The following is a 115343-nucleotide window of genomic DNA, read 5'->3' as shown; positions in this document are numbered from 1 at the left end:
GTTTTAATGCCAGAGGAATATAGGCATGTGCCTCTTTGGCAGAAGTACTTTGGTAGTAAAAATCATCGTCCGTAAAAATGAGTTTTTGATACGTTTGGTCAAAGGTGACCAAGTCTGCAAAAGGCAAGCTATCCACAAATTGCGAATGTTGTTGAAATTGTTCTTTGATTTTGTGTTTGAGATACCAATCAATGGTATGGAAAGGATAGGCTTCAATTTTGGGGATATACTTCCCCTCTGCTACATCATAAGCATAGTGTAAGTATTTTTTCAAGAGTTTCGGGCCGGAGTGTTTGGTATTTTCCACGTTTAACATTGCTGGCAAAATACTGCTGACAATGATAATTTTTTTGCGGGCCCGGGTGATGGCTACATTGAGGCGGTTTTCTCCTTTTTCTTGATTTAAAGAACCAAATTGTACATTGACTTTTCCCGCTTTGTTGGGGCCGTAACCTATGGAGAAAAGAATTACATCCCGTTCATCTCCTTGTACGTTTTCTATGTTTTTAATAAACAGTTCTTCCGGGTAGTTAAGCTCTCGCTCTTCCAGGATATCGCGGATAAGTTCTTGTTGTTTGAAGTTGAAAGTGATAATACCGATGTTGTAAATTTCATCTTGAAGTAATTGTTCCACAAGGTCTACGACTTTGTGCGCTTCCGGGAGGTTTTGGTTTTGTAGCCACTCCCCTTCTATTTTGATATAGTCAATCGCAGGTTTATTCTCTATAAAATCCTTGTAATGTGGAATAAGTTTAAGTTGCCCGCTGTAAAAATGCCGGTTTGAAAAGTCAATCAAATCCAACGACTGGCTTCGATAATGCCCGTTCAGTTGAATCTGAGAAAGGTATCTTGCGCCTAAATCTAATAAAGAGTCAATTTCCAGTACAGGGTCGTCTTCCAATGCTTCCTCCCAACGGGGTTGGTAAAGATCAAAAGGAGCTAATTGTTGGCTGTCACCGGCAATCACCACTTGTTTCCCCCGGTACATGGCCGGAATACCCTTCTCTGCAAAACACTGGGAAGCCTCATCAAAAATGACGACATCAAACATCTCTTGCATGGGAAAGACTGCGGAAACCGTTTCAGGGGAAGCCAGCCAACATGGGATCAGTTCCAACAACTCATGTGAAAACTGTTGGATTACTTTCCGGATGGGCCAGATATTCCGTTTTTTATTGGTTTGATGATGCAAGTCCCGGTAGGTGACCCGGTTATTTAAGCGGTTGTACTCTATATCGTGATAGGTGCGCTCCCGGGCTTTCATGAGCACGATTTGCTTACAAAGTGCTTGTTTTTTCCGGATTGACTGTTGCAACTGCTCTTCTATAAGTTGCAATTTATCCGATGATACTGAACGCAGAATGGGGTTTTTAGCCTCCAGATGATGGATCCAATTGACTCGAATACTGTTATCAAAAAGCTTTACAAATTGTTCCGAATCCCATTGGCCTATTTCTTCGTGTAATTTGAAAATGACCTCTTTTTCCAAACTTAATAAAGAAGAGTTTAACCGGTCAAATTCACACAATACGTCAAAGTCTTTGTCCAGGGTTTTTAACAGCCGTTCCGTATATTGTTCTTCTTTTGTGAGTTGATTGATTTGCTTGGTAGTGAGGTATTGTACCCATTGTCTTTTTAAAGCACTGATCTTTTTTACCTCATGAAGTAATGTATTGATTTTGTACTGGAAATCTTCAAGACTTAAGCGTTCTATATCCAAGTATTTAATGCCATTGCGTAGTTTTTTATATATTTCTTTGGCTGTCAATGCCCTCAGATAGGTTTTTAACCATGTGACAAAACTATCCTTTTCATAATCCTCCGGTATGTCCGTCAACCAATCTTGTTCTGAGAGTTGACTGATATTATGTTCCAGATTCATCCGGTTATCAAGGCGTTGGACCAATATATCCAAAGCCTGAGGGTGTTGATGCAGTTGGTTTTTATGGAGCAGGTGTTGCAGCAGTTTATTGTTTTTGGAAATTAACTTCCAGGTAAACCATTTATACCAACTTTTTTTGGCGTCTTGGGCTTCCAATAATACACCTTGTACATGAGACAGATCATGTTTGTCAAAAGACGTTTCCACCCCTTCGGAGCCAAAGGAATTGATCAGCGTTCTTTTAAAATTGGACAGCCAATGATAATCTGCTTTGGGCGAACGGATACAGCGTTTGAAATACTCAAACGTTTGCGCATCATGCAGAATTTCTGTCATTTTCCTGAAATCCTCTTCCATATTGGCCATCCATTCACATTCGTCCAATGTGATTTCCATTTGAATCAACTCCTTTAACCTTTCTTGTACTTGGTGAAAAGAGGGATACACCAAATGAATGAATTTTTTAAGAAGGGCTTGGTCTTCCACACCGAAGTTTTCAAAGGAGTGGCGTTCGTACCATGGGTGGCTGGGGTAGGCTACTTTTTGCGCATAATTCAGGTAGGACTTGACCCGGTTGAGAAAGTGACTGTGATTGCTGAAATGAAAATGATTGTATTCTCTCCGTAAGTTGATATAAGGCTCGTGAATATTGCTGGTCAGGTATAATTCTTTGGCTGAAAGGCCACAGTCACGGGTGTCATACAAAGCTGCTTTAAATTCCTCCAGTTCCTCTGTGGCTTGGTCTATTTCCCTACTTAATTTAATAAAGTTGCGTTCCAAATAGATGGCGTCCAGGCTATTGTTTTCAGACTGGTAGTATTCCAAATTTTCTATTTGGGCTTTTATTTTTTGGTAAAGGGGTTTACGGTCTTCTTTAAAATCATGAAGCAAAGCAGAGGAAGTCTCTAAGCCAACTACCTTCAGTCTTTGATAGACTACATCTAACGCAGCCCGTTTCTGGCAAACAACCAATACATTTTTTCCATGAGCAATGTTGTCACAAATAAGGTTGCAAATGAGTTGGGATTTTCCGCTGCCGGGAGGACCTTGCACTACAATGGAGTTTCCTCCTTTGACCGCTTTAATAGCCCTTTCCTGAGACGCGTCCAAGGAAAAGGGGGTGAATAGTTCTTCTTCCTTGGATGCTTTGGAAGTGACGGTTTTGTGTAATGGCCTGTCTTGATGTAAGGTGTCTGAAGGGACGAAAAATTCTTCCAGGTCTTTTACTTTTTCATTGAGAATTAACTCGTCAAAGTCAGGGACCAAATAAGAGGAAGATTGAGGAAATATGCCCAGTACGGCTTCCGGGTACACTTTTAACTCGCCTGTATAGTGTTGTTGTTCAAATTCCGGCTTGGTGTAAGTACGGAAAGGGCTGAGTTTATCTTCAAAGGTTTCTTGGTTAAAGTGAATTTCAAAAGGACTTTGTTGGAGAAGTTGATAAAGTTGGGTTCTGAACTCCCGGCTTTCTTTGGAATATTCATTAAAGTCCGTGTCCAAAAAATCGTCCTTAAACAGGATTCCGTTGTAGTGGGAATAGGCCAGCAACAGCGTTTTGTTAAAGGTAATATTTACATCTTCCCTTCTTTTCAAAAGCCAATTACCTTGATAGCTTTCTAAGGATACGGGAAAAAATAACAAAGGGCAACGCACCAACGTATCGTCCATCATTTTGCCTCTGACAAAAGGATAGCCTATATATAAATCTTTGGAGCCGCTTTCTTCAAAGATAAACTTGTCGGTGCGGAAGATTTTCTGGAGTCTGGCGCTGATGGTATTGGACTTATTATCTCTACTGTCCAATACGGGCAATAAGGGAATACTGGCTTTGCCGGCTATCAACTGTTCGATCAATGAAAAGGCAGGCTGATGGTTGAGGTAATCAAAATCCAATAAGTCGACAAACTGGCTCTTGATAAGGCGCAAAAGCAACAGGGATTTGTTTTTGGTACTGAGGTTGGTGAGCCGTTTTTGGAATATTTTTAATGTCTGATGCAAAGTATTCAAAGTTGATTCTACCAAGTAATAATACTTAACAATCCGCTCTTCTTCAATGGCTTGTAGGAAAATCTTTAAAGAAAGCGGAAAGTAGATAAAGAGGGGAGGGCAAAAAAAGATAAACCCTCCAAAAATTATCGATTCGGCTACTTTCAACGAATCATAACCTTTGGAGGGTAGGAAATGTATTGAGATTATTATTGATCGACTTTTACTTTTTCCGTTTCCGGATGCGTCAATTGTGTTTTGATTGTTTTCTTTCGCATCCGCAAGTTTAATAATTCTACCAATAGGGCAAACGCCATAGAGAAATAGATATACCCTTTCGGTACATGCACATCAAAGGCTTCTACCACTAATAAGAATCCGATAAGTACTAAAAAGGAAAGGGCCAGCATCTTGATGGTAGGATGGTTTTCCACAAAATCGGCAATACCCTTTGAGAAAACCAACATGACGATCAAGGCAATAACCACAGCGATGATCATGATCAAAATTTCTTGTACCAGGCCTACCGCAGTCAAAATGGAATCGAAAGAGAATACAATATCAATCAATACAATTTGAACGATTGCTTTCCATAGGGTAAGTCCCACCGTTTTGGCGGCTCCACCTTCTTCATGGCCTTCCAGCTTATCGTGGATTTCGGCGGTACTTTTGGCAATTAAGAATAAGCCTCCTCCCAGTAAGATCAGGTCGCGGCCACTGAAGTGTGGGTCCATGTTTAAACCTTCCAGAAAACCTAAAGAAAATAAAGGTTCTTTTAAACCAATGATCCAGGTAATCCCAAAAAGCAAGGCAACACGTACTACCAGAGCGATTAAAATTCCCAGGGTACGGGCTTTGTCTTTTTGATGAGCGGGTAGTTTATTGCTGACAATAGAGATGAAAATCACATTGTCAATCCCTAATACGATTTCAAGGGCAGTAAGGGTAAGCAGACTGATGAGTCCTGCTGAGGTAAAAAGCACTTCCATTTTGTTGTTTTAAGTGTTATTTTCAGGAACAGAAGGTGTGTGAAAGAACAAAGGCACCAAACAAGCTTTTCATTGTATTTCAGATGCCTACCACCTGATATGAAAGCGAAAATAATTAAATTTTCAAAATCGCTTCAAAGAATGTAAGATTATGTTCTTTGTTTTTAAATACTAGGGTTGGGACTCCAAAGTTGTAATGGAATAATTTTTCGGAAGTGCTTTCCAAAAATGCAGCTGCCATACCCGTGCGGCCTTTTGAGCTCATCATGATTAAATCAGCCCCTTCTACCAAGGCAATATTAAAGATGATTTTTGGGCCTTTGTGTCCGGGATCTAACTGGTAACGGCAGGAAATATCGATGCCTTTGAGGTCTAAGTCTTTAATAAAGCACTTGTATCTCCTTTCTGCATTTTTATGCATAATTTTCGCAAATTCCTCCTGTGTTTTACCACAAGTATGATAACCATGAGGAACGGTATAGATATGCAAACACTCTATTTGCATTCCGGTTTTCCGGGCAAAGGGTAAGGCGCCTTCCAATGCCAACTTGGACTCGGATGAAAAATCCACCGGGATTAATACTTTGGAGAAATTAGCCGTAGCATTTTCCGGAAGACATAATACGGAACACAATGCTTTACGAATCAGTTTTTTAGGCGTGTGCCCCTTACCTTCCGACAAGTTTTTACGTCCTGTGATGATCAAATCCGCTTTGTGTTCGTATGCTACTTCTAAGATTTTGGCTGCCGGTTCCCCGGCTTTTACCTGAATGAGAATTTCCTCAAAGGAGGGTTCCGATCGAAACGGTTCTATTTTCTCTTGTAAAACCTGGAGGAGCTTTTCCTTTTGGTGTACCAGTATGCCATGGGTATTAACCGCTTTTTTCAGGCTGTCTGGCTTGGCCACGTGTACCAAAATAATCTTTCCGGTGTTGATAATCGTTGAAAGTTGGAAAGTGTACTGAAGTAACGTTTCATCCAGTTTACTGAGATCTAAGGCGACAACAAGGTTTTTTAGCGCGTACATAGAGTAGGTGATTGGTGAATGAGAATGAATTCAGTAAAGTCTAAAAAGCTGCTTTACTAAAACGGATAGTTATTTTGTGTTTTGATAAAGCTAAAGGACTTATTAGGCGGGTTGTTAAGAAGTTGTTAAAAATATCCTGATGAATCTTAATAGTACAACACAAGTTTTCATAACAATGTCCCCGAAGGGGGTATGATGAAAGGTTTTCATCACATCCTACGGAAGCCTTAACTACATTCACCATTCTACTATACAAACAATATCAACTGTGAAGAATAGACATAAACCTATCGCATCCTCTGAGGGAGAAAGCAATAAAAATGCTTGTTTTCTGCTATTTAAGCATGTTTTGATAGGGAATATCACTCTACCCGCAGATGCAGTTGCATGACAAACATTCCTTTGTATTGCTCCTGTATGTTTCCCTTTTCCGATGCAAAAAAAATGGGTCTGCTTTGGTAATTCAACGTAAGTTTGACCATATGTTCGTGAAGCAGCCAGTTCATTCCCAGGTCGTATGAGAATACTTTGTCTTCCAAGGCCTCAAAATCACTCCATAAGAAATAGGCGTAAGGTTGTAAGCGGCCTTTCAAAGAACCTGTGAGGTTTTTAGGTAAAATATATCCGACCTGTGAATGCCATACATGTCCGGTGCCCAATACCGGATAGGCATTCCCGGCACCGTTCAAAGAGCTTTTTGAGTCGAGGCTCCCGGTCGCCGAATTGTTGGCTCCGATATTCCGGATATATCCCGGACCATAGTTATGTTGGTAAAAACCGGAGTACAACGTAATTACCGCACCTTCCGGCGAATGGATCGGAGCATCGTAAAAAAGATCCACCGCCCAATGTTTGAGCTCGTAATAACTGGTATCTTGGGAGGTTGTGAGGGCCCACATGGCTTTGGGTTGGTATAAAAAACCCGCTCCCAGGTTAAAAACTTTTTTCTTTCCCAAATAAGTCCCTACATGATAGGTTCCCCTGTTACTTTCCTTTTCTAAAAATTGCCATTTAAAATATCCTGAACTTTGGAGGCGGGGAGCATTATAGGCAAAAGCTACTTGTGTAGTCGGAGGTTTGTTTTTAAAGCCTATCACAGGGTTACTCAGGACCAACCGGTAATCCAATTGTCCGATTTGGCCCTTGGCATAGAGGCTGTATTTTCGAAGAAGGTCATCCAATTGGTTGAGCGTAGTCGTACCGGCAAAAGGAATATCGTATCCTAAAGGTTTACTGGAGCTGGGTGCGGCATAGCGGGAAGGGCCGCTAATGGCGGTTTTTCCCCCGCCAAGAATAAGAAAATCAGAGAGCTTATATTCCAATAAGGCATCTAATAACTGAACTTCCACGCCTCTTCCGGTACTGGCTTTAGCATTGTTTTGTCCGATTTGGGTAAAGAAGTACAATTGATCGGTGATTTGTCCGCTGGCTACCAACCGGTACCTTCTTAAAGAAATGTCAAAATTGTTCGATTGAGGTTCGCCGTTAAGGGTAGAGCCCGGGTTGTTTTCCGTATACCTGACCCATAATTGTCCCACAAAAGCAAAACCTATATAATGGGTATTGTTTGAATTTAGATTGATTCTGAATTTCTGGTTTCCTATACTGTTGTTTTCCTGTGCAAGTATTTGATTATAAATACCTTGTATTAAAATGATTGAAAGGCATGCATACAAGGAGTTTAAGGTGCGGATACGGGGAGTTAGCAATGAAAAATGTTTCATTTTTTTGGTTTGAAAATAAAAAAATGCGTTCTACCTTCACCTGCGAAATAAGCGAATATGGACTTATTTCGCACTTACCAAACCAAGTATAAATTAATGATTTTCGTCATGAAAACATATGTCAAACTTGCTATTTCTTGTATTACTCCCTTATTCATCCTAATGCTTCCGCCGGAAGCCATTCCATTGGACAAAATCACCTTGGTAGAACAGCGGGTGATTGCCATTTTTGTGATGGCTACTTTATTCTGGATATTGGAGCCGATTCCTATTTATGCCACATCTCTTTTGATTATATTACTGGAACTGATCATGGTATCCGACAAAGGCTTTGTGTCATTTGTCAGTCAAGGTGCAGCGCCATTGGGTGAGCTCCTGAGCTATAAAGCCATTATGGCTACCTTTGCGTCTCCAATTATCCTCCTTTTTTTAGGCGGCTTTTTTCTGGCAATGGCCGCTACAAAATACCGCCTGGATCAGAACCTGGCCCGGGTAATGTTGAGGCCCTTTGGTAAAAAGCCGGCTTGGGTGATGATGGGACTGATGGGGATTACTGCAGTGTTTTCTATGTTTATGAGCAATACCGCTACCACTGCTATGATGCTATCATTGTTGGCGCCCGTACTGGCGGTGTTTGACGAGGGTGACCGGGGAAAGATAGCATTCGTGTTGTGTATTCCGGTAGCTGCCAACATAGGGGGGATTGCTACTCCCATCGGTACGCCTCCTAATGCCGTAGCACTCAAGTATTTGACTGGAGAGCATAGTATAAGTTTTGGTAAGTGGATGACTTTTGCTTTTCCCTATGTGCTTATTTTGCTGGGTATTGCCTGGGTGCTTTTATGGAAGCTGTATCCTACACAAACGCCTTCTCTCAATTTGAATATCAAAGGGAAGTTTTTAAAAAGTGCCAAAGCTAAAATTGTTTATGCAACTTTTGCCGGAACCGTACTGCTTTGGTTGACGGATTTTCTACATGGAATGAATTCTTATATAGTGGCTATGATCCCTGTGGGCGTATTTTCCGCAACCGGTATTATCACCAAAGAAGATTTGAAAAATATCAGTTGGGACGTATTGTGGTTGGTATCCGGAGGAATTGCCTTGGGCCTGGCTCTTGACAAAAGTGGCCTGGCGGTTAATATTATACAGAATATCCCCTTCGAAGAGTTTTCTCCTTTTGTCATTATTGTGGGCACCGCCTTGTTGGCCACATTGATGGCCAACTTTATGTCCAATACCGCTACGGCCAACTTATTATTACCCATCGTTGCGGCTTTGGGTACCTCTTTGCAAAGTTTGGTGCCTTTGGGAGGGGTGATGATGCTGATTTTAAGTGTAACCATGTCTTGTTCTTTGGGAATGTCTTTGCCCGTAAGTACTCCTCCGAATGCCTTGGCCCATGGTACGGGACTCTTGGCTTCCAAAGATTTGACCAAAACAGGAATTAGCTTGGGAATTATCGGCCTCTTTTTGATTTTCGGCTTGATGTATTTGCTGAATACCGTGCAGTTTTTTCATTAAGAATATGACCGGGAAAAATTGAAGCTTGTATGAAAAGGCGGTAGTTTAATTTCTTTTTTTATCTAAAGAATATGTTATGCCAAATTCCAATATCGAACAATCTATCAAAGCCAATATAGATATTGAACAAATCCGGAAAAGGTATTTTGATAAACCCTCACAACAAATCCGGTTCAAAAAGGGAGAAACGATTCTACAGCAATCCCAGGAAAATGATAAACTGTTTTTAATCCTGGAGGGGCATGTGGTGGGCTATGTGCAAGGTGAAGAGGAGAAACCCATGGAGTTATTCCGTTTATGGCCCGGAAGGTTTGTGGGAGTGTATAGTTTTTTTACAGGCAAGTTTCAAAGTTTTGCCCATATCCGGGCCGAGGAAAATTGTAGTTTGGCGTATATCACATTACAAGAAGCAGCTCAGCTAAAAGTAGCTCAGCCGGAAGTGTATGAAGACTTTATTAAAATAATTGTCAGTGAATTGGCTTACCGCAATTATTTGGCTCATAAAATAGCAACGGAAAAAGAAAGGGCGCTTAAAAAGCTGCTGCAAACCGATAAGATGGCAACCTTGGGCCAGATGGCAGCCGGGATTGCGCATGAATTGAATAATTCTATGGTCGTGATTCAACGGAAAACAGAGTGGCTGGCCGAAGAAATAGGAAAGTTGGTAAAAGCCGTTCGGCCTGAATGGAATGATTTCTTTGTACAAGGCCTGGAAAAAGGGCAGTTTCTCTCCTCATCCGAAGTAAGGCAGAGGGGAAAATTCCTTCAGGAAAAGTTTCATTTGTTTCCTGCTTTAGCAAAAAGATTAGCCAAGGCGGGGTTGGATGATCAGGTCTTACAATCGTATAAATCAGATCTGCCCAAAGCAGCCGAACAAATGGTAAACTATTGGGAGTTGGGTTTGGCTTTGTATGACATGTCCTTTGCGGCAACTCAGGCGACCCATGTAGTCAAATCTGTAAAACAACTGGGAGCCAATCGCTCTGAAAGGGTACAAGGAGTGGACCTCAATGAAACGATCAACGAATCTAATGCTTTATTGAGAAGTTTGTTAAGAAAAGTCTCCTTGGAATTAAAACTGGCGGCACTGCCCGGGATTTATGCAAATAACGGTGAGCTGGTGCAAATTTGGACAAACTTGATAAAAAATGCCTGTGAGAGCATGTTACAAGCTAATACACCCGATCCTTTATTGCTAATCAAAACATCCGTGAAAAAAGAGAAAGTGGAGGTGCAGATAACCGATAATGGTCCGGGCATTCCCGAAAGTATTTTACCTAAAATATTTCAACCTAACGTAACGACTAAAGTTCAAGGGTTGAATTTTGGATTGGGCTTGGGTTTGTCCATTGTGCAAAGATTGGTGAGTAGTTATGAAGGAAGTATTCACGTGCAAACCAAGCCCGGGAAAACTACTTTTACCGTGATACTACCAGTGGCTTAATTGGCAATGTGTAAGCCGGAAAAAATGTAATTGATTTTATTCTATAATGTATATATCTCTGAAAGTAAAATGAAAAAGCTAACTATCATATGTATTGATGATCAGCGTGAGGTTTTGTCTGCCATTGCCTCTGATTTAAATGTATTTGAACCTTATTGCCTGATAGAAGAATGCGAGTCAGCCGATGAAGCGATGGAATTAATGGAAGAACTGGATGCCGAGGGAAAAGCCATTGCCTTACTGATCAGTGATCATATTATGCCTGGAAAAAACGGAGTGGAGTTTTTGACTGAAATTAATCAGGAACATCGTTTCCGGCATATCAAAAAGATCTTGTTGACAGGGTTGGCTACTCATCAGGATACGATCCGGGCAATTAATAATGCCGGAATTGATCACTATTTGGAAAAACCCTATAAAGCCCAAGAATTACAACAAGCGGTGAAGGAGCTAGTAACTCAATATATCTTGAGAACAGGACTTAACTACGAGGAGTATCCGGGTTTGATGGACCAAGATACTTTATTAAAAGAAATGCGGAATAAAATTCAATGAGGTTTACTGGGAAGGTAGTCTGTCTACCCCTAAGGCTTTTAAAATACCCTGGGCTTTTAATACGCATTCCTGATATTCCTTTTCTGCGAGGGCATCATAGGTGATGGCACTGCCAATCTGAAAGGATAAATAGCGGGAGGCCTGGTTGTAGAGTATGCTACGGATAACCACATTGAAATCAAAATCACCTTCTGGGGTTATGTAGCCAACGGAGCCGGAATACAAGCCTCGTTGGCAATCTTCATACCTTTCTATCAATTCCATGGCCCGTATTTTGGGAGCTCCGGTCATACTACCCATTGGAAAAGCATTGCGGATGGCCTGTGTAAACGGAACTTCTTTGCGCAAAGTCCCGGTGACAGTGGAAATCATTTGATGAACCTGACGGAAGGCATAAATGCCAAACAGTTCGGGTACTTTCACCGAGCCAAATTCACAACTACGGGCCAAATCGTTGCGTACCAGGTCCACAATCATCATATTTTCTGCAATTTCCTTTTCATCCTGCCGGAGTTGTAGTTGCAGGGCTTGGTCTTCTTCCGGGTTTTGTCCTCGTTTAATAGTGCCTTTAATGGGCTGGGAAATCAATTGTTGGTCTGTCTTTTTGATAAACCGTTCCGGTGAAGCACAAAGCAAGTATTTGTCAATCACCTTGTGAAAGGTACTGAAAGGGGTAGGAGAAACGGCATTGAGTCGCTCGTACAAAAACAGAGGGTCGGCATCGGAATTTTCGGCAAAAAACTCAATACAATAATTCAATTCGTAAATATCGCCCTCGATGATATGCTCTTTAATGGCATTGACAGAACGGATGTATTTTTCATAGGAAGTCCGCTGTTGTAGGGTAGGAGGGGGGATTTCTACCGGACAAATATTTGTGTTTTGAATTTGATCCAGAAGTTCATTGGCTTTTTCAGAAGGATAAAGGTGAACAGCGTTTTTGGAAAAGCGGATCAGGTATTCCGGAACGTAGAAGAAAGCATCGGGGAAGTTAACCCGGTTGGGGTTTTGACTGTGAAGTGCCTCTGTTTCATTTTTGAGATCGTAAGTAAAATGTCCGAATATCCAGTCTTTTTGTTGCTGATAAAACTGCTGTAAACGGTAAAAGGTCTGTCCATTGTCAAACAGGCAGATAGCTTTTGTTCCGACTGCCAATAAATTTTCAAAGGCTTGTTGAGGATATGCAATACCGTTTGAATCTAAGTAAGTGCACACTTCAAACCCGGAAGCCCAGTGTAAGGCTTTGCGCCTGAAAGTCTCAACATCATCCGTCCTTATGGTTTTCCAAGCATCAATCATCTGGAGGCAGCAGAAAAAATCATCAGTAATAATTTTCTTAACAAGCAAAGTTACGGAGAGTATATTTAAATTTCATCCTTTGAGTGATAATCCCCATACCCAGATACTTCCACATATACTCCTGCTAAAAATAGGTGTAGGAGACTTTGAGATGATTTATAATTTCAAAGCTTTTTAATATGCCTATAAAAGGTTAGATTAGGGCTTGAAAAAAATGCAGACCGATTGATCTGATACGATAGCCACACTCAACCACCATACTTCAATTAAAAGTAGAGACAGTTTGAAGGTTCAGATTCATGTGATCTGACTGACAAAACACTGTATCTGTATTCTCTATTTTGACCAAACAACACCGTACATTTTCTGATTCTTTATTCCCAATTGGGCATATACTGTTCCAATGGCCGGCCTTGGTGAATGATTGTTGAGGAGTACTTGATATGGATGTTGCCAAATATGCGCCCTCATTGATAGTCAGTATGTATGGAATGCACTTCCCCCATTTATGTCTTTCAGTATTGATAGATATGAGTTTTTACGAATACTATATCTAATTTTTATAAACCTCAATTCACAATCGTCAAATGAAAAAAACAACTATTTTTTGTCTGTTAGGATTGCTCATCAGCACCTTACTGTTACCTACTTCCTGCACCCAAACTACACAACTGGATCAGACTGAGGTAAAGAAAAAAGTCGGTCAACTGTTTCTATTGGCTTTTACCGGTTCTGAAGCGGATGTTGTGTTGCCTTTTGTCCGGGAGAGAGGCATTGGCGGACTGTATCTGAGTAATGATAACCTGAAAGAACCTACACAAACAGCCAAACTTCTTAACACTTTACAAGCAGCAGCTGTGGAAGGGATTTCTCAACAACCCCTGTTGACAGCCGCTGATCAGGAAGGGGCTTGGGGAATTATGGTACCTTATTCTACTACCGGACCAGGCAATATGGCATTAGGGGCAGCTCCTGTGGAAAATACGGAGAAGATGTATTCAATCTTTTCACAAGAACTGGCAGCAGTAGGTGTTTTTTGTAATTTATCCCCAGTGGCCGATGTCAATTCCAACCCTTTGAACCCTATCATTGGCACGCGTTCTTTTGGGGAAGATGTACAAAAGGTAACCGACCGGGTAAAAGCCTCAGTTAGCAGTCTTCAACGTAATGGTATTATTTCCACCGCCAAACACTTTCCCGGTCATGGAAATACACATTCCGATTCACACAGCGGTATCCCTCATGTTGACAGGTCATTGCATGAAATTGAGTCTATCGATTTAGCGCCTTTTAAGGCAGCGGTAGAGGCAGGGGTTGAGATTGTCATGACGGCTCATATTATTTACGACTCACTGGATACCGAAAATCCGGCTACCTTGTCTCCTGAAATTTTGAATGGTTACCTCCGAAAAAAATTAGGTTTTAAAGGAGTAATCATCACCGATTCTTTCAATATGGGAGCCATTCAAAAAAATTATGATCCGGCGGAAGCCGCTGTAGCTGCGATATTGGCCGGAGCGGATATGATCATGTTGGCGGAAGAACGCTATGGCGAAGATGTGGGAGACTATGTTAAATCACAACACAGAATGATTGACCGGGTAGAACAGGCAGTGCTGAATGGTGAAATTTCCATGGAACGTTTGGATGAAGCGTATAACCGTATTGTTACTTTAAAAGAAAAATACCAGTTGGCTCAAAAAATACCGGTGGATGTAGAAGTTGCTGCTTCGATAGTCGGTAGTCCTGAAAATAAAGAAGCGGCCATAAAAGTTGCCGAAGCAGCTTTGCATATAGCTTATGACAATCAGTCTTTATTGCCATTAAAACCTGATTCGGAAATTTCAGTTGTCAGACTCACCAAAGAAGATGTGGAAAGTATTGTGAAAATCTCGGAGGGCATTGGTCCTAATTACTACACGGCTTATACCGACTTTGTGACCGCCCTGAAAGAAGAAGGCTTTCAGGTATCGGAGTACAGCTATGATGAGGCTCTTCCTGAGAAGAATGTAGTCATTTGTGTCAGTGAAAACTATCCCTTTCCCGGAAAGTCGCTTGATCTGGAAGAGCAGCGCAACCGACTGTCATTTGTACAAGAACAAAACGGTGCTCCTGTCATTAATGTGGCTTTGAAAGATCCCTATGATGCATACCTGGTGAGTCCTGATGCGTATGTAAGTGCGATGGGTTCTAATATTTCCAACGTGAAGGCGATGGCCCGTTTACTTGTTGGCAAAACTGAAGCAAACGGAACGTTACCGGTTAGTCCGATTGCCATAGAGAACTGATTCTGTTGACCAAACCACCGGATGGAAAATGAGTCTATGATTTCCATTGAACGAAACATAGCTAAAAACCATCCGGTGCATTATGTTTTATGAACATCCCAACCCTTCTTCCTTCAACCCTTCAATCCTTCAATCCCTCAATCCTTCAACCTTTTTTAGTGCATTCTGCCTTCACGATACCCCAGGTTATTGATAATTTCGGCCTCTTCTTTCAAGATTTCCTGCCAGCGTTGGTCTACAATTTCCCGGTCTTGGTAGTGACGGGCCAATTCAATGAAAGTAGTATAATGACCGGCCTCGGAAACCATCAATTCATAATAAAATTTTTGCAGGTTTTCATCGTCCAGGTTTTGCCACAATAACTTAAACCTTTCACAACTTCTCGCTTCAATCAAGGCACAAATCAACAATTTATCCGTCAATTGATTTTCATGGCCTTGGCCTTTTCTTTGTAATTTCAATAACTTATTGACATATTCGTCTTTCCGCATGCGGCCTAAGCCCAATCCCCGCTTTTTGAGTTCGTCCAGCACGCGTTCAAAATGGCTCCATTCCTCAGCGACAATGGGAGTGAGGGTTTCCACCAGTTTTTCTTTGTCAGGATATAAAACGATCAGGGAAATACAACTGGATGCGGCTTTCTGCTCACAATAAGCATGATCTACCAAAATTTCTTCAATATCTTTCTCAGCGACATTTACCCAGCGAGGGTCAGTAGGAAGTTTCAGATGTAACACGTCTCTTCGAATTTTGAACTATCAATAATAAATATGTTGCAAATATAGGCATGTTCCATCACGATCACACCTTAAACTAAGGATGAAGGGGAGAAGGGTTGAGGGATAGAAGCAGAAGAACAGAAGAAAGGACAGTAAACAGGAAGACCAATTAATATCTCATGGAAAGATACTGTCCCTCTTCATTATCTTATACTTTCATTTCTTTCCATTTGCCTCTTTTGAAAAGTGTAATACTCAACAGAGCCAAAATTGACAAAGAAATGGCAATGGATATAAATACCCCTTTAGGGCCCATATCAAAGGTAACGGCCATCAGATAGGCTAGCGGAATTTGAAACAGCCAACAACAGAAAAAGTTGATCAAGGTAGGAGTGCGTGTGTCTCCGGCTCCATTGAACGATTGGCTGATCACCATTCCGTAAGCAAAGAAGGCATATCCCAAGCAGATGATCCGTAAGCTTTGTATGCCATACTGAATTACCACGGCATCGTGGGTAAACAGTGAGACAAATTCCTGTGCCCAATAGATAAAAACCAATGATATAAAAGCCAAAAAGATCATGTTATAAAATGCCGAGCGCCATACGGACTTTTCGGCACGGTCGGGTTTTCCTGCTCCCAGATTTTGACCTACCAGAGTGGCCGCGGCATTTGCAATACCCCAAGAGGGCAATATTGTAAATACGATAATCCGGAATGATATGGTATAGCCGGCCAATGCTTGGTCTCCAAAAATGGAAATAATCCGGATCAAGAAGATCCAACTGGCCGATTCGATCAGGAATTGCCCCATTCCTCCCAGGCTGATTTTCATCAGGGAGCGAATAGTATTCCAGTGAACGGATATGACTTCTTTACAGAGACGTATGGTGTTCCCTTTTCGAAACAGAATATAAAATTGGAGCAATACACCTACCCCACGGCCGATGGTAGTGGCTACAGCGGCACCACTGACTCCCATAGCCGGAACCGGCCCCCATCCGAAAATAAACAAAGGGTCCAGGATGAGATTGAGTCCATTGGCTACCCAGAGCGCAATCATGGCCAGAAGTGCATCTCCGGCACCCCGGAAAATACCATTGATCAGAAATAACAGCATGATGGTCATGTTTCCGCCCATCAAAATGCGGGTATAATTGACTCCTTCGGCAATCAACTCTTCCGATCCCCCCATCATTCGAAGTATATCTTTGGCATATATCAGTCCTATGACTCCTAGGACTACAGAACTGGCGATAGCGAGAAGTATGGCTTGAAAGGCGACTTTGGAAGCGGCCTCCGGTTTCTTTTCCCCGATCCGTCTGGAGACCATGGCTGTAGCCGCCATGCTGATCCCGATGGCAATGGAATACACCACCATCAAAACAGATTCGGTCAGGCCAACGGTGGCCACAGCCGTTACACTCACTTTGGCGACAAAATAGACATCTACTACGGCAAATAAGGATTCCATCACCATTTCCAGCACCATAGGAATGGATAATAACAGTAGGGCACGATTAATATTTCCCGAAGTAAAATCGTGATCCCCTCCCTCGTTTAAAGCTTTTTTGAGAAAGGACAGGACATATTGGTGAGAAAAGCGTCTGGTAGTTTTCTTCGACATGTTGAGAAAAATTCTGTCTTTGATAAAATATCTATGGAAAAAATTGCAGTGAATCCCTCAAAAGATACCCGTGAAATAAGATCTCTTTTGATTAGGAAATGAAATATTCAAAGTCTTGAAAACGAGACTTCAGCATCATTGAGATACAAAAAACAACTCAATGCTTAATTGTTGAGGATTGAATGAGAGACGGATGTGTTTTAAAACACAAGGGTTGAGGTGCTGATAAACATTGTTCTAAATTTCTGTGAGAGCATGAATATAAAGAATGTTTTTGAAAATTCCTTTTGCTTACCTGATTTTAATTAAATAACCTTGATAAATATATAGAAGAATGTCTATGGATCGTTAATGCTTTCTTTATCTTTGTTACTTTTCAGGTTGCCAAAATCCCAAGCCTCTTTTTATCACCAGAAAATCAAGATTCCATTTTATGAACAAAAAAGCCTTTGCTACAGCCGGATTAATTATTGGAATATTTTTGGGTGCTTTGGAAGGAACAGTAGTGGCTACGGCTATGCCCAAAGTGATTGAGGATTTGGGTGGCAAACATTTATATGCACTCCCATTTGCCGTTTATATGTTGACTTCCACGGTATCCAGTCCATTGTGGGGGCGATTGAGCGATATTTTCGGTAGAAAGCGACTTTACCTAATGGGTGTCGTCTTGTTTGTGGTAAGTTCTATGCTTTGCGGCATTGCTTATAATATGTACTGGTTAATCGCCATGAGGGCTTTACAGGGAATGGGAGCCGGCTGCCTGATGACGTTAACCATGACTCTGGTGGGAGAGATGTATGGCTTGGCCGAAAGAGCCAAAGTCCAAGGCTATATCAGTGGGGTTTGGGGATTTTCGGGTTTGGTAGGACCTATGATAGGGGGCTTGATTGTAGACCATATCTCCTGGCATTGGGTATTTTTTCTGAACCTTCCTTTTGGCATCGTGGCGATGGTTTTAGTATACATGTTTTTGGAAGAAAAAATCGAATCGCACAAGGTGAAAATCGATTGGCCCGGGGCCATCCTGTTTTCATTGGGTACGGGCCTTTTGGTTTGGGGTTTGGATCAGGTTGTCATCTGGTATGTATTGTCAGGTTTAGCCTTGATGGGAATTGCTTTTTATTTTGAATGGAAACACCCTTCTCCTTTGTTGCCGATCACCAGTTTGCGTACCAATATTTCCCGGTTTAGTATTTTTAATAACTTGTTGGCAGGAGCAGCTTTTTTTGGCGCGATTGCCTATATTCCTCTATTTGTGCAAAGTGTAGCCAATAAAGATGCCAGCACTGCCGGAATTGTGCTAACCCCTATGATTGTGGGTTGGACCATTACCAGTGTGATTGGGGCCCGTCTCATCCATACAATCGGAATGAGCAAATTGATTGTACTGGGGTTTAGTATTTTACTCATTGGCTTTTCGGGTTTTGCTTTATTAGTACATCAGGGGCTTTATGTTTTGGCGGGAGTCGGCTTGGTAGTTGGTTGTGGTATGGGTTTCGGAATGTTGGGGACTTTGTTAATCGTGCAGGAAAATGCCACAGCCAAGGAGTTAGGGGCTTCTACCGCTGCCATTTCGTTTGCACGCACTATCGGTGGTGCTATCGGGGTTTCAACAATGTCTTTAATTATGGGGGAAGCCGTACAAACCGGGGGGATTGCTTTGGCCGATGCATTGCAAAAAGCATTTATCTTTGGGGCGGTTCTTACCTTGTTTGCCTTTATTCTAAGTTTGATGATTCAAAAAGCTTATACCCGACAACAAGAAATACCGGTGGCAGAGGAACTAGGTCAGTGATGGGGGCTACCGGCCTCTGATAAGGGAATCATGTTCCGTATGGAGCCTATGATGATGGTTGGGGATTTGTACTTCAAATGTAGTCCCGAAGCCTACCTCTGATTCTACTTGTATGGTGCCGTTCAACTTTTGTAAAGCCTCTTTTAAAATATAAAGGCCAATACCGGTTCCGCTACAGGCATTCGAGGCGCGGTAAAACATATCAAATATTTTGTTGAGGTGCTTTTCTGAAATACCAATACCGTTATCGCTGATTTCGAGTTTGGCATGTTGAGGGCTGGTAAACACTTTCACCTTTACAAAAGGAGCTTCTTCATAGGGGTTAAAATATTTGAAGGCGTTAGAAAGTAAGTTGCTGATAATGATATTCAAACGGTTTTGGTCGGAGAAAAACGGACCATGTTGATGAATTTCGATTTTTTTGTCAATTTGCTTGACCCCTTGCATATGGCTGAGTTGCTCCAGAAGTTGTTGAATGGTTTGCTCAAAGCTGATTTCCTGGATTTTTAATTCTTGCCGTGCATTTCGCGCATACTCCACGATATCACTGATAAAATTATCCATCTTTTGGAGGTTTTTCTTCTGGAGCTCCAGTAGCTCCCTGAGTTCATCCATTTCGGTGGAAAGGTTGGCCAATTCGATCAAACCCAGGGAGGAAGCAATGGGCGCCCGTAAGTCATGTGATACACTGTATACAAACCGGTCCAATTGCTCATTGGCTTGCAACAGTTGTTGGTTGTGCTCTTTTAAGGCTTCCTGTGCCGTATGGATTTCCGTGATATCTTTGGAATACATACAACAACCTAATACATTGCCTTTTTCGTCAATGATGGGATTAAAATTGGTCAAAAAATAGTATACTCTCCCTTGCAAGGTATAGTTTTCTTTAACTTCAAATTTTTTTCCGTCCAAGGCCATTGCATACCTGTCCAACCACAAGTCTTTGATAGAGTCGGAAATGATGTCAATAATGCGGTCACCGGGATGTACCGGACGTTGAAAATATTTTTCAAAGAGTTTGGAGAATGTTTCATTGGCAATGATGACCCGGAATTGGCGGTCAATCGACCAGATGGCATCTTCGGTATTGTTAATAATCGTTTTCAGGTTGGTATGGGCCGCTTTGATTTTTTGCTCATTTTCTATTTTTCCGGTTACGTCTTGAGCATGAACCAAAGCGCCAATGATGATTTTTTGTTGATAAATGGGAGAGACATCAAATTCGGCCCAGTAGTGATGCCCGTCTTGCTTTTTCAGTTTGAATACCGATTGGATTTCGTCTCCTTTCAAGGCGGCATCAAGGAGTTTTTTGTATTCGGCTAATCTCAATCCTGTGGGAATATAGCGAAAGGCACTGGTGCCAATCCTGTATTGCTGTCCGAAAATTCTTTGTGAATACTTTTGATGGCAATCATTCACCAACAAAATCCGGTATTGATTATCAATAGCAAAAATACCCGTTTCACCTGCATTCAGCACGGCATTATAATAGGCAATACGCTCGCTAAGCTTGTCTTCAAAGACATGGAGGTCTTCATTTTTGATTACCGTAAAAAGAAATGCTTCCGGGAAGTTATTTACATTCCAACGGAGGGTTTTTGCGCGTACTGAAATCCACTTCCACCGCATTTTCCGGTTTTTGACTTTAAAAGAGTGTTTACTCTCTCCGTTAGTAAGTAATTGTTTCCAAAAATTTTTAAAAGGGCCCTGACAGGACGGATGAAGTTTTTTTCGAAAGTTTTCACTTTTTCCCCAATATTCTAACCGGTGTCCTAAAAATTTTTCCTGATTGACAAACTCTATTTTACGAGTGGAATAATTTAATACAAACACCAAGGCCGATTGTTGAGAAAGTAACTGTTGCATAGCCTCCTGACTCACCACTTGATTCAGCTTTACCGTAACATCTTTCCATGAAGAATTACCGGGGCCTTTACCCTCTATTAAGGAAAAGTGAGATGCCATAACTTGTATGCTAGAATGAGTTTCCGGTTAATTTAGATTAAGAGTATGTTTAAATTTTATCCTTTGGGTCAAAACCTCCCCTTTCAGAAACCTCAGCTCAGTATTTTGAGAATCCTACACTGAGAATTTTTACCGCCAAAAAAGAATTTTAAACATGATCTAAGCTTTGATTAAAGTAATGGTCAGTTCTTTTGACTACAGGCCAAACCCCTAGAAGAAATTTAGATAATGCCCTATAGCGGCGCGGGTTTATTCCATTACATATCATAAAGTGCGAATTGAGTCTATCATATAGGTGTGAACGACCTGAAATTACCAAATTTATTGAATTTTTTCAAGTGTTTCGAGTATTAAAAAAAATATTGTCAGGGCTCTGACACTTCCTCTTGATGCTTTTGATTAGTATTGTAAAGGAGCTTAAAAAGAAGTGTTTAAGCAGGTGCGAATTCAAGTTTTGGCCTATATGCACTCTTGACAGACCGTTTTTGTGAGGGGGCTGATCCGGGATGGCATCACACAGGATTGTTGTTATGACTATTTATAAAAAGAAAGCCATGAGTATTCAAAAATTGGGTTTATCTGCATTCATTTTGGGGTTTGCCATTTTTAATATTTCTATTTTCTGGACCTCCTATCAACTTACCCCGGAGATGTTGCGACAACAACTTTCCAAAGAGGTGGACTTTGTTAACCTCAAAGAAAACGCCACTGTGTTGTTAACTCAGGAGTATCAAAATAGCTTTTCTTTTGTAGCCGGTTTACATAAGTTATTTGACAAGACGAATAACCGGCTTACGAAGCAATACGGAATCAGTCAAGAAGAAGTCTCACAAGTCATAAAGAGCCAAACCGAGAGTTTTCCGTTGACGTTCAATCTATCACAAGTAGTAGAGTCATTGTCCGGAGAAGGAGAAGCCTTGGTGTTCCGGCAAAAAGTGTTGAGGGATTATGCCGGCTGGATGGATGGAAGAGAATATGCCAATAATGAGGCGTTGGAGCAAGATTTTTCCAATGCATTGAAGGGAGTTCAACTCGAGGTATTAAAGACCAAAGGGTTTGACGAATATCAAATAAAAACCTTGATGTTTGCATTGACCAAAGCAGCGGCAAAGGGGCCTGTCAAATCTCATCCTGTACTTTTTCTTTGGCTCACCTATGGGTTGTGTCTATTGGGGGCGATGATGTATTTGCTTCCCAAATCCAAAGAGCTTCCCGGTATCAAAAACAATCGCATATTTCAGCGGTCCATGACCAACCGGGGTTGGCTGGGAATATTGACCGGGACGTATCTCATCGCATTTTACATCGTATTGTACTTCTATCCGGAGCATATGAGCAACTGGATTGTGATGGTGGATCCCCTGAGTGAAGTGTTGAGTGGCAATCCGGCCAGTCAGTGGTTTTTATATGGTTATATCTATACTTTGGCGATTTTGGTAATGGGTGTGCGGATGCTCATCAAATACCGGCATAGTCGCTATCAGTTACTACGGACTTTTTCAGTGATGTTTTTTCAAACGGCATTTGCCTTTTTGATTCCGGAAATTCTGGTGCGTTTGAACCAACCGTATTACGATTTTAAAAACATCTGGCCGTTGGATTATGACTTCTTTGATGCCTGGCATATCAATCAACTCAGCAGTGCCGGGGGAATAGGAATTTTTATGCTGGCTTGGGGAGTCACTTTGATAGTTTTAGGAGTGCCTGTGTTTGTTTACTTTTTTGGAAAACGTTGGTATTGCTCCTGGGTATGTGGTTGCGGGGGATTGGCCGAAACACTGGGTGACCCGTACCGGCAATTATCAGATAAGTCGCTAAAAGCTTGGAAAGTAGAGCGCTGGATGATTCATGGGGTGTTGGGGTTTGCCATACTGATGACGCTTGGAGTCTTGTACACATATTTTACCGGAAGTTATCAACTCTTTGGCCTGAGTACTGGCACCTTGCGAAGTACGTACGGCTTTATGATCGGATCTGTCTTTTCAGGAGTCGTCGGTACGGGGTTTTATCCATTGATGGGCAACCGGGTTTGGTGCCGGTTCGGATGTCCGTTGGCTGCTTATTTGGGTTTTGTGCAGCGCTTCAAATCCCGTTTTCGTATCACAACAAATGGCGGACAGTGCATTTCTTGTGGGAATTGTTCAACCTATTGTGAAATGGGCATTGACGTTCGTTGGTATGCCCAGCGGGGCCAAAATATCATTCGCTCTTCTTGTGTGGGATGCGGGGTATGTTCTTCGGTTTGCCCCCGGGGGGTGCTGAACCTGGAAGTACGTAGTGAAGAAGGCCGTTTTGGAAAAGCTGTATTGATCGGGAATAATAGTGTAGAGTTGGCTGAAAGCCAGAAATCTGTTATCAACTAACCTTCAAGAGAAAAACTTTTAACGGGTCATCTTTCATTTTTGACACCGGAACTATACGAAATTAATTATCATACTATTGAAACCAACTATCAAAGTAATCATTCCGGCTTTTAACGAACAGAATTCTGTAGGAAAAGTAATTAACGATATTCCAAAAGGCTGGGTGGAGGAAGTGATTGTGGTGAATAATGGCTCTACGGACGAAACGGCCAAGCAAGCAAAAGCGGCCGGTGCAACGGTACTGGACGAACAACAAAAAGGCTATGGAAATGCCTGTCTGAAAGGAATCAACTATCTTCGCAACCAGCATAAACCGATTGACATTGTCGTCTTTTTGGATGCGGATTATTCCGATCATCCCGAGCAATTGCCAGAGGTAATCAGTCCCATTCTTCACGAAGGGTATGATTTAGTGATAGGCTCCAGGGAGCTGGGGCAAAGAGCATCCGGCTCGATGACCTTTCCGCAAATATTTGGCAATTGGTTGGCCACGACCTTGCTAAAATGGTTTTATGGAGTAAAATTTACCGATTTGGGCCCTTTCCGGGCGGTACGATGGGACCAATTGCTGGCTTTAAACATGGTGGACCGCACGTACGGATGGACCGTGGAAATGCAAGTGAAAGCCGCTAAAAAAGCTTTAAAGTGCACTGAAGTGCCGGTAGACTATCGCAAACGGATTGGCTTTTCAAAAGTTTCGGGTACGGTGAAAGGCACGGTGATGGCAGGTTATAAAATTTTATGGACGATTTTCAAATACTTATGATCGTATATTGTATTCTGGTCATTTATATAGTTTCACTATCCTTTATCTTCTTTTTTAGTTTGAGCCAATTACACTTGGTGTTGTATTATCAAAAGGCTTTACGCAAAAAGAAAAAAGAGCAAGTTGTACCCACTCTCAAAGTATGGCCATGGGTCACTGTACAGTTGCCAGTGTACAACGAGTTGTATGTAGTGGAGCGGTTGTTGGAGGCAGTGGCGGATTTTGACTATCCCACTGAGCGCTTGGAGGTACAGGTATTGGACGATTCGGAAGATCAAACAGTAGAAATCATTGCTGAAAAAGTGAAAGCTTTACAAGAGCAGGGGTTCAATATTCAACATATTCGCAGAAAAGAACGGGTAGGTTTTAAAGCCGGTGCCTTGAATTATGGTTTGGACTGCTGTAAAGGGGAGTTTATTGCGATTTTTGATGCGGACTTTCTCCCGGAAAAGGATTTCCTGAGAAAGACCATTCCACACTTTACCCAAGACAATATTGGCGTGGTCCAAACGCGTTGGGGGCACGTAAATAAGGATTATTCTTTGCTGACTTCTTTACAGGCGTTTGGTTTGGATGCGCATTTTACCATCGAACAAGGGGGTAGAAGTGCTGCCAGAAGCTTTATCAACTTTAACGGAACCGCAGGGGTATGGCGAAAGTCCTGTATTACCTCTTCGGGCGGTTGGCAATACGATACACTTACGGAAGACCTGGATTTGAGCTACCGTGCCCAATTATGCGGATGGAAGTTTGTTTACCTGGAAGATGTTGTAGCTCCGGCAGAGCTACCCGTACTGATGCCCGCCATCAAATCCCAGCAATTTCGCTGGAATAAGGGTGCGGCAGAGTCCGCCAGAAAAAACCTAGGACAGGTGCTTAAAGCCCATTTAGGATTATCCAATAAAATCCATGCAACCTTTCATTTGTTGAATAGTTCCGTATTTGTTTTTTTGTTGATTGCTGCACTTCTGAGCATTCCCATACTCTTTGTGAAACAGCACTATCCGGAGGTGCAATGGGTAATTAATTTGGGAGGTGTATTCCTTTTGGGTTTTTTCTCCATTACCTACTTTTATTGGGTGGCTTCCAAGCGTTTGGTGCCGACCAAAACCACATGGTATTTTCTAAAGCATTTCCCATTGTTTTTGATGGTTTCTATGGGCTTGTCTTTACACAATGCCATAGCGGTGTTAGAAGGGTTATTAGGATTTAAATCTCCGTTCATCCGGACGCCGAAGTTCAATATTACCTCTGTCAAAGACCAATGGAAAGGAAATATCTATGTAAAGCCTAAGCTGAGTATTCTCAATGTGTTAGAAGGTTTGTTAGGAATTTATTTTTTGGGAGGGATTGTTACCGGAATATACCTGAAGGACCTGGGCTTCCTGCTTTTTCATGGAATGCTGGCATTGGGTTTTGCCCTGGTTTTTTATTATTCTTTAAAAGCCACTTTGAGGAGGGCTTGATACCGGTATAATTGTTACAACTTTATTTTACTTTGATAAACGAACAACGTGTTCACCTCAACTTCCCATATTGCCCTGATGCTTTTCAGCCGGACTCCCCGGGAAGAGAGTAAGTATAAAGTGCTGGACAAGGCATTATCACTTCAACAACAACTACAATTATATACGGCATTTCTTCGCAAAACCCGGAAAGAAGCTGAGAAAACAGGCTTGAAGGTTTTTATCATAGATGAAAAACGGCAACAGGGAAACAGCTTTGGAGAACGCTTTGCCAATGCCTTTGAACAATTGTTTTTGTTAGGGTATCAAGCAGTGATTGCCATTGGTAACGATTGTTTGTCCTTACGGGAAGAGGATATCCGGCAAGCCTGTGAGCAAGTTACCGCAGACCGTTTGGTTATCGGGCCTGCAAAAGACGGAGGGGTTTATCTTTTGGGAATGACCAAAGAAGTGTTTGACCGGGACCGGTTGACCCGGTTACGGTGGAACTCCAGTCACGTGCAAAGTGATTTAATTGCTTATAGTCAATTAGCGAATACTTCATTAAGTGCGCTGCGTTTACAGAGAGATGCAGATAACCTTCAAGACTTACAAGAAGTGTTGAAGGAGCCGGATGCAGATGTGCAATTTGTCAGACGGCTACTTTTCTATTTGTTGAATGACGATATATATATTCTTCTGCCAATTTTGATTTTTCCTTCCGGCTTCTATTTGAAAAACACCTACTACAGAGGCCCCCCTGTCAAATTTTCTATAAATATAAAATAGGCTGTTCTCAGTCTTTTGGCATACGATCAAGTATCGAGATTCTTGATTCAATTTCCTATGCAACTCAATTTAGCTAAGCTATTAAATTAAGAATACAAGAGTTGAAACTCTGCACTTATCCGGCATTTTGACTATGAATGTATACGCATATTTGATTTGTCAATCCGGATGGAGAGTAGGGTGATTTCATTTCATAAAAAAGTAATTGAAGAAACATGGAAAAAACATATTATAAACCCGAAGATTTAGGCAAATTTGGCGATATCAAAGAGTTTCAACCTGAATTAGCCAAGAAGTTTTTTGACTATTATGGAGATGTTTTCAAAGAGGGGGAATTGTCTCAAAGAGAAAAAGCCTTGATTGCTTTAGCAGTGGCGCATGCAGTACAATGTCCGTATTGTATTGATGCGTATACAACAGGTTCTCTGGAGAAAGGAGCTACGGAGGGACAAATGATGGAAGCCGTACATGTATCAGCGGCTATTAGAGGAGGAGCTTCATTGGTACACGGTGTACAAATGATGAACAAAGCCAAAGAAGTATTGATGTAGTCAACAGAAAGAGATGACCGGGGGCGTCTCATCGGCGTTTCCCGGTCAGTGTTTATCTTATAATTAACCCATTCAATGTTATGCAAAGCCTGAAGAAACAACATCATGAGCTTTCGGATACACTTATTCAGCTCAAAGTATTGAATAAGCCTCACGAAAGCGGAGAACAGTTTCCGAAGTTTGAAGAGAAATTACATAAAATTGGTTTGTATCCCCTTCATCCTACGGGTATTGAAATATTTCAAATGAACCTGGGGAAAATGTGCAACCAAACTTGTAAGCATTGTCATGTAGATGCCGGGCCGGACCGCAAAGAAATCATGACCCGGGAAACCATGGAGCAATGTCTGGAGGCTTTGAGCCATACCAATATCCAAACGGTAGATTTGACAGGCGGAGCCCCGGAAATGAATCCTCACTTTCGTTGGTTTGTAGAAGAAGTGTCCAAATTGGGCAAACACATCATGGTGCGCTGCAACCTGACCATTATTTTGGCCAATCCAAAGTACCACGATCTGCCCGAGTTTTATAAACAACACAAGGTTGAAGTTGTCTCTTCTTTGCCACACTTTTCCGCCATCCGTACAGATGCGCAACGAGGAAAGGGAGTATTCGAAAAGTCGATTGAAGCCTTGCATATGCTCAATCACGTTGGCTATGGAAAACCTGATAGCGACTTGGCTTTAAATCTGGTGTATAATCCTACCGGGGCGTTACTTCCCGGACCTCAACAGGGTTTGGAAAAGGAGTTTAAACAAAAGTTGAAGAGTACCTACAATGTAGATTTTAATCAACTGTATGTCATTACCAATATGCCAATCAGCCGTTTTTTGGATTATTTAATTCAAAGTGGCAACTACGAAGCCTACATGGACAAGTTAGTAAATGCCTTTAACCCATCGGCAGCAAAAGGGGTAATGTGCCGGAATACCGTTTCCATCGGTTGGGACGGTTATTTGTACGATTGCGATTTTAATCAAATGCTGGATTTGAACGTAGAAGGAAGTGTTCCGCAACATATTCGGGATTTTGATTTTGGCTCCTTAAACCAGCGGAAAATCGTATTAAACCAGCATTGTTATGGATGTACAGCCGGAGCGGGTTCCAGTTGCGGAGGAGTAACGGTATAAACTGTTAGCAGAAGGTAGTAACAACCTGTTTCCGTCATGCATTTCCCCTTTCCAACAATCTTCATCTTTACTTAATCTAAAAAAATTGTACTATGTAAGGAATGAGGGTAATTTTGATTTTGTAAAAAGAATAACCTTTAATAGGCATTTCTTAGAAAGCTATTTTTAAAAATGCTAGTTTTGCACGGATTTTTACCAAATTGAACCAATTATCCTGATTCCCTATGCCTTTGCAATATTTTAATAAACTTTCAAAGCTCAAATACAAATTGTTATTTAGCTATTCCTTGATCATTTTATTAGGAGTGCTTTTTTGTGGTATTGCTTTATTAGTCAACAGGCGTATTACCCGGTATTCCCGTATTCAAGAAAAAATAGCTGAATTGAAATTACACCATGAAGCGGCATGGCGAGCTTACCAATCCATGTTGCTGGAAGACCTTATCCGTCCTGAGTTTATGACGAGTCAGCACAGCCCTAACACACTGCTTTTTGAAGAGCATGTAGAAGGAATTGTTCATTCTTTAGTGCGGATTCAGAAAAGTGAGTATGTAAGAGACGATGTAAATCTGTTGCGTACTTTGGCTACTTTTAAGCAAATTGCCGATGAGTATACTGCCCGTTTTTCGCAATTAAAGGAGAAACTGACCGAACGGGGATTCAAAGATCATGGAATGGTTGGCAAGATGAGGGAGTATGTACATGCTCTGGAAGAGATGCAGGAAATGGTTCCTTTAGCGGATATCCTGATGTTGCGCAGGCATGAAAAAGATTATCTGTTGCGAAAAGAAGAGAAGTATAAACTGAAGTTACAAAAACAGGCCGAGGCGATGCAAGTGATGATTGAGGGGATGGCTCTGGACCCCACTACCAAAAACCGGTTGAAAAATAAAATACAAGCATACTATCATCAATTTGAACAGATTACACAAATCGATCAGCGGATTGGTGTTAGCAATCAGGAGGGCCTGAAGGGGAAGTTACGAGAACAAGCTCAACAGATGGAGGCTCTCTGTGTACAGTTGAAAGAGCGTTCTACTCAAAAATATCATCAGGAAGTCAATTGGTTAAAAGGCGTGTTGTTAGGATTGGCTTTGTTGATTATTTTAAGTTGTGTGTTTATTACCTTCCGCGTTACCAAAGTCATTACCCAACCGCTTTCCGCTCTGACCAAGGCCATTGCCAATTCCGATAAAGGACCAAGCTATGTGGACAAATTATTAAAGGGGGTATCCACCAGGGATGAGATCGGAACCTTGATTTTTGCTTTTAAAAATATGTTGGGGGAAATTCAGGAGAGTGTTCGTTCGGAAAAAGAAAAAGCGGCTGAATTGGAATCCCTGGTACAGGAAAATAAAAACCGGCTTTGGATCAACGAACAAAGTCATCTGCTCAACGCTATTTTGCAAGATCCCGATAAAGAATTTAAAGAGATGCTCAATGCCTTTTTAATGCAATTGTTAAATTCCGCGGGCTTTTTGGTGGGAGCCATCTATTTAATCGATAAGGATGAAAAAGAGCAAGTGGTATTGACCATGGAGGCCTGTTATGCCTATCAGCGTAAAAAGTTTATTGAGAAATATATATACCCGGGAGAAGGAACGGTGGGGCAGAGTTATTTGGAAAAAGAAGCCATTTACCTGAGTGATGTTCCCAAGGATTATATTCAAATCCGCTCGGGATTGGGAGAAGATACGGCCCGGTATGTTGCGACCGTGCCGGCAGTATTTAATGAGCAAGTGGTGGCCGTTTTTGAACTGCTTGCTTTTCAAACACCTACGGACACTAACTTGCAATTAATTCAAAAGGCAATCAATGGTTTTGCCATTCAGGTGTATTCCAAAATCAATATACACAGAAATAAAATTTTGTTACAAGAAGCAAGAGAGCAAATTGCCTCCATGAGAGAGAGGGAAATGGATTTGAACCAAACTCTGGAAAGCCTCAGAGCTTCATACGAAACCCTGGAGCGAAAAGTAAACGAGCAAAAAGCCCCCGCTTTTTAAGTGAAAGCGTTAGCCCTCCTGATTTTTCCTTTTTTCCAGTTCAAACATTTCGTCACGCAAACGGGCCGCTTCCATAAAGTCAAGATCTTTTGCGGCTTTTTCCATTCTTTTCCGGGTTTCCTCAATAAGTTTATCGAGCTGTTTACCATCCAAGTAAGCTACCACCGGATCGGCTGCAGTCGTTTGCTCTTCTTCCGTATAGTACTTTTTCTTAGTGGATTTTTTGGAATCGGCCACTTTGGTTTGTCCCATAATGGCATCGGTGGATTTACCGATAGTTTTCGGAGTGATGCCATGTTTTTGGTTATACTCCATTTGTATCTGGCGTCTCCGGTTAGTTTCATCGATGGAAAACCGCATGGAATCCGTGATCTTATCCGCATACATGATTACCCGTCCTTCGGCGTTCCGGGCAGCCCGGCCGATGGTTTGGATCAGGGAACGCACATTTCGCAAAAAGCCTTCTTTGTCTGCATCCATAATGGCCACCAAAGCCACTTCCGGTAGGTCCAGCCCTTCCCGGAGCAAGTTAACTCCTACCAATACGTCAAAAACCCCCAGACGCAGTTCCCTTAAGATTTCTACTCTGTCCAAGGTTTTAACTTCCGAGTGGATGTAGCGAGCTTTGATACGAAGTTGATCCAGGTATTTTGTTAATTCCTCAGCCATTCGTTTGGTCAGGGTTGTGATCAATACCCGGTGGCCGGCTTTGATAACCTCATCGATTTCATCCAAAAGATCATCGATTTGGTTCACACTGGGACGTACCACAATCTCCGGATCCAACAAGCCCGTAGGCCGGATGATTTGTTCTACCACAACACCTCCGGCTTTTTGCAATTCATAGTCCCCGGGGGTGGCACTTACGTAAATGGTTTGACCTTCCATGCTTTCAAATTCGTTAAAAGTCAATGGGCGGTTATCCAATGCGGAAGGTAGGCGGAAACCGTAATCCACCAAGGATACTTTCCGGGAACGGTCACCTCCCCACATGGCCCGTACTTGTGGTACGGTGACATGACTTTCGTCAATCACCATCAGGTAATCGTCCGGAAAATAATCAAGTAGGCAGAAGGGTCGTTGGCCGGCCTGCCTCCGGTCGAAATAACGAGAATAATTCTCTACTCCCGAACAGTAGCCCAACTCCCGCATCATTTCCAGATCAAATTCGGTCCGTTCTTTTACCCGTTTCGCTTCCAGGTAGCGGTGCTCTTGTTCAAAGTAATTGATTTGTTTGACTAAGTCATCCTGTATCTCGTGAATAACGGTTTGCAAGGTGTCTTTTCCTGTCACAAACAGATTAGCCGGGAAGATGGCAATATCACTTTCCGAGGAGATTTTTTTCCCGGTTTGAGGATTAATGGTATGGATTTCTTCGATTTCATCGTCCCAGAAATAAATCCGGTAGGCAAAGTCGGCATAAGCCGGAAAGATGTCTACCGTATCGCCTTTGACCCTGAAATTACCTCGTTTGAATTCCGCTTCCGTGCGGCTGTAGAGAATGTTAACCAAAGCAAATAAAAACTGATTGCGGGGTACCGTATCTCCTTTGGAAATCCGGATGACATTTTTTCCGAATTCCTCCGGGTTTCCAATACCGTATATGCAAGAAACCGATGCGACCACAATGACATCCCTACGCCCGGTCAATAATGAAGAAGTAGCTGCCAAACGGAGTTTTTCAATTTCCTCGTTAATGGCTAAATCTTTTTCAATATAAGTGTCGGTTGTAGAAAGGTAGGCTTCCGGTTGGTAATAGTCATAATAAGAGATAAAGTACTCTACGGCATTGTCAGGAAAGAATCGCTTTAACTCTCCATACAGTTGGGCAGCCAGCGTTTTATTGTGGCTGAGTACCAGTGTAGGGCGTTGCACTTCTTGGATCAGGTTGGCAACGGTAAAGGTTTTTCCCGTACCGGTAGCCCCTAAGAGTACTTGATGGTTTTCGCCTTCATTGACACCCTTTACCAATTGCTCTATGGCTTTGGGTTGATCTCCGGTAGGTTCGTATTCAGACGTGATTTTAAATTCCATTTCGAAAGGCTTTTTAAGTAAGTAAGTTTGACCGTACGTAAATGCTGACGCAGAAATTTAGGAAAGAAGCCTAATAATGATTGCAAGAAAGACCAACTACCAAGCCCCGGACACTTTCTTGCCGCATAGCCTTAAAATTACATAGATTCCTGATAAGATTGAATACTGGGCGGAAATAGAATCAATGCCTGTGCGTCAAAAAGAGATATTACTTTTTGTTTTTCGTGTCAATAAGAATGGTAACCGGTCCGTCATTGACCAAGCTGACTTTCATATCTGCGCCAAATTCACCGGTTGCGATCGGTTTGCCTAACTTTTCTTGTAATGTACGGATCATTGTTTCATACAAGGGAAGAGCTTGTTCCGGTTTGGCTGCTTCAATATAGGAAGGGCGGTTTCCTTTCTTGGTATTGGCATGCAAGGTGAATTGGCTGATTAATAAAATGTCCCCGTTGACATCTTTGAGAGACAGGTTCATTTTATCGTCTTCATCACTAAAAATCCTCAAGTTGACAATTTTGTTACTCAGCCATTCTATGTCTTCTTGATTGTCTTCCTGTCCAATTCCCAATAAAATCATCAGGCCTTGTTGAATGCTTCCATTGCTCTCTCCATCAATTTTTACACTGGATTCGGATACTCTTTGAATTACTGCAATCATAACTGGTAAAGTGGTTTGTAATCGAGGCACTTTGATCGCTGGTGCCAGATCATTGTTTCATGATGAACTGTTTTCCGGATAGCTCCGATAACTAAATATTCTTTTGTAGTTTTGGCTATCGATTTACAAAAATAGTTTTCAAAACCATAAAATTTTTTTAAAGCTCATGGAATACAGAATAGAAAGAGATACAATGGGCGAAGTGCAAGTGCCAGCGGATAAGTATTGGGGAGCGCAAACGCAGCGATCTTTACAAAACTTCCGTATCGGTGAAAACCGGATGCCTTTGGAAATAGTGAGAGGTTTTGCCATCTTAAAAAAAGCGGCGGCCTTAACGAATAAAGATCTTGGCGTATTGGCGGCCGATAAGGCAGAGATTATCGGGAAAGTGTGTGATGAGATTCTAGCCGGTCAGCTTGACGATCAGTTTCCTTTGGTGGTATGGCAAACCGGTTCGGGTACTCAGTCAAATATGAATGTGAATGAAGTGGTAGCCAACCGGGCGCATGTATTGTTGGGAGGAACTTTGACAGATGAGAAAAAGAAAGTCCACCCGAACGATGATGTCAATAAATCTCAGTCATCTAATGATACATTCCCTACCGGAATGCACATTGCCGTGTACCAACAGGTAGTAGAGCTGACTATTCCTAAAGTACAAAAGCTACGGGATACTTTGAAGGAGAAAGCGGAGAAATTCAAAGACGTGGTAAAAATCGGAAGAACCCACTTTATGGATGCGACTCCGCTTACTTTGGGAATGGAGTTGAGTGGATATGTTTCGCAGCTGGATCACGGCTTGAACGCTTTGAACAATACGCTGGATCACCTGTCTGAGTTAGCTTTGGGAGGAACAGCAGTGGGAACAGGATTGAATACTCCGAAAGGTTATGCGGTAAAAGTGGCCGAAAAAATTGCGGAATTATCCGGTTTGCCATTTAAAACGGCTGAAAATAAATTTGAAGCATTGGCGGCACATGATGCTTTGGTGGAAACTTCAGGTGCATTGAAGCAATTAGCTGTAAGCTTGATGAAAATTGGCAACGATATCCGGATGTTGGCTTCAGGTCCTCGCTGTGGTATCGGTGAAATTCTGATTCCGGAAAATGAGCCGGGTTCCTCTATCATGCCCGGTAAAGTGAACCCAACTCAATGTGAGGCCCTGACCATGGTGTGTGCCCAAGTGATAGGCAATGATATGGCTGTAGCCGTAGGAGGGTCAAACGGACATTTTGAGCTTAATGTTTTTAAGCCTATGATGGCCTTCAATGTACTGAATTCGGCCCGTTTGATTGGCGATGCATGTGAGTCGTTTAACGATCACTGTGCGATAGGGATAGAACCGAACCACCAGGCAATCCAAAATAATTTGGAAAACTCACTGATGTTGGTAACGGCCTTGAATACGCACATTGGTTATGAAAATGCTGCTAAAATTGCGAAAAAGGCGCATAAGGAAGGTACTACTTTAAGAGAAGCGGCTTTGAGCTTGGGCTTATTGACCAACGAGCAATTTGACGAATGGGTAGATCCGAGCAAAATGATCGGTAGCTTATAAAGCCTGTTTTTTTAACAAAACAAAAAAGTGGAGTTGCTTTGGTAGCACTCCGCTTTTTTTGTGTTTTCTACGATTATTTAAGGAAATGTATTTAATTTTAGATGGAAATATCTTTAATTAGCAAGGAAATATTTTTTTAGCTATACATAGATCTATGATTTTTGTCTGTCCTATTTGTTTTTTCTCCGAAATATATTGAGCGGTCATCGTAAAAAGCAGAGATAAGATACTAGAAAATCACCAGTCAGGTTTATAATCTAAGAATTAGAAATTACTGTAAAAAGCATTTTTTTGGAATAAAATACATTGAATTATGAAACATGCTCTATTGGCCATACTTTTAATTTGGGGAATGGGTATCCTTGCTGTGGTGGATGTTTCCGCACAAAGTAAAGCCGAACGTAAAGCGAAGAAGAAGGAGATGAAGAAGTGGAAACGAAAACTCAAAGGTGTAGATCCTATTAAATTCAAAGAGATGACAGAGGATTATAATATGCTGAAAGGGGAAGTGGCCGGCCTGAAAAGTCAGGTAGGTAAATTACAAAAAGAAGCCCAGGATGCTACCTCGCAATTAGGCTCTAAAAACGAGCAAATTTCATCCTTAGAGCAAAAGTTGAAAGACTTACAAGAGGATTGTGACAATAATGTTTCCAACACAGGGGATGACTACACCAAAGGAGTGGTTTACAAGGTACAAATCGGGGCCTTCCGAAATAAAGACCTGAGTCAGTTCCAAGAAAAAGGTAATTTCTGGACAGAGGATGAAGACGGGTTGAAAAAATATACCATCGGGTATTTCAGAGATTATTGGGAAGCCGATACCTTCAAAAAATATTTGAGAGAAATGGGGGTGAAAGATGCTTGGATCGTAGCTTATGACAATAACGAAAGAAAGGATATTAAAGAAGTGCTGGAAATGAGCTCAACACAAGAAAATTAAACATTACATTCAAAAATTTATTTGATTGTAAGACAGTGCTGGAACAAGCACTGTCTTTTTTTGTTTTTCTTCAAAAAAAGAGTATAAAAAAGAGAACAGTATTTGTGAAGGGAAAAAAATCACAGAATAAATTATATTGAATTTGAAAAAGTTGAATTTTTCTGTGAAAAAATTTTTTCTTTTGCGAAAAACTAATTTATACTATTAATAGTTACCTTGTACAGAAAATCGTGATATTTTATATCATTGATGGTATGAGTGGAGTGATTTATACAAATATTTAGGTTATACGCTATATTAAACATTTTTGCCTATGTATTGGACATTAGAATTAGCCTCATACTTAGAGGATGCACCATGGCCAGCAACTAAAGAAGAGCTTATTGACTATTCCATTAGAACTGGTGCCCCTCTAGAGGTTGTAGAGAATCTTCAGGAATTGGAAGATGACGGACAGCCATATGAGAATATTGAAGAGATATGGCCAGACTATCCTACGAAAGAGGACTTCTTCTTTAATGAAGATGAATATTGATGTAGAAGGATAATAAAAAATATCTGAAAGTCAGTAAGTTTATATTGAAGGATTGCTCAGCATAGCAGGCGTTGCCGGCTATACATGCCGGGCAATCCTTTGGTTGTTTTTATTGAACTCGATATAGATAAGGTTTACTTTCTTCTGTTAAGCCAGTTTTCGGCAAAAATCAAATCCTCAGGGGTGGTGATTTTGATATTGGTGTACTCCCCTTCCATCAGGTGAATTGTTGCACCAGCATATTCCGCTACACTGGCATCATCGGTAAAAAAATCCCGCTCCGCTGTCTGATAAGCTGAAAGGATCAATTCGGTGGTAAAGGTTTGAGGGGTTTGAATCAAACGGAATAGCGAGCGGTCTACAGCTTGACTTGTCCCATGCGCGCTTATTTGACGGATAGAGTCCTTTAACGGTACAGAAGTAATGGCATTGCCATGAAGCTGTGCTTGCTCAAAAGAATGCCGGATGACTTTTTTACTCACCAAAGGGCGCACTCCATCGTGAATGGCTACCACCCCTGGCTCCTTAATTAAACCAAGCCCTTGGCTGACAGACTGAAACCGCGATGCCCCTCCGGCCACCAATTGATGGGGCAAGGTAAAATGATGTTGCTTAACTAACTGTTGCCAATAGGAAAATTGCCCTTCTGGCAATACCAATATCAGTTCTATTTGAGGGAGGGCCTGTTTAAACTTTGACAAAGTATGCATCACTATCGGGTAATCTGCCAAAGGCAAAAATTGCTTCGGAACCTCCGATTGCATTCTGTTGCCACTCCCTCCTGCTACAATGATCCCATAGTATTTCATATCCGTACTCATTTTGACTCTACGATTTTGTAGTATGATGATGGGTAAGCCAAGGCTAACCAATTAACCTCCAAGGCAAAAGCCGGAGGAATAATCTCTACTTTTTTATAAGAATTTTGGTCTTCTGTCTTACCTTTGTAGGTCTTCCAGGAAGAGTGTAATGCGTAATGAATCGAAAAATTAATGTAAATACACCGTTGCAATGTTAACACAAGAAAAAGAAAGCCAAGCGAAAACATATAGTTTTTCCAAAGATACGTACCTTACCTGGTACGAGCAGATGCTTTTGATCCGGAGATTTGAGGAGAAAGCAGGGCAATTGTATGGCCAGCAAAAAATCAGAGGCTTTTGTCACTTATATATCGGTCAAGAAGCATGTGCGGCCGGTGCCGTTTCAGCTTTGCAAAAAGACGATAAGTGGATCACTGCTTACCGTGATCACGGACACCCCTTAGCCTTAGGGACAGATCCGAATGCGGTTATGGCTGAACTGTATGGAAAAGCTACAGGCTGTTCCAAAGGTAAAGGAGGCTCTATGCACATCTTTGACAAAAGTGTGAATTTTGTAGGTGGACACGGAATCGTGGGGGGACAAATTCCTTTAGGTGCCGGACTTGGTTTTGCGGAGAAATATAAAAAGACCAAAAGTTTATCTATTTGTTACCTAGGAGATGGAGCCGTACGACAAGGTGCTTTACACGAAACCTTCAACATGGCCATGTTCTGGAAAATACCTGTCATCTTCGTTATCGAAAATAACGGATATGCAATGGGTACTTCTGTAACAAGAACTTCTAACGTAACGGACTTATACAAAATCGGTTCTGCTTACGATATGCCTGCCGAAGCAGTGGATGCCATGCAAGTAGAAGAAGTGCATTTGGCTGTGGAAAGAGCTGCCGAAAGAGCCAGAAGCGGTGAAGGGCCAACCTTGTTGGAATTCAGAACCTACCGCTACAAAGGCCACTCTATGTCTGATCCGGCTAAATACCGTACAAAGGAAGAAGTGGCAGAATATAAAAAGCAAGATCCTATTGAGCAATGTAAATTAGCCATTCTTGCCAATGGATACGCTACGGAAGAAGAATTGAAAGGAATCGATAAGAAAATCAAAGCCAGAGTAGTGGAATCAGTGAAGTTCGCTGAGGAATCTCCTTGGCCGGATGCCTCTGAAATATATAAGGATGTATATGTGGAAGACGACTACCCCTTCGTGACCGAATAGGGTATAAGTTCTTCTAAAGGCTAAAACCGTCATAAGATTTTTTAAACTTATGACGGTTTTTTATTTCGTTTTCAAAGAATTAATATAATATTCGCAGATGGGTGGTGTAACTACATCATTCGAATGCTAAGATGTAGCATATTCTATTCCTCTGTAAAGATGACGGTAAAGCCAGTTGACAAAATGTAAAGTGTATTCCAGTAATTTCCTTTCGGTTCATTAAGAATACGGTTCTTTTTGAGAAGGGAGAAGAGTGAATTTGGAGCAGTACTTTTCAGAAGAGGAGAAAATATTTATAAAATTCAAGAAATTCATTAATTTTGCGGCTTTAAAGGTTTGTTTAGCTATGGCAAAGAAAGACAAAGCAAAAGAGAAAGAGCACCATAAGGAAAGTGTTGAAATTATTGAGAGTCCTGAAGCATTACAGGATCAAATCAGTAAATCGCAAGAGTTTGCTGAGAAGAATAAAAATGCAATTGCAGTATTGCTGACTATTATAGTGGTGGCAATCGGTGGTTTTTTCTTGTATAAACTTTATTTAGACAATAAGGAAAAAGAAGCTCAAGAACAGCTGTTCCCTGCCGTGTTCTATTTTGAGAAAGACTCTTTGAATAAAGCCTTGCAAGGGGACGGAAACTATACGGAAGGTTTGGAAGCCGTAAGTGAGGAGTATGGATTGACCAAAGCGGGCAACCTGGCAAATTTATATGCCGGTTTGGCTTATCTCAACCAAGGTGAATACGATCAGGCTATTGATGTATTAGAGCAGTTTTCCGCTTCGGATTACCTGGTGCAAGCCCGGGCTTATGCATTGATCGGTGATGCGTATATGGAAAAAGAAGACTTTGGCCAAGCGATTAGCTATTATAAAAAAGCGGCAGATTATTATCCTAATGAGCAGTTTACCCCTTCTTACCTTTTAAAGTTGGCCGTAGCCTATGAAGCATCGGGTGATTTGCAAAAAGCCGTAGACGTCTATGAAGATATTGTCAATGAATATAAAACGGCAACAGAAGTAAATGAAGCCAAAAAATACTTGGCAAAAGCACAAGCTTCTTTGTAATAAGGTAAAAAATCTTTTTTGCCTTCGTTGACCAAAAAAAGAAATGGGCGAATGAATATCGCTTAAGAGTTTGATTTGCAATTGTGAGAATTAAGGCTGCCCGGATCTTTTCGGGCAGCCTCTTTTTTTATACAATAGCAAAAAAAGAAGGGAGGAAGCGCACACTGTCTTCCTCCCTTCTCCTTTAGGCTAAAGGATTACTTTTTTGCTAAGTAGTTTAATGTAGAGCAATTGTCTGCCCGTAGTACCTCTTGAGCCACTTGATGAAGTTGTTCTTGTGTAACAGTATTAATCTTATGCGCTTCCTGATTCACCAAGTTAGTATCTCCCAGTAGGGTAGCATAGGCCAGGTTGATAGCCCGGTTGAGTGGCTCCAATTCGGAAAATACCAAGGTAGATTCCGCTTGGTTTTTGACCTTTTGAAGTTCATCTTCCGGTATTGTTTCGGTTCTAAGGGTGTCCACTACCGATTCGATAGCCGTATTGGCTACTTGAATGTCAATATCCTGATTGAGCTTACCTGATACAACCAATAGACCTTTGTCGATTGAGCCCGTTACATAAGCACTGATAGAGCTGAAAAGCTTTTGTTTTTCTACGAGCTCTTGGTACAAACGGGCCGATTTGCTACGGCCTAATAAATCACTGAGCAGATCTGTGGCATGGTACTCGGGAGACAATTTTCCACACATCTGATACACTTTATAAATAGCACTGACAGGCACATTGCTTTCCATGGTTTCGGCCCGGGCTTCTGTTTGCCGGGCTTCCTCAGGCAATTGTCGGATATAGGGTTCACCGGAAGGTATAGGGCCAAACCACTTTTGGGCAAGTACTTTCACTTGTTCTAATTGTACATTTCCTGCCACTACCAAGACGGCGTTATTGGGCCGGTAGAAACGATAGAAAAAGTCTTTAACATCCTCCATACAGGCATTTTCAATATGACTGATTTCACGGCCTATGGTAGGCCATTGGTAAGGGTGCTTTTTATAGGCCATTGGGCGTAAGTGTAGCCATATGTCCCCGTAAGGTTGGTTCAAGTATCTTTGCTTGAACTCTTCAATCACTACCTTTTTTTGAACATCCAATACCTGTGGATCAAACGAAAGTGCCAGCATCCGGTCTGACTCCAGCCAGAAGGCCGTTTCCAAGTTATTTGCAGGAAGGGTAATGTAGTAATTCGTCAAATCAGGAGAAGTAAAAGCATTATTGTTCCCTCCTACTTTTTGTAAGGGAGTGTCGTAATTGGGAATGTTTTTGGAACCCCCAAACATCAAATGCTCGAATAAGTGAGCAAAGCCTGTTTTTTCTTCGCTCTCATCCCGCGAACCTACATTATAAGCAATATTTACCACTGCAATCGGTACGGAAGTATCTTCATGTACAATGACTTTTAATCCGTTATCTAAAACAAAACTTTGAAAATCAATCATATCTGTTGTCAGTTTTTCAATATACTGCCCTGTAGGACAAAGGGCAGGAACATACCTTCAAAGGCCGGCCCGCCATAAATTGTACTTGGTATGACTTAAATGTAGTTGAAATAAGTTCATTATTCGTGAATAAGGCCATTACCCTCTAGGGAATAGTTTGTATCATCAATGGAAAGTAAATGTATGTTTGCTTTAGCCAATTGGCCGGGAGATTTAAACCTACAATTTAATCAGTACTCTTGCGAATATCTAATGTCCTCCGAGGATTTCCTAAAAATCTATTACCTTTATTTTCTCACACAGAATATCTTTGTTTGAGTGGGCTTGTTCACTAGAGTGTATATGCTTGTTAAGGGTAAGAACCAACAATCGCTCCTGGTTTTTTAATGGAAAAGACAAGAGCAGCCCATTTGGTTGAAACTCATTAGTTAATTAAAGATAAGGAAATGCGCATTGCTGTATTGGATTTAGGGACAAATACCTTTCACCTGATCATTGCCGAAAGGACTCAAGGGGAAATCCGGATTTTACAAAGGGAAAGTGAGTTTGTCTGGTTAGGAAAAGGAGGGATTGACAAGGGGATCATTACTCCCGAAGCGGAAACCAGGGCGCTACAAACCCTTACGCGTTATAAAGAGATTATCAACCTTCATAGAGTCGATAAAATTGAGGGGACGGCTACCAGTGCGATCCGCAATGCCAGAAACGGGGAGGAAATATTGCGTAGAATCAAAGAAGAAACCGGGCTGAAAATACGGAGTATTGATGGAGATGAAGAAGCCAAGCTGATTTATTATGGAATTGACTTTTCGGTGCCGTTGGACCGGCATCCGGCCTTGATTATGGATATTGGAGGGGGGAGTGTTGAGTTTATCTTGGGAAATGAAGAGGGGATTTTGTGGAAACAGAGTTTTGAAATTGGCGCGCAGCGTTTGTTGAGCAAATTTGGAAACGAAGACCCTATGGCTCCTGAAGACCTGGACGGGTTACATGAATATGTCAGGCAAAGCTTACAACCCCTGTTGGAGCAAATAAAAATAGTCAAGCCGAGGCGTTTGATTGGTTCTGCAGGGACCTTTGATACCCTTAAAAAAATTCATGTACAGGCGATATGTGGATTGCCTTCAGTGGAAGACGAAGAGTTGGCTTATGATATTCCCGTGCAAGATTATCAGAAAATCCATCAAATGTTCCTTACTCTTCCTCGGCAGGATCGCTTGCAAATCCCCGGCATGATTGTGCAACGGGCAGATGTAATTGTAGTGGCTTCGGCTTTGTTAGATTTTGTGTTAAAACAAACGGGTTTTCAACAGTTCACTATCGCTTCCGGCTCATTGCGCGAAGGCTTGGTTTATAAACATTTGGTGTTAACCTGATTCTTAATGCCACATCACCAATACCGGGGTATCCGAATGGTAAGTAAGCCGTTTGCATACACTACTATGAAAAATTCCTTCGATGAACCCCCGGTGTTGGGGCATAACCGCAATCAAATCGATATTATTTTCTTTTAAAAAAGTTAACAAACCTTTTTCGGCACTTTTATTTTTAATCAGTTTAAAATGTAATTGACTGACAGGGGTAAACCAGTAGTTTTCTTCCAACTGGTGCAGTTTCTTACTTTCTAAAGAGGCTTTCTTTTCATCCTTGTTCACATGCAGAATGGTAAGCTCCGCATCGAATAGTTCACAAAATACTTTCAGGTAATCAATATTTTCAATGTCCTGATCTTGAAAGTCCGTGGCATACACCAAATGACGGAAGCCTTGAAACTGGGCTTTTTCCGGGATTGCCATCATCGGAATATGAATCCGGTCCATCACATGGGCCGTAATACTTCCCCACAAAAACTCATTGAAACCACTGGCACCACTTGTTCCCATAATGATCATATCAAAATCTTCCAATTCGGACACTTCTTCGATCATATCGGTAGCCAAACCTTGCAAAACTTGAATGACAAACTGGATTTTTCCGGATTGATCTTCGTAAAAAGGATCCTCCAAATCGTCAATAATCTTTTGCAACCGGTTTTTATGGTCTTGTTCTCGTTCCTCTGTGAGGGTCTCAATATATTCTACAGGAGGGGTGTTGATGCCTGTGGTAATGGGCACCTGAAAACTATTAAACAGTGTGATACTTGACCGCAGTTTTTTGGCGATGGCTATGGCATAGTGTAAAGCATTGATAGAAGTGGCTGAAAAATCTATGGGGACTAATATCGATTTCATGTTTGTTGAGATTTTTGAACTGCATGAATAGTGAATAAACCATAGAAATGAAGACAAGGCTTCTAAAAGACTAAATTGCTTCCAATCTGTGGTTTTGTGGATTATTTAGCCGGCCGGATACTGTATGGTTCCTAGAGACTTAATTTACATAAAATTTGAATAGGTTGGGAGTTTTTTCTTGAAGAGAATGACTGTATTAGGCATTGAGGAGACAGAATTGCTACCTTTGGCCTTATAAATGAATAATATATTTCCTGATAAATAGTGACGATTATGAACAATCCAAAGGTAGGCATCATTATGGGTAGCAAGTCTGATCTGAAAGTTATGTCAGAAGCTGCTGAGATTTTAGAAGAATTGAACGTGCCATTTGAAGTAACGGTAGTTTCGGCACACCGGACCCCCGAACGCATGGTAGACTATGCCAAAGAAGCACAGGCCCGAGGCTTGCAAGTGATTATTGCCGGAGCCGGTGGTGCCGCCCATTTACCGGGTATGGTCGCCTCTATAACCAGCCTTCCGGTAATAGGCGTACCGGTGAAATCTAGAAATTCTATTGATGGTTGGGATTCGGTCCTGTCCATTTTACAAATGCCTGCGGGAGTACCGGTGGCTACAGTCGCTTTGGACGGAGCAAAAAATGCAGGAATTTTAGCTGCTCAGATTGTGGCTACCGCGGATGCACAAGTGGCGGAAAAAATCACTCAATACAAAGCTTCATTGAAAGACAAAGTGTTGAAGTCGGCAGAAGAAATGGAAGAGCAAGGTTGGAAACCTAAAGAAATCGGGTTTAATCGATAAAATTAAGTGTACGGTATGCAAAACCGGGAAAACAGGTGGTGGCATCTTCGGTTTTCCCGGTTTTTGTATTTATTCCATCCGAAAACTCAAACCAATAGAGGGCAATAGCATGTCCGTCCTACTGCTACGGATATGGTAAGTAAACGCATTAGTCGCATCGTCAAATTTGACATCGCCCTTTTTCATATAGTTGGCTTTGGAACCCTGCAAATACCGGAGTTTTAGATCCAGTGCAATTGCCGGGCCCAAGCGGATAAAGAGACCTCCGCCACCACCATAGCTCATCGTCCAATGCAACAGTTCGGTATTTTGATCGATGGGTTCATTGCCATAGTCATCTTTCAACGTGTAGCGGGTATAAAGCACTTTTGTGCCCACGAGTCCTTCTACATACGGCTGAATGGGAAAGTTCAGGTCCGGTTTGATACGGGCAATCATATGAACGAGTGCAATATTATGGCTGCGCTGCCTATCCCACGTTTCGCGAAACCCATCAACCCATACCGTCACATCCTCCGATTGCATTCCATAGGTCATTATCCCTGCTTGCATTCCTAAATACATAGGAGATTCTTCCACTTGCCCCAGAAAGCTGCCTTGGATACCAAAGCCGAACAGACCGGGAACTTCTGATTTGAATTCGTTCACAGGCAAACCACCCATTAGAGAGAGGTCTATTGAACTTTGGGCATAGACTTGAACAGAAAGAGAAATTCCGAAGAGGATAGGGGTAAATGTTCTGACAAAGACAAACTGCAGTTCAAATCCCAGGGAAGTAATTGTATTCATAATTTAGGGTTTGTGAGTTGGGGAAAAGGTTAGTTCAAAAACGGATACACTTGAAGCTTGCTCAAACAAATCGCTTCAGGTGGTCCTTATATATTGATAATCTTGACAAAAACCGGGTTTCTTGTCTGAAGTATGACACATGATAAAAGCTTATTGGCAGAGTATGAGAAAAGAATGGAAAGTAAAATGTGACAATGTGTCATAACAAATCTGTTGGCACAAGCATTGAACAGCACAAATGGAATTCAGAATTAAATTATTTATTCAAAATACTAAAAGAGTTAAGCAACCATGAGTAAAATAATCGGTATAGACTTGGGGACTACCAACTCTTGCGTGGCTGTGATGGAAGGGAACGAGCCCGTAGTTATCCCAAATAGTGAAGGAAGAAGAACCACCCCCTCTATTGTCGCATTTTTAGAGGATGGTAAAGGAGAGAGAAAAGTGGGAGACCCTGCAAAGCGTCAGGCAATCACTAACCCGCACAATACCATTCAGTCTATCAAGCGCTTTATGGGTAAAAAGTTCTCAGAAGTACCTGAGGAACGAAGAGGAATGGCTTATGTGGTAGAACAAGGCAACAACGATACCGTACGGGTAAAAATTGGAGACCGTCAGTACACTGCACAAGAAATCTCTGCAATGGTATTGCAAAAAATGAAGCAAACTGCAGAAGATTATTTAGGCACTACAGTGGATGAAGCAGTAGTGACTGTACCTGCTTATTTTAATGATGCTGAGCGTCAAGCAACTAAAGAAGCGGGTGAAATTGCTGGTTTAAAAGTACGAAGAATTATTAACGAGCCTACTGCCGCTGCGTTGGCGTATGGTTTGGATAAAAGTGATAAAGAACAAAAAATCGCTGTGTTTGACTTAGGAGGGGGGACATTTGATATCTCTATCCTGGAGCTTGGAGACGGTGTATTTGAAGTAAAATCAACTAACGGTGATGTTCACTTAGGTGGAGATGACTTTGACAGCCGTATCATCGATTGGTTGGCGGATGAATTTTTGAATGACGAAGGCATTGACCTGAGAAAGGATCCAATGGCCTTACAGCGTCTGAAAGAAGCTGCGGAGAAAGCAAAAATCGAGTTGTCTAGTTCTACGAGCACTGAGATTAACTTGCCATATATCATGCCGGTAGACGGTATTCCTAAGCACTTGGTGAAATCATTAAGCCGTGCGAAGTTCGAGCAAATCTGCCATGATTTGATTGAGCGTTGCTTGGAGCCCTGCCGCAAAGCATTGAAAGATGCAAACATGCCTACTTCCGAAATTGACGAAGTCATCTTGGTAGGAGGTTCTACTCGTATTCCTAGAATCCAAGAAGAAGTAGAGAAATTTTTCGGCAAGAAACCTTCTAAAGGGGTAAACCCTGATGAAGTAGTAGCCATCGGTGCTGCGATCCAAGGTGGGGTATTAACCGGTGAAGTGAAGGATGTATTGTTGTTGGATGTCACCCCTCTTTCATTAGGTATCGAAACCATGGGAGGTGTATTCACCAGCTTGATTGAAGCGAACACGACTATCCCAACCAAAAAATCTCAAGTGTTCTCTACCGCCGCTGACAGTCAGCCATCAGTAGAAATTCACGTACTTCAAGGAGAGCGTAAAATGGCTCAATACAACAAAACCATTGGTCGCTTCCACTTGGATGGTATTCCACCCGCTCCAAGAGGGATTCCACAAATTGAAGTAACGTTTGATATAGATGCTAACGGTATCTTGCACGTAACGGCTCTGGATAAAGGAACCAACAAAAAACAAGATATCCGTATCGAAGCTTCTTCCGGATTGACCGATGACGAAATCGAAAAGATGAAAGCAGAGGCAAAAGCCAATGAAGAGCAAGATAAGCAAGAAAAAGAAAAAGTAGACAAAGTCAATGCGGCTGATTCTTTGATCTTCCAAACGGAAAAACAGTTGAAGGAATATGGGGATAAATTGTCTGAGGGCAATAAATCTACCATTGAAGCGGCCTTGACTGAGTTGAAAACCGCGCATCAAAGCCAAGATTTGACGGCCATTGATGCTGCCATGGAAAAATTGAATGCAGCATGGCAAGCGGCTTCTCAGGAGATGTACCAAGCTGCCGGAGCTGATGCTGCGGGTGCGCAAGGTGCTGCCGGAGAGCAAGGCGGACAACAAGCCGGAGGAGAGCAAAGCAAAGGTGATGATGATGTGACCGATGTCGAATTCGAAGAAGTAGACAAAGACAAAAAAGACTAATAGGGTCTTTATGATATGGTAAAGCCTTATGGAAGTTTTCTTCCGTAAGGCTTTTTTTATTTCGTATATGAGAAGGCAGAGTACAGTCTTTTCTGGTATTTGCCCGGTCTTGAGTTGAGATTTTCCGTAGGAGAACATTATTTGAAAAATGCCCGATAGAATTATGTCAGGATCATTCAACTTTTTTCTCAAAACCTTTTACCAGGAAATTTCCCAAGAACTTTAGTAAATACATGTTTTTAGTGTAAATTCGCAATCCATGTACGTAATTTTTTAACTCGATCAATCTATTCGAAAATACAATGAGTGTATTAGTTAATAAAACCTCAAAGATTATCGTCCAGGGATTTACCGGATCTGAAGGTTCTTTCCATGCGGAGCAAATGATTGAATATGGAACGAATGTAGTAGGAGGGGTAACTCCCGGCAAAGGTGGCCAAACTCACCTGGACCGTCCTGTATTCAACACAGTAGAAGAAGCCGTAAAAGCAACTGGAGCGGATGTATCTATCATCTTTGTTCCACCAGCCTTTGCAGCGGATGCTGTAATGGAAGCGGCCAATGCAGGGATCAAAGTGATCATTGCTATCACAGAAGGAATTCCTACCAAAGATATGATTCAGGTAAAAGAATATCTTTCTGACAAAGATGTGACCCTGATCGGACCAAACTGCCCGGGTGTAATTACTCCAGGCGAAGCAAAAGTTGGGATTATGCCAGGATTTATCCACACTCCTGGTAAAATCGGTATCGTTTCTCGTTCCGGTACACTCACTTACGAAGCAGTAGACCAAATTACTAAAGCCGGCTTAGGTCAGTCTACTTGTATTGGTATCGGTGGTGACCCAATCATTGGAACCACTACGAAAGAAGCGGTGAAATTACTGATGGAAGATCCGGATACGGAAGGAATCATTATGATCGGAGAGATTGGTGGAAGTATGGAAGCGGATGCTGCTCATTATGTGAAAGAGCATGGAACCAAGCCGGTAGTAGGATTTATTGCTGGCCAAACTGCACCTCCGGGCCGTAGAATGGGACATGCCGGTGCTATTATTGGTGGAGCTGAAGATACTGCTGAAGCAAAAATGAAAATTATGGAAGAGTGCGGAATTCACGTAGTAAAATCTCCTGCTGACATTGGAGAAACGATGGTAAAAGCACTTGGAAAATAAGAAAGAAATAATCAATCTTTCAATTAAAAGGACCCCGGATAAGTTTTCAGCTTATCCGGGGTCCTTTTTTGTGTGACCTTTGAAAATACCAAAGAAAAGAAAGGTTATTCCTCTTTTATACATAAATTTCTCTTGTATTTATATGGATTTCCCATAGCTTCTGCATCCCTTTTAAAAATACGGACTTATGTATAATAAACTTTACTTATCCATTCTCCTACTCTTCGGGCTGAATTCAACCTCCTTTTCTCAGCCCCTCCCAAAAAGCAGGTTTGATAGCCACTATACGTACCTTTATCAATTGAATTATGAACAAGCCCGGCAATTATATCAGACACATGGGCAATTGGATATTCAAGATCTTTCCTTATACCATACCCTGGTAGATTCCTTTCAGACAGATAGTAGTTATCTGAATCAGTTACCACCGGGATATTATCTATCCGTTTCTGCTAAATCCAATAAGTTGGAAGTGGGCTTCCTCCCTGTACACCGTTTGGATATTAAAATGTTGAATAACCAGACTGATTTGAACTTCTTGGTACATGACGAACAGGGGAATTTAATGAAAGCTGCGGAAGTCGTACTCGGCAAAAAGAAAATTTCTTTTGACCCCACTACTCAATCCTACAAGCTAAGAAAGACCCAAAAAGAAGGCCTGCTCACCATTTCTTATCAGGGGCATACGGACTTTTATTATATAGAAAAAGCAAAGAACAACTCCTGGTTCAAACGCACTTCCAAAGGAATACTCTACGGAGTTCCTCTCCGGTACATTTGGTTGCCCCCGGTAGGCTTTGTTCGTTCCATTACCCGGTCTATTCGCTGGGGAAGCCCTCAAGGGTGGCTACGACCTATTTGGGCAATCTTTACTGATGATTACCGGAGATATAGTGATAAATCCGGAAATTATAAGGGGTATATAACTTTCAATAAGCCTAAGTATTTGCCCGGAGATACGGTGAAACTGAAATTTTATTTAGCCAAAAAAAGCGGTCGAGCTATAAAAAAGCCTTTGGATGTATTTGTAAAACCGAGTTATAACAAGAAAGTAAATTTAGGAAGTGTAAAGCCATATCAGAAAGGAGGGTATGCATTTGAATTTATACTACACGATTCGCTGGGATTGAAACTGGACCGCTCGTATTCCATTGAGGTAAAACGAAAAAAACAACAGCTACTATCCGGGTGGTTTAAGTTTGAGGATTACGAATTGGAAGATTATACGTTGAAAACGAGACTGCTTAAAAAAGAACATCATCAAGGCGAAAAACAGGCATTGATGGTGAAGGCTGAAGATTCCAACCGTATGAATATTTTGGATGGCCGTGTTCGTTTGCTTGTACGTCCCGAAAGTATTTATCGATTTCATCAGGATCACGTATTTGTACCGGATACTTTATGGGCGTTCGAGCAAAAGTTAGAAGCGGTAGGGGAAACCAAAATCGCCTTAGTGGATTCTTTATTTCATGATATTTCGGCCCGGTATCAGGTAGAAGTGCAGTCATTGAATGGGAATAATGAAATGTATACCCAACGGTTGAACGCTGAGTTTAAGCATGAAACTCCTCCTCTTAAATTATCTTTAGAGGCAGATTCGTTGCAAGTGAATTTATCAGAAGCAATAAGAAAGGGAATGGTGAAGGGGTATGGAAGGGAGGGGCAACTGCTTTTCCAACAGCAAGTGAAGCAAAAGGCCGGGCTGAAAGTAAGCCCCTTTGTGTCGGAGTACCTTCTGTCGGCAGACAGTTTGGAAGAGCGGTTGACATTACGGTCAGAAACACCCTTATTGAACTGTTATACAAACCGCACCCGGGATTCCGTCCATATTACGATGGATAATCCTCGAAAACTACCCTTTTGGTATTCCATTTACCGGGGCAATTCCCTCGTACAAGAAGGCATGGATTCTTCATTGCACTTTTCGTGCAAAGCAAAACCTGCTGAGCGCTACTTTATTTCCTATCAGTACTTGTGGAATGGAAAGACGGAAGAAAAAAATTATTCCATTCCATATGGAGACAAGGGTTTGAATATTGAAGTGAAACAAAAACAGGTAGTGAGTCCGGGTGAGGAAGTAAAAGTTCACCTCAAAGTGACCGATGAACGGAACAAGCCTGTTCCAAAAACAGACGTGACTGCCTTGGCGTATTCCGCTAAATTTAAATCAGAACAGTCAACAGGTTTGCCTGTTTGGAAGAAAGAACAGAAAGGAAGAACATACATCAATGAGTTTCATAAAAGGAAAAATCCTTGGTTGCAAAAGGATTGGACGGATACCTTGAATTATGATGCTTGGCGTTTGAGAATGGGGCTGGACACCTTGGCATTTTACCGGTTTTTGTATCCGGATTCGGGGCTTTATACGCAATACATCCCCTCTCAAGACAGCATCGCCCAGGTTTCTCCATTTGTTTCGCAGCATGGGCGTTTGTTGCATTCCTACTTGGTGTATATTGATGATGAGTTAGTGTATTTTAGTGAGGTGGACGGACCGAACCCGTATGCTTTTGAAATGGATACTGGCTACCATACTATCAAAATCCGTACGTTTGACCAGCTTGTGGAAATGAAGAAGGTGTATTTGAAACCGTCTCATAAACTGGTGTTGAATCTGGATTTAAATGCGCCATTACCTCCGGGTTTCGGGGTCTGGCAAAAAGAGACTCAGTTGGAAACACATGAAGTAAAAAGGCTTAACAATAGCTTATTAAAGATCAGGCATAAGCGTAGCGATAAAAGGTCTTATTTTCAGCAAGGAGACCGTATTTACGAGTTGCCTCATCCACTCCCGTCCGACTCAAGTCCTAAGAGCTATTTAGTCGGGCCTTTTAAAGCCAGGAATTTGAAATATTCTCGGGGGTCTCAGTTTGAAACCGAATTTGTCTTTGAGCCTAATTTTGAATATGAAATTGATAAAAACAGGATACGGCAACGGTATAGTAAAGATATTATATCCAAACCTTATCCATTGAGGAATAAGGAAATGTATCCCCGTATATATGATTGGGTAAAAAGAATACAAAACCCACGACCTTATTCTCCGACTGTACTCATCTCTCATTTAGTGAATACGGCACCAGATCTGACTTTTCCTAAAAAAACCGGAAAGTTAAAGGTGCAATTTACGAATCTCACGATGCCGAAAATTGAAAAGATTCTCCTTTTCAAAGAAGGTGATCCTGTGGTTTATTTGAATAATAGATATAATCGAGAGTGGAAAAAAATTAATGAGGGTACCTACCAGATGCTGTTACTACTGGATAGTAATCGCTATTATTATCAAAAAGATATTCATATTCAAGCGAATGGTTTGAATTTTTACCGCTTTCATCCGCAAGATTGGCAAAGCATTGATATCACCCAGTGGCTTGCACTTTCTTCAGACAGTATAGTGACTGCTGCCTGTTCTCCGGAGGGCTTGGTTCAAGGATATGTGACGGATACGGTCAATAAGCCTGTTTTAGGAGCATATGTTTCCTTGAAAGGAGAACGACAAGGAGTGTACACAGGGCCATTGGGCAAGTTTTCTATTGTGGCCAAACCGGGAGATACCTTATACGTGCAAAGCCAAGAAATGGCACCGGTGATTTTACCTGTGGTGGACCAACAAGTGAAAAGAATCCGGATGAAAAGGCTGTCTTCTATGGTGTTGAAGGAAGTAATTGTAATGGGCTATGCCGCAAAGGAAAGAAGGTCTTTAACGTCGAGCATCTCCACATCCGGTGGTTCGGGGAAAAACCAAGAAGTAGCTTCAGAAAACGCACAGGGACTGATGAGAAGGTTTTCGGGGAAAGTAATGGATAAACATATGGAAATAGGGCTTCCGGGAGTCAATGTTCTTGTAAAAGGTACCGATATCGGTACGGTTACCGATATGGATGGGGCTTATTCTATTGAAGCACCGATAGGCAGTACTTTGTACTTTTCATATGTGGGATTCAAACCTTTAGAGTTGATGACTTCCGGCGGGATTCCTTCTACAATAATGATGGAAGAGGACAGTCACAATTTGGAAGAGGTTGTGGTGACGGGGTATAGCGTTTCCGGGGCTTTACAGGGTGGAGCTGCAGGAGTACAAGTGGAAAGCACAACTGCTCCGAGAATTTTGATAAGAGGAAGTAGCAGTTTGGTTGCATCGAGTACACCATTAGTGATTGTGGATGGCGTGCTTACAGAACTGTCTTTGGATGATTTATCTCCTGATCAGATCCATTCTATGGATATACTGCAGGGCGCACAAGCCACGGCATTATATGGCAGCAAAGCTTCCGGAGGTGTGGTGATTGTCACCACCGGAAAAGCCGTAGGGAAAATTGCTGAGGACGGCTCGATGGTAACTCCCCGGGAAAGTCAGCAGAATAGCTTGCGTTCCAATTTTTCAGACTATGCTTATTGGCAACCTTCTTTGACCACCGACCGCCAAGGAGAAGTAGAGTTTACCACTACCTTTCCGGATGATATCGGTGGGTGGGATACACAAGTATTGGCAATAAGAGGAAAGCGTACCGGACAGGTTTCGGGTTTGGTCAAATCCTTTAAATCCGTGGTTGCTACCTTGGCCGTTCCCCGTTTTGCCATTGAGGGCGATTCCGTGGCAATGATCGGAAAAACCTTAAACTATACTGAAGACTCTTTCGATATTCAAACTGAATTTGAAATCAATGGGAAACCGGTATTCCGGAACGAAAAACTTCTGGTGAATTCGGAAATTGACAGCTGTATGCATGGAGTCAACGGTAGGGACAGTGTACAGGTTAAGTATACGATGCAAAAGGACGGTGGATATTTTGATGGGGAACTGCGGAAAGTCCCCGTGTACCCTCAAGGGGTCAAGGAAACCGTAGGGAATTTTTTGGTGCTGCAAACGGATACGGTGCTGAACCTAATATTGCCTTATGAAGAAGTCTCAACCCAACTTTATCTACAGTCGTCGGCTTTGGAGGTGATGTTGAATGAGTTGGAACATATTCAGGAATACCCGTATGCGTGCAACGAACAGACGGCATCTAAGCTGATGGCGTATTTATTGGAAAAAGAAATTAGAGAGAGCCTGCAACAACCCTTTCTGCATGAAAAGCAAATTGAAAAGTTGCTCAAACGCTTGATAGATGCTCAAAAAGAAAACGGTAGTTGGGGCTGGTGGCCGGCCTCTTCTGAAAGCCTTCGTATGACGACCTATGTTGCTTCGGTATTATTGAAAGCCCGGGAAACAGGTTATCTGCCTGAGAGTGCCCTGTATACAACGACAGATTATCTTCAAGAGAATTTGAACAATATCCGGAGAACAAATAAACTGAATACATTAAGCATCTTAGCAAAGTTAAATGCACCTGTATATTTTGAAAAGCACCTTGATGAATTGGCAACAGATACCACCCTCACACTGACCGAATACTTACAATTACAACTACTCAGAAAACAACATCATTTACCGTATGAAGTGGACACCTTGAAAAGTTTGAAGAAAGAAACGTTGATGGGTGGTTTGTACTTTGGAGAAGAAAATTTTCATTGGGATGCCAATGCGGTACATACTACCTTGTGGGCTTATCAATTGTTGAAAGGTGAAGAGGGGTATGAATCGTATCTCAATAAAATGGCAATGTATTTTCTGGAGAAAAGGAATGGGGGATATTGGAGAAATACGTTTGAGTCAGCGAAGATTTTAGCGACACTTTTACCGGGTTATATGAAAGGTAAAAAAATAGAACACCACCAGAATTCGGTTCGGCTAACAGGAAATATAGAAGAAGAAATAACGGAATTTCCCTATGCTTTAAAAATTCCGGCAGGTCAAAAAGTGCAATTAGTGAAAAAGGGGGATTTGCCAATTTTCCTCCAGTATAGCCAATCTTTCTGGAACAATACGCCAGATCCGAATAAAGAATATTTTGACATTAGTTCTCTGTTTGAAAATAATCAGGACAGTGTGGTCAACCTTGAGGCGGGGAAAGTGATCAACCTGCAGGTAAAGGTAAAAGTTAAAAAGAAAGCTGAATATGTAATGATTGAAGTACCTATTCCGGCAGGTTGTACATATGATCGAAAGGAACGGGGATGGGGCTACAAAGAGGTTCACCGGGAATATTTTAAAGAAAAGGTAGCCATTTTTTGCGAATCCCTTTCACCGGGAGAGTATACCTTTGAAGTGCCTTTACAATCTCGTTTTAAAGGAGTTTATCATCTCAACCCCGCAAAAGCAGAGCTCATGTACTTCCCGGTGTTTTATGGACGGAACGGGATGAAGAAAGTACATCTCAAGTAGGAATTTATATACAAAAGCAAGCCCGGTTTACAGCTGTAAACCGGGCTTGCTTTTTATTCAACTAAGTATGTCACTAGTGTAGGGTGTTCCGGAATGAAGGCTAAATTTCCTGTAGCGTATAGGGCAATTATTTTATCCTTACTGTAAATGAAATTTTAACCTGAGTATTTATTAAATTGTACTATCATTCACTCCCTACAAAGCTTAAAACCTTCTGCTAAAGAAAGATTGTTTTGTGTGAAAAACCGCTTTTTGGGAAAGAATGAGTCCTTGAAAAACGAATTTTAAACAACGAAAAATTGAAGATGAAAACAATTAGACTCAAACAGCCTGGGCAGTTTGAATGGTTGGACTTGGAGCAACAACTAACTCTACAAGAAAATGAAGCACTGGTGAAAGTACACCGGATCGGTGTCTGTGGAACGGATATTCATGCTTACGCCGGCAAACAGCCTTTTTTCTCCTACCCCCGTATCTTGGGGCATGAATTAGGTGTGGAAGTAATAGAAGTACCGGAAAACTCATTTGCTATTCATCCCGGTGACTTTTGTGCGGTAGAGCCGTATCTAAATTGCGGGAAGTGTTCGGCTTGCCAACGGAATAAACCGAATTGTTGTGAGAATATACAGGTGATGGGTGTGCATACAGACGGAGGAATGCGGGAGTATGTTAAAGTGCCTATTCACAAATTGCACCCTTCGAAAAAGCTGTCATTAGAACAGTTGGCCCTGGTGGAGACGTTGGGCATCGGAGCGCATGCGGTGAGTAGGGCTGGGGTGAGTTCCGAAGATGTGGTGTTGGTAATCGGTGCGGGACCTATTGGTCTTTCGGCAATAGAGTTTGTCAAAATTGCGGGAGCGGAAGTAGTCGTAATGGATATTTCGGAAGACCGTCTGGGTTTTTGTAGACAGGTCTTAGGAGTTCAGAACACGGTAAATGCTTCGTACGAACCCGTTGAGCAACTAAAAAGCGTATTGGGAGGAGAACTGCCAACGGTGGTATTGGATGCCACAGGCAATCCTAAATCCATGATGGGGGCTTTTGAGTATGTGGCGTTTGGAGGGAGAATGGTCTATGTAGGCCTTTTTCAGGGAGATATCACTTTTCATGATCCTTACTTTCATAAAAAAGAACTCACCTTGATGGGCAGCCGGAATGCCCTCCCCCAAGACTTTAAAAATATCATTGGCTGGATGGAAGAAGGCCGGTTGGATACAAGACCCTGGATTACACATCAAGCGTCTTTTGAAGATACCCTTCAAGCCTTTCCGGCATGGACACAACCGGCAAACAATGTTATCAAAGCAATGATTTGCCTTTAAATAAAGGAGCTATTTCTTTAAAAAGGCCTTAATCAGCGCTCTTAGTTTAGGTCGCCAAACGTATACTCAACCTGTTGGATTAGTATATCTACTTGAAAGATTATCGTCAATTCTTGTATAAGAATCGGTTTTTGAAATCTGTGGAATACTCATTCATAGTACCTTTTGACAGACAAATCTTCGAATCATGAAATTAGAAATATTGAGCCGTAAGCTTTTACATTCCTTAGACCCTGCGAAGATCACTTTACCTACGGAAGAACAATTGTCATATCCCGAAAAAGTACTTCAATTTGGAACAGGGGCTTTTTTAAGGGCTTTTGTAGAAGATTTTATCGATCGAGCCAACCGGATAGGTAAGTTTAAGGGAAGGGTAGTTATGGTGGGGTCAACCGGGTCTGCCCGAACAGAATTGCTGAAAAAGCAAGAGGGCTTATATACCCTTCGTGTAGAAGGAATATGCCAGGGGGAAGCCGTAGTGGAAAACCGTGTGATCTCCTCCATTAGCCGGGTATTATCCGCACAGGATGAATGGGATCAGGTATTGGCATGTGTTCGCAATCCGGCACTGAACCTGATAGTTTCAAATACCACGGAAGCGGGGATTCGTTTGCAAAAAGAAAATATTTATACGCATCTTCCGGTTTCGTTTCCCGGAAAACTAACGGCTTGTTTATGGGAACGGTACAAGGCCTTTGACGGAGAAGAAGGGATGACCATTTTGCCTTGCGAATTGGTGGTAAACAACGGCACCCTGTTGAAAAGTATGGTGATTGAGCAGGCGCGTTTTAATCATTTGGAAGAAGGTTTTTTTGAATGGTTGAGAGAAAAAGTAAGCTTCAGAAATACCTTGGTGGACCGAATAGTGCCCGGAACCCCTGATTCAATAAAAAAGGAGGCCGTCTGGAAGGAGCTGGGGTATCAGGATGAAATGCTCAATGTGGCGGAGGTATACAGACTTTGGGCCATTGAAGGCTCTGAAAGTTTATCCGATAAATTTCCTTTTTTGGCCGTGGATCCCGGAATAATTTTGCAAGGGGATATTTCTTCTTTTAGGGAGCGAAAGCTCCGCATCCTCAATGGAGGACATACTATTAGTGTGGCTGTGGGTTTTTTAGCCCATCTGAAAACCGTGAGTGATTGCCTGGAAGATGCATTGATAAGCGAGTTTATTTCCACGGTAATCTTAAATGAGATTGTGCCGGCTTTGGAAAATGAAGAAGCGGATTTTGCCTTGGAAGTGCTTGACCGCTTTCGTAACCCTCACCTGAACCATCATTTGTTAAGTATAGCTTTGCAATATTCTTCGAAAATGGAGAGCAGGAATGCCGAAACATTTTTCAAGTACTTCGCAAAATTTCAACGGGTTCCCTCTTTGATGACCTTGGGCTTTGCAGCTTTTATGTATTTTATGCGAGTAAAACCTTGTGAAGTCGGGTTTATGGGTTGCTATCAAGGGGTTGAGTATGAGGTAGAGGATCAAAATGCCAAATACTTTTCAGATTTTTGGAAAGACGCTAGTTTATCCTCTACAGAAGAGTTGCGAGCTGTTTTAGCCAAGTTTTTTGAAGAAAGCCCTTTTTGGAAGGTGAACTTCAATGCTATACCAAATTTTTCGGATAGCGTAGCAGAATTTTTAATAAAGGTTGATCAACTGGGTGTAAGGAAGCTTATTGAACTTGAGCTGACCAAGCTTAAAGGGTCGTAATGCTCTTATCCTTTGAAGAGGTCTTTTAAGGCCTCTTGCGCTGTTTTAAAGGAGAAATGAAAACCTGCTTCTTGGATTTTCTTGGCCGATATCCGGCTGCTTTCCAACGCTGTGCTAGCCATTTCTCCCAGCGCTATATTCAACACAAATGGCGGAACACCTATAGGCCATACAGGACGGCATAGTATTTTGCCAAGCGCCTTGGTGAATTGGGTATTGGTAACAGGGTTGGGGGCAACTCCGTTAAAAGGGCCTACTAAGGATTCGTTTTCGATTGCATACAAAAACATTTGGCTAATGTCCTCAATATGTATCCAGGGGAAGTACTGCTTACCGTTTCCCAAGGGAGTACCTGCAAACAGTTTGACAGGTAAGGCCATTTGTTCCAGTACCCCTCCTTTTTTACTCAATACTATTCCGCTTCGTATTTTGACGGTGCGGATACCCAAGTCTGCAATAAGGTCAATTTTAGATTCCCATTCTTTGCATAAGTTAGCCAAAAAACCACTTCCGGGCTTGCTCTCCTCAGTTGCCCATTGATTGCCTGTGTCTCCATATATTCCAATGGCCGATGCGGCAATAAATGCCTTTACCTTATGGGAGGCGGTGGTCAAGCGCTGAGCCAGCAGCTTTGTGGAAAGTACCCGGCTATCTCTGAGTTCTTGCTTTCTGGCAGGGGTCCAACGTTTTTCCCCAATGCTCGCCCCGGCCAAATGAATAATGTAGTCAGCATCTTCTATTGCGCCTTCTTCAATAAATTGATCTCCAATATTCCAGAGGTAATATTCAATGTCCTGGTGCTTGTGGCGACTACGGCTCAAATGACTGACTCGAAAGCCTTTTTTTAACAATAACCTTGTCAAGTAAGTACCGACTAAACCGGTTCCTCCGGTAATGAGCACATTTTGTTTCATGCGTATGGCTAACTTGTTTTTAAAACCCGTTGAAGAAACTCTTCAAGGCTCCGGCTTTGAAGAGTTTCATTGTGAGTAGTGAATACTAGTCAGTTATTTTTGGCTATGCCCAAATCAGATAACTGAATATGATTAACACTTTGTAAGTTCGGGTGTTTGAGATTTATTTAAAATTTTATGATAAAAATTCTCATAAAGCGGAAGAATCTTTTTTACATCGAATTCTTTGGCCCGTTTCAACGCATTGGTTTTAAACTTCGTCAGGTTCTCCTCTTTAAGGATATGAAGTGTATTCTTAGCCATGTCTTCCACATCGCCCACATTGCTTAAAAAGCCTGTTACTCCATGTAAGTTTAGTTCGGGAAGTCCTCCGACATTACTGGTAATAATCGGCACTTCACAAGCCAATGCTTCTAACGCTGCCAGTCCGAAACTTTCTTTTTCCGAAGGCATGATAAAGACATCACTCACTGACAAGACCTCTTCAATAGGTTCTAACTTTCCCAAAAACCGCACATCTTCAAAGATGCCCATTTCCATACATTTTTCTTCGATTTGCGTTCTTTCCGGGCCATCACCTACTAACAAAAGTTTTGCAGGCAGTTCCTTATTGACCCGGCAGAATACTTTAATGACATCGTTCACCCTTTTTACTTTCCGGAAGTTGGATGCGTGGACGAGCAATTTTTCTCCATTCGGGCAAATGGCCCGTTTGAAATGGTCTTTCCGCTGTTTTCGGAAACGCTTTAAGTCAATAAAATTGGGAATGACCTCAATATCAGTATTGATATCAAAGTGATTCAATGTGTCTTGTTTCAAATCTGCAGAAACGGCTGTCACCCCATCCGATTGATTGATACTGAAGGATACTACGGGTTCGTAAGTTTCGTCTTTACCCACCAATGTGATATCCGTGCCATGCAGGGTCGTGACGACCGGAATATTAATTCCTTTGGTCTTGAGAATGTTTTTGGCCATATAAGCGGCAGAAGCGTGCGGAATGGCATAGTGTACATGCAATAGGTCTAGTTTTTCCATTTGCACAACATTGACCATTCTGCTGGCAAGTGCCAATTCATAAGGTGGATATTTGAACAAAGGATAGGTGCGGATATCTACTTTGTGATAATAGAGGTTTTCATCAAAATAATCTAACCGGGTAGGCTGTTCGTAGGTGATGAAATGGATTTCGTGACCTTCTCTGGCCAGAGCTTTGCCCAGCTCAGTGGCTACTACTCCGCTACCGCCATAGGTTGGGTAACATATAATTCCGATTTTCATTTTTATATTGATTGCGTCTAGCTGTTCTCGAATGCTTATAATGTGAGGGCTTCAATTTCAAAATCCCTGTAATATACACATAACAAATGTCAGTATAATAATGATACAGAAAGATGAAGACTCTGTTTCATCAAGTATGGCCGTATTAGTTTTGTGAGGCATGCAATAAATGCCCGGTATGAAAAAGGACAATTACGATATAATTGCCCTATTGTTGTATGATTTCTTTGTAATTAATTCCCATATGTGAATTGTGATAAATACATTGCCCGTTTTCAATCACCAATGCTTGGGGAGATTGGTGTTGTACCTCGAATACTTCGGCTATTTTGTTAGAGATTTGCCTGTACGAAATCAAGTCCAAAAAATAGGGCTTAAGATGTTGGGTTTCGTCTTCTTTCCAGGCTCTTTCCAGGCGGTTGAGGGCCATTGAACTGATCGAACATCTCGTACTGTGTTTGAAAATAAGTACTTTTTGATTTTTAGAAAGTTCTTTGATTTCTTCTAAAAGTACTTCGGAGTTTAAGGTATGCCACTGCATAGTTTTCTGTTCTAAAAATGGATATTAAAATTTAGTTTCAGGTTTAGGAAAAAATGTTGTTTTATTCGACCTGAAAAAAAGAATGTATTCCATAGACTAGCTATTGGATAAATACAAATTATATACAATCCCTTCAAGTAAAAAGTTCAAGCTGTTTTTCCTTAGCACAAAAATAGCACTAGCTTTGTAAAACTACTGATCTGCGAAAAAATATGCGCTTGATTTCCAAACCGGTTTTATGTAATTATTATGTTACCTACCGTTGCAATGCCAAATGTGGGTTTTGTGATATTTGGGAGCGTCCTTCTCCTTATATTACTTTGGAAAATGCTTATCAAAATTTGAAAGACTTAAAACGCTTGGGGGTAAAAGTGGTCGACTTTACAGGAGGAGAACCCTTGCTTCACAGGCAATTAGGTGAATTGTTGGAAATGGCAAAGCAGTTAGGGCTTATCACCACTGTCACTACAAATTGTCTTTTATACCCTAAATATGCCAAGCGGTTTCAGGGATTAATCGATATGTTGCATTTTTCGCTGGACTCCCCCATAGAAGAGGAACATAACCGCTCTAGGGGAGTCGATTGTTTTCAGTTTGTAGTAAAGTCAATCGAAGTGGCAAAAAGCTTGGGGCAACGGCCGGATATTCTGTTTACAGTGCTTGAAGATAATATTGATCAAATAGAGCAGGTGTATCAGGAAATTTCTTTGCCCAATGATTTGGTTCTAATACTCAATCCGGTGTTCGAATACAATTCCGTAGGGGATGGTTTGAGTGAAGAGGCTCTTGTAAAATTGCAAAAATGGGGACGGAGAAAGAAAGTCTATCTGAACGAGGCTTTTCTTGAACTTAGGCGGGATGGAGGAAATCATATCAGCCAGCCTGTCTGCAAAGCGGCCAGTAGTACTCTTGTGCTCTCTCCGGAAAATGAACTAGTGCTGCCCTGTTATCATTTGGGAGAAGCCGCACTACCCATAGACAATAAGTTATTTGAGCTGTATCGTTCGGATAAAGTTCAAGAACTTATTACAATGGAAGGCCGGTATGCCCAATGTGAAGGCTGTGTGATTAATTGCTATATGCAACCCTCCTTTGCTGTAGAGTTAAACAAGTACTGGCTAAAAGCACTCCCGAGTACCTTAAAATACAATTGGATGAAAGGTACCTGGAAACAGTTGTTATAAGAATATTAATAGTGAACTATTCAAACTCACTCGAAAGGTAGGTCCAACAAAAAAACCTTGTAAGTTCTTATTCAGACCTTACAAGGTGCACATTCGATATCTTTGGCTAATGTTGTATCGCTTTCTTAACCCAGACTAGCTACGAATTTAGCCAATTTAGATTTATTGTTGGCAGCCTTATTCTTGTGAATAATGTTCTTTTTAGCCAACTTATCAATCATCGAAGAAACTTTTTTGTATAATTCCTCCGCTTCGGCTTTATCATGAGTAGCTCTCAGCTTTCTAATAAAAGTTCTGGCAGTTTTCAACTGATATCTGTTTCTCAGTCTTTTAGCTTCATTAGCTCTGATTCTCTTCTTTGCTGATTTATGATTTGCCATTCTTCCAATATTTATTAAATATCTTTATACAGTCGCTCTAAAGGAATGCAAAAGTATGATTATTAGATTAATAAAACAAAGCTTACGCTTAAAAATCTTTTTAATTGATTTTGAATCTTAAAAGTTTGACTAATACTAAGTATTAATTGTACTTTTTTTATATCTATTTCCTTTGAAATTAGATTTTATCAAATCCGCAATAGGAATGTAATACGGCAGGGAGTTTCACTTCCCCATCAGCCGTTTGGTTGTTTTCCAAGATTGCCGCAAGAATCCTAGGAAGGGCCAACGCACTTCCGTTCAACGTATGTAAGAGTTGTGTTTTCTTGTTTTCATCTTTAAAGCGGAGTTTTAAACGGTTGGCCTGATAGTTTTCAAAATTACTTACGGAGCTAACTTCCAACCATTTTTGCTGAGCCGCTGAGTATACCTCCATATCATAACAAAGGGAAGCGTTAAAGCTGAGATCACCACCACAGAGTCGAAGTTTCCGATAAGGTAATTCCAATTTTTCCAACAACATTTCCACATGTTGACTCATTTCCTCCAAAGCCTCATAGGATTTTTCCGGGTGTTGGATTTGTACAATCTCTACCTTATCGAACTGATGCAGGCGGTTTAAACCCCTTACATGCGCGCCCCATGAACCTGCCTCTCTGCGAAAGCAAGGAGTAAAGCCAACACGTTTTACCGGTAATTGCTCCTGAGTAAGGATTTCACCCCTGAACATATTCGTGATAGGTACTTCTGCCGTAGGGATCAAAAAGTAATCATGATTTTCCAACTTATACATTTGCCCTTCCTTATCCGGCAACTGGCCGGTACCGTACCCGGAATCTTCATTGATCAAAATAGGGGGTTGTACTTCATAGTACCCTGCTTTATCTGCTTCATCCAAAAAGAAATTGACTAAAGCCCTTTGTAATTTGGCTCCTTTTCCTTTATAAAAGGGAAACCCGGCACCGGTTACTTTATTTCCCAGCTCAAAATCAATGATATCCAGATTTTTGATCAGTTCCCAATGCGGTAAAGCTCCCTCTATGATATTAGGAATATTTCCTTTTTGATAAATTATTTCATTGTCTTCCGCAGACTTTCCCTCCGGAACACTTTCATGAGGAATATTTGGAATCTGATATAATGCTTGTTCTAATTCTTTTTCATAAACATCCACCAGCTCACTCAACTCCTTTGATTTGGCTTTTAATTGCGCTGTTTCTTGTTTTACCAACTCTGCCTCCTCCTTTTTTCCTTCACGCATCAAGGAACCAATTTGCTTTGCTTTTGCATTGGATTCCGAAAGAACCTGGTCACGCTCCACTTGGGATGACCTACGTTTTTCATCGACTTCCAATACCTTGTTCACAGCATTTTCTGCCTCAGCAAACTGCTTTTTTAATAAGCCCTTGATGACTTTTTCTTTGTTTTCTCGGATGAATGTTACTTGTAACATTTTAATCAATTTAGTTAGAGTGACAAAGTAAGGTAATTTGCAGGAATTTATAAATGAAAAATCAAAGGAAGAAATATCGTTAAGGTTATGGTTCGGCTTCTAAAACACTCCATTTGTCGAAAAGCTCAAGGGGCTGTAATGGTAATTGGAAATGTTTTTCGTTTATTAACTGAGTGGTTGAAAAATCTATCTATCACTTATGCATTGACTACTAACAACATAGTATAATTCTCCTTATTAACTCTTTTTTTACTAACTAGCTTTGACAATATGAGTTCTAAACTTTTTTTCTTGGGATTACTGTTTTTAGCGAGTTTCCATGTTAGCCATGCACAGGGCGATGGAGAAGCTTTGCAATTATATGCCAAAGCAGAAAACTATCGTAAAAGCAAAAATTTCATTAAGGCTATAGATGAATACAATAAAGCGATACATCTCCAACCCAATAATGGGCGTTTCCACTTTTCAAAAGGAATAAGTTATTTCTTATTGAAAGATTATGATAATGCTATCCTGGCATGTGAAAAAACCATTCATCTGAAGTCAGATTTTACTCCGGCATATTTGATGATAGCCCGTTGTTATCAGGGGCTTGAGCGCGAGTTAAAAGTGATGCAATATTTGGATTTGGCTTATAAATACGAGCAGGATGTCTTGAAAAGGCTGGATTATAAAAAGAAAATTCTAAAGATTCTTCTTAAAAGAAATGATTTAGCATCTGGCGCTAGGCACATACAAGAAGCAAAACTACTGGCCCCTAAGGATGTGGAGGTGTTGTATTTTGAAGCGAAATTGGCTAATGAGCAAAAAAATTATCAAAAGACGGTAAATGCCATAGAAACCGCTATCAAATATTTAGGTAAATATAACCTACAAGCTCATGCCCGATACTATTATGAATTGGGGTATGCTTATAACAAATTAGGCAAATACGACTATTCCCGTAATGCATTTGACAAAGCTAAGTACGGGCCTTTTAAAGTGAAAATTGCCAAGTTGAGTCCTCAATACTACTTGGGAATAGCTTATAGTTATTTGAAAATAAATGATTTCAGTAATAGTAAAAAGTATGTGATGACAGCTTTGGAAATGCAACATAATTTTGCTCAAGCATACGTTTTAATGGGTAATATTTATAAAAGAGAAGCTGATCAGAGTCAGGCTATTCAACAATTTAAAAAGGCATTAAAAGTAGAAGAAGAAGAGAAGTCCAAAGCGGCAATTTTAAAAAACTTGGCTCAACTGCAACTTGATAATGCCCAATATCCTGAAGCCATTACTTTGTCTCAAGAGTACATTAAAACTGAGCCTAAAGATTATTCTGTTTATTTTATCAAGGGTATTGCAGAATATAAAAATAAAGACTACCAAGCTGCTATTGCTACTTTTGAGCATTTAACAGGCTTCACGGGGTTGGATCCTGAAACACAAGCAAAGTACAATTTTGCGATGGGCATCATTTACAAGGAAGTAAATGATCTTAATTTAGCAAAAGAGGCTTTTAAGAAGGCGAAAAACGGACCTTATAAGTCCGTGGCAGAAATTGAATATGAGAAAATAGAAAATGCAGAAGAATTAGCCACGCAATAAGCTTAAGAATTAGCTATAATTTCTACTCCAACCCAAACTGGGTTGGAGTTTTTTTATTCTTTAAATGAAAATTGATGAGAAGGGCAGGTCAAAAGACTTTCTTTTAATAATACAGGAAAGTCTTTTGACCTCAATGGGGCTAGAAGGTTATTGTATGAATAACCATGCTAAATGAAAGAGTTCGGAAGAAACATCATTGACAGGCTTCACAGTTACCGTATAATAACCAGGTTCCGGGAAGTTAATTTTCCCCAGGTTTTTTGCCCGGTATTCAACCCATTCGGGATGAGTGGCTTCTGTATCGCTAGTAATTATGCGCTTTCCATTTAATAATATTTCAAATTCTTGTGCATCATAATTTACAGCGCAAGCATAACATATTTGTAAGCTTTTTTCTCCCGCTTCGGATATGTATATTTTCCAATTAGCCTGGCTTTGTGAGTTTTGCCATTTGGATAAATGACCGGGTATCCAGTAATCATCACCTTTTACCTTCTCAATATTTTGAGTTTCTGCTGTTTGGCTAGCAAGGTGATAACCTCCTAAATTAATTTCTCCAATAAAGCCTGTTTCAACTTGTGGAGCATCCTCCAATTCCAATTTGATTACACAATCATAATGTCCGGGAAGACTTTTAGGACCCGTCACATGAAGAGTCAGCTCAGACTGTTGAAATGAGAGAGCTTGTTGATTTGATAGTAACTGAGCATTTTTTACAGTAGTTTTCAAGCCATTAACCCGAACAATACCGTCTGCCGGCCAATCAAATACATGAAGGTACAGGTAATGCCTGCCTTCGGTAGATTTTTTATAGGTTCCCACACCCCAATCTTGCATATTTTCTTCCAAAGGAGATTTGCCGGTACCATAAAAGCCCTCTGCATTTGCATGAATTACTTTACCTATTTCACGCAAGGTATATGCTGTTTCGCCTTGTAAAGAACCGTCGGCCATAGGTCCAATGTTTAGAAGTAGGTTTCCCCCTTTGGAAATATTTCGAGCAAGGTTTTCTACAAAAAAGGAAACAGGACGCCAGGCATCGTCATCGCGGTTATACCCCCAAGAATGTCCAATTGTTACAGGGCTTTGCCAGGGGTGTTGGATGCTATAAGTAGGAAATTGATTGTCAAAAAGGGTTTCGTAATCAACCCCTCCTTCTCCAATCTGAGAGATTCCTAAGCGTGAATTGACCAAACAGTTTGGGGAAAGCGTACGGATGGTATCTAACAAGTTTGTCAATTGTTCTTTAGATACAATCGTCTTTTCATGTGGCTCCCACATGTCAAACCAAAGCATATCCGGGTTATATCCTTCGAGAAGTTCTACCACTTGGGGGACAACTTTGTCTTTCCAGTAAATTCCGAATTTCTTTTCATCCACATCCGTCCGGAACAAAGCGCCTGAATAGAGGGTTTCTTGCCAATTGACATCACTAAACTTTGAAGGGTCGTTTTCAAAATCCCAAAAATTACCCCACCCGTAAGGGTGCTCCCAATCCAACCAATGTGAATAGTAAAAGCCTAATTTCATGTTGTGTTTATCACATGCTTCCCTCAGGCTCTTCAACACATCAAAACCGGAGTTGGTAAGGTTAGGATAATTATAATCAGATGCCTGGGAGGGCCAAAAGGCAAAGCCATCGTGGTGTTTGGCGACAAAAACGATGTATTTCATTCCTGCATCTTTTGCCAAAGTTACCCAATGCTCTATCTTTTCTGGAGTAATGGAAAGATAAGGAATCATTTTGTCGTATTCTTCGCGGGGCACCCGGTTTCGGCAACGTAGCCACTCACCATAAGGAGTAGGATTACGTAAGGTTTCGCCAGCAAACCGGGCTCCGGTAACCGATCCAACCGACCAGTGAATGAACATGCCAAAACGGTCATGTTTCCACCAAGCTGTCCTGCTTTGAGGTGAAAAAGAATTCGGTGGTGCTGGAGGATCAGAAGGACTGGTTTGGCATGCATAGAAGAACAGTAAAGGGAGCAATAGCCAGTAGTAATGTCTCTTAATCATTATTAAACTTCAGTTTTAGTATTTTTGCCCGGAAAGATACTGAATAAGTAAGTTTTTTTCATGAATTCCGATAAGTGTAACCTCTATTTTGGAGTTGATTGAGTGAAAACTTGGGTTGAGAACCTAATATGGTTTTGAAAATGTAATTGATCGAGAGTAGAAAATATACCAGAGCCAATATTTGCTGTAGTTAAATTTGGAACTAACTAAAATACTTATGTTTCGTTTGTGGGTATAAAGCTAGGTTTATTACTAGCTATCCGACATGTCACTTCTCAATTATAAACAACTAACAATGCCAAGTAACAAGATTATTTTTTCTATACTATTTATCTTCACAACCACCTTACTGATTACATTTTATCATAGAGCCATTCATTTGGATGATGTTTGGTTGGGTGAACATGCTTACTGGCTAGCCAAGGAGGGAGTGGTGCGTTCGGAGCTTTTCCGGGGCCTGTTGGATTATGAAAGTCAATTATTTGTTTATCACAAGTTTTTTGTTTTGAACGGAGCGTGGTTAATCTCGCTTTTCGGGTGGTCACCATATGTCCTCAAATCCATTGGATTACTTTATAGTTTGATTTTCTTCATTTTTGTGTTCAGGTATTATAAAAACTCCTCTCAAACCCAATGTTTACTTTTTAGTGCCCTTTTAGTGTCCAATCCGGTATTCATTGAGTATGTGTTTGTATATCGGCCGGAAGTGATGTTAATGAGCTTGGGTTTTCTTTCTTTCTTTTTTCTGAAGAAATATCTTGAATCATCAAAATGGATCCATTTATTGCTGAGTGCCGGATTAGCCGGCTTATGCTTTTATACACACCTTAACGGCTTGGTATATATTGGGGCTGGAGGGCTCACTTTGTTGCTTTACCGTAAAATTGGCCCCGCTTTATTATTCGGTGGTATTGCTACACCTGTTGCGGCTCTTTATTTTCTTGATGTATACCAAGCAAATGCCTGGGAACCGTATTTATCCCAATTTAACAATGACCCAGCAGTTGAAAAAAGAGGTTCGTGGGGGCTGGTTCTAAATCTATTGGAAGAGCATAAACGGTTTTTTCACAGTCCTCGGGAAATCGGTATCAGTCTTCTGGTTATTCCTGTCTTGGCTTTGAGATGGAAATCCATTTTTTATCATAAACGCCTGGAGTTGATGTATGTAATAATAATTTCTTTCAGTCTGGCTGTTTTACATGATATAAAAACCAGTAAATATATGCTGCTTTATTTGCCTCAATTATTAATATTAGTGGCTTTTGCCTTAGAAAATATCTATTTGCAAGTTGCTGCAAACTGGAAGAAAGGTGTAACTGTATTATTGGGACTATACTTCTTAAATGGATTGGTAAGTGCTTCAATACTTTTTTTGAAAAATAAAAACCAACCTGCTTACAACCAGCAAATTACTCAATACATGGGTGAAAAAGGGGGGAATGTAATGGCGGTAATGCCTTTTGTGTTTAACGAAATTGAGAACTTCCGGATAATGGGACAACACTATTACGTGGCATTATATGAAAAGTATACCGGAGAACCATTGACAACAGAGGCTTTTTTTAAAGACATGGAGCAAAAAGAAATTCAGGCTATCCTCATTGATGAGGATTTGTTGAACAAACTTCCATTACCTCTGGAATACGGAAACTATCGATGTATCTTCCAAGAAGAAGAAATCCGGGTCTATCAAAAGAAATGACCCTTAATTACTATTCTGCCATTGAAATGAATTAAACTTTTTCTTTTTCCTGAAAAATGTTTCAAAAACGCCTCCTCTGTGTTACCTTTTTCAATAATAGCTTTGGCTATTCTCTTCAAAAAGTGCCTTGATGAACCGATTTTGATTCCATTTTCGGTCAAAAACGATAAGTTTAAACCACTTCATTGTTAATTTAAGATGGCTCTTTAACCGAAGGGGGAAAGTTTCCCCCTAAAAGCATCCCTTTCCTTCTTTATTTCAATTAGTTTTGCACTCTTGAATTTCTCGAACTACATATCTATCTGTAATGAAGCTATCTGCCGTAGTAATTACTTATAATGAGGAGAAGAATATAGAGCGTTGTTTACAATCTTTACAAAACGTAGCAGATGAAATACTGGTAGTAGATTCTTTTTCTACAGACCGGACTGAAGAGATCTGTGCAAAATATAAGGTTCGATTTATTACTAACCCATTTGAAGGACATATTCAACAAAAAAATTGGGCAACCGGTCAGGCCACATACGATTATGTATTGTCTTTGGATGCGGATGAAGCCCTCTCATCCGAATTAGAAGCGAATATTCTAGAGTTGAAAACGGCAGAAGAAGTAATGGATGGATATTGGATGAACCGCCTGACCAGTTATTGTGGCAAGTGGATGCATTACATTTGGTATCCCGATAGAAAGTTGCGCTTGTGGAATCGACACAAAGGCCATTGGGGCGGGGAAAATCCTCATGACAAATTCCTGCTTAAAGATGGAAGTTCTACCGGGCTATTACAGGGAGATCTTTTGCATCATACCTATCACTCCATCGCGGAGCATGTGGAGCAAATCAATAAATTTTCGGAAATAGTAGCAAAAGAGAAGTTTAAGAAAGGCAAGCGAACCTCCTTGTTAGGAGTGTTTGTTCATGCGATTGGAAAATTCATTTCCAAATATTTTTTCAAAAGAGGTTTTATGGATGGGACCTCAGGGTTAATCATCTCAGTAATGTCTTTTTATGATACCTTTCTTAAGTACATAAAACTCTACATGTTGCAAAAGAATGGAAAGTAGTGTTTACAATAAATTGAGAATATATAGCCATATACCATATGTGTTTTATGGTTCTTTGGGAACCGTAAAATACTCAATATATGTAGAGAAAATTGTATCGATGGCATTGGTTTATGGCATTTTTTAATATGATTTATGATGAGAAATGTTTGTTTCTTTAATAGCGTAAAATTTTGGGGGGGGGGAGAAAGGTTCTATTTTGATTATGCGCTAGGGTTTAAAAAAAAGGGATACAACGTTTTTGTGGTCTGTGATAAAGATTCTGTGTTATCCCAAAAGGCTAGAGAGCATGGCTTACCACAATTCAACGTAAGTGTCAACATGTTGTCGGCCTTAAACCCTTTCAAAGTGCTCAAATTGGTTCGCTTTTTTCAAAGAGAACAAATTGAGGCAGTCGTTTTTTCAACTTCTCAAGATTTAAAATTAGGTGGACTTACTGCCAAATTAGCCAAGGTTCCTAATATTGCCTATCGAAGAGGGTTGGCAGCCCCTGTCAAAAACCGACTGGTTAATCGAATTATATTTCGAGATATTTTAACGCATATCTTGGCAAACTCTCAAGAGACCAAAAGAACCATTCTGCAAAACCTTTCGGATTACATTGATGCCAACAAGATCAAAGTAATTTATAATGGCGTGAAAATCGATGACACAAATCCTCATCAGCCAGGACAGATCGATGCGATACGCCAGCATCGTAAAGGGATTGTTTTGGGAAATGCAGGACGTTTGACAGCCCAAAAAGGCCAGAAATATCTAATAGAAATAGCAAAAGCACTGAAGGAGAAGAATATTGAGTTTAGCTTATTTATTGCCGGTAGCGGTGAGATGCAGGAAGAGTTGGAGGCGTTGATTGCGGAGAATAACCTGCAAAATGAAGTCTTTTTATTGGGCTTTGTGGAAGATATGGAAAGCTATATGAATTCCATTGATATCTTTTTATTAACATCCATATGGGAAGGGTTTGGTTATGTACTGGTAGAAGCCATGATGCAATCTAAACCGATAGTGGCTTTCAATATTACGAGTAATCCTGAAATCGTGTTAAAAGATAAAACCGGATTTTTGGTGGAGTATCCGGATGTAGAAGCTTTTACCCAAAAAACACAACTATTAATTGAAAACCCGGCTTTGCGGCAACAATTGGGCGAAACAGGTAAGAAAAGTGTGAAAGATAGATTTCGAATTGAGGATAGAATAACTGAATTTGAAAATTTCTTGAAGGGGTAGAGAATGAATCAACGCTTTTCAAGTGGAAGAACCAGGTTAAAAATAAAGACATTCAATCAATGAAAACATATTTAAGACTCATTGAATTTGCCAAACCCATAGGGCCTTTTTTAGCCCCTTATTTGGTGTTGATTACCTTGGCCAGTATTTTCAGTTTGGCAAATTTTGCGATTCTAATGCCTTTGCTGGAAATACTTTTTGGAACGATGAAACCTGTGGCTGAGACGACTCTTAGTTTACAAGATTTCGAGCTTTCCAAAGAGTTTATTACCGGGTATTTTTATCAAGAGTTTGGAAGTATTATACACAAACATGGCCAACTGCAAGCTCTTTTCGCTCTTTGTATAGTCGTGATTGTGGCCTCTTTACTGGCAAATACATTTCGGTACATAGCCAAGCGTATGAGTGAACGGTTGAGAGCCAAAACAACAGCTAATATCCGGAAGGCAATTTATGCAAAGGTGTTGGAAATGGACATCGGTTTCTTTACAAATCAGCGGAAAGGCGATATTATTTCCAGAGCAACAAACGATGTGTTGGTAGTAGAACAATCCATTACTCAATCCATCACTACTTTTTTTAGAGAATCGGTCAACCTGATTGTCTTTTTTGCCTCTTTGTTTGCTATCTCTCCCGAATTGACCTTTTTTACTTTGGCAATCATTCCTATCTCAGGAGGGGGGATTTCCTATATTGCTAAAAAATTGAAACGGCATTCACACCGGGTACAGGAAGTTTCTGCGGATTTAGTCAGTGTGTTGGATGAGACCATTGGAGGAATGAGAGTAGTAAAAGCATTTAATGGAGAACCCTTCTTCCGCAAAAAATTCCAACAGGAAAACAACCGGTATGTGCAGTCCTTTGTCAAGGAAGCTAACCGGAGAGAGCTTGCCTCCCCTTTTTCCGAGGTGATGGGTGTCTTCTTTGTTGCGGTGTTATTGTATTATGGAGGATCTTTGGTGTTAGGCAATCAGTCTTCTTTGGAACCTAGTCAGTTTATAGGCTATATCATCTTATTTACACAAGTACTTAATCCTGCCAAAACCCTTTCAGCTGCTATCGGAACCATTCAAAGAGGATTGGCCGCAGGGGAGAGAACACTGGACTTTTTGGAAATACCCTCGGCCATACAAGATCACCCTTCTTGTAAGGAGTTGGAGCGTTTTGACCACAATATTGAGTTTAGAGATGTTCGCTTTGCCTATGATGAAAAAGAAGTTTTGAAGGGGATTGATCTAAGTATTCCCAAAGGGAAAACAGTCGCCTTGGTAGGAACTTCAGGTGGGGGGAAATCCACTATTGCCGATTTGATCCCAAGGTTTTATGAACCGAAAAGCGGTTCCATATTGATTGATGGCGAAGATGTAAATACCTACTCTTTACATTCTTTAAGGAAACAATTAGGAGTCGTCACGCAAGAGTCGATCTTATTTCACGACTCTATTTTTAACAATATTGCCTACGGAGATCCCAATGCCAAATTGGAAGATGTGATTCAGGCTGCCAAAATTGCCAATGCCCACGATTTTATCATGCAAACGGAAAAGGGATATGATACCGTAATTGGTGACCGGGGGGCAAAGCTTTCCGGAGGGCAAAGGCAACGCTTAAGCATCGCCCGGGCGATATTTAAAAACCCTCCAATATTAATACTGGACGAAGCAACTTCGGCACTGGATACCGAATCTGAAAAACTGGTACAAGAAGCCATTACGCATTTGATGAAAAACAGGACATCATTGGTGATTGCTCACCGGTTGAGTACTATCCAAGATGCGGATGTGATATTGGTAGTGAAAGACGGAGAAATAGTGGAAAGAGGAACTCATGATGAATTGATGCAATACCAATCCGGTATTTATCATAACCTTCAACAAATGCAATCCACTACTTGATTGAAGACCGTTGATCAAAAGAAATGAGAACATGGGGAAACCTAGCGATATATCCATAATTCCGCTATAATTTCTACTGGGAGCAAGTAGTAATTGTTCACTAATTTTTAAGTTTATCTGAAAATAATACTGCTTCGTCTGAAGAAAATACCATTTTCATCGTAATGTTATTACTAGTGAGTATTAAAATAACATGCAACATTATGATGATTATTTGGTCCGGGTTAGGCTTTTTAGTAGCTGTGATCCCTATAGTACTAACCATCATTTCCGAGGTACTTTTTGCGAGGCTTAAATGGGCCTTGTCGGCCGACTTGTTGTTGGCTGCTATTGTTATTTGGTGTTTGGCTTATTGGCTCAATATACGGCCGGGAAAGGTAGTGGTTGATAACGATACAGGGCAAAAGATTGAATTGAAAGCCCAACATACGTTTCTATGGATTAAGATGCAGTATTGGGCGTATATCTTTGCCGGAATTTCATGGCTTTCTTTGTTGATTTCCTTAATGCTTTGAAAGCATGGTTATGAAAAAAGCCTTCTTTGTGATCGCAAAGAAGGCTTTTTTCATGTTTAAGCAACATTTGTTGCCTCTCTCACTCCTGCTTTTAATTTATTTGTGGCATCCTGTAAAAGCTTGGCCTCAGCTTCATTTATCAGCTCTCCATCCACCAAATTTTTTTGAAACTCTCCCAAACTGTATTTGGCTACAATGTTTGCACCTAAGTATGGAAATATTCCTGCTGCATGTTCCAATACTGTACGGCCTCCGTTTTTACCAGGTGATGTACTCATTAACAATACGGGCTTACCTCCTAAAAACTTCATTCCTGTCCGGGACAACCAATCTATGGTGTTTTTAAAAAAGGCGGGGAACGATCCGTTATGTTCAGGCAAAGAGATGATGAATCCGTCATAGGAGTCGATCAAAGCTTTTAATTTAAGGATGTTTTCCGGGTGGCCCTCTGCTTGCTCTATATCGCTACTATAGAAGGGGGCTTGATATTCGGTTAAGTCAATAACGTTCACTTGAACCGATGCATCATCTATTATTTTTGGGGTGTACTTTACTAAAGCCTGGTTGATAGAACTGCTGCTGTTACTTCCTGAAAATGCTAGTATTTTTTTCATGATTATATAATTTGCGTTTGAACGATTATTGTTACAACAAATATAGTTTAAACAATTATTGCTTCCAAATTTTTTTTCCAACTTTTGATTGATACGCTTGTCAATCCTTTATACATGCAAATCTACAGTAAGAATTATTATAGATCAAATTGATATTTTATATAGATAAATAGATTTTTATTATATTTAGTTTTTTACCTTCTGAAAAGTTGATTGTTGCCTGTAGAGGAGATACCTAAATCGATACACTCGATCACATTATGCGGAGAGCTTAGTAAATTAGCCAATACTTAAAATGAAAAATTTAAAACACTTACAAATGACTACAAGAATTTTCAAGTATGCGTTACTTCTCTTGTTTGCCGGGAGTTGTTTAACGTCTTGTGAGTTAAAACAAAATGAAAAAACTTTTACGGAAAAGGAAGTCAACATTGTGCCCAAACCCCTCAAACTGGAACTGGGGAAAAAGTCTTTTCAAATTTCATCAAAGACTTCTTTTTATGTGGAAGACGATGCGCAAGTTGAAATTGTCAGACATCTGACAGGTTTGTTTAAAACGGTTGCAGGCTGGGAACCTGAAGTGAAAGTCGGGGAAAAAGCTACAAAAAATGCTGTAGTACTCAGTACAAAGGAAGGAATGGGAGAAGAAGCCTATGAACTAACCGTTACGCCTGAATTAATTACAATGCAAGCTTCGGCACCCGCCGGGTTCTTTTATGGAATTCAGACATTACGACAATTATTACCGGTACAAATTGAAGGGACAAGCCTGGCTGAAAATACAAAGTGGCTAGTACCCGAAATACATATTTCCGATGCCCCCCGCTTTGTCTGGAGAGGATTTATGTTGGACGTATCCCGTCACTTTTTTACAAAAGAGGAAGTGAAAAAGGTGATAGATTACATGGCCATGCACAAAATGAATACCTTCCATTGGCATTTGATAGACGATCAAGGATGGCGTATCGAGATTAAAAAATATCCGAAGTTGACCGAAGTGGGTGCATGGCGGGTAGATCACGAGGATAAACAATGGAGTGCTCGCCCAAGACAACAACCGGGAGAAAAGGCAACTTACGGGGGCTTTTACACACAGGAAGATATCAAAGAAGTAATTGCATATGCAAAGAGCCGGTATATTAACGTAGTGCCTGAAATCGAGATGCCTGCACACGTTTCATCCGGTGTTGCGGCATATCCGGAATTTTCTTGTAAAGGAGAACCTGTTACCGTGCCCTCCGGTGGGTTGTGGCCGATTACGGATATTTATTGTGCCGGAAATGATGCTACCTTTACTTTTTTGGAAGACGTCTTGACCGAAGTAATGGCCCTGTTTCCTTCTCCATACATTCATATCGGAGGGGATGAAGCTACCAAAACCGAATGGGCCCGGTGCGCGAAGTGTCAAAAAAGAATTCAAACGGAAGGTTTAAACAATGTGGAAGAGTTACAAAGTTATTTTGTAAAAAGAATAGAAACTTTTTTGAATGAAAATAACCGGACTTTGATTGGATGGGATGAAATTTTGGAAGGAGGTTTGGCACCTAAAGCCACGGTAATGTCATGGAGAGGGTTTAAAGGTGGAGTGGAAGCGGCTGAACACGGTCATGATGTGGTCATGTCTCCTACCAGTCATTGTTACTTTGATTATTACCAAGGCCCGCAAGACCAAGAACCACCCGCCTTTAATGCGTACTTACCTTTAAGCAAAGTGTATCAGTTTGACCCGGTACACGAATCGATGAACGAAGAACAAGCAAAACGTGTATTGGGAGGGCAAGCCAACCTTTGGACGGAACATGTTCCTAACTTTGAACATCTGCAATATATGGCATTTCCACGATTGGCTGCGATGGGTGAAGCTCTTTGGACACCTAAAGCCCAATTAAACTGGGATGATTTTATAGGGCGGATGGAAACTCAATTGCAACGCTATGATGCCAAGGGAATCAACTATGCGAAAAGCATTTATACTGTGACACCCGGAATCACCTTTGACCCTGAGAAAAAGAGTGTAGCCGTAGCGCTTTCCACAGAAGCATCGTATGTAGACATTCATTATACCATTGATGGTTCGGAACCTGGAACAACTTCCCCAAAGTATAGCCAACCTTTTGCTTTGGAGCAGTCGGCCACTATTAAGGCTGTATCAGTGAAAGATGGCAAGTTAGTGGGCAAAGTAATGAGTAAGAAAATTGATTTGCACAAAGCCACGGTGAAAAAAGTAACTTACGAAGAGGCCCCTCATAAAAGTTATCCCGGAACGGAATATACGCTAGTCGATTGCCTTAAAGGCAGCAGCAACCACAGTGATGGACACTGGCAAGGTTGGGAAGGGAAGGATATGGATATAGTGATTGATTTGGAAAAAGAAATACCTGTCAACCATCTGACTATCAATGCCCTGCAAAAGTCCGGTGCGTGGATTATTCTTCCCAAAGAAGTAGAATTCCAAGTGTCAACAGACGGAGAAAACTTTACGAAAGTGGGGGCGGCTACACATACTATTGACCCCTTGAGTCCGGATACGATGATGAAAGAGTTGGGAGTGGAAGTGAAGGACTTAAGTGCTCGGTATGTGAAAGTGATTGCCCGTAACTTTGGAAAAGGACCGAAAGGTCATATGGCGGAAGGCAAAAACGTTTGGTTATTTGTCAGTGAAGTAATTGTGGAATAAAGTATTAAATCAAATTTATTAAAGCGCTTTGTGGTACTTCTTTACAGGGAAGTCAACAAAGCGCTTTTTGATTTTAAATACAAGTTCTTAACAGATAAGGACTTAGGGCTTAAACTTTCCTTCATAGAAAGTTAACTCGTGCTATTTTATAAAACGCATAATGCTCAATAATTTTGTCCTCACCGTCAACCTTTGAGTTTGTTTAACTAACTATTTCTCTTGTGAAAATATTCATGCCACTATTTTTACTCGTTTGTTTTTGGGGATTTTTTGCAGAAGAAGTGAAATCGCATTTGGGTATCAATGACCCGTATCAGGCGGAAGCTCAGTATTATTATGCTTCTTGGATCAGCCAACCACAAGGAGAAAAATTTAGCAAATGGATGCCCCACCCTTGGTTGTTTCCCACTGGAGTGTGCTTGATGATTGCCTTTGTCGCTTTTAATTTCCAAAGAAAAAGTACTGGCGAAGCTCAAAAAAATCAGCAACTCCAACAAGCCGTATTTGAGAAAAATCAACAGCTAATCCTTGAAAAAAATAAATTGCAGAAGCATTTGTCAAAGTTGAAAGACAAAAACAAGAAGCTTAAGGCTCAACTTCAAATACAGGAAAACCAACTGTGTGTACAACGGAATCAATTGCAAGAGTATTCCCATCACAATGCTCATAAAATGAGAGGGCCCATCGCCCGGATCTTAGGCGTTGTAAATTTATACCAACATGAGAGCGAGGCTTCTAATATTGAAGATTATATGCGATATATTGAATGTTCGGCAAAAGAATTGGACCGGACAGTCCGTGAAATCAATGCAAGTTTGATGGTCTGTTGATGATTCTGTCAGGATGAGTAGAATAAAGGGATCAATAATCAGGAGGGTTTACTTGAAACGGGGAGTGAATAGGGTAGAAATACGAATGGATGTATAATTGTAATCTTCGAGACCCAGTTGGCCTCTGACTTGAAAATTAAACATGGACTTTAGTTGAGTGCGAAGGGTGAGCCGGTACACCATCGGTTGATCTCCGTTACCAATATAGCCATAGTAACCTGCCAGTATACTTTCCAGCTCCAGAAATTTATGACCACTTTTAAAACCAATTCCATATACAACCGCATCGTCTTGCAGGTAGTCATTCCGGTTGGTTTGCCAGGCATAGAATCCTACTTTGACAATTGGTACCAGGTATTTTATACCCCAGTACTTGTTTTTAATTTTTTTACTGAAGGTCACATCAAAGAAATACCCCGGTGTATCGGTAAAGCGAGCTGCTTTCAAATTGGAGCCAGAGGCTGTTTTGATGCCAATGGATAACAGAAGGTTGGGCCAGTATTTATGGTTTTTGAGTAATTGCACATAGGTAGTGACATAAATATCTCCTTGACTGTAGCCTCTTCCGTCAAAATCCCGGGAGCGCCTCTTATCACGAGTGAGGGTATCCATGCGGTAATATTCTACGGGGATTACGAAGAACTCCAGGCCCACTTTGTCAGAAGCGATGGGTAAGTAGACATTGGTGTATACATTCCGGGTATTGTCCCCTTTACTGAAATGCCCCTCTACTCCGGTTTCTATTTGGAAATGGGGGTGTAGCGTATCCGTAAAAACTTTGGGTACCGGCAATGCATTGGGACCCATATAGCCAGGTGAGAGGACCATATACTTTGTCCAATGAGTAATACCGTCCCAACGGTGTTTTTGGTTCCACCATCCATAGCCTTGAGCAAACGCAAAAGAAGAGAAAAGTACACAGAATAAGAAAGTACAAGAAGCCTTCATAGGCAACTAGGGAAATACCGGAGAACAGATGTTAGTGTATACTTGTAGAGTAGGTCAAGTATTCATACAACTTCGGCGAAACATTGTTAAGTTCATCTGTTATCACAATGAGTATTAATATTTCTTAACCTGAAACCCTTTGCTTATTCCCCTCTAAACCGGTCATGTTGTATTATCCCGCTGTCAGGATGGCTGCATTTTGAGTTCCCAACATAATGATCTTTGCTACGGAACCGTCTTTATTCAATACTTTTCTGAAATTTGCCTCGATACAAACCGTATTTCCTCGTTTGCACTGCAAGGTAACTTGTCTTTGGAAATATGTTTGTTTGGGCTCTCCCTCAATATCTTTGGAAAAGTTAGGATACGCTTGTAGGTCATGCGTATCAATGGACAACGCTTTTGCCAGATGTTCATTCATCTGTTGAACTTCTCCCTCAGGATTGATTTCGGCCATTAACCAGCCGCTTTTCTCAATCAATTCCATGTAGATTTCATTGGCTTCTGCTTTGCGATGCATTTCTTCTTGTGTGGCGGTCAACTCTTCCATACTTTGACGCAGTTCTTCTTCCTGTGCCCTCATTTGTTCGGTTTGATCCTGGGCTTGCTCCAAGAGCTTTTGAGTAAACTCAGTGTTTTTGACTGTCAATAAAGAAGTGGCAATCGCTTCTGCGGTCTTCTTGATGAACTCAATAGCTGTTTGATTCAGCACTTTGAAAGAGGCCATTTCCAATACGCCAACTACTTTTTCATTACTCATTAAGGGCATAATGAGGATGCATCCCGGGGTGGCATGTCCTAAGCCGGAAGTGATATGGGTATATCCGTTGGGCACATCGGTCATATAAATCATGTCTTTTTCCAAGTAAGCTTGCCCCAATAGACCTTCTCCGATTTCCACCCGTTTTTGTAAGTATTTTTTCCGTTCGTACGCATAGCAGGCTTTCATTGCCAAGTGATCATGTTCCAGTTGAAACAAACCTACTTGGTTGAGCTCCATGTATTTCGCTAAAAACTGTACGATATGGTTGTACAACTTCTCAGGGTTGTGCATGTCTGATCGCAGGATATCACCTACTTGAGCAATGCCCTGGTTAATGAATTTTTCTTGTTGTTCTTTTTCCGCAGCCTTTACCAAACCGTCCCGCATAGTCAATAAAGCTTGTCCTAATTCATCGTCAACAGCATTGAGTGTGTAGTGTGTGTCCAATTGTCCGTTACTGATTTTTTCAGCAAAAGCTACGTTTTGTTTTACCAAAGCCAGTTGGTGCTCCAACTTTTGTTGATGAATACCTGCCTGTAAGGTTTTTCGTCCGAGGTCGTAAGACCAATACGCACAAATGGCAATAATCAGAGTTGCTAATAATGCATGAAATACAAATGTCTGAAGATCCATGTATTGTAACTGGGTAAAATACACTTCCTCCACACCGGAATATTGTAAATATGCAAAGCCTGCATGATGCGCGATAATGAGGAATGCCAGAGGAATATGCAATTTCCAGTTCTGGTAGACAATCAGTAGTGTACAGCCCACAAATGCCCAAAAGTGCATTTCGAACAGTCCGTGCATTTGATAAATGAACTGTGCCATAAAGACTACATACAAGGCACTGGCCACATATTGATAGTATTGTGTGTCAGGCAGGAGTTTGTACGTTGCATAAAATGCTAACAAACCCAGTGAACCGACTCCCAAGGCAATTAACCAGGTATCGTAAATAGGGGCAATGGCCAATCCGAATACAAAGTACCCCAATAAAGTGTAGCTTGTTATACGATCGGCTTTTTTCCAGATATTTTTGAAAATTTTAGTTTTCTGGTCTCCAGGGAAAGTTGTTTGAATCATTTGGTCCATAAATTACCAAGGTTGAAAGTGTTGATTTTTTTAGGTTTTCAGTTTCTTTACCAGCGGTCTGCCATCTTGGTAAATCCACTGGTTTGCCAGGCAAATTACTTGTGCAGCACAATTGTTTTGAGAAATGAAAATTTTTTAGTTAAGTAGTAATTCTGATAAACCGGATAAGGTATTCTCATCAAAATATTGGCAACCGTAGGCAGTAGTGGCTAGTTGCGAAAAGTCTGGTAAGGGCTTTTGAGCAATGACCGATTGCAAAGCTAGCTCAGCATAATTGGACCCTATTTGGGTACAATATCTTGATTTATTGTAGTTTCCGCGATAGTAAAGGTGTTGGTTTTGATCGATGATTACGGCTTGAGGAGTGGAATATACGCCACATGTTTCGGCCAAACTTCCGTTTTCTTTATCTTCTATCAGCTCTACGTTTGCTCCAAAGTAATCTTTTGCCAGTGTTAAATCCGCTCCAAACGGGATCACTACTTTGAAGAGTACATCGTTTCGGTACTGATCGATCAAATAGTTGACATGTTTGGTATTGAAGCGGGAACAAGGACACTCCGGATTGAAGAAGTGCAGAAAGACGGCTTTCTTTTCCGGGTTCCGAATTGCACTTTGCAGATCAAGCACGCTACTTACGGGTACTTCCCGATAGTCTTGAGGAATAGGGGTTGGCCGGGAATATTGTATTTCTTGCACCCAAAACAAATAACAAATACCACTTGCGGCAAAAATCAGAATTGTTCCTGCAAGAATTAACCGTTTAGTCATTGTTGATGTATTTAAGGTAACTGAAGGATTATTGGTTAAGTGCAAATATATATTTGAAAAATTAAATGCGTTGAACTTCGATCATCATCAATGTTAATGCTTGTTAACTGTATTGTGTAGGACTAGTAATTTGTAAAAGGCAAGGATATCAACTATCTATGTAGTTGATTCACCCGCCAGGGAAATGATTATTACTTCAATGCAAATAACCACTCATCTGACAATGAAAAAATACTTCTTATTCCTCATCAGTATATGCTTAGCACTTCCATTAGCAGCACAAAACCTGTCTCTTAATTTAGATTCTACCGTAGTCACTACGAATGAAATTACCATAAAAGGAAACCGGGTACCTTACAAAGCTACTACCGGAACCCAACCTGTGTGGGACAAGGAGGGCAAACCTGTGGCTGGCTTATTTTATACCTATTATGAAAGAACGGATATAAAAGACCGGAGCTCCCGGCCATTATTGATCTCGTTTAACGGAGGTCCCGGTTCCGCTTCAGTTTGGATGCATATTGCCTATACCGGACCACAACTCTTGGAAATTGATGACGAAGGCTATCCTATTCAGCCTTATGGCATCAAAGACAATCCCTATTCAGTATTGGATGTCGCCGATATTGTATTTGTAAATCCGGTGAATACAGGTTATTCGCGGGTAGCCAAAGGAATCGAGAAGAAAGATGCTCAAAAGATGTTTTTTGGCATTCATGCCGATATCGACTATCTGGCCTCATGGATCAATACCTTTGTGACCCGTAATAACCGCTGGCGTTCGCCTAAGTACCTGATTGGAGAAAGCTATGGAACTACCCGGGTATCAGGATTAGCCATGGAGTTACAGCGCTCACATTGGATGTATTTGAACGGAGTGATTCTGGTTTCCCCAACGGGGTTGGGAATTGAACGGAAAGGACCTGTGGCATCTGCCAATTTGCTGCCGTATTATGCCGCCACGGCTTGGTATCATAAAGCGCTGGCCCCCGAACTTCAACAGAAAGATTTGACCGATTTATTGCCCGAAGTAGAAGAGTTTACCATCCACAAATTACTGCCGGCTATGGCCAAAGGAGGGGCTTTGTCGACAGATGAGAAAAAAGCGATTGCGAAACAAATGGCACACTATTCCGGAATTTCCGAAAAAGCAATAGTGCAGCATAACCTGATGATTTCGACTTCTTTCTTTTGGAAAGAACTTCTGCGTGAAGAAGGCTATACTGTCGGTAGATTGGACTCCCGTTACAAAGGAATCGACCATAAAGCTGCCGGGCAGCGTCCGGATTATAATGCCGAATTGACTTCCTGGTTACATTCCTTTACTCCGGCTATCAATTATTATTTACGTGAGAAATTAAATTACAAGACTGATTTAAAATACAACATGTTTGGCCCGGTACATCCATGGGACCGCTCCAACGATCATACCGGAGAAAACCTCCGCCAGGCCATGGCCCAAAATCCTAATTTGTACCTTTTGGTGCAGTCGGGATATTACGATGGGGCTTGTGATTACTTTAATGCCAAATACAATATGTGGCATATGGACCAAAGCGGTCGCCTGCAAGAACGTATGGATTGGAAAGGGTATCGAAGCGGGCATATGATGTATTTGCGCAAAGAAGATTTGATCCGGGCCAATGAAGATGTACGGATGTTTATCCAACACTCATTGCCGAAGAAAGGCCAACCGGCAAAGTATTAATTCAAAGATCTGTGAACGGGGAGAAATTGGGAAATATTTTCTTGAAATTTCCCCCGGTTCATTGCCAAAAAGAGTAATTCCTTTCATCTCCCGCTGTTCCTCCCATCGTCAACCTTATGTCGTTAAACTGTTAAATATCCTGGTAAAGCTTGCAAAATTTTGGATAAATAGTAATCTTTGCATATAGTTACATTTGAAACTATTCTGATTTGAACGAGAATAAAGATATCGTATACGGTGGACTGTTAGCCCGTATATCAGAAGCGTATTTAGGGGAAATGACCCGGCAACTTTCCGTACATGGCTTAGAGCGGTTTCATGTACCTCTATTAACCGTTTGTGAAAATTGTGGGAAGCTTACCCAAAAAGAGTTGGGAAAACGGCTACGGAAAGACAAAGTATCCGTATTGCGAATCGTAGACTACCTAAGTGAAAGAGGGCTGGTGGAAAGAAAGCAAAATCCGGATGACAGGAGAGAGCAATACTTGGTATCTACAGCAAAAGGAAAAGCGCTAATTCCTCCTATCAGGGAGGCCATCCGGCAAACCAACGACTTGTTTTTAAAAGATTTTTCGGAAGAGGAAGTGCAGGTGTTTCATAAAATGGTTTTGAAAATGATGGATTTGAGTGCGAGTCTTCCGAAGTCAAAATACAGGTTCAGAATAGAAAAAAAAGAAGATTAGGTAAACGGTTTTGGTATACCTATAAGCCCGTCTTAAAGAGCCGATATCCAGTGAAAGCTCCTTTGAGAGGGGTATTTTTATCGGATGCTCCTCATTAATATTTTCTTAAAAACTGGGAGTAGCTAACATTTGAAAACCATTTGTTCAACATTTCGATTATCCGTTTCAAGGCGGGCATGGTAGCGCATGTCCTAGGAAAGGGTATTTGAAAATTTGAAAACTAAATTAAATACTAAATTTTTGTATGAGTAAAACACTTAACCCGAATACATCAGCAAAAGAAAAATTCATATCGGCCGGTTGGCTGGTAGCGCTGATAGGCGCATTGACAGCTCTTTCGCCTTTGGCAATTGATACTTACTTGCCCGCTATCGGTGCCATTGCCGAGGAAATGAATACTTCTCACGGAAATGTAGAGGCAACCTTGGCGCTGTATATGATCGGCTTTGCTGTGGGACAGTTTTTTGGCGGTGCATTCTCCGATTTGAAAGGAAGAAAACCGGTGGGTTTTGCCGGCCTGTTATTGTTTACTTTGGCCAGCTTATGGATTAGTGTGGGGGGATCTATCTATCAACTGTGGACGGCCCGTTTTATCCAAGCCATTGGAGGAGGGTTTACCACCGTTGTCGGATTGGCCATTATCCGGGATTTGTTTGACGGAGTGGAAATAGCCCGGAAACTGACTGCCATCTCCATGGTACGGATGTTGGCTCCGTTGATCGCTCCGATGTTCGGAACATTATTGCTTAGGTTTTTTGGCTGGCGTTCTATTTTTATCTTTTTCACGATCTATGCCGCGTTGATGTTTCTGGTTTTTAGTTTACGGATCAAAGAAACCAAGGCAAAATCAAAAGAACCGGAACAGTGGAAATCCACCTTGGAAAATTATGGAAAGGTGATACGGAATAAACAAGCCATTGCATTTATGCTGATGGGGGGCTTGGGTTTTGCCGGAATGTTTGCCTTTATTTCGGGTGCCTCGTCATTATTTATCGGCTACTATGGGGTTACCACCGCGGAGTTTCCGTTTTATTTCAGCACCAATGTGCTTATGCTCATGATCTTGAGTGCCTTGAATGTACGCCTGGTCAAACAACAGTCGCCCGAACGCTTGTTAAAATACGGATTGCGGTTACAATTTTTGGCAGGTGGGGTATTCCTATTGGCCAGTTTGCTGCAACCTTCTTTGATGTTGGTATTCCCTGCCATTGCACTTTTTGTGGGAGCACAAGGGTTGATTTATGGTAATGCTTCCGGTATCGTGATGAATTACTTTCCAACCATGGGAGGAACTGCCAATGCCACCATGGGGATTGTACAATTTATTTTAGGCGGAATTACCAGCTTTGTATTGAGTCGATTGCAAGGAGGAGAAAGCTTGCTGCCTCTGGCAGCGATTATGTTGAGTTGTACCTTCTTGGCCAACCTATTGTACTTTGGCTTGAGCAGAAGAAAACCCGCAATCAGTCATCCTTAAAAGAAAATTCTAAGCGTATTTTACATACTTTCAAAAGCAAAGACACCCACCGGTTTGGTGGGTGTCTTTTTATATTTTGGGTTTTTACAAAAAATCCGAAAAATTAAATTCTTGAGAAAAGTTGAGGCATTTGCCATCCTCATCGCTACATACCTGAAAGTTAAAGGTACCACTGATCTGAGGCTTGGAGTGCTTCACTTTGATTTTTTGCCGGAACTCTGCGGTTTTGGTGAAATAGCTGATCTCACCTTCCCAGAGCGGGTCGTATTTTTTTCGGGGTTTGATGGGTTGAATATCTCCGATTAGCTCGTAGCTTTTGTGGGTGTTAAAGGCAAAACTGGTTATCTTAGGACCTAAATCAGGATCAAAATCCGTAGAGTACAGGTACCAGGGTGCCTGAATTTTTACTTTGAAAATTAATTCTATCTCTTCCCCGGATTGATACTTGGTTTTTGAAAGTTCATAAGACCATTGGGTGGGTGGTTTGCTTTGGGCTTTCACAGGATTGCACAATCCGCAAGTCACCACATAGAACAAAAACCAGGAGAGTATCGTCTTCATCATCTAAGTATTGTCTTCAATAGTCAGGTAAAATAGGCCTGAAATATACAAAATTCTGATAGAAGGTTTATCATGAAGTATGGGGGATATTTGACTCACCCCATTCTTTGTTTACTTGTAAAAGTTGAAAAACCGTGCCGTTTATGGATACACCTTGTGCTAAATTGATAATCAAACAGGTGTTTTTCTGACAACTCCCTTAGCCTCTTGCTATTGGTACATATTTTTTTAGCTTAACTTTGATAGAAATCAGAGTTACCAACAACCATGAGAGAAATTCATAAAATCACCCTGCGGAATTTACAATTGAGCGACTATTGGGAATTAAAGCATTCTATGATGGAAGCCTATGGGGATATTGAAGAGGCTTATTGGAAGGAACATCATATTGATAAACTATTGGATATCTTTCCCGAAGGGCAGATTGCCATTCTGGCGGATGATAAAATTGTAGGCAGTGCTCTTTCCATCATTGTAGATTACGATAAGTTTGGCGACCGGCATACATACAAACAAATTACGGATAATTATAATTTTGGAACCCATGATCCTAAGGGCGATGTGTTGTACGGAATCGATGTGTTTGTACATCCGGAATACCGGGGGCTGCGCCTGGGGAGAAGGCTGTACGATGCCCGGAAAGAAATTTGCGAAAACCTGAACCTCAAATCCATCATTATTGGGGGGCGTCTGCCTAACTATCATAAAGTGGCGGAGGATTTGACACCCAAGGAATACATTCAAAAAGTAAAGACCAAAGAACTTTATGATCCGGTATTGTCCTTTCAACTGGCCAACGATTTTTATATTAAAAGAATTCTGAAAGGATATTTGAAAGGCGACCACGAATCGTTGGAATATGCGGCTTTGATGGAGTGGCCGAATATTTATTACGAAGAGCATGAACCCCTGATCAATGCCCCTAAGCCGGTGGTCAGATTAGGATTGGTGCAATGGCAAATGCGGCATTTCAAAGATTTGGAAGAGCTATATGAACAAATGGAGTTTTTTGTAGATGCCGTTTCGGATTATGGTAGCGATTTCATGTTGTTCCCGGAGTTGTTCAATGCTCCCTTAATGGCCTCTTACAATCACCTCACCGAAGCCGAAGCCATGCGGAAACTGGCCGAATTTACCGAACCCTTGAGCAAAAAACTGTTGGAATTTGCCGTTTCTTACAATGTAAATATCATCTCGGGAAGCATGCCTTTGTGGAAAGAAAACGAAGGCCTGTACAATGTAGGGTTTTTGTGTAGAAGAGATGGCACCATGGAGGTCTATGAGAAAATCCATATTACACCCAATGAAATCTTTTACTGGGGGATGATTGGGGGGGATGAAATTAAAGTGTTTGATACGGACGCGGGTAAAATAGGAGTGGCCATTTGTTACGATGTGGAATTTCCTGAGATGACCCGGATCATGGCCGAACAAGGCTTACAAATTTTGTTTGTTCCATTCCTCACCGATACACAAAACGGCTACACGCGTGTGCGACATTGTGCAAAAGCCCGTGCCATCGAAAACGAATGTTATGTGGCCATTGCCGGATGTGTGGGCAACTTGCCTAAGGTCAATAATATGGACATTCAGTTTGCGCAATCGGCAGTGTTTACCCCGGCTGATTTTGCCTTTCCTACCAATGGCGTGAAAGCGGAAGCCACACCTAATACCGAAATGACTCTGATTGTGGATATTGATTTGGACCTGCTAAAAGAATTACACTCTAAGGGAAGTGTCACCAACTTAAAAGACCGTAGAAAGGATTTGTATGAGTTGAAGTTAAAGGCAAAAAAAGGAAAAAACGAAACGAAGGTTTAAGCCCTTTTACAGACGATTAGACGCATAAATAAGGAAGATATAACACTATTCTTTTATGACTTATTGAAAATAATGACGTTTCAAAGAATCCCTTTTGATCAGAAACGTGTAACTTATGAGCTTTCTGTGCACATAGGGTTTTTGTGACAGAAAGAATTAGTATTCATCAAAATCACTTACAATTTGACATTTGAAGATTTTAACTTAGATCCGGATTTGTTGGAAGGCTTGTTTTATATGGGGTTTAATCAACCGACTCCGATACAAGAACAAGCAATACCTTTGATCATGAGCCATAAGGATTTGGTGGCTTGCGCGCAGACGGGTACCGGAAAGACCGCTGCTTTTATCTTGCCTTTGTTGCATAAAATTATAAATTCTCCCAAAAGACATTTGAATACCTTGGTGTTGGTGCCTACCCGAGAACTGGTGATGCAGATCGATCAACAACTGGAAGGCTTCAGTTATTATGCTCCGGTAAGTGTGATGCCTGTGTATGGCGGAGGGGATGGCGCTACTTGGGAGCAACAGAAAAAAGCTTTGAAGGAAGGAGTGGATATGATCATCGCAACACCGGGACGTTTGCTTGCTCAAATGGCTTCTCAAGATATTAATTTACAAGAAGTAGAGCATTTGGTGTTGGATGAGGCCGATCGCATGTTGGATATGGGCTTTTATAATGATATCATGAGCATTATCAACCGCCTGCCCAAAAAAAGGCAAACGCTCCTGTTTTCAGCAACTATGCCTCCGAAAATCCGAAGCTTGACCAATAAGATTTTAAACCAACCGGAGGAGGTCAATGTGGCGATTTCCAAACCTGCCGAAGGGGTGCAACAACAGGCTTATATGGTTTACGATGATCAGAAAGAAAACCTGATCAAACAAATTTTAAAAAGCGATGATTATCAGTCGGTATTGATCTTTGCCTCCACTAAAAAAATTGTGAATAACCTGAGTCGGGCCTTAAAACGGATGAATCTGATGGTTGAGGGCTTTCACTCTGACCTGGAACAGCCGGAAAGGGAAGAGTTGATGCGGAAGTTTAAAAACCGGATGCTGCGGGTGTTGATCGGTACGGATATTCTTTCCAGAGGAATTGATGTGGAAGGCATTAGCTTGGTGATCAATTACGATTCTCCCGGTGATCCAGAAGATTACATTCATCGTATTGGCCGGACAGCAAGAGCGGATACGGAAGGGGTGGCCATTACCCTAATAAATGAAAAAGACCAACGCAAGTTTTATCAAATCGAAAATATGATGGGAAAAGAAGTTCCCAAACTTGCATTGCCGGAAGGTTTGGGAAAAGGCCCGGAATACAATCCGGTGCGTAAAAATTCCAGCAAAGGAAAGCGAAAGCCTTGGAACAAGAAAAAAAAGTTTCATAAACGAAGTAATTTCAAAAAGGATGAAAACAAGTAAGAACATGTTGAATATTCCTTGCTGGTTTGCCACCTTTGATGGTAAAAAAATCTCCGCTTAGGGTTCTCAAAATGCTGTGCTGAGGTTTCTGAAATGGGAGTTTTTAGCCCAAAGGAAGAAATTTAAACAAGTTCTGAATACAGGGCTTTTTAAGTAAAGAAAAGCCGTACCATTTACACCGGAGCTCCAATGAAACTATTCTTTGTGACCATGTAAATAGAGAAAGTTCAAAACTAATTGAGCTTAGATCCGTATTGACATAATATTGTTGATAACTGTTTTAACAGTGTTACTTTAATAAACTCGACTAACCCAAAAACGGTCATGCATTGCATGACCGTTTTTGTTTTGAACCTGTTTAATAATATCAAAAGAAAGGGAGAGCAAAAAATGCCCACCCTTCTTGTAGTTCTGGAAACAATTAATGAACTATTTTTACTTTTCAACTTTCTGCTGCTTGGAAGTCGGCTTGATAGTTGTTGCTAAGTTGTAGTAGCAACGGTTTGCTTACTGCCTTTTCCGTTCCTTTGAAATTGCGAAGGGGCTTTTTGAGTTTTTCCAGACTTGGATTGAAGTTATTATACGCTTTTTGACCCTGGTGGAGAGCGAAATCCAACCTATAGATTTGTGCTTCATTGTACATCGCATGATCAATTGGAAAATCACTTAACCGGATTTTGACTTAATGTTCAGACTTCGGTTCATTGTTATTTGCTTTAAAACAAGTAAAAAAAGTGCTTGCCAGACGTAATTTGTCTGTTTGTGAAGTCTGGGGTGATGGTAATGAGTATCCTTACCTTGATCAACTATGAAATTTGATCAAGCAAAAGAAGTTTTACTTTTTCATGAGGGTAAAGGCCCTTCAATTTTCCACAGACAATTATACCATTGAAATCGGAAAGCAATCAACTTTATTAGAAAGCAAATTCAAGTTGGCATTTTACTTCCATAAAGTCATCGCCTTCAGCGTATTGTAACAAAGAGATATCCGATTGTAATTTAAGATTGTATCCGAAAAAGAATTTGCCTAGGCCTAAAGTGTATTTTTCATAATCTTGTTCAAACGTTTCACTATCCGGGCGGATATGAGTAAACCTTCCGGAAATGGCAAAGTGGTTTTTAAACAAGTAACTGCCCTGCCAGTTGAAGGCACTTCCTGTGGTAAATGCAGTAACAAACTCACCGTTTTCATCCCAGATAGCCGGCGTATTGGGAGTGTTTTTTTGCGCCCAGGTTACTGAGGTGGAAAAGCCTTGGTATTTCATCAGCATATCAACAAACCAGGTAGTAAGATCGCGTTGTTCCTCCAGAAAATCACCGGATTGTCCCTTGCTGCGGGAGGCTTGTTCATTGAAGTCGTAGGTAGCTCCGATAAGTAATTTAGGCGTGATTTCTCGGGCAAAGTCCGGTTCATAGGTATGGCCTTTGTCTTCAAACTGGCCTAAAGGATAAAATTCGGCCCTGGCTGTGTAGTTATACCCTCCCTGATTGTCAAAATAGACGTTGCGGCCTTCTCCCATAGACAAGGCAGTTGCCAAGTGCATAAAGTCACTGTTGTAGTGCAGTTGAATACCCATGTCCCGGTCTATACGGAAGAGATTGTTAAGTTCGCTTCGGCCGGCAAATTCCAGTTTTTGAGAAGAAATATTATTCTCCCGGTTGCCGGGTAACTTCTGTTGCCCTACCCGGATGCTCCAGTTTTTATGGAATTGCCATTGTAAATAAGCATCTGCGATAGGTCCGGGTATATAGTCCGGTCTGAGAGGGTCTTCTGCTACGAAATTACTACTGGCCAGTGCAAACTGAATTTTATAAGTTAAGGAAGGGTGATATACAAAACCTCCGAACTTGAGGCGGAACCTCCGAATAGACATTCCACTTTGCCACTTTCCACCATCCAATGAACCACTCCCTTCGTACATGGTTTGCAATCGCATGCCTAACTTTAAGCTAAAAGTAGAATCTTTCCCTAACAAGGTAATTCCTTTCCCTACTTTGTCTTTCCAGTTGTCTTGAGCTTGTAGTGTAAGATGGGCCGTTAAAAATCCAATAAATAAAGCGAAAGTATAGAACCTCTTCTTCATCATTAACCTGTATCCGTAAGTAGTTCAGATCTTATAATCTGTTAATAAAATTTTTGCAAAGTTAATATTAAATTAACGATTAAGTAATACTGTGTGAGTATAAATACCTAAGGTGAACAAAAGCAGCGTATGTACATAAATGTGGGAAGGTACATTTGTTTGGGAAAGTAACTACCAGATCTATAGTAATGTTAAAATGTATATGTCATTTTTTTCTTTCTTCTAAAGCGTAGTTGAATTTCCTCATTACTTTTGAGAAGAAATGTCTTTTCATTACTTGAATGACTAATCTTTTACTACTTAAGTTACCGTAAAATAAGTTGTGTTGAAGAAGTGAAGAAGGAGAGGGGCTTACAGTTAAAGAGTGATTTTCTACTTGACTTTAACAAAGTTCGTATCATAGAGAATAAGAGTACCATTCAATGCATTTTTGTGTAAAATTCATTGTGCATATTGTTATGATGTATTGATTAAAAATAGGCAATTGAGAAAAAAGGAGGGGAGAGTTACTCACCCCACCCTGCTTTTCAGGATTCTTTTTGAGGTGAATTTTTGATAGTATGATGTGTGAATCCCGTATCTACTTTTAATTCTGACTTCGCAGATTTAAGGCGTTGGATCCCCTGTGGACTGACTTTACTTTGCCAGAGAAAAACATGTTGCAGTGTTGGGATAGCTTGTAAATGGCTTAAAACGTTGTCTGTGACAGAAGTACCGTAAAGGTTTAAATATTCCAACCAGGCTAACTCCTCTACAAACTTCATTTGATCATCCCTTATGGAGGAATTATCCAAACGCAATCGAACTAAATGCTTGAGTGTGGCAAGGTTTTGTATTTCCAATGATTTTTCAAATTGAGTACCGGAAAGGTTTAACCATACCACTTGGGAGGCTACTTTTTCTAAAGCCTTCAACTGAGCATTTCCAAAAGGCTGTACTTTTTGTTGATAAGTCACTTCCACAAAGGGGCTTTCCTGAGCGATAGGAAATACCCGGAAACCGGCTTCTTCCAGTTGCGATAGGTGTTTGGGGTTGGCTGGTTGGATATCTGTCATCGCAAAGACGGCACTTTGGCTGGGGCCTGAAGGATGGGCGTATTCATTGAGAATATCGTATATTTCCTTAGGGGCTTGCAGTTGAGCTACCGTTTGGTCGAAACTGGCTTTGTTGGCAATCCACCATTCGATCAGTTGGATTTCGGTTTTTTCCAAAGGCGTTTTTCCGGAAGGAGGCATGACATCGTCATGCTCTTCGGGCAGGGTAATCCGGTGAAACAATTCGCTTTTTTCAACATTTCCAGCCAAAAGAACATTCCCTGTTTCCCCTCCTTTCAAAATCCACTCTTTGGCATCCAGGCGAAGCTCCCCTTTCATTTTGTTAGAACCGTGACAACTCACACATTTGTTGGTGAGTATGGGTTGAATCACGTCCGTATACAATACAGCCTCATCCACATTTTCCAATACAATTTCTCTCTTGACTGTTTCTATAGGAATACCAGCTATCTTTTTTAAGGAGGTAGGCATATACCGGGTCAGGTAATCATTGCCATGGGTGAGGTTACCGCCCAGGTGCCCTGTTACAAACAGGCAGAGAATGGATGACGTAAAAAGCCAGAAAGAAGCGCGTGTTTTGCTTCGCTTTTTGAGAATGTAGGCCAAAATGGCGAAAACGCCTACTGAAATTCCCAGCCATTGGTGCCAAAAAAGCGTATCGGTAGCGTAGCCTCCTCCGGTAGAAAGAAAAAAACCGACCAGGGCGGACAACAAAGCGAAGATCCCGCCCCATAACAGTGCAAAAGGAACGGCACCTTTCATGCTTTGGAATTGTGGCTTTTTACTAAGCAATTCCATACAATAGGCCAAAAGCAATATACCAATGGGAAGATGCACCAATAGAGGGTGAAACCTGCCAAAAAACAGCAGTAGTTGATTGGACTCTTCCGACTGTGCCCATGCCGGACTGGCTAGCAATAAGAAAAAGAGTGTGTAGCGTATTTTTTTCATTGTTCAAATGTTCAATTCCTGCTAACTAATGATGTCTTTGATGAGATGACCGTGTACGTCTGTTAACCGGAAAGGGCGCCCTTGAAATTGATAGGTCAGCTTTTCGTGGTCCATTCCCAACAAGTGAAGAATGGTAGCTTGTAAATCGTGGACATGTGCCCGGTCTTTTACACCATAGTAGCCGATTTCGTCTGTCTCTCCATAAGTAATCCCCGGTTTTACCCCACCCCCGGCCATCCATATGGTAAAGGCTTCTAAGTGGTGGTCACGCCCTACAAAAACCATTTCCTGCCCTCCCCGGTTTTCCCGCATGGGGGTACGGCCAAATTCTCCTCCCCAAACCACTAAGGTTTCATCCAATAAGCCTCGTACTTTTAAATCTTGTAACAGGGCAGTCATTGCCTGGTCTACCTCCTGACAACGGTCTTTAAACCCGTGATCCAGGGCTTCGGCTTTCCCGGCTCCGTGAGAATCCCAGCCCCAATGATAAAGTTGTATAAAGCGTACGTCCCGTTCTGCCAGTCGCCTGGCAAGCAGGCAATTATTGGCAAAAGAAGCTTTTCCCGGTTCCGTGCCATACATTTGATGGATATAATCCGGCTCTTTACTGATGTCCATGGCTTCGGGTACGGACATTTGCATTTTAAAGGCCATCTCGTATTGGGAAATTCGGGTCAGAGTTTCCGGATCGCCAAATTCTTCATAGGTTTCCTGGTTTATCTTATTGATCGCTTCGATGGATTTTTTCCTTAGATTGCGGTTCATACCCTCCGGATCCGAGAGGTAAAGTACCGGGTCACCTTTGGAACGGCATTGTACCCCTTGGTACACTGTGGGTAAAAAACCACTTCCCCATACACTCTTTCCTGCGCTAGGGGTCGTGCCTCCGGAAACCAATACGACAAATCCCGGCAAGTTTTCATTTTCGGTTCCCAAGCCATAGGTCACCCAAGAACCCATACTGGGCCGGCCTAAACGGGGGCCTCCGGTGTGGAGTAACAACTGAGCCGGGGCATGGTTAAACTCATCGGTATGCATGGCTTTGAGAAAAGCTACATCGTCTACCACTTTGCTGAAATGGGGTAAACGGTCCGATACCCATGCACCGGATTGACCATGTTGGGCAAAGGAATATTGAGGGCCGAGCATTTTGGGCACTCCTTGGATAAAGGCGAAGCGCTTTCCTTCCAACAAAGAAGGCGGACAATCCAAGCCGTCCAGCTTTTGTAATTCCGGTTTGTAGTCAAATAATTCCAATTGGGAAGGAGAACCGGCCATATGTAAATAAATAATCCTTTTTGCCTTGGGAGCAAAATGTGGCGGAAGGGCTTTCATAGGACGGGCGGCATCCCGCATTTGTCCCATTTGGTCAATTACTTTTCCACAACCTCCCAAAAGAGAACCCAAAGCCAAGGCACCGATACCTGAGGTACACTTTCGTAAAAAATGCCTGCGGGTTTCTAACTCAAATTTTTTATGTATCGCTTCTTTATAAATTTTCATAATTTGTAATTTGTTGGATCATCGAGGACTTCATACACTACAGTGTTCCGTTTTATTCTTTCATGATAAAACTGTCAAGATTCATCATCGCATTGGCTACCACCGTTAATCCGGCCAACTCCGGTTCAAAAGCTTTGGATGGATTGTCCGTTTGTTTTACCGCTTGCATTACGGAATCCTGATAGTGTTGTTGGGATTCGTGGTACAAAGCCGTCAAAGTTTGAAGCGTTTTTGAAGAGGGAGATTTTAACAGTACTTTTTCATAGCCGTAGCGAATTTTTTCTTGTAACTGCTCTCCTCCTTTCTCCCGCATATGTTTTGCCAATGCCTGGGCAGCTTCCAGGTATACCGGGTCATTCAAAGTCACCAAAGCTTGCAAAGGCGTATTGGTATTGATTCTGCGGGTTAAGCAGAATTCCCGGCTAGGCCCGTCAAAGGTAATCATGGAAGGATACGGACTGGTTCGTCTTATATATGTATACAGTGCTCTGCGGTAGCGGTCTTCTCCCTGACTGGTGACCCACCGACTGCCATTGTAAACGACCTGCCAAATACCTTCGGGTTGAGGAGGCATCACACTGGGACCGTACATTTTTGTACTTAATAAGCCACTGACGGCCAATGCCTGATCGCGTAATTGTTCGGCGGTCAACCGGAATCTGGGGCCTCGTGCTAATAAATAATTGTAAGGATCTTTGTCGAGTACCTCCGGACGAACTTTAGAACTCTGTTGGTAAGTGGCCGACATCACCATCATCTTTAATAGTTTTTTGACACTCCATTTCTGTTCATGTATAAAATGTAGGGCCAGGTAATCGAGTAATTCCGGATGGGTGGGTTTGAAGCCCTGTGAGCCGAAATCTTCTTGGGTCTCCACGAAACCTTTGCCAAATAACTGTCCCCAAAAGCGGTTGACGGTCACCCGGGCGGTTAAGGGATTTTCCTCACTGACGAGCCATTGGGCCATGCCCAATCGGTTGGCAGGAGCATCTGCTGGCATAGAAGGAAGAGAGCCAGGTACATTTGCCCACACTTCTTCACCATGGGTTAACCAATTGCCCCGGTCAAATACATGCGTTTTACGGCTATTTTCGACACTTAATTCTTTCATGACAGGGAGCTTATATGCTTTCAACTGTTTCAGCTCTTCTTCTTTTCGGGCAATTTGCCGTTGCGATTTTCGGGTGGTTTCTCCGGATCTTGTCAAAGAGTCGAGGTATGCTTGAATTTGTTTTCGTTGACCGTCCTCTTCTTGTTGGTACACCAACATAAAAGGCGGCTCATCCGGATATTTATCACTGTCTTCGGTTTGATTGAAAAATGCATAAAACTGATAATATTCTTTATGTCGGAAGGGGTCATAAGGATGGCTATGGCACTGTACACAGGCAAAAGTGACTCCTTGCCACACATCCCATGTAGTGTTGACCCTGTCCAACACTGCCGCTACCCGGAATTCCTCATCATCCGTTCCCCCTTCATCATTGGTCATGGTATTGCGGTGAAAAGCGGTGGCAATTTGCTGTTCCCGGGTGGAGTTGGGTAGTAAATCCCCCGCAAGTTGTTCGATCGTAAATTGATCAAAAGGCATATCTTGATTAAATGCTTCGATCACCCAATCCCTGTATCGCCAAATATCCCGGTGGCGATCAGCTTCATATCCTTTGGAATCGGCATACCGGGCCAGGTCCAACCACATGGCTGCCCAGCGTTCTCCGTACTGAGGAGAGGCTAATAGGCGGTCTACCACTTTTTCATAGGCATTTCCGGAAGTATCCTCTTCAAAATGCCTGACTTGTTCAGGGCTGGGAGGGATTCCGGTGAGATCAAGGCTCACCCGTCTGAGTAATGTTGCCTTATCTGCCTTGGGGTTGGGTTGCAGTCCGTTGTCCTGTAATTGGTCTAAGACAAAGGGGTCGATGGCATTTTGAACCCACAAATCTTCTGGTTCCGGAGGGCTTACCGGCTTGGGAGAGACAAAGGCCCAGTGATCCTCCCATTCCGCTCCCTGCTCAATCCATTGGGTCAAAAGCCGTATTTCTTTGTCAGACAAAGGTGAGGCATCCAATGGCATGCGAAGTTCCGGATCATGGTGTTGTATCCGCTTGATCAGTTCACTATTTTCAGGCTCTCCGGGGAGAATAGCCGGAGAGCCTGATTCGGTTGGGGCCAAAGCTTCGGAACGAAACAATAAACTAAAACCTCCGGACTTTTTGACCCCTCCATGACAAGAAATGCATTTACTGTTAATAATTGGCCGGATTTCCGCATTAAAGTCCACTTTCTGCTGCATTTCGCAACTGAATACAGTCATTGTGAAAAGACTGACAGTGAATCGCGTCAAATATTTAGGTATGGCAATCATGTGCATAGTTGGCTAAAAACAATCAAATTCGTTCTAACATCACTGGATAGGTTTTCCCGGAATACCATTGGGGGACATATAAATTGGTGTCTTGGTCTACGCAGACATCGTGCGGGTTGAGAAAGGTATGCCCATCGTATTCGATTTCCTGGAGCAAGCCGTTTTGATATACCGGAGCCGAACCGCCCGGGGCCGAAATGATCCGGTTCTTTTTATCTAAAACAATCACCAAGCCGTCATATGCACCCCAGTTTTTCGTGACGATGACAGAGAAATACAAATTGTCTCCATGGATGACAGGGCGGCAAATCCAACATCCTGGGGTAGAAACGGTGTCCAGGTACTTCCCATCCAACGTAAACCTTTTAAATTCCTGAGTTGCCCGGGAAGTGACCAAAAGGACAGGGTTAGCCGGGTCGCGTTGATCAATGCATACCCCATGGGCATTTTTCAGTTGATCTTTGTTGTCTCCCTTGCCTCCGAAATGCCGGATATATTTTCCTTTATGATTGTAGTGAATGATGTAATCCAGACCATAGCCATCCGCTACATAAAAGTCTCCGTTGGGGGCCACGGCCACTTCCGTGGGTTTGTATTGCTCTGCTTTTTCGTATTTTCCGGTTTCTTTAGGATAATCCAGGGTCATTAAAATTTTCCCATCCAAGGTAGTTTTGAATACTTGGTGCCGGTCGTGATCGGTGATAAATAAGAACTCTTCCTCTCCTTCGCGGCTGAGGGTCAAGCCGTGCCCTCCGGGAAACGCATTTCCCCAGGTGCTTAATACTTTGCCGGAACGGTCGTATATGATGACATTGTTTTTGGTCTCATTGGTGAGTAAAAATAGCCTTCCCTTTCGGTCTTGCACCATTTCATGGCAGTCTTTGACCGGAATGCGGGTAGGGTTTTGTTTTCCCCAATCCCAATGTACTTTATATTGAAAATCTCCATGTCCGACAATGGGGGCTTTGCTGCGATTCGGCTTGCCAAAGTTGACATAGGGAAAGGAAATCCCTGCTCCAATCAAACCCATAGTAATTTTAGCGAATTTTCTACGCCTGATTTGTTTTTCAATTTTCATATTTACCGGTTCATTAATTTTTTGAGTACGCTTTAAAAATCCCCCACTGTTTGAGTTTACTCTTCATGTTTTCCTACACAGGAAAGTTGAGTCGGCTAAGATGAGGTGATCGGTTTTCCAAAGATTTAAAAAAAATAAATTTCTCTCTTTGCTGAGCGTCCCAAAGTGTTTGTCTGAACATACCAATCTGTTGAAATAGCTGTAAAATGCCGAAAAAGCCGTTTTTCAGGAAGGGATTTTTAAATGAGACTGTAAGCGTTTTTCACTTGAACGATGGGTTTCCATGCTATGGGAAAGTGAACAGGGAGATTAATTCTGATGCTGAGAAGCGTATTCGGAAGGGGAAACGCCATATGAATTCTGGAAGGTCCGGGAAAAATGCGAGAGCGATTTAAAACCCGATTGGAAGGCTACTTCGGAAATACTTAATTCCGTATTTTCCAACAATTGGCAGGCATGTTTTAATTTGATTTCTTTGATAAATTCGGAAACTGTCTTGCCTGTTTGCTCTTTAATTTTCCGGTACAGTTGTGTTCTGCTGGTGCCCAGTTCTTTGCCCATGGTAGCAATGTCAAAATCCTCATTGCACAAATGATCTTCTACCAAACTTACCGCTTTTTTAAGGAAATCATCTTCAGGCTTTTCTTCCGCTTGTACCGTATCTATTCTACGGTTTACATAACTCAAATAATGAGGCGCTTGGGCTTCCTGTAGTTGAGAGGATGAAAGAAACACCCTCTTTTTACGAATCTGCCACAGATAGCCTATGGCAATGCAAAATAGCAATATTGCCAGTCCATAGTACCATTCGCTAGCAGCCCACCATGGCCGTTCGATCAAAATATATACACTGGCCCCCTCGTCATTCCATATCCCATCGTGATTGGAAGCTCTTACATGAAAGCGATAGCTTCCCGGAGATAGTTGTTCGTAGGAGGCCATGCGGTTGCTATGGCTCATTTGCCAGGAAGTATCATAGCCTTCCAATTGGTAGGCATATTGGTTTTTGGAAGGTTTGATAAAATTTAATGCTGCAAATTTGATGGCAAAGGATGCCTGGCGCCAAGGCAGCCGTAAGGTATCTGTTTGGCTGATATCCAAGGGTAAAAACGGGCTTTCTCCCGGATGGACTTCCTTGTCATTTTGATAGAAATATGTGAGTGAAACCGGAGGTTGGTGTGGATTTGTCCGGAGGCTATCCGGATGAAACCGGTTCATTCCCAGAGCTCCACCGAGGTAAATCGAGCCGTTATGTGTAGTGATCGCTGCATTGGGTGAGAATGCTTTGTCTTGTAGACCGTCCTCCTGGTTATAATGCCGTATAATCTTGAGAAAAGGACTTGTATCCAAGGATTTGCATTTGAATAAAGCTTTTTCAGAGACAATCCACCAATTTCCCTGATGGTCTTTCAGTAAACTGCTGATATTGGTGCCTAATGTATTGGGAAGTATCGCATTTGGAGACCATGTATTGGATGTTATGCTCAGTTGAAACAAGCCTTTGCCTAAGATGCTCAGCCATAAGTGATCATTTTCAAGAGCCAAAGAGGTAATCCATGGATTTTGTCCTTGAGGAAACCTGAACTTTTGAAGTTTTTGATACTTGTCCATAAAATAGAGCCCTTCCTGAGTGCCGATCCACAAGGTTCCCAGGGAGTCTTTGACCAAACTTGTAATTGGTTGAGGAATGTCAGCTTCGGTAGCTAGGGTTTGAAAATGTGGTTGACGGATGTCCTGCAAGGAGTATAAGCCCTTTTCGGTGCCTAACCATATTTGTTGCATAGCATCTAAATGGATGCTGTGAACAGTGTTGGCTGCAAATTGTTGAGAACCGTCGGCCTCCGGGTAATAGTGCCGGAAGGTATCGTTTTTCCGGTCAAAAATAGCCAGCCCGTGTAATAAAGTTCCCAGCAAAAGATATCGTTGAGAGGGATCCGATGCCAGGGCCAATATGGTATTATCCTTCAACTGTGAACTCTCTGTGGATTTGGTAAAATGGGTGAACTGTTCGCTTGAAGGGTCGAAACGGTTCAGCCCGCCTCCATCGGTGCCGATCCAGAGAGTGCCTTGCTTATCTTCCAATAATGCAGTGACATGATTAAAGGAAAGGCTGTTATTTTGCTTGTCATGATGTTGGTAAAGGCCGAAAGTAGCCGGGTGGTTATCGTATATATTCACAGTTCCGTTAGACGTAGCGATGATATTTTCCCCGCTTTTTAATGTATAATGACAGAGCACACTGGCCGTATTTCCATTATGGTTAATTTGTCCTTGGGTATTGTACCGGATAAAAGTATCCGACCTCCGGTTATAAACGCTCATTCCTCCTTGCATTCCTCCTACTATCAACTGGCGGTTCATATTTTCCATAATGGAATAAATGGAATTGGTAGCGATAGAGTGCATGGAACCATCGTATTGGTAGTGAACAAAACTTTGTGAGTTCTCTTCGTAGCGGTTCAGTCCGTTTTTGAGCGTGCCCACCCATATATTTTGGTAACTGTCTTCAAACAATGAAATGACCGAGTTGCCGCTGAGGCTTTTGTGGTTGACTGGATTGCTGAAAAAACGCTTGAAAGAACCTTCCTCCGGGGAAAAAACCGTAACCCCTGAAAAGTTTGTACCAATCCAAAGCCGCCCTTTATGATCCTGAATAATTTTATTAATAATATTTCCACTGAGAGAATTAGGATTTTGTGCTTCTTTTTGATAGTTGCGAAAGGCATCTTTCTGTGGTAAGTATTGACTGAGTCCTCCCCAACTACCTATCCATAACCGACCTTCTTGGTCTAAAAAAATAACTTCTATATTGTTATTGGGCAGAGCCAGACTGTCATGTTCATGGGCATAGTAAGAAGTAAAAGTGCGGGTAGCCCGGTCAAAACGGTTCAACCCGTATTTGGTCCCTATCCATAAATTTTGTTGAGCATCTTCGGCAATGGCTGTAATGTAATTACTGGAAAGGCTATGATTGGCTGGGCCGGTTGCATCCTTGAACGGCAAATATTCATAGCCGTCAAACCGGTTGAGGCCATCTACCGTACCCAACCATAAAAAACCTTGATGATCTTGGTAAATACAAGTGACATGAGTATTGGAAATACCTTCTAAGTTCAGGGAATGTAAATGAAGAGCTTGTTGACAAATACCGGTGCCTCCCAAGATCAGGAGCCAACACAACAAACCATATTTGATAATCCTTGGGGGCAATGTCTTATACTTTACTTTTCATATTCACCTTGCTCTGACTGCATTCGCTTAGTCAAAATCATGAAGAGGGAGGAAACAACAGAGCATTCAAAGCTAATGATTTATCCCGCAAATTTCAAAGGGTTGATCCTTAGAAAGTAAAAGTAAGGAATCAAATACAGTATATGTTGTGGTGAGTTGCTAAAGTATGAATATTTATATTAAGTTGTTGGTAACGAATTGACTATAGGTTGTTTGAGGCTGGATTTGAAACTCTTTGATAAAAAAACAGATATACCGTTTAGCTTTTTGTAAAGGTTTGTCAGACCCTAAAAATTCGCAGTACCCCAAGGGGGAAAAGGGGCACTGCGAGCAACATTCATGGTTTTGGAGGTGGGAAATAGGGAGGTCGTGAAATATTAGATAAATTGTATATCCCTACTGTATCATTTTCTTTAAAATAAAATTGTAAACGTTGTTCCTTGATCTACTATACTGTCTACCTGGATGCTGCCCCCCATGGCTTCAATTTGATTTTTAGTCAGAAAAAGACCAATTCCTCTTGCATCGGAATTATTGTGGAACGTTTTGTACATGCCAAATATCTTGCTGCCGTACTTTTCCAAATCAATACCTTTACCGTTATCCGAACAGGTCATTTTGCATTTGCCATTGATTTCTTTGGTTTTGAGTTGAATTTGAGGAATCCGGTCTTTACTGCGATATTTGATCGCATTGCCCAGCAAGTTTAATAAGATACTTTCCATATAGGCCATAGGGTATTCGATAGTCGGGTATTGGCCGAAATCATAGTGAATTTGGGCTTGAGTTTGTTCTATTTCCCCTTCCAGAATGTCTTTGACTTTATGAAAGAGTTTTTCCAAATCGACCCGCTCCTTTTTGATATTGGTATCGGTCTTAATTTTTACCACCTTGGTGAGGTGCTCTACGGTTTCGTATAAAGAGTGGGAAATGGTTTCTATTTTATCAAAAAACAGCTCTCTTTCTTTATCGTCTTTTGCGTTCCGGTAGAAATCCACAATTACCTCCATATTTCCCGTATATTTTCTCAAATTATGGGAGACGATATAGGCGAAGTTGGCGAGCTGGGTATTCTTTTTGGTCAATAGACTGATGTTTTCCCGCATCTGCATGATTTCGAATTCCTTTTTACGGGTAATGTCGGCAATTTGAACGATGGCATAGTTGGGTTTGCCTTCTTCTTTGATGACAATGCTGGCAATCAGTAGTATATGTATGGTTGTTCCGTTTTTATGGATATAGCGTTTTTCCAATTGATAAGAATCAATTTCACCGTTAAAGAGCTTTTCGGCCAAGAGCATATCCTGTTTCAGGTCATCGGGATGAGTAAGGCTGGGCCAGTCCATTGTGAGTAATTCGTCCTCCGTATAGCCCACTATTTGACACAAGGCTTTGTTTACCTTGAGCCAGTTGCCTTCGGGGCTGACCAGGGCGATACCAATGGGTGCATGGTGAAATGCTTTGGTAAAACGCTCTTCGTTTTCCTGCATCTTTTTGCGTTGCAGGTATTGTTCGGTGATGTCTTGTACGATGCCTTTCATCCCGGTAACTTCCCCCTTATCATTCAAAATAGGCTCACCGATGGAGCGTACCCATATCCGCTTCTTTTTTGCCGTGAAATAGGGGATTTCAACCTGCCAGCTTTTCTTATTCAATACGGCTTCTTGCACAGCATCCTGAATGATGGGAAGGGTTTCTTTAGGGTAAAACGACATGGTGTTTTGAGGCGTAGGCTTAAACTTTTGATCTACTTCATGAATTTCATACGCTTGTTCCGACCATGTGATTTGTTCATTTTGAAAATCATATTCCCAACCGCCTACCCGTGCAATTCTGCCAGCCTCCCGCAGCAAAAACTTCTTTTGTTCCAGTTCTTTTTTGGTGGTAACAATTTCTGAAATATCTCTTCCTTCCGGGATAAGAAAAACGATTTGCCCTTTGGTGTTTTTGACCGGTTTAATGGAAAAGTCCAGGGTAATAATCTCCCCTTTGATGTTGATGATTTTTGTATTATAGCGTACAATGTTGTCCTTTGCGGCTTTTTTGATAGCATTTTGTAGCCGTTTGGTGGCTCCGTTTTCAACCCAAATCGGAATTTCCCAAAAGTGTTTATTTTTTAACTGACCCAGCGTATGGCCGGTAAAGTCCAAGGCTGCTTGGTTAACTTCCAAAATTTTACCTTCCGGAGATAAAATGCTGACCAACTGAAAGGATTGGTTGAAAACACTTTTAAAGCGTAACTTATTGCGCTCTTTGGCTTCTTCGATTTGTTTTCGATGCGAGATATCGCGAATGGATACAATGGTAACCAGTTCTCCTTGTAATTGCGTGTAACTTAATGAGATTTCCACCGGAATTTTTCTGCCGTCTTTATGCAAGGCAAAGAGCTCCAAACCTGCTCCCATCGGCCGGGTATGAGGGTTTTCCAAATATTTAGTCCGGTGTTGTATATGCATTTTACGGTATTGTTCCGGAACTAATGTCTCTACGTTTTTACCCGTTAAGTCATCCGGGGCATAACCGAATATGGTGCGATTTTGCTCACTGGCCATCAGTATGGTACCGTCTTGTTGAACAATGAGCGTAGGATCCGGCACCGCATTAAAAATGGCTGTTAGCATATTTTGTTGCTCTTGGCGGTATGAGATATCACGAACGGAAACAATAGTGACCAGTTCCCCTTGAAGTTTTGTATAACTCAACGAAATCTCCACCGGAATTTTTTTGCCGTCTTTATGCAAGGCAAAGAGCTCCTTACCGGCCCCCATTGGCCGGGTATGAGGATTGGCTATGTATTGTTTACGGTGTTGTATATGTGTTTTGCGAGATTGCTCCGGCACGAGTATCTCTACATTTTTTCCGGTTAATTCTTCCGGTGAATAGCCAAATACAGGCAGGTTTTGCTCACTGGCCATCAGTATGGTACCGTCTTGTTGGACAATGAGCGTAGGGTCCGGTACCGCATTAAAAATAGCCATTAATATATTCTGCTGTTCTTGACTGTTTTGTTGGAGTTCTTTGCGTTCGTGTATCTCAATAATGGACCCGGTAATTACCTGTGGGGCCTGTTTCCCCTTGGCGTTAACAGTGACTTCAAACCAACGGTAACCCTGTTTTTTTGTATTGAGCCGGAGTTCTATCTTGAAAGCGGTTTGGTGATGACTATAATTATCTAAGTGCTGATGAAAGGAAGGCAGGTCTTCCGGGTGGATTAACGAGAGAAATGAAGAATAGTCCAGAGGAGAGAGGTTTGTGGGAAGCTCCAATAACTTATACATGTTAGGAGATGCATAAAAAATGCCCATTTGTACATCCCATTCCCATATGCCGGCATTGATTCCCGAAACAATGCGCTCTAGTCGTTCCGCAGTGTCATTGACTTTTTTGTGGAAATTTTTGAGTTCGGTAATATCAACATGACACCCCACCATCCTGAGCGGGTTGCCTTGTTCATCCCACTCAATGACTTTCCCTTTACTTAAGACATTCACCGTAGAACCGTTTTTATGCCGGAAGCGTACTTCATTCGCATAGGGAATTTCCCCTTTGCTGTTGACATGCAGTTGAAAAATACGAAATACCCTTTCCAAGTCTTCCGGGAAAATCAACCGTTGCCAGGCCTCAGGACTATTTTCCAACTCTTTATCCTCATAGCCAAACATTTTTTTAAATGTTGGACTCAGATACTCATAATTCTCTTGGATATACCAATCCCAATATCCTGCTAAAGTTGCCTCTAAGATCGCATTAAAGATAAATTCTTTTTCCTCGAGTTTGGCTTTGGTCGTTGCTAACTCTTGTTTGAGAAACTCAATTTCTTCCTCTAGGAACTTAATATTGGAAGAATAATTCATAAGGTCTATTGGCTTTAGCTTGTCAATAAAAAATTATGGCATAATTCTCTGTTTGGACTATTGTTGTTTGAATACACTATAAAAAAAATCCATATAGTGAAATGGAATCAATTAAATATGATATGAGTATATAGGAGATGAACGAAGTCAGGCGTAGGTGGTATAATACCACTTTATAGTTATGCTAAAGGTACAAAAAATATCCAAAAAGCAAAAGGAGAATAGATTTAATTGAACTGTTGCTCTATTAATTTTCAAAGAAAAATTAGAATTAGAAAGGATTTTTTGCAATGTTATAAGAGAAAATTGCCCTTAAACGGGCCTTGAAAATATACTACTTCTTATCGTTTGATTTTGGCCGGCTCTTCAAGGTAGATTAATTCTTTCTTCTGTGCTTTCTTTTCTCGAAATTTTAATAATTTGGACGATAGAAAGAAAAGCGAAATTTTACATAGAGTATGTATGTTTAAACGATTATCATGAAACGAAGAAAGTTTTTACAAGCAACGGGAGTCGGATTAGTAGGGGCAGCAGCTTTGCAACATCAAGCCTTGGCTGCTTTTTCGACAAATTCTTCTCAACAATCCTCTAAAAACTGGGTATGGATTACTCCGGATACTGAAGCCAGTGATGAGGATTGGAAGAAGCGTTTTGACAAGATGAAACAAGTAGGGATTGATGCTATTTTACCGGAGGTATTCCAGGGAAGTGCTGCCTATTATGAAAGTGAACATTTGCCGGTAAAAGCCAAATGGCTGGAACAATTGATTCCTCTGGCGAAAGAAGCCGGACTGGAGATCCACGCCTGGATGTGGACAATGCCTTGCCTGGTGCAAGAAATCCGGGATAAACATCCCGAATGGTATAATGTGAACCGTAAAGGAGAATCTTCGGTGGATAAGCCGGCATATGTGGACTACTATCGTTTTTTGTGTCCGTCCCGGCCGGAGGTGCACGAATTTATCCAAACCAGGGTGCGGGAGTTGGCCTCTTTTGATGTGGATGGAGTGCATTTTGATTATATCCGTCATCCGGATGTGATCTTGGCCGAGGGCTTGCAACCTAAATACGATATCGTACAAGATAAGGAATATCCGGAATACGACTATTGCTATTGTGACGTGTGCCGGGGAAATTATAAAGAAAAGTACGGTGAAGACCCTTTGGAAATGAAAGATCCTACCAAGAGCAAAACCTGGCGGCAATTCCGTTTTGATTTGATCACCAATTTGGTAAACAATAAATTGATCCCGGTGGCCAAAGAGAAAGGTAAGATAACTTCTGCCGCGGTTTTCCCGAACTGGGAACACGTGCGTCAGCAATGGTCACATTGGGAGATAGATGCTTTGTTGCCAATGTTGTATCATAATTTCTATAATGAAGATATCAACTGGATACGCAAGCAGGTGAAAAAAGGCATTAAGTCACTTCAGCACAATCAGCAGTTGTATAGCGGACTCTTTGTTCCTTCTTTAAAACCGGAAGAGCTGGAAGAGGCGATCCAAGCTTCTTTGAAAGGAGGAGCCAAAGGAATTTCCTTGTTCTCCTTTGGGGCTGTCAAAGAAGAGCATTGGAACGTATTGGAGAAAAACCTCAAAAAAGCTTAATCCTAAAACCTTCCAGGGTTCAAAACCTGGAAGGTTTCTCCGCTACAACTGAATCCCTGTCCTTTAAAGGGGCCAGTCATCTTCCTCAAAAGAGTTTTCCATGGACGATACCTCTGCGTCTGAAGCCAAACAATTGCATAGGTCTTTTTCAATCTGATCTTGGTTTAAAGCCTGGCCGATAATGACCAGTTCATTTTTACGGTCGCCCCACTGAGGGTGCCAGTGTTGGGCAAGTATTTCCCGGTTTTCTACAAACTGTGGGTTACGGGCTTTTTCTTCGGCACTGAGTGAAGCCCACCAATGACCGTACACCTCGGCTTTTACCGACCCTCCCGCTTGACTCCACAACAAGGCTTTGTCCGGCCGGTTCATCAACCAAAATAACCCTTTACTCCGAAGGATGGTAGCTGGCCAACGGTGTTGTATATATTGCCATAGCCTTTCGGGATGAAAGGGCCGCGCATGCCTGAATACAAAAGAATGAATGCCATATTCTTCCGTTTCCGGACTATGTTCTTGCTGGAGTTCTTTGATCCATCCTGCCGCTTGGGAGGCTTTTTCGTAATCAAAGGCTTGGGTATTTAAAATTTCTTCAAGGGGTATGTTACCGTAGGTAGACGGAATGATTTTAGCTTCCGGGTTTAATTTTATCAAAATTCCCCGTATCAAATGAAGCGACTTTGGGTCGATTAAGTCTGTCTTGTTTAGGACAATTACATTGGCAAATTCGACCTGGTCGACTAATAAATTCACGATGGCCCGTTGGTCAGAGGAGTCTCGGGTAAGTTGCCGGGTAAAGATGGTATCAGGACTGCCAAAATCGTTTAAGAAGTTAAAAGCATCTACTACGGTCACCATGGTATCTAAGCGGGTTTTTTCCGTGAGGTCAAATAAATCTTGTTCAAAGGCATAAGAAAATGTTTGTGCCACAGGAATGGGCTCCGATATCCCGGTGCTTTCTATCAAAAGGTAATCAAACCGTCCCATTCGGGCCAACTTATCTACTTCTAGCATTAAGTCTTCCCGTAAGGTACAACAAATACAACCATTGCTTAACTCCACTAGCTTTTCTTTTGTGCGGGAGAGCCGGGTTTCTTTTTCGACCAGTTGGCTGTCAATATTGATTTCACTCATATCATTGACAATCACAGCGACTTTCAGTCCTTGCCGGTTGTTGAGAATATGATTGAGTAACGTAGTTTTACCAGCACCTAAAAAGCCGCTTAATACTGTGACAGGAAGTTTTTTCATGAATAACTTTTAAAATGGTTGAGTTGGTGGCGAAATGTTTATGTAGTGTGTACTGAGGTGGGTTTGCAATACGTCCTTTCCAGGTCGCTGATTCCCCAAGCAAATTTTACACGAGTCAAATAGTCTCTTTTCCGGTTGTATCAGTCCTTGATGATTTCAGCCTCTTCAATGATAAAATTGGTATGATCAATATCCGTATTGTTGAGTTTTAAGCGACCTTCTACTGTTATGACTTCATCAGCGGCAAACTTGCGTTGTCTGCTTTTGAAGAGGATTTCAGCTACCGTTTCCGGCCCGGCTCCTCCGCAGAAAAAGCATTGGCGATAGGGGTATTTGGAAAGGAGAATCATATTGCTTACTCCAATGTCCAAGGGTAATACGAAACCTTTCAGCCGGATTTGCTTGCCTTCTATTTTCTTAATCGATGAACCGAAAGTAGGATGTAGTAAATAGCCGTCAATAGAGGAAATATACTTGGGTTTGAATTTCACAGTGGAAAAAATAACCCAGGTATTTTCAGGTTGGGCTTGGGCCTGTAAAAAACCGGTATTGAAGCACAGTAGCCAAACGAATACGGGGATGGAATTGAACCAATGCATTATTGAGAAACGTTTTGAGACGTTTTGCACGAATGATGTTTTTTTAGGTACCGCCAGTTGACACCATGTGCCATGGCAATGAGCAATGCTCCCAGCGGTGAGAAAAAAATCTCATAGTGATGTCCGAAACTTTTACCTGTTATAATGGTGATAAACCCGGTGAGCATTAAAACTATAGGCAATCCTTGAGAGTGATGTTTTTTGAATGCCGGCCAAATAGAACTGATGGCAATCAATCCACTGATGGCTAACATGATTCCCTCTACCAGCGCATTTTCTAAAAAATGTAGTGAGCTTAAAGAGGATAAAGTCAAGATAAAAGGCATCACTGCACAATGTATAGCGCATAACAATGAAGCAGACATACCCATTAGATCCAGTGATATTTTAGAGTTGGCTTTCATAAGTAGAGTTTTTAAATGCAATAATGTTGCAAATATAAGATAAAATTCATTAATGCAACTTTATCGCGTTAATGAATTTTATCTTTCAAAACCTTTACGGAATTACCAAAAGGTCTTTCGCTGATTGAGAAGCTGTACTATAGCAGTAGTATTGTTGGAAATTATTGTGGGAGGAAGGCAGTGAAGGAGGAGTTGATTCTGGTTACGTTACTTATGGGTGGGAATGGTAAAATAAAATGTAGTCCCTTTGTTAAGGGTGCTTTCCACCCAAATCCGTCCGTGATGATGATCCAGTACCTTTTGTACGATGGCAAGTCCTACACCGGACCCTTCGAATTCTTTATCTTTATGCAGGCGTTGGAATACACCGAAGAGCTTGTCTTTAAATTGCATATCAAAACCCACCCCATTGTCTTTTACCGAATACACATATTCTTCATTGATGAGGTTGCCCTCTACTTCGATAATGGTCTCTTTCACGGGTTGAGTATATTTGATAGCATTCGAAAGCAAGTTGGTGACCATCTGGAAAATCATGTTTTTATCTCCATGTATGTTTTCTAATTCCCCAAGCTTAAACTCAATGCTTCTGTCAGTGATGTGCTGGGTTAACTCTTGGTAGGCCTCTCTGAATGTTTCATGCATGTTTACGGCTTGCATTTCCACTTGATGCCTGGCAAGCCGGGAAAAGGACAGGATATCATCAATGAGCTTCCCCATTTTCTTGGTGTTTCTGAGTATGGTGTTAAGTATCTTCTGACCTTCTTTATCGAGGCTATCTTCGTAATCTTCTTTTAGAATTATGGAATATCCTGAAATCGCCCGTAATGGGGCTCGTAAATCATGAGAAACCGAGTAACTAAAAGCTTCCAGGTCTTGGTTAATAATATGTAATTGTTGATTGGATTTTTTCAATTGAAGTTCGGCTTCCTTTCGTCTGGTGATGTCCCGGATGGCAGCTAATACCATGGTCCCACTATTTGTTCTAAAAGGACTTAAGGATACTTCAACGGGAAATTCGGAACCGTCTTTCCGAACGGCCCGTAGATCCAGGCCGGCTCCCATAGGCCGGGGGTGAGGTTGTTGTAAATAGCTTTTCCGGAAGGCCGGATGATTTTGTTGAAAACGGCCGGGTATTAGGATTTCCACTTTCTTTCCGAGCAACTCTTTGTGGGTGTAGCCGAAGAGCCGTTTTAATTGTGAGTTGACCAACATGATATTTCCCTGATCTCCCACAATGACCATCGCATCGGGAGCGCTCTCAAGGATCCCTTTGAACTTCTCCTCCGCTTGTTTTCGCTCCGTAATATCAATATGGCAACCGACCATTCGTAGTGGGTTACCTTTTGCATCCCATTCGATGACCCTGCCTCTGCAATATACCCACACGATAGAGCCGTCTTTGTGAAAATAGCGTACTTCATTGTCATAAGGAAAGTGGCCTTTGGTATCGATATGTTTTTGAAATACCTCCAACACCCCCGGAAGGTCGTCCGGGTGAATTAGTTTTTGCCATGTGTCAGGTGAATTGGGCAATTCATGATCTTTATACCCAAACATACTTTTGAAGGTAGGGCTCATATATTCATAGTCCTTTTGGATGTACCAATCCCAATAACCTGCGAGTGTGCTTTCAAGTATATTGTTAAAGACCATTTCTTTGTCATGGAGTTTTTGCTTTATATGTTCTAATTCTTGTTTTAGCTTTTCTATTTCTGCGTCTTTTGTCAAGCTTTTCATGCAGTGTTATTTTTTGCGGGTTCTCAAAGGCCGGCTTTCCAAGGTTTTGAGTGGGTTGGCAATCAACAGAAGTGTCTTTGTCAAAAGGAACCAGGTGGTTATAAACAACGGCACTCCCCACCGGAAGGAGGAACCTTCGGGTTTGGAGCACAGCGTATAGAGATTTTAAATTTCTTTAAACAAGGCTGCGATTTTTTTCTCATTAAGAGGTTTTTCAATATAAGAAATCACATCGTAAAACTGTTCTGCTTTGGTTTTGTCTTCTTCCCGGATAGAAGTAGAGAACATGACAATTTTTGAGTTACTTGTCATCCCTTTTTTCTCCCAATATTCCAGAAAGTCAAAGCCATTCATGATGGGCATGTTGATATCCAGAAGAATTAAATCCGGAAAATTATTCTTGTTTTCTTCCAAGTAATTAACAGCTTCCTTTCCGTTCCTTGCCATAAGGATTATATGGGCGGCATCAGTTTTGTCTAACATTAGTTTTGTTACGAAATTACTGGTATCATCATCATCTACTATCAAAATACACCCTAACTTTTTCATATAAAAATGAATTAATAAGTAAAGAAATTCATAGATTGAGTCAGTGAGTGTTTATCCTTTTTAGGAATTCATACAATGGTAATTTGGTGTAGTAGTATCATGGAAGTAGATATTTGTTATGGCGAGTCGGGGCAATCAACAGGTTTGAAAATTGCTCCGACTCGAGCTTTTAGACAACAGGTTGTTCTTGTGCATTTTTTAAATAGAGTTTAAAGGTCGTTCCTTTTCCCACCTTGCTGTCCACTTCTATACGCCCGCCATAGTTTTCTATAATGGATTTGGTAATGTGCAATCCAATACCCTTCCCCTCCGTATCCAGGTGGAAGCGTTGAAAAAGGCCGAATAATTTTCTTCCGTATTCATCCAGGTCAATTCCTCTTCCATTGTCTTTGACCGACAAACAGACTTGCTCATCCTCTATGGCCGTATGAATTTCAATAATAGGATATTCTTTCGCTTTTTTGTATTTGATGGCATTGGTAATCAGGTTTTGAAGAATACTGCGAAGGTGGATTTCCGGAAAGAGTATGGTATCACAAGCTTTAAAATCCGTTTTTATTTCCGCTTGATTACTTTCCACCTGGTCATTGATACCGGAAAGAACGTCTTCCAGCACCACGGGCAGTTTGACTTTTTCGGGTTTTAAGTCCAGGTTCTTTTTCAAAGTAATGACCTCGTTAAGCACCCGGATAGTATTACTCATGCGAGATACGGAAGTTTTCAAGCGATCAAATAGGTTCATGCTGTCCTCTTTAATTCCGTTCTGTTGTTGGATGGCATCCAACAACGCTACCAAGTTGGTAATAGGAGCCTTCAGGTCGTGCGAGGCCACATAGGCGAACTGTTCCAGTTCCCGGTTGCTACGCTCCAACTCTTTGGCTTTGGATACGAGTTTTTTCTCTATTTTTTTGAGTTCTGTGACGTCAATAAACGTAAAAATGACCCCTTTGACTTCCTTTTTAGCTGTTTTATAAGGCATAGCTCGCATCAAAAAGACGTCTCCTATGGACGTGAGTACCTCTTGCTCGATGGGGATAAAACTATCCAAAACTCTCTTGGCAATTTCGATGATATCAAAAGAGTGAAAGGCATGGGTAAAGTCCCCGATATAGCGGCCAATGTCGTTTTTGGTAATTTTGATAAAGGGGGATATTTCATCGGTAAACCTTCTGAGGCAAAAGTCATTGTCCAGAAAGAGGGTAGCGATATGAGTACTTTGAATGAAATTATTCAGGTCATCATTCAGTTCAGTCATTTCCAGTAGTTTATCCTGAAATTCATTGTTCACCGTATACAACTCTTCGTTGACTGACTGCAGCTCTTCGTTGCTACTTTGCAACTCTTCATTGGCAGCCATCAATTCCTCGTTGGTGGATTGCAATTCTTCGTTCGAGGTTTCCAGCTCTTCAATGGTTGTTTGCAAGTATTCCTTTGTTTCCTTCAAGTCCTCTTCCAAGCGTCTGATATGGGCATCTTTTTCTTTGTATTGTTCCGGCTTGTCCATATCCCCGTCTTGGAGGGAAAAGCCACCCATATCGGCTTCGATAAAGCTCACAATACAATAATTCAGGCGACTGATAGGCTCGATATAAGGCTTGGCCACAATGTTCAGAAAGGACTTTTCTTTCCCTTCAAAAATGATGGAAGGAGAAATGACTTTTTTTCTTTGAGATTTTACTTTAGAGATGATGTTGCTTAACGAAACATACAACTGTTCATCCACCATTTTCAATACATTCAAGGTAAGTTGTTTCTTGGGCAACTTGATGTACTGGTCAACTTCACCGGCTACATGTACCACATCGTTGTTTTCATTGATGATTACAGTAGGGGGGACCAAATCTTCCAGTAGGGCATCCTTAAAATTGTTAATGATTTTTGATTCGGAAAGTCCGGCAAGTTGGTCTTCGGTTTTGACTAATTTTTCATAGCCTAAGCCTTTGCGTCTGCTGTCGAAAGGATAGATTTTGTGGATATCGCCTATCCGGATTGTAGATGTATTGCGATAGATCTTGTATTTTTTGTTTACCTCTTGGAAAACTTTGTTAAAGCTTCCGGGGTTTTCGCTGGAGCCTAAAAACAGATAGCCTTTTTCGTTTAATGAAAAGTGAATAAAGGATAAGATCTTATCCTGCATAAAGGGCTCGATATAAATCAACAAATTCCGGCAGCAGGCCATGTCAATATTGTTGAAAGGAGGATCTTTCGTAATATCGTGTCTGGCAAAAATGGCCATTTCACGCAACTCTTTTTTCACTTGGTATTTTCCATCGATATGGGTGAAGTAGCGGCTAAGCAAGGAAGGGGGGATTTCTTCCGCAGCATTGGCCATGTATACCCCTTTGCTCGCTTTGTCGATGGCTCTTTGGTCAATATCCGTAGCAAAGATTTTGATGGGAATATGTTTGTTTTCCTTCCGGCAATGCTCTTTTAACAGCATGGCCACCGAATACGCTTCTTGCCCGGTAGAACAGGCTACAATCCAGATTCTCATTTCTTTACTTGAATTATGGTTGGCAACCATAGGGCCAAGTACTTCTTTGTCCAGAATGTCAAAGGCCTTTCTGTCGCGGAAAAAAGCCGTAACCCCGATGAGCATTTCCTGACTTAACAGTTCGACTTCCTCAGGGTCATCTTTCAAGTATTTATAATAGAGTTCTTGATTGACAATATTGCAAATACCCATTCTTCTTTCAATCCGGCGAACAATCGTAGACTTTTTATATTGTCTGAAATCCAGGTTGGTTTTTTTGTGAATCAGGTTCAGGATATTGAGAATTTCACTGCCTTTCTTATTCTTTTGAAGAACATCGTGATCGTCCTTTTCCAAATGAGGGTGCTTTACATAGGAAATGATGGCCTCAGGCATACGGGAAGGGTGAAGGATGTAATCTACCAGGCCGGTAGCGATAGCACTTTTAGGCATACTGTCAAAGGCGGCCGAATTGGGGTCTTGAGCAATGACCATCCCCCCGTACTGTTTGATGGCCTCAATCCCCAAGGTTGCATCACTCCCGGTTCCCGAAAGCACTACGCCAATGGCGTATTCCCCTTGGTCCACCGCCAAGGACTTGAAAAAGATATTGATGGGCAAGTTCAAGGTTTTGGGACTACCTCTGTCTTCCAAGTAAAATTTTCCACCCGAAACAGTGATGTTTTTATCTGCGGGAATCGTATATATGGCATTGGGTTGTATCGTAGTTCCGTTAACTATCTTGTTGATTTTAAGCATGGTATGTTTGGCTAGTAACTCCGGCATCATCGATTTGTAGTCGGGTGATAAGTGCTGAATCAACACAAAGCTTATCCCGGAGTCTTCCGGTACTTTTTCAAAGAAAGCATTGATGGCTTCCAGCCCCCCGGCAGAAGCCCCTATCCCTACGATGTATATAGGGTTGGGCTTTTTGACCTCCCTTTTCTGCCCTGATGGCTTTTTCATCCCATTTTCATCCATAGCATTTGAAGATTAATTATTTTTTTTCTTTTGAGGTGACTTTTTTTCCAGATGTAATATCTCATTCATGGCCTCTCTCAATTCTTTGTCGGTAGGGCTTTCCATCTCTTTCTGACTTTCCAAAAAGAGATAAATTTTTTCCAATAATTTTACATTTGATTTCACACGGTCGCCAATGCGTTTGTTGGTCCGGGCCAATCTTTTGTTGTACCATTTTTCTTCACCACTGAAAATATCTCTGATGACTTCCGGAAGTTTGCCCAGGTTTGATTTTAAGACGAAGCCGGAAGCCCCACTTAAAATGGTTTCGGCAGCAATCTCTTCTCCTACGGCCCCTGTGACGAACACAAAGGGGATATCCGGCTCAAGGTCTTTGGATATTACCAAGGCCTCCAGCCCTGAAAAGGTGGGCAACATATAGTCGGCCAGGATAACATCCGGTTGAAAATTTTCTAAGCCCGCTGTAAATGTGGTTTTGTCATCAGCCACTACATACTTCAGTATATACCCGGCATTTTCTAATTCTCGCCTCATGAGTTCAGCATCTTCTGGTACATCCTCAAGAATGAGAAGTTTAATAGTATGATATTGCTCTATAGGTTGTTTTTGCATAGGTGATTAAGGAATATTATTTTTGGGTGGTTGGTTTAATAATAGCCAATACATGCCCACTTGTTGGATTGCTTCGGTAAACTTTGCAAAGTCTACAGGTTTGACGATATAGCTGTTGGCTCCTAATTCATAGGCTTTTTTGATATCTATACTTTCGTTGGAGGAGGTCAACACCACTACCGGAATGTCTTTGAACCGCGGTTCTTTCTTCATGCGTTCCAGAATTTCCAGTCCGCTGACTTTCGGCAGTTTCAGATCCAGTAAAATCAGTTTGGGAATATTCGTGATACTTTCTCCGGATTGCCCGTCTCCAAACAGATATTCCACTGCCTTTTGCCCGTCGTCAATCACTTTCAGTCTATTGGCCAACTTGTATTTTCTCAAGGACCTTAAGGTAAGCTCTGAGTCCTCCAGACTGTCTTCTATAAAAACTACTTCGATATGGTTTACTTCCTCCATTGTAAAATGTATTTTTTTAAGGTAAAGTGAAATAAAAGGTAGCTCCTTGGTCTACCTGTCCCTCGCCCCAAACATGCCCATTGTGCTTGTGGATGACCCTTTGTACAATGGCAAGCCCTACGCCTGTCCCTTCAAATTCTGAGTCTTTGTGTAAGCGTTGAAATACGCCAAACAATTTATTTTTGTATTGCATATCAAAGCCTACTCCGTTATCCTTGACGAAATAGGCAAGCTGGCCATTGAATCTCTTACTACCTACTTCGATCAATGTTTTTGTTTTGGGCCGGGTATATTTGATTGCATTTGACATCAGGTTCGTAATCAATTGGGAAATCATGGTATAGTCACCATGGGCATCCGGTACATCCTCTATGTGAAACTCTATCTTGCGAGTGGGGGGCTCCAGTTGTAAGAGTTTTTGAAAGCTTTCCGTAAACAAAGCTTTCATCTTCAAATTGGTCTTGGAAATATTCAAACGTGTCAACCGGGAGAATTTCAATATCTCATTGATGAGTTGATGCATCTTCAATACATTATTGTTGATGATACTGATAACCCGCTTTCCCTCTTCATCCAGTAGTTCAAAATAATCTTCTTTTAAAATATCGCTGTAACCGGAAATGGCCCTCAATGGGGCCCTTAAGTCATGTGACACGGAGTAATTGAATGCTTCAAGTTCTTGATTGCGCAATTCGATTTCCTGCGTTCGCTTTTTGATTTCTTCTTCCAGGTGGTTGCGTATTTTCTCC

Annotated in this window: 81 protein-coding genes (1 of these 81 running past the window's edge); 39 read left to right on the top strand and 42 right to left on the bottom strand. The window is 41.5% G+C overall.

What is annotated here, in order from left to right; genetic code table 11:
* From AAG747_RS06160 to AAG747_RS06145, 4 genes are all read right to left on the bottom strand, one after another.
* Window positions 1-4036, bottom strand: the 5' portion of a protein-coding gene (locus AAG747_RS06160) for an AAA domain-containing protein (protein ID WP_346820269.1). 113 nt of this gene lie to the left of the window's left edge; only the first 4036 of its 4149 coding nucleotides appear in the window; the start codon lies at window positions 4034-4036; its stop codon lies beyond the left edge, outside the window.
* Between the two features lie 41 nt (window positions 4037-4077).
* Window positions 4078-4857, bottom strand: a complete 780-nt coding sequence (locus tag AAG747_RS06155) for a TerC family protein (RefSeq protein WP_346820268.1) — start codon at window positions 4855-4857, stop codon at window positions 4078-4080.
* A 115-nt stretch (window positions 4858-4972) separates the two neighbouring features.
* The gene (locus AAG747_RS06150; protein WP_346820267.1) at window positions 4973-5884 is read right to left on the bottom strand and encodes a universal stress protein; all 912 of its coding nucleotides are present in this window, start codon (window positions 5882-5884) and stop codon (window positions 4973-4975) included.
* A gap of 362 nt (window positions 5885-6246) precedes the next feature.
* The gene (locus AAG747_RS06145; protein ID WP_346820266.1) at window positions 6247-7608 is read right to left on the bottom strand and encodes a hypothetical protein; all 1362 of its coding nucleotides are present in this window, start codon (window positions 7606-7608) and stop codon (window positions 6247-6249) included.
* Window positions 7609-7716: 108 nt separating this feature from the next.
* Between AAG747_RS06145 and AAG747_RS06140 the strand changes: the two genes are divergently transcribed.
* The 3 genes from AAG747_RS06140 to AAG747_RS06130 all read left to right on the top strand — a co-directional run bounded on the left by AAG747_RS06140 (window position 7717) and on the right by AAG747_RS06130 (window position 11131).
* Complete coding sequence (locus AAG747_RS06140; RefSeq protein WP_346820265.1) at window positions 7717-9132, top strand: SLC13 family permease; 1416 nt, start codon at window positions 7717-7719, stop codon at window positions 9130-9132.
* 76 nt (window positions 9133-9208) lie between these two features.
* A complete protein-coding gene (locus tag AAG747_RS06135; protein ID WP_346820264.1) occupies window positions 9209-10576 on the top strand; it encodes a sensor histidine kinase in 1368 nt (455 codons plus the stop codon).
* 69 nt (window positions 10577-10645) lie between these two features.
* Entirely contained in the window at window positions 10646-11131 is a 486-nt protein-coding gene (locus tag AAG747_RS06130; protein WP_346820263.1) for a response regulator, read from the top strand.
* A 3-nt stretch (window positions 11132-11134) separates the two neighbouring features.
* Here AAG747_RS06130 and AAG747_RS06125 read toward each other — a convergent pair whose 3' ends face one another.
* Window positions 11135-12430 (bottom strand): anthranilate synthase component I family protein, encoded by a 1296-nt coding sequence (locus tag AAG747_RS06125; RefSeq protein WP_346820262.1) that lies wholly within the window; start codon window positions 12428-12430, stop codon window positions 11135-11137.
* A 587-nt stretch (window positions 12431-13017) separates the two neighbouring features.
* Here AAG747_RS06125 and AAG747_RS06120 point away from each other — a divergent pair.
* Entirely contained in the window at window positions 13018-14718 is a 1701-nt protein-coding gene (locus AAG747_RS06120) for a glycoside hydrolase family 3 protein (RefSeq protein ID WP_346820261.1), read from the top strand.
* A 155-nt stretch (window positions 14719-14873) separates the two neighbouring features.
* On the opposite strand, the gene AAG747_RS06115 is transcribed toward AAG747_RS06120, so the two are convergent.
* Together AAG747_RS06115 and AAG747_RS06110 are read right to left on the bottom strand one after the other, a co-directional pair.
* Window positions 14874-15455, bottom strand: coding sequence for a MiaE family protein (locus AAG747_RS06115; RefSeq protein WP_346820260.1), 582 nt, complete (start codon window positions 15453-15455; stop codon window positions 14874-14876).
* A gap of 190 nt (window positions 15456-15645) precedes the next feature.
* Window positions 15646-17064 carry an MATE family efflux transporter gene (locus AAG747_RS06110; RefSeq protein ID WP_346820259.1) on the bottom strand — a complete coding sequence of 473 codons (1419 nt, stop codon included), beginning with the start codon at window positions 17062-17064 and terminating at the stop codon, window positions 15646-15648.
* Window positions 17065-17497: 433 nt separating this feature from the next.
* Between AAG747_RS06110 and AAG747_RS06105 the strand changes: the two genes are divergently transcribed.
* A complete protein-coding gene (locus tag AAG747_RS06105) occupies window positions 17498-18859 on the top strand; it encodes an MDR family MFS transporter (RefSeq protein ID WP_346820258.1) in 1362 nt (453 codons plus the stop codon).
* A gap of 6 nt (window positions 18860-18865) precedes the next feature.
* Here the strand turns inward: AAG747_RS06105 and AAG747_RS06100 are convergent, their stop codons facing one another.
* Window positions 18866-20824: a PAS domain-containing sensor histidine kinase gene (locus AAG747_RS06100; RefSeq protein ID WP_346820257.1), complete on the bottom strand. Its 1959-nt coding sequence runs from the start codon at window positions 20822-20824 to the stop codon at window positions 18866-18868.
* Between the two features lie 554 nt (window positions 20825-21378).
* On the opposite strand from AAG747_RS06100, the gene AAG747_RS06095 reads away from it, so the two are divergent.
* The 7 genes from AAG747_RS06095 (at window position 21379) to AAG747_RS06065 (ending at window position 29874) form a co-directional block, all read left to right on the top strand.
* Window positions 21379-23187 (top strand): 4Fe-4S binding protein, encoded by a 1809-nt coding sequence (locus AAG747_RS06095; protein WP_346820256.1) that lies wholly within the window; start codon window positions 21379-21381, stop codon window positions 23185-23187.
* Between the two features lie 76 nt (window positions 23188-23263).
* Window positions 23264-23953 (top strand): glycosyltransferase family 2 protein, encoded by a 690-nt coding sequence (locus AAG747_RS06090; RefSeq protein ID WP_346820255.1) that lies wholly within the window; start codon window positions 23264-23266, stop codon window positions 23951-23953.
* The gene (locus AAG747_RS06085) at window positions 23929-25419 is read left to right on the top strand and encodes a cellulose synthase family protein (protein ID WP_346820254.1); all 1491 of its coding nucleotides are present in this window, start codon (window positions 23929-23931) and stop codon (window positions 25417-25419) included. Before AAG747_RS06090 ends, AAG747_RS06085 begins: the two co-directional genes overlap by 25 nt.
* A gap of 48 nt (window positions 25420-25467) precedes the next feature.
* Complete coding sequence (locus tag AAG747_RS06080) at window positions 25468-26187, top strand: TIGR04282 family arsenosugar biosynthesis glycosyltransferase (RefSeq protein ID WP_346820253.1); 720 nt, start codon at window positions 25468-25470, stop codon at window positions 26185-26187.
* Window positions 26188-26402: 215 nt separating this feature from the next.
* Complete coding sequence (locus AAG747_RS06075; protein ID WP_346820252.1) at window positions 26403-26738, top strand: arsenosugar biosynthesis-associated peroxidase-like protein; 336 nt, start codon at window positions 26403-26405, stop codon at window positions 26736-26738.
* Window positions 26739-26818: 80 nt separating this feature from the next.
* Window positions 26819-27868 carry an arsenosugar biosynthesis radical SAM (seleno)protein ArsS gene (arsS, locus tag AAG747_RS06070; protein WP_346820251.1) on the top strand — a complete coding sequence of 350 codons (1050 nt, stop codon included), beginning with the start codon at window positions 26819-26821 and terminating at the stop codon, window positions 27866-27868.
* A 269-nt stretch (window positions 27869-28137) separates the two neighbouring features.
* The gene (locus AAG747_RS06065) at window positions 28138-29874 is read left to right on the top strand and encodes a GAF domain-containing protein (RefSeq protein ID WP_346820250.1); all 1737 of its coding nucleotides are present in this window, start codon (window positions 28138-28140) and stop codon (window positions 29872-29874) included.
* Window positions 29875-29883: 9 nt separating this feature from the next.
* On the opposite strand, the gene uvrB is transcribed toward AAG747_RS06065, so the two are convergent.
* Both uvrB and dtd read right to left on the bottom strand, forming a co-directional pair.
* Window positions 29884-31908, bottom strand: a complete 2025-nt coding sequence (gene uvrB / locus AAG747_RS06060) for an excinuclease ABC subunit UvrB (RefSeq protein WP_346820249.1) — start codon at window positions 31906-31908, stop codon at window positions 29884-29886.
* Between the two features lie 208 nt (window positions 31909-32116).
* Window positions 32117-32569, bottom strand: a complete 453-nt coding sequence (gene dtd, locus AAG747_RS06055) for a D-aminoacyl-tRNA deacylase (protein WP_346820248.1) — start codon at window positions 32567-32569, stop codon at window positions 32117-32119.
* Between the two features lie 166 nt (window positions 32570-32735).
* Between dtd and fumC the strand changes: the two genes are divergently transcribed.
* The 3 genes from fumC to AAG747_RS06040 all read left to right on the top strand — a co-directional run bounded on the left by fumC (window position 32736) and on the right by AAG747_RS06040 (window position 35602).
* On the top strand, window positions 32736-34127 hold the full coding sequence (gene fumC, locus AAG747_RS06050; protein WP_346820247.1) for a class II fumarate hydratase: 1392 nt from the start codon (window positions 32736-32738) through the stop codon (window positions 34125-34127).
* Window positions 34128-34440: 313 nt separating this feature from the next.
* On the top strand, window positions 34441-35067 hold the full coding sequence (locus AAG747_RS06045) for an SPOR domain-containing protein (protein ID WP_346820246.1): 627 nt from the start codon (window positions 34441-34443) through the stop codon (window positions 35065-35067).
* A gap of 313 nt (window positions 35068-35380) precedes the next feature.
* Complete coding sequence (locus AAG747_RS06040; protein WP_346820245.1) at window positions 35381-35602, top strand: DUF2795 domain-containing protein; 222 nt, start codon at window positions 35381-35383, stop codon at window positions 35600-35602.
* Between the two features lie 134 nt (window positions 35603-35736).
* Here the strand turns inward: AAG747_RS06040 and AAG747_RS06035 are convergent, their stop codons facing one another.
* Window positions 35737-36423, bottom strand: coding sequence for a 2-C-methyl-D-erythritol 4-phosphate cytidylyltransferase (locus AAG747_RS06035; RefSeq protein WP_346820244.1), 687 nt, complete (start codon window positions 36421-36423; stop codon window positions 35737-35739).
* A 190-nt stretch (window positions 36424-36613) separates the two neighbouring features.
* On the opposite strand from AAG747_RS06035, the gene pdhA reads away from it, so the two are divergent.
* Entirely contained in the window at window positions 36614-37636 is a 1023-nt protein-coding gene (pdhA, locus tag AAG747_RS06030) for a pyruvate dehydrogenase (acetyl-transferring) E1 component subunit alpha (protein WP_346820243.1), read from the top strand.
* 346 nt (window positions 37637-37982) lie between these two features.
* Entirely contained in the window at window positions 37983-38699 is a 717-nt protein-coding gene (locus AAG747_RS06025; protein ID WP_346820242.1) for a tetratricopeptide repeat protein, read from the top strand.
* A 197-nt stretch (window positions 38700-38896) separates the two neighbouring features.
* On the opposite strand, the gene AAG747_RS06020 is transcribed toward AAG747_RS06025, so the two are convergent.
* Window positions 38897-40135 (bottom strand): M16 family metallopeptidase, encoded by a 1239-nt coding sequence (locus tag AAG747_RS06020; RefSeq protein WP_346820241.1) that lies wholly within the window; start codon window positions 40133-40135, stop codon window positions 38897-38899.
* 446 nt (window positions 40136-40581) lie between these two features.
* Here AAG747_RS06020 and AAG747_RS06015 point away from each other — a divergent pair, with 446 nt between their 5' ends.
* Window positions 40582-41511, top strand: a complete 930-nt coding sequence (locus tag AAG747_RS06015) for a Ppx/GppA phosphatase family protein (protein ID WP_346820240.1) — start codon at window positions 40582-40584, stop codon at window positions 41509-41511.
* A gap of 3 nt (window positions 41512-41514) precedes the next feature.
* On the opposite strand, the gene AAG747_RS06010 is transcribed toward AAG747_RS06015, so the two are convergent.
* A complete protein-coding gene (locus AAG747_RS06010; protein WP_346820239.1) occupies window positions 41515-42366 on the bottom strand; it encodes a universal stress protein in 852 nt (283 codons plus the stop codon).
* 273 nt (window positions 42367-42639) lie between these two features.
* On the opposite strand from AAG747_RS06010, the gene purE reads away from it, so the two are divergent.
* Window positions 42640-43167 carry a 5-(carboxyamino)imidazole ribonucleotide mutase gene (purE, locus tag AAG747_RS06005; protein ID WP_346820238.1) on the top strand — a complete coding sequence of 176 codons (528 nt, stop codon included), beginning with the start codon at window positions 42640-42642 and terminating at the stop codon, window positions 43165-43167.
* A gap of 69 nt (window positions 43168-43236) precedes the next feature.
* Here the strand turns inward: purE and AAG747_RS06000 are convergent, their stop codons facing one another.
* Entirely contained in the window at window positions 43237-43956 is a 720-nt protein-coding gene (locus AAG747_RS06000) for a hypothetical protein (RefSeq protein ID WP_346820237.1), read from the bottom strand.
* A gap of 291 nt (window positions 43957-44247) precedes the next feature.
* Here AAG747_RS06000 and dnaK point away from each other — a divergent pair, with 291 nt between their 5' ends.
* The 5 genes from dnaK to AAG747_RS05975 all read left to right on the top strand — a co-directional run bounded on the left by dnaK (window position 44248) and on the right by AAG747_RS05975 (window position 56661).
* Window positions 44248-46188: a molecular chaperone DnaK gene (gene dnaK / locus AAG747_RS05995; protein WP_346820236.1), complete on the top strand. Its 1941-nt coding sequence runs from the start codon at window positions 44248-44250 to the stop codon at window positions 46186-46188.
* Window positions 46189-46490: 302 nt separating this feature from the next.
* Window positions 46491-47363, top strand: coding sequence for a succinate--CoA ligase subunit alpha (sucD, locus tag AAG747_RS05990; protein WP_346820235.1), 873 nt, complete (start codon window positions 46491-46493; stop codon window positions 47361-47363).
* Window positions 47364-47550: 187 nt separating this feature from the next.
* The gene (locus tag AAG747_RS05985) at window positions 47551-53631 is read left to right on the top strand and encodes a carboxypeptidase-like regulatory domain-containing protein (protein ID WP_346820234.1); all 6081 of its coding nucleotides are present in this window, start codon (window positions 47551-47553) and stop codon (window positions 53629-53631) included.
* A 305-nt stretch (window positions 53632-53936) separates the two neighbouring features.
* On the top strand, window positions 53937-54953 hold the full coding sequence (locus AAG747_RS05980; RefSeq protein ID WP_346820233.1) for a zinc-binding alcohol dehydrogenase family protein: 1017 nt from the start codon (window positions 53937-53939) through the stop codon (window positions 54951-54953).
* A 187-nt stretch (window positions 54954-55140) separates the two neighbouring features.
* Window positions 55141-56661 carry a tagaturonate reductase gene (locus AAG747_RS05975; protein WP_346820232.1) on the top strand — a complete coding sequence of 507 codons (1521 nt, stop codon included), beginning with the start codon at window positions 55141-55143 and terminating at the stop codon, window positions 56659-56661.
* A gap of 5 nt (window positions 56662-56666) precedes the next feature.
* Here AAG747_RS05975 and AAG747_RS05970 read toward each other — a convergent pair whose 3' ends face one another.
* From AAG747_RS05970 to ytxJ, 3 genes are all read right to left on the bottom strand, one after another.
* Window positions 56667-57575, bottom strand: coding sequence for a TIGR01777 family oxidoreductase (locus AAG747_RS05970; protein WP_346820231.1), 909 nt, complete (start codon window positions 57573-57575; stop codon window positions 56667-56669).
* A gap of 132 nt (window positions 57576-57707) precedes the next feature.
* A complete protein-coding gene (bshA, locus tag AAG747_RS05965; RefSeq protein WP_346820230.1) occupies window positions 57708-58856 on the bottom strand; it encodes an N-acetyl-alpha-D-glucosaminyl L-malate synthase BshA in 1149 nt (382 codons plus the stop codon).
* 208 nt (window positions 58857-59064) lie between these two features.
* Entirely contained in the window at window positions 59065-59397 is a 333-nt protein-coding gene (ytxJ, locus tag AAG747_RS05960; protein WP_346820229.1) for a bacillithiol system redox-active protein YtxJ, read from the bottom strand.
* 212 nt (window positions 59398-59609) lie between these two features.
* On the opposite strand from ytxJ, the gene AAG747_RS05955 reads away from it, so the two are divergent.
* Window positions 59610-60581, top strand: a complete 972-nt coding sequence (locus AAG747_RS05955) for a radical SAM protein (RefSeq protein ID WP_346820228.1) — start codon at window positions 59610-59612, stop codon at window positions 60579-60581.
* A 125-nt stretch (window positions 60582-60706) separates the two neighbouring features.
* Here AAG747_RS05955 and rpsT read toward each other — a convergent pair whose 3' ends face one another.
* Together rpsT and serS are read right to left on the bottom strand one after the other, a co-directional pair.
* Window positions 60707-60961, bottom strand: coding sequence for a 30S ribosomal protein S20 (gene rpsT, locus AAG747_RS05950; RefSeq protein WP_346820227.1), 255 nt, complete (start codon window positions 60959-60961; stop codon window positions 60707-60709).
* 178 nt (window positions 60962-61139) lie between these two features.
* Window positions 61140-62414 carry a serine--tRNA ligase gene (gene serS / locus AAG747_RS05945; RefSeq protein ID WP_346820226.1) on the bottom strand — a complete coding sequence of 425 codons (1275 nt, stop codon included), beginning with the start codon at window positions 62412-62414 and terminating at the stop codon, window positions 61140-61142.
* Between the two features lie 291 nt (window positions 62415-62705).
* Between serS and AAG747_RS05940 the strand changes: the two genes are divergently transcribed.
* Entirely contained in the window at window positions 62706-64004 is a 1299-nt protein-coding gene (locus tag AAG747_RS05940; RefSeq protein WP_346820225.1) for a tetratricopeptide repeat protein, read from the top strand.
* A 147-nt stretch (window positions 64005-64151) separates the two neighbouring features.
* Here AAG747_RS05940 and AAG747_RS05935 read toward each other — a convergent pair whose 3' ends face one another.
* Window positions 64152-66020: an alpha-L-fucosidase gene (locus tag AAG747_RS05935; protein WP_346820224.1), complete on the bottom strand. Its 1869-nt coding sequence runs from the start codon at window positions 66018-66020 to the stop codon at window positions 64152-64154.
* A gap of 295 nt (window positions 66021-66315) precedes the next feature.
* On the opposite strand from AAG747_RS05935, the gene AAG747_RS05930 reads away from it, so the two are divergent.
* The 5 genes from AAG747_RS05930 to AAG747_RS05910 all read left to right on the top strand — a co-directional run bounded on the left by AAG747_RS05930 (window position 66316) and on the right by AAG747_RS05910 (window position 72425).
* Window positions 66316-67722 (top strand): glycosyltransferase family 39 protein, encoded by a 1407-nt coding sequence (locus tag AAG747_RS05930; protein ID WP_346820223.1) that lies wholly within the window; start codon window positions 66316-66318, stop codon window positions 67720-67722.
* 307 nt (window positions 67723-68029) lie between these two features.
* Window positions 68030-68785, top strand: a complete 756-nt coding sequence (locus tag AAG747_RS05925; protein WP_346820222.1) for a glycosyltransferase family 2 protein — start codon at window positions 68030-68032, stop codon at window positions 68783-68785.
* Between the two features lie 135 nt (window positions 68786-68920).
* The gene (locus tag AAG747_RS05920; protein ID WP_346820221.1) at window positions 68921-70015 is read left to right on the top strand and encodes a glycosyltransferase family 4 protein; all 1095 of its coding nucleotides are present in this window, start codon (window positions 68921-68923) and stop codon (window positions 70013-70015) included.
* 59 nt (window positions 70016-70074) lie between these two features.
* Window positions 70075-71910, top strand: a complete 1836-nt coding sequence (locus AAG747_RS05915) for an ABC transporter ATP-binding protein (RefSeq protein ID WP_346820220.1) — start codon at window positions 70075-70077, stop codon at window positions 71908-71910.
* Window positions 71911-72113: 203 nt separating this feature from the next.
* Window positions 72114-72425, top strand: coding sequence for a hypothetical protein (locus tag AAG747_RS05910; RefSeq protein WP_346820219.1), 312 nt, complete (start codon window positions 72114-72116; stop codon window positions 72423-72425).
* Window positions 72426-72481: 56 nt separating this feature from the next.
* Here AAG747_RS05910 and AAG747_RS05905 read toward each other — a convergent pair whose 3' ends face one another.
* Window positions 72482-73039 carry an NADPH-dependent FMN reductase gene (locus tag AAG747_RS05905; RefSeq protein WP_346820218.1) on the bottom strand — a complete coding sequence of 186 codons (558 nt, stop codon included), beginning with the start codon at window positions 73037-73039 and terminating at the stop codon, window positions 72482-72484.
* 319 nt (window positions 73040-73358) lie between these two features.
* Here AAG747_RS05905 and AAG747_RS05900 point away from each other — a divergent pair, with 319 nt between their 5' ends.
* Entirely contained in the window at window positions 73359-75716 is a 2358-nt protein-coding gene (locus AAG747_RS05900; RefSeq protein WP_346820217.1) for a glycoside hydrolase family 20 protein, read from the top strand.
* A 233-nt stretch (window positions 75717-75949) separates the two neighbouring features.
* Window positions 75950-76546, top strand: a complete 597-nt coding sequence (locus AAG747_RS05895; protein WP_346820216.1) for a hypothetical protein — start codon at window positions 75950-75952, stop codon at window positions 76544-76546.
* 48 nt (window positions 76547-76594) lie between these two features.
* Here the strand turns inward: AAG747_RS05895 and AAG747_RS05890 are convergent, their stop codons facing one another.
* The 3 genes from AAG747_RS05890 to AAG747_RS05880 all read right to left on the bottom strand — a co-directional run bounded on the left by AAG747_RS05890 (window position 76595) and on the right by AAG747_RS05880 (window position 80123).
* Entirely contained in the window at window positions 76595-77494 is a 900-nt protein-coding gene (locus tag AAG747_RS05890) for a hypothetical protein (protein WP_346820215.1), read from the bottom strand.
* 172 nt (window positions 77495-77666) lie between these two features.
* A complete protein-coding gene (locus AAG747_RS05885; RefSeq protein WP_346820214.1) occupies window positions 77667-79352 on the bottom strand; it encodes a GAF domain-containing protein in 1686 nt (561 codons plus the stop codon).
* 135 nt (window positions 79353-79487) lie between these two features.
* The gene (locus tag AAG747_RS05880; protein ID WP_346820213.1) at window positions 79488-80123 is read right to left on the bottom strand and encodes a DUF6436 domain-containing protein; all 636 of its coding nucleotides are present in this window, start codon (window positions 80121-80123) and stop codon (window positions 79488-79490) included.
* A gap of 223 nt (window positions 80124-80346) precedes the next feature.
* On the opposite strand from AAG747_RS05880, the gene AAG747_RS05875 reads away from it, so the two are divergent.
* From AAG747_RS05875 to AAG747_RS05865, 3 genes are all read left to right on the top strand, one after another.
* Window positions 80347-81831: a S10 family peptidase gene (locus AAG747_RS05875; RefSeq protein WP_346820212.1), complete on the top strand. Its 1485-nt coding sequence runs from the start codon at window positions 80347-80349 to the stop codon at window positions 81829-81831.
* Between the two features lie 209 nt (window positions 81832-82040).
* On the top strand, window positions 82041-82514 hold the full coding sequence (locus AAG747_RS05870; RefSeq protein WP_346820211.1) for a MarR family winged helix-turn-helix transcriptional regulator: 474 nt from the start codon (window positions 82041-82043) through the stop codon (window positions 82512-82514).
* Between the two features lie 244 nt (window positions 82515-82758).
* The gene (locus tag AAG747_RS05865) at window positions 82759-83991 is read left to right on the top strand and encodes a Bcr/CflA family multidrug efflux MFS transporter (protein ID WP_346820210.1); all 1233 of its coding nucleotides are present in this window, start codon (window positions 82759-82761) and stop codon (window positions 83989-83991) included.
* 84 nt (window positions 83992-84075) lie between these two features.
* On the opposite strand, the gene AAG747_RS05860 is transcribed toward AAG747_RS05865, so the two are convergent.
* On the bottom strand, window positions 84076-84555 hold the full coding sequence (locus AAG747_RS05860; RefSeq protein WP_346820209.1) for a protein-disulfide reductase DsbD domain-containing protein: 480 nt from the start codon (window positions 84553-84555) through the stop codon (window positions 84076-84078).
* A 264-nt stretch (window positions 84556-84819) separates the two neighbouring features.
* Here AAG747_RS05860 and AAG747_RS05855 point away from each other — a divergent pair, with 264 nt between their 5' ends.
* Both AAG747_RS05855 and AAG747_RS05850 read left to right on the top strand, forming a co-directional pair.
* Window positions 84820-86373, top strand: coding sequence for a GNAT family N-acetyltransferase (locus AAG747_RS05855; protein WP_346820208.1), 1554 nt, complete (start codon window positions 84820-84822; stop codon window positions 86371-86373).
* Window positions 86374-86556: 183 nt separating this feature from the next.
* Entirely contained in the window at window positions 86557-87798 is a 1242-nt protein-coding gene (locus AAG747_RS05850) for a DEAD/DEAH box helicase (protein WP_346820207.1), read from the top strand.
* A 442-nt stretch (window positions 87799-88240) separates the two neighbouring features.
* Here AAG747_RS05850 and AAG747_RS05845 read toward each other — a convergent pair whose 3' ends face one another.
* The 8 genes from AAG747_RS05845 to AAG747_RS05810 all read right to left on the bottom strand — a co-directional run bounded on the left by AAG747_RS05845 (window position 88241) and on the right by AAG747_RS05810 (window position 103919).
* A complete protein-coding gene (locus tag AAG747_RS05845; protein ID WP_346820206.1) occupies window positions 88241-88441 on the bottom strand; it encodes a hypothetical protein in 201 nt (66 codons plus the stop codon).
* Window positions 88442-88712: 271 nt separating this feature from the next.
* Window positions 88713-89885 carry a porin gene (locus AAG747_RS05840; protein WP_346820205.1) on the bottom strand — a complete coding sequence of 391 codons (1173 nt, stop codon included), beginning with the start codon at window positions 89883-89885 and terminating at the stop codon, window positions 88713-88715.
* A gap of 524 nt (window positions 89886-90409) precedes the next feature.
* Entirely contained in the window at window positions 90410-91888 is a 1479-nt protein-coding gene (locus tag AAG747_RS05835) for a c-type cytochrome domain-containing protein (RefSeq protein WP_346820204.1), read from the bottom strand.
* A 21-nt stretch (window positions 91889-91909) separates the two neighbouring features.
* Window positions 91910-93391, bottom strand: coding sequence for a DUF1501 domain-containing protein (locus AAG747_RS05830; protein WP_346820203.1), 1482 nt, complete (start codon window positions 93389-93391; stop codon window positions 91910-91912).
* 52 nt (window positions 93392-93443) lie between these two features.
* Window positions 93444-95756, bottom strand: a complete 2313-nt coding sequence (locus tag AAG747_RS05825; RefSeq protein WP_346820202.1) for a PSD1 and planctomycete cytochrome C domain-containing protein — start codon at window positions 95754-95756, stop codon at window positions 93444-93446.
* 22 nt (window positions 95757-95778) lie between these two features.
* Window positions 95779-96834 carry an NHL repeat-containing protein gene (locus AAG747_RS05820; RefSeq protein ID WP_346820201.1) on the bottom strand — a complete coding sequence of 352 codons (1056 nt, stop codon included), beginning with the start codon at window positions 96832-96834 and terminating at the stop codon, window positions 95779-95781.
* Between the two features lie 309 nt (window positions 96835-97143).
* Complete coding sequence (locus tag AAG747_RS05815; RefSeq protein WP_346820200.1) at window positions 97144-100044, bottom strand: two-component regulator propeller domain-containing protein; 2901 nt, start codon at window positions 100042-100044, stop codon at window positions 97144-97146.
* Between the two features lie 434 nt (window positions 100045-100478).
* A complete protein-coding gene (locus tag AAG747_RS05810; protein WP_346820199.1) occupies window positions 100479-103919 on the bottom strand; it encodes a PAS domain S-box protein in 3441 nt (1146 codons plus the stop codon).
* A 479-nt stretch (window positions 103920-104398) separates the two neighbouring features.
* On the opposite strand from AAG747_RS05810, the gene AAG747_RS05805 reads away from it, so the two are divergent.
* Window positions 104399-105526: a glycoside hydrolase family 10-like protein gene (locus tag AAG747_RS05805; RefSeq protein ID WP_346820198.1), complete on the top strand. Its 1128-nt coding sequence runs from the start codon at window positions 104399-104401 to the stop codon at window positions 105524-105526.
* A gap of 63 nt (window positions 105527-105589) precedes the next feature.
* On the opposite strand, the gene AAG747_RS05800 is transcribed toward AAG747_RS05805, so the two are convergent.
* The 9 genes from AAG747_RS05800 to AAG747_RS05760 form a co-directional block, all read right to left on the bottom strand.
* Entirely contained in the window at window positions 105590-106777 is a 1188-nt protein-coding gene (locus AAG747_RS05800) for a GTP-binding protein (RefSeq protein ID WP_346820197.1), read from the bottom strand.
* Between the two features lie 140 nt (window positions 106778-106917).
* A complete protein-coding gene (locus tag AAG747_RS05795; RefSeq protein WP_346820196.1) occupies window positions 106918-107376 on the bottom strand; it encodes a DUF3299 domain-containing protein in 459 nt (152 codons plus the stop codon).
* The gene (locus AAG747_RS05790; protein WP_346820195.1) at window positions 107376-107780 is read right to left on the bottom strand and encodes a MerC domain-containing protein; all 405 of its coding nucleotides are present in this window, start codon (window positions 107778-107780) and stop codon (window positions 107376-107378) included. Before AAG747_RS05790 ends, AAG747_RS05795 begins: the two co-directional genes overlap by 1 nt.
* Window positions 107781-107987: 207 nt before the next feature.
* Window positions 107988-109520: a PAS domain-containing sensor histidine kinase gene (locus tag AAG747_RS05785; RefSeq protein WP_346820194.1), complete on the bottom strand. Its 1533-nt coding sequence runs from the start codon at window positions 109518-109520 to the stop codon at window positions 107988-107990.
* Between the two features lie 165 nt (window positions 109521-109685).
* Window positions 109686-110069, bottom strand: a complete 384-nt coding sequence (locus AAG747_RS05780) for a response regulator (RefSeq protein WP_346820193.1) — start codon at window positions 110067-110069, stop codon at window positions 109686-109688.
* Window positions 110070-110238: 169 nt separating this feature from the next.
* Complete coding sequence (locus AAG747_RS05775) at window positions 110239-113508, bottom strand: CheR family methyltransferase (protein ID WP_346820192.1); 3270 nt, start codon at window positions 113506-113508, stop codon at window positions 110239-110241.
* A gap of 27 nt (window positions 113509-113535) precedes the next feature.
* Entirely contained in the window at window positions 113536-114135 is a 600-nt protein-coding gene (locus AAG747_RS05770; RefSeq protein ID WP_346820191.1) for a response regulator, read from the bottom strand.
* Between the two features lie 6 nt (window positions 114136-114141).
* The gene (locus AAG747_RS05765; RefSeq protein WP_346820190.1) at window positions 114142-114594 is read right to left on the bottom strand and encodes a response regulator; all 453 of its coding nucleotides are present in this window, start codon (window positions 114592-114594) and stop codon (window positions 114142-114144) included.
* A 16-nt stretch (window positions 114595-114610) separates the two neighbouring features.
* Window positions 114611-115343: sensor histidine kinase (locus AAG747_RS05760; protein WP_346820189.1), on the bottom strand; the 733-nt coding region annotated here is incomplete at its 5' end.

Source organism: Rapidithrix thailandica (assembly GCF_039710355.1).
GTDB classification, from domain to species: Bacteria; Bacteroidota; Bacteroidia; order Cytophagales; family Flammeovirgaceae; genus Rapidithrix; species Rapidithrix thailandica.
The sequence above is the reverse complement of the archived record's forward strand: the minus strand, read 5'-3'. Positions and strand labels throughout refer to the sequence as shown.

Bases quoted from the DNA above. Each gene is read 5' to 3' on its own strand.
- AAG747_RS05975 (WP_346820232.1), top strand. From the start codon at position 55,141: ATGAAATTAGAAATATTGAGCCGTAAGCTTTTACATTCCTTAGACCCT.
- serS (WP_346820226.1), bottom strand. From the start codon at position 62,414: ATGTTACAAGTAACATTCATCCGAGAAAACAAAGAAAAAGTCATCAAG.
- AAG747_RS06045 (WP_346820246.1), top strand. From the start codon at position 34,441: ATGAAACATGCTCTATTGGCCATACTTTTAATTTGGGGAATGGGTATC.
- AAG747_RS05930 (WP_346820223.1), top strand. From the start codon at position 66,316: ATGCCAAGTAACAAGATTATTTTTTCTATACTATTTATCTTCACAACC.
- AAG747_RS05765 (WP_346820190.1), bottom strand. From the start codon at position 114,594: ATGGAGGAAGTAAACCATATCGAAGTAGTTTTTATAGAAGACAGTCTG.
- AAG747_RS05890 (WP_346820215.1), bottom strand. From the start codon at position 77,494: ATGAAGGCTTCTTGTACTTTCTTATTCTGTGTACTTTTCTCTTCTTTT.
- fumC (WP_346820247.1), top strand. From the start codon at position 32,736: ATGGAATACAGAATAGAAAGAGATACAATGGGCGAAGTGCAAGTGCCA.
- AAG747_RS06040 (WP_346820245.1), top strand. From the start codon at position 35,381: ATGTATTGGACATTAGAATTAGCCTCATACTTAGAGGATGCACCATGG.
- AAG747_RS06125 (WP_346820262.1), bottom strand. From the start codon at position 12,430: ATGATTGATGCTTGGAAAACCATAAGGACGGATGATGTTGAGACTTTC.
- ytxJ (WP_346820229.1), bottom strand. From the start codon at position 59,397: ATGCAGTGGCATACCTTAAACTCCGAAGTACTTTTAGAAGAAATCAAA.
- AAG747_RS06120 (WP_346820261.1), top strand. From the start codon at position 13,018: ATGAAAAAAACAACTATTTTTTGTCTGTTAGGATTGCTCATCAGCACC.
- AAG747_RS05955 (WP_346820228.1), top strand. From the start codon at position 59,610: ATGCGCTTGATTTCCAAACCGGTTTTATGTAATTATTATGTTACCTAC.
- dnaK (WP_346820236.1), top strand. From the start codon at position 44,248: ATGAGTAAAATAATCGGTATAGACTTGGGGACTACCAACTCTTGCGTG.
- AAG747_RS05980 (WP_346820233.1), top strand. From the start codon at position 53,937: ATGAAAACAATTAGACTCAAACAGCCTGGGCAGTTTGAATGGTTGGAC.
- AAG747_RS05910 (WP_346820219.1), top strand. From the start codon at position 72,114: ATGATGATTATTTGGTCCGGGTTAGGCTTTTTAGTAGCTGTGATCCCT.
- AAG747_RS05865 (WP_346820210.1), top strand. From the start codon at position 82,759: ATGAGTAAAACACTTAACCCGAATACATCAGCAAAAGAAAAATTCATA.
- AAG747_RS05935 (WP_346820224.1), bottom strand. From the start codon at position 66,020: ATGATTAAGAGACATTACTACTGGCTATTGCTCCCTTTACTGTTCTTC.
- AAG747_RS05775 (WP_346820192.1), bottom strand. From the start codon at position 113,508: ATGAAAAAGCCATCAGGGCAGAAAAGGGAGGTCAAAAAGCCCAACCCT.
- AAG747_RS05790 (WP_346820195.1), bottom strand. From the start codon at position 107,780: ATGAAAGCCAACTCTAAAATATCACTGGATCTAATGGGTATGTCTGCT.
- AAG747_RS06075 (WP_346820252.1), top strand. From the start codon at position 26,403: ATGGAAAAAACATATTATAAACCCGAAGATTTAGGCAAATTTGGCGAT.
- AAG747_RS05925 (WP_346820222.1), top strand. From the start codon at position 68,030: ATGAAGCTATCTGCCGTAGTAATTACTTATAATGAGGAGAAGAATATA.
- purE (WP_346820238.1), top strand. From the start codon at position 42,640: ATGAACAATCCAAAGGTAGGCATCATTATGGGTAGCAAGTCTGATCTG.
- AAG747_RS06015 (WP_346820240.1), top strand. From the start codon at position 40,582: ATGCGCATTGCTGTATTGGATTTAGGGACAAATACCTTTCACCTGATC.
- AAG747_RS05900 (WP_346820217.1), top strand. From the start codon at position 73,359: ATGACTACAAGAATTTTCAAGTATGCGTTACTTCTCTTGTTTGCCGGG.
- AAG747_RS05845 (WP_346820206.1), bottom strand. From the start codon at position 88,441: ATGTACAATGAAGCACAAATCTATAGGTTGGATTTCGCTCTCCACCAG.
- AAG747_RS05970 (WP_346820231.1), bottom strand. From the start codon at position 57,575: ATGAAACAAAATGTGCTCATTACCGGAGGAACCGGTTTAGTCGGTACT.
- AAG747_RS05835 (WP_346820204.1), bottom strand. From the start codon at position 91,888: ATGAAAAAAATACGCTACACACTCTTTTTCTTATTGCTAGCCAGTCCG.
- AAG747_RS05770 (WP_346820191.1), bottom strand. From the start codon at position 114,135: ATGCAAAAACAACCTATAGAGCAATATCATACTATTAAACTTCTCATT.
- AAG747_RS05920 (WP_346820221.1), top strand. From the start codon at position 68,921: ATGATGAGAAATGTTTGTTTCTTTAATAGCGTAAAATTTTGGGGGGGG.
- AAG747_RS05905 (WP_346820218.1), bottom strand. From the start codon at position 73,039: ATGAAAAAAATACTAGCATTTTCAGGAAGTAACAGCAGCAGTTCTATC.
- AAG747_RS05985 (WP_346820234.1), top strand. From the start codon at position 47,551: ATGTATAATAAACTTTACTTATCCATTCTCCTACTCTTCGGGCTGAAT.
- AAG747_RS06085 (WP_346820254.1), top strand. From the start codon at position 23,929: ATGGACGATTTTCAAATACTTATGATCGTATATTGTATTCTGGTCATT.
- AAG747_RS05855 (WP_346820208.1), top strand. From the start codon at position 84,820: ATGAGAGAAATTCATAAAATCACCCTGCGGAATTTACAATTGAGCGAC.
- AAG747_RS05805 (WP_346820198.1), top strand. From the start codon at position 104,399: ATGAAACGAAGAAAGTTTTTACAAGCAACGGGAGTCGGATTAGTAGGG.
- AAG747_RS05885 (WP_346820214.1), bottom strand. From the start codon at position 79,352: ATGGACCAAATGATTCAAACAACTTTCCCTGGAGACCAGAAAACTAAA.
- AAG747_RS06100 (WP_346820257.1), bottom strand. From the start codon at position 20,824: ATGGCATCTCACTTTTCCTTAATAGAGGGTAAAGGCCCCGGTAATTCT.
- AAG747_RS05800 (WP_346820197.1), bottom strand. From the start codon at position 106,777: ATGAAAAAACTTCCTGTCACAGTATTAAGCGGCTTTTTAGGTGCTGGT.
- AAG747_RS05895 (WP_346820216.1), top strand. From the start codon at position 75,950: ATGCCACTATTTTTACTCGTTTGTTTTTGGGGATTTTTTGCAGAAGAA.
- AAG747_RS05825 (WP_346820202.1), bottom strand. From the start codon at position 95,756: ATGATTGCCATACCTAAATATTTGACGCGATTCACTGTCAGTCTTTTC.
- AAG747_RS05785 (WP_346820194.1), bottom strand. From the start codon at position 109,520: ATGAAAAGCTTGACAAAAGACGCAGAAATAGAAAAGCTAAAACAAGAA.
- sucD (WP_346820235.1), top strand. From the start codon at position 46,491: ATGAGTGTATTAGTTAATAAAACCTCAAAGATTATCGTCCAGGGATTT.
- AAG747_RS05830 (WP_346820203.1), bottom strand. From the start codon at position 93,391: ATGAAAATTTATAAAGAAGCGATACATAAAAAATTTGAGTTAGAAACC.
- AAG747_RS06135 (WP_346820264.1), top strand. From the start codon at position 9,209: ATGCCAAATTCCAATATCGAACAATCTATCAAAGCCAATATAGATATT.
- uvrB (WP_346820249.1), bottom strand. From the start codon at position 31,908: ATGGAATTTAAAATCACGTCTGAATACGAACCTACCGGAGATCAACCC.
- AAG747_RS05880 (WP_346820213.1), bottom strand. From the start codon at position 80,123: ATGACTAAACGGTTAATTCTTGCAGGAACAATTCTGATTTTTGCCGCA.
- AAG747_RS05915 (WP_346820220.1), top strand. From the start codon at position 70,075: ATGAAAACATATTTAAGACTCATTGAATTTGCCAAACCCATAGGGCCT.
- AAG747_RS06010 (WP_346820239.1), bottom strand. From the start codon at position 42,366: ATGAAATCGATATTAGTCCCCATAGATTTTTCAGCCACTTCTATCAAT.
- AAG747_RS05860 (WP_346820209.1), bottom strand. From the start codon at position 84,555: ATGATGAAGACGATACTCTCCTGGTTTTTGTTCTATGTGGTGACTTGC.
- AAG747_RS05780 (WP_346820193.1), bottom strand. From the start codon at position 110,069: ATGAAAAAGTTAGGGTGTATTTTGATAGTAGATGATGATGATACCAGT.
- AAG747_RS06105 (WP_346820258.1), top strand. From the start codon at position 17,498: ATGAACAAAAAAGCCTTTGCTACAGCCGGATTAATTATTGGAATATTT.
- AAG747_RS05795 (WP_346820196.1), bottom strand. From the start codon at position 107,376: ATGCATTGGTTCAATTCCATCCCCGTATTCGTTTGGCTACTGTGCTTC.
- AAG747_RS06155 (WP_346820268.1), bottom strand. From the start codon at position 4,857: ATGGAAGTGCTTTTTACCTCAGCAGGACTCATCAGTCTGCTTACCCTT.
- AAG747_RS06130 (WP_346820263.1), top strand. From the start codon at position 10,646: ATGAAAAAGCTAACTATCATATGTATTGATGATCAGCGTGAGGTTTTG.
- AAG747_RS06095 (WP_346820256.1), top strand. From the start codon at position 21,379: ATGAGTATTCAAAAATTGGGTTTATCTGCATTCATTTTGGGGTTTGCC.
- AAG747_RS06140 (WP_346820265.1), top strand. From the start codon at position 7,717: ATGAAAACATATGTCAAACTTGCTATTTCTTGTATTACTCCCTTATTC.
- AAG747_RS06035 (WP_346820244.1), bottom strand. From the start codon at position 36,423: ATGAGTACGGATATGAAATACTATGGGATCATTGTAGCAGGAGGGAGT.
- AAG747_RS05810 (WP_346820199.1), bottom strand. From the start codon at position 103,919: ATGAATTATTCTTCCAATATTAAGTTCCTAGAGGAAGAAATTGAGTTT.
- AAG747_RS06145 (WP_346820266.1), bottom strand. From the start codon at position 7,608: ATGAAACATTTTTCATTGCTAACTCCCCGTATCCGCACCTTAAACTCC.
- AAG747_RS05840 (WP_346820205.1), bottom strand. From the start codon at position 89,885: ATGATGAAGAAGAGGTTCTATACTTTCGCTTTATTTATTGGATTTTTA.
- AAG747_RS06150 (WP_346820267.1), bottom strand. From the start codon at position 5,884: ATGTACGCGCTAAAAAACCTTGTTGTCGCCTTAGATCTCAGTAAACTG.
- AAG747_RS05820 (WP_346820201.1), bottom strand. From the start codon at position 96,834: ATGAAAATTGAAAAACAAATCAGGCGTAGAAAATTCGCTAAAATTACT.
- pdhA (WP_346820243.1), top strand. From the start codon at position 36,614: ATGTTAACACAAGAAAAAGAAAGCCAAGCGAAAACATATAGTTTTTCC.
- AAG747_RS06000 (WP_346820237.1), bottom strand. From the start codon at position 43,956: ATGAATACAATTACTTCCCTGGGATTTGAACTGCAGTTTGTCTTTGTC.
- bshA (WP_346820230.1), bottom strand. From the start codon at position 58,856: ATGAAAATCGGAATTATATGTTACCCAACCTATGGCGGTAGCGGAGTA.
- AAG747_RS05875 (WP_346820212.1), top strand. From the start codon at position 80,347: ATGAAAAAATACTTCTTATTCCTCATCAGTATATGCTTAGCACTTCCA.
- AAG747_RS06025 (WP_346820242.1), top strand. From the start codon at position 37,983: ATGGCAAAGAAAGACAAAGCAAAAGAGAAAGAGCACCATAAGGAAAGT.
- AAG747_RS06110 (WP_346820259.1), bottom strand. From the start codon at position 17,064: ATGTCGAAGAAAACTACCAGACGCTTTTCTCACCAATATGTCCTGTCC.
- AAG747_RS06020 (WP_346820241.1), bottom strand. From the start codon at position 40,135: ATGATTGATTTTCAAAGTTTTGTTTTAGATAACGGATTAAAAGTCATT.
- rpsT (WP_346820227.1), bottom strand. From the start codon at position 60,961: ATGGCAAATCATAAATCAGCAAAGAAGAGAATCAGAGCTAATGAAGCT.
- arsS (WP_346820251.1), top strand. From the start codon at position 26,819: ATGCAAAGCCTGAAGAAACAACATCATGAGCTTTCGGATACACTTATT.
- dtd (WP_346820248.1), bottom strand. From the start codon at position 32,569: ATGATTGCAGTAATTCAAAGAGTATCCGAATCCAGTGTAAAAATTGAT.